Annotated in this window: 121 protein-coding genes, 1 pseudogene, 7 riboswitches and 1 other annotated feature (2 of these 130 only partly in view); of the genes and pseudogenes, 90 read left to right on the plus strand and 32 right to left on the minus strand. The window is 41.2% G+C overall.

Translation table 11 applies throughout. The annotated features are described in order from the left end of the window. The 10 genes from proG to MHI08_RS06145 all read left to right on the plus strand — a co-directional run. Positions 1–545, plus strand: the 3' portion of a protein-coding gene (gene proG, locus MHI08_RS06100; RefSeq protein ID WP_342492383.1) for a pyrroline-5-carboxylate reductase ProG. Its footprint begins 280 nt before the window's first position; 545 of the gene's 825 nt are visible here — the last part of the coding sequence; the start codon falls outside the window, past its left edge; the stop codon is at positions 543–545. A gap of 189 nt (positions 546–734) precedes the next feature. Further along, positions 735–1,559: a M55 family metallopeptidase gene (locus MHI08_RS06105; protein ID WP_342500084.1), complete on the plus strand. Its 825-nt coding sequence runs from the start codon at positions 735–737 to the stop codon at positions 1,557–1,559. An 18-nt stretch (positions 1,560–1,577) separates the two neighbouring features. Continuing rightward, entirely contained in the window at positions 1,578–2,513 is a 936-nt protein-coding gene (locus tag MHI08_RS06110; RefSeq protein WP_342492384.1) for an ABC transporter permease, read from the plus strand. Next, positions 2,510–3,472 carry an ABC transporter permease gene (locus MHI08_RS06115; protein ID WP_041085074.1) on the plus strand — a complete coding sequence of 321 codons (963 nt, stop codon included), beginning with the start codon at positions 2,510–2,512 and terminating at the stop codon, positions 3,470–3,472. The genes MHI08_RS06110 and MHI08_RS06115 overlap by 4 nt, the downstream gene beginning before the upstream one ends. A gap of 6 nt (positions 3,473–3,478) precedes the next feature. After that, complete coding sequence (locus tag MHI08_RS06120) at positions 3,479–4,489, plus strand: ABC transporter ATP-binding protein (RefSeq protein ID WP_342492385.1); 1,011 nt, start codon at positions 3,479–3,481, stop codon at positions 4,487–4,489. Continuing rightward, complete coding sequence (locus MHI08_RS06125; RefSeq protein WP_024426796.1) at positions 4,489–6,111, plus strand: peptide ABC transporter substrate-binding protein; 1,623 nt, start codon at positions 4,489–4,491, stop codon at positions 6,109–6,111. Before MHI08_RS06120 ends, MHI08_RS06125 begins: the two co-directional genes overlap by 1 nt. Positions 6,112–6,427: 316 nt before the next feature. Continuing rightward, a complete protein-coding gene (locus tag MHI08_RS06130) occupies positions 6,428–7,369 on the plus strand; it encodes an LD-carboxypeptidase (RefSeq protein ID WP_039177981.1) in 942 nt (313 codons plus the stop codon). Further along, positions 7,366–8,445: a dipeptide epimerase gene (locus MHI08_RS06135; RefSeq protein WP_056766252.1), complete on the plus strand. Its 1,080-nt coding sequence runs from the start codon at positions 7,366–7,368 to the stop codon at positions 8,443–8,445. Before MHI08_RS06130 ends, MHI08_RS06135 begins: the two co-directional genes overlap by 4 nt. Then, positions 8,445–9,362, plus strand: coding sequence for a C40 family peptidase (locus tag MHI08_RS06140; protein WP_056766254.1), 918 nt, complete (start codon positions 8,445–8,447; stop codon positions 9,360–9,362). The genes MHI08_RS06135 and MHI08_RS06140 overlap by 1 nt, the downstream gene beginning before the upstream one ends. Then, positions 9,352–10,320 (plus strand): oligopeptide/dipeptide ABC transporter ATP-binding protein, encoded by a 969-nt coding sequence (locus tag MHI08_RS06145; protein WP_024426800.1) that lies wholly within the window; start codon positions 9,352–9,354, stop codon positions 10,318–10,320. Before MHI08_RS06140 ends, MHI08_RS06145 begins: the two co-directional genes overlap by 11 nt. 38 nt (positions 10,321–10,358) lie before the next feature. Here MHI08_RS06145 and MHI08_RS06150 read toward each other — a convergent pair whose 3' ends face one another. Beyond that, positions 10,359–11,240, minus strand: coding sequence for a dimethylarginine dimethylaminohydrolase family protein (locus MHI08_RS06150; RefSeq protein WP_056766256.1), 882 nt, complete (start codon positions 11,238–11,240; stop codon positions 10,359–10,361). Between the two features lie 179 nt (positions 11,241–11,419). Between MHI08_RS06150 and MHI08_RS06155 the strand changes: the two genes are divergently transcribed. The 5 genes from MHI08_RS06155 to MHI08_RS06175 all read left to right on the plus strand — a co-directional run bounded on the left by MHI08_RS06155 (position 11,420) and on the right by MHI08_RS06175 (position 14,302). Next, on the plus strand, positions 11,420–11,941 hold the full coding sequence (locus MHI08_RS06155) for an acyl-CoA thioesterase (protein WP_008346212.1): 522 nt from the start codon (positions 11,420–11,422) through the stop codon (positions 11,939–11,941). A 114-nt stretch (positions 11,942–12,055) separates the two neighbouring features. Next, the gene (locus tag MHI08_RS06160) at positions 12,056–12,382 is read left to right on the plus strand and encodes a PadR family transcriptional regulator (protein WP_024424630.1); all 327 of its coding nucleotides are present in this window, start codon (positions 12,056–12,058) and stop codon (positions 12,380–12,382) included. A gap of 4 nt (positions 12,383–12,386) precedes the next feature. After that, positions 12,387–13,145 (plus strand): hypothetical protein, encoded by a 759-nt coding sequence (locus MHI08_RS06165; protein ID WP_056766258.1) that lies wholly within the window; start codon positions 12,387–12,389, stop codon positions 13,143–13,145. A 105-nt stretch (positions 13,146–13,250) separates the two neighbouring features. Further along, a complete protein-coding gene (locus tag MHI08_RS06170) occupies positions 13,251–13,739 on the plus strand; it encodes a small multi-drug export protein (protein WP_056766260.1) in 489 nt (162 codons plus the stop codon). 17 nt (positions 13,740–13,756) lie between these two features. After that, positions 13,757–14,302 carry a GNAT family N-acetyltransferase gene (locus tag MHI08_RS06175; protein WP_034623387.1) on the plus strand — a complete coding sequence of 182 codons (546 nt, stop codon included), beginning with the start codon at positions 13,757–13,759 and terminating at the stop codon, positions 14,300–14,302. A gap of 14 nt (positions 14,303–14,316) precedes the next feature. Here the strand turns inward: MHI08_RS06175 and MHI08_RS06180 are convergent, their stop codons facing one another. Then, entirely contained in the window at positions 14,317–15,360 is a 1,044-nt protein-coding gene (locus tag MHI08_RS06180) for a trifunctional transcriptional activator/DNA repair protein Ada/methylated-DNA--[protein]-cysteine S-methyltransferase (protein WP_034623385.1), read from the minus strand. 229 nt (positions 15,361–15,589) lie between these two features. After that, a complete protein-coding gene (locus tag MHI08_RS06185) occupies positions 15,590–15,724 on the minus strand; it encodes a YrzI family small protein (protein WP_080652936.1) in 135 nt (44 codons plus the stop codon). A 221-nt stretch (positions 15,725–15,945) separates the two neighbouring features. Continuing rightward, a riboswitch (guanidine-I (ykkC/yxkD leader) is annotated at positions 15,946–16,055 on the plus strand. 67 nt (positions 16,056–16,122) lie between these two features. On the opposite strand from MHI08_RS06185, the gene MHI08_RS06190 reads away from it, so the two are divergent. Together MHI08_RS06190 and MHI08_RS06195 are read left to right on the plus strand one after the other, a co-directional pair. After that, positions 16,123–16,452, plus strand: coding sequence for a multidrug efflux SMR transporter (locus tag MHI08_RS06190; RefSeq protein WP_025092310.1), 330 nt, complete (start codon positions 16,123–16,125; stop codon positions 16,450–16,452). Further along, positions 16,449–16,763 carry a multidrug efflux SMR transporter gene (locus MHI08_RS06195; RefSeq protein WP_024424636.1) on the plus strand — a complete coding sequence of 105 codons (315 nt, stop codon included), beginning with the start codon at positions 16,449–16,451 and terminating at the stop codon, positions 16,761–16,763. Before MHI08_RS06190 ends, MHI08_RS06195 begins: the two co-directional genes overlap by 4 nt. Before the next feature lie 136 nt (positions 16,764–16,899). On the opposite strand, the gene MHI08_RS06200 is transcribed toward MHI08_RS06195, so the two are convergent. Further along, positions 16,900–17,085: a hypothetical protein gene (locus MHI08_RS06200; RefSeq protein ID WP_024424637.1), complete on the minus strand. Its 186-nt coding sequence runs from the start codon at positions 17,083–17,085 to the stop codon at positions 16,900–16,902. Between the two features lie 161 nt (positions 17,086–17,246). Here MHI08_RS06200 and purU point away from each other — a divergent pair, with 161 nt between their 5' ends. The 6 genes from purU (at position 17,247) to MHI08_RS06230 (ending at position 22,808) form a co-directional block, all read left to right on the plus strand. Then, positions 17,247–18,149 (plus strand): formyltetrahydrofolate deformylase, encoded by a 903-nt coding sequence (purU, locus tag MHI08_RS06205; protein WP_024424638.1) that lies wholly within the window; start codon positions 17,247–17,249, stop codon positions 18,147–18,149. Positions 18,150–18,192: 43 nt separating this feature from the next. Further along, positions 18,193–18,411 (plus strand) — a binding site (T-box leader). Between the two features lie 55 nt (positions 18,412–18,466). Next, positions 18,467–19,564, plus strand: a complete 1,098-nt coding sequence (gene proB, locus MHI08_RS06210; protein ID WP_024424639.1) for a glutamate 5-kinase — start codon at positions 18,467–18,469, stop codon at positions 19,562–19,564. A gap of 12 nt (positions 19,565–19,576) precedes the next feature. After that, positions 19,577–20,824 (plus strand): glutamate-5-semialdehyde dehydrogenase, encoded by a 1,248-nt coding sequence (locus MHI08_RS06215; RefSeq protein WP_025092312.1) that lies wholly within the window; start codon positions 19,577–19,579, stop codon positions 20,822–20,824. A gap of 124 nt (positions 20,825–20,948) precedes the next feature. Further along, the gene (locus MHI08_RS06220; RefSeq protein ID WP_056766262.1) at positions 20,949–22,085 is read left to right on the plus strand and encodes a Rap family tetratricopeptide repeat protein; all 1,137 of its coding nucleotides are present in this window, start codon (positions 20,949–20,951) and stop codon (positions 22,083–22,085) included. Next, on the plus strand, positions 22,075–22,209 hold the full coding sequence (locus MHI08_RS06225) for a hypothetical protein (RefSeq protein WP_024424642.1): 135 nt from the start codon (positions 22,075–22,077) through the stop codon (positions 22,207–22,209). The genes MHI08_RS06220 and MHI08_RS06225 overlap by 11 nt, the downstream gene beginning before the upstream one ends. Positions 22,210–22,379: 170 nt before the next feature. Then, positions 22,380–22,808 (plus strand): organic hydroperoxide resistance protein, encoded by a 429-nt coding sequence (locus tag MHI08_RS06230; RefSeq protein ID WP_024424643.1) that lies wholly within the window; start codon positions 22,380–22,382, stop codon positions 22,806–22,808. 32 nt (positions 22,809–22,840) lie between these two features. Here the strand turns inward: MHI08_RS06230 and MHI08_RS06235 are convergent, their stop codons facing one another. Then, on the minus strand, positions 22,841–23,287 hold the full coding sequence (locus MHI08_RS06235) for a MarR family transcriptional regulator (protein WP_024424644.1): 447 nt from the start codon (positions 23,285–23,287) through the stop codon (positions 22,841–22,843). Between the two features lie 161 nt (positions 23,288–23,448). Here MHI08_RS06235 and MHI08_RS06240 point away from each other — a divergent pair, with 161 nt between their 5' ends. Beyond that, positions 23,449–23,868 carry an organic hydroperoxide resistance protein gene (locus MHI08_RS06240; protein WP_056766264.1) on the plus strand — a complete coding sequence of 140 codons (420 nt, stop codon included), beginning with the start codon at positions 23,449–23,451 and terminating at the stop codon, positions 23,866–23,868. A 235-nt stretch (positions 23,869–24,103) separates the two neighbouring features. On the opposite strand, the gene MHI08_RS06245 is transcribed toward MHI08_RS06240, so the two are convergent. The 3 genes from MHI08_RS06245 to MHI08_RS06255 all read right to left on the minus strand — a co-directional run bounded on the left by MHI08_RS06245 (position 24,104) and on the right by MHI08_RS06255 (position 28,417). Next, positions 24,104–24,574, minus strand: a complete 471-nt coding sequence (locus MHI08_RS06245; protein WP_024424646.1) for a nucleoside deaminase — start codon at positions 24,572–24,574, stop codon at positions 24,104–24,106. A gap of 139 nt (positions 24,575–24,713) precedes the next feature. Beyond that, positions 24,714–27,002, minus strand: coding sequence for a 5-methyltetrahydropteroyltriglutamate--homocysteine S-methyltransferase (metE, locus tag MHI08_RS06250; protein ID WP_056766265.1), 2,289 nt, complete (start codon positions 27,000–27,002; stop codon positions 24,714–24,716). Positions 27,003–27,152: 150 nt separating this feature from the next. Beyond that, positions 27,153–27,344, minus strand: a riboswitch (cobalamin riboswitch). 113 nt (positions 27,345–27,457) lie between these two features. Then, positions 27,458–28,417, minus strand: coding sequence for a S8 family peptidase (locus MHI08_RS06255; protein WP_024424648.1), 960 nt, complete (start codon positions 28,415–28,417; stop codon positions 27,458–27,460). A gap of 443 nt (positions 28,418–28,860) precedes the next feature. Here MHI08_RS06255 and MHI08_RS06260 point away from each other — a divergent pair, with 443 nt between their 5' ends. From MHI08_RS06260 to MHI08_RS06290, 7 genes are all read left to right on the plus strand, one after another. Further along, positions 28,861–29,547, plus strand: coding sequence for a response regulator transcription factor (locus MHI08_RS06260; protein WP_163115227.1), 687 nt, complete (start codon positions 28,861–28,863; stop codon positions 29,545–29,547). 3 nt (positions 29,548–29,550) lie between these two features. Beyond that, entirely contained in the window at positions 29,551–30,900 is a 1,350-nt protein-coding gene (locus tag MHI08_RS06265; RefSeq protein WP_163115226.1) for an ATP-binding protein, read from the plus strand. A gap of 66 nt (positions 30,901–30,966) precedes the next feature. Continuing rightward, complete coding sequence (locus MHI08_RS06270) at positions 30,967–31,656, plus strand: PepSY domain-containing protein (RefSeq protein ID WP_024424651.1); 690 nt, start codon at positions 30,967–30,969, stop codon at positions 31,654–31,656. Positions 31,657–31,749: 93 nt separating this feature from the next. Continuing rightward, the gene (locus MHI08_RS06275) at positions 31,750–32,268 is read left to right on the plus strand and encodes a PepSY domain-containing protein (protein WP_056766269.1); all 519 of its coding nucleotides are present in this window, start codon (positions 31,750–31,752) and stop codon (positions 32,266–32,268) included. A 282-nt stretch (positions 32,269–32,550) separates the two neighbouring features. Beyond that, positions 32,551–32,691: a hypothetical protein gene (locus tag MHI08_RS06280; protein WP_003212346.1), complete on the plus strand. Its 141-nt coding sequence runs from the start codon at positions 32,551–32,553 to the stop codon at positions 32,689–32,691. Between the two features lie 133 nt (positions 32,692–32,824). Next, positions 32,825–32,989, plus strand: a riboswitch (M-box (ykoK) riboswitch). 208 nt (positions 32,990–33,197) lie between these two features. Continuing rightward, positions 33,198–34,556 (plus strand): magnesium transporter, encoded by a 1,359-nt coding sequence (mgtE, locus tag MHI08_RS06285; protein WP_024424654.1) that lies wholly within the window; start codon positions 33,198–33,200, stop codon positions 34,554–34,556. 290 nt (positions 34,557–34,846) lie between these two features. Beyond that, the gene (locus MHI08_RS06290) at positions 34,847–35,245 is read left to right on the plus strand and encodes a hypothetical protein (protein ID WP_024426817.1); all 399 of its coding nucleotides are present in this window, start codon (positions 34,847–34,849) and stop codon (positions 35,243–35,245) included. A 34-nt stretch (positions 35,246–35,279) separates the two neighbouring features. Here MHI08_RS06290 and MHI08_RS06295 read toward each other — a convergent pair whose 3' ends face one another. Further along, entirely contained in the window at positions 35,280–35,609 is a 330-nt protein-coding gene (locus tag MHI08_RS06295; RefSeq protein WP_024424656.1) for a MerR family transcriptional regulator, read from the minus strand. A gap of 192 nt (positions 35,610–35,801) precedes the next feature. On the opposite strand from MHI08_RS06295, the gene MHI08_RS06300 reads away from it, so the two are divergent. The 3 genes from MHI08_RS06300 (at position 35,802) to MHI08_RS06310 (ending at position 36,980) form a co-directional block, all read left to right on the plus strand. Then, positions 35,802–35,957 (plus strand): hypothetical protein, encoded by a 156-nt coding sequence (locus MHI08_RS06300; RefSeq protein ID WP_162860201.1) that lies wholly within the window; start codon positions 35,802–35,804, stop codon positions 35,955–35,957. Between the two features lie 37 nt (positions 35,958–35,994). Then, entirely contained in the window at positions 35,995–36,159 is a 165-nt protein-coding gene (locus MHI08_RS06305) for a hypothetical protein (RefSeq protein ID WP_056766271.1), read from the plus strand. A gap of 356 nt (positions 36,160–36,515) precedes the next feature. Then, positions 36,516–36,980, plus strand: coding sequence for a MarR family transcriptional regulator (locus MHI08_RS06310; protein ID WP_087975546.1), 465 nt, complete (start codon positions 36,516–36,518; stop codon positions 36,978–36,980). A gap of 234 nt (positions 36,981–37,214) precedes the next feature. Here the strand turns inward: MHI08_RS06310 and MHI08_RS06315 are convergent, their stop codons facing one another. After that, the gene (locus MHI08_RS06315) at positions 37,215–39,635 is read right to left on the minus strand and encodes an EAL domain-containing protein (protein WP_342500085.1); all 2,421 of its coding nucleotides are present in this window, start codon (positions 39,633–39,635) and stop codon (positions 37,215–37,217) included. A 246-nt stretch (positions 39,636–39,881) separates the two neighbouring features. On the opposite strand from MHI08_RS06315, the gene MHI08_RS06320 reads away from it, so the two are divergent. From MHI08_RS06320 to MHI08_RS06335, 4 genes and pseudogenes are all read left to right on the plus strand, one after another. Continuing rightward, on the plus strand, positions 39,882–40,496 hold the full coding sequence (locus tag MHI08_RS06320; RefSeq protein WP_025092317.1) for a DedA family protein: 615 nt from the start codon (positions 39,882–39,884) through the stop codon (positions 40,494–40,496). Between the two features lie 77 nt (positions 40,497–40,573). Continuing rightward, positions 40,574–40,680, plus strand: a riboswitch (yybP-ykoY riboswitch). Beyond that, positions 40,676–41,567, plus strand: a pseudogene (locus MHI08_RS06325) (TerC family protein). (Overlaps the previous riboswitch by 5 nt.) A 215-nt stretch (positions 41,568–41,782) precedes the next feature. Beyond that, positions 41,783–42,538: an RNA polymerase sigma factor SigI gene (sigI, locus tag MHI08_RS06330; protein WP_003210952.1), complete on the plus strand. Its 756-nt coding sequence runs from the start codon at positions 41,783–41,785 to the stop codon at positions 42,536–42,538. Beyond that, a complete protein-coding gene (locus tag MHI08_RS06335; RefSeq protein ID WP_342500086.1) occupies positions 42,535–43,626 on the plus strand; it encodes an anti-sigma factor domain-containing protein in 1,092 nt (363 codons plus the stop codon). Before sigI ends, MHI08_RS06335 begins: the two co-directional genes overlap by 4 nt. Positions 43,627–43,752: 126 nt before the next feature. Here the strand turns inward: MHI08_RS06335 and MHI08_RS06340 are convergent, their stop codons facing one another. Beyond that, positions 43,753–43,947: an alpha/beta-type small acid-soluble spore protein gene (locus tag MHI08_RS06340; RefSeq protein ID WP_024424662.1), complete on the minus strand. Its 195-nt coding sequence runs from the start codon at positions 43,945–43,947 to the stop codon at positions 43,753–43,755. 123 nt (positions 43,948–44,070) lie between these two features. Further along, positions 44,071–44,787, minus strand: a complete 717-nt coding sequence (locus MHI08_RS06345) for a DUF1836 domain-containing protein (RefSeq protein WP_025092320.1) — start codon at positions 44,785–44,787, stop codon at positions 44,071–44,073. Positions 44,788–45,065: 278 nt separating this feature from the next. Here MHI08_RS06345 and htpX point away from each other — a divergent pair, with 278 nt between their 5' ends. From htpX to MHI08_RS06370, 5 genes are all read left to right on the plus strand, one after another. Beyond that, positions 45,066–45,965 carry a protease HtpX gene (gene htpX / locus MHI08_RS06350; protein WP_024424664.1) on the plus strand — a complete coding sequence of 300 codons (900 nt, stop codon included), beginning with the start codon at positions 45,066–45,068 and terminating at the stop codon, positions 45,963–45,965. Between the two features lie 144 nt (positions 45,966–46,109). Next, positions 46,110–47,456: a TrkH family potassium uptake protein gene (locus MHI08_RS06355; RefSeq protein ID WP_080652937.1), complete on the plus strand. Its 1,347-nt coding sequence runs from the start codon at positions 46,110–46,112 to the stop codon at positions 47,454–47,456. A 97-nt stretch (positions 47,457–47,553) separates the two neighbouring features. Further along, positions 47,554–48,072 (plus strand): YetF domain-containing protein, encoded by a 519-nt coding sequence (locus MHI08_RS06360; protein ID WP_024424666.1) that lies wholly within the window; start codon positions 47,554–47,556, stop codon positions 48,070–48,072. A 6-nt stretch (positions 48,073–48,078) separates the two neighbouring features. Beyond that, positions 48,079–48,243 carry a hypothetical protein gene (locus MHI08_RS06365; protein ID WP_087975542.1) on the plus strand — a complete coding sequence of 55 codons (165 nt, stop codon included), beginning with the start codon at positions 48,079–48,081 and terminating at the stop codon, positions 48,241–48,243. Continuing rightward, complete coding sequence (locus MHI08_RS06370) at positions 48,236–48,409, plus strand: hypothetical protein (RefSeq protein WP_166644678.1); 174 nt, start codon at positions 48,236–48,238, stop codon at positions 48,407–48,409. Before MHI08_RS06365 ends, MHI08_RS06370 begins: the two co-directional genes overlap by 8 nt. A 28-nt stretch (positions 48,410–48,437) precedes the next feature. Here MHI08_RS06370 and MHI08_RS06375 read toward each other — a convergent pair whose 3' ends face one another. After that, positions 48,438–49,457, minus strand: a complete 1,020-nt coding sequence (locus MHI08_RS06375; RefSeq protein WP_041116436.1) for an acyltransferase family protein — start codon at positions 49,455–49,457, stop codon at positions 48,438–48,440. Between the two features lie 293 nt (positions 49,458–49,750). Here MHI08_RS06375 and MHI08_RS06380 point away from each other — a divergent pair, with 293 nt between their 5' ends. The 3 genes from MHI08_RS06380 (at position 49,751) to MHI08_RS06390 (ending at position 52,681) form a co-directional block, all read left to right on the plus strand. Further along, entirely contained in the window at positions 49,751–51,961 is a 2,211-nt protein-coding gene (locus MHI08_RS06380) for a PAS domain-containing sensor histidine kinase (protein ID WP_056766277.1), read from the plus strand. A 1-nt stretch (position 51,962) separates the two neighbouring features. Then, positions 51,963–52,454: a methylated-DNA--[protein]-cysteine S-methyltransferase gene (locus MHI08_RS06385; RefSeq protein ID WP_285708048.1), complete on the plus strand. Its 492-nt coding sequence runs from the start codon at positions 51,963–51,965 to the stop codon at positions 52,452–52,454. Positions 52,455–52,543: 89 nt separating this feature from the next. Next, complete coding sequence (locus MHI08_RS06390) at positions 52,544–52,681, plus strand: hypothetical protein (RefSeq protein WP_162860203.1); 138 nt, start codon at positions 52,544–52,546, stop codon at positions 52,679–52,681. Between the two features lie 24 nt (positions 52,682–52,705). On the opposite strand, the gene mtnA is transcribed toward MHI08_RS06390, so the two are convergent. Together mtnA and mtnK are read right to left on the minus strand one after the other, a co-directional pair. Next, entirely contained in the window at positions 52,706–53,767 is a 1,062-nt protein-coding gene (gene mtnA, locus MHI08_RS06395; protein ID WP_342500087.1) for an S-methyl-5-thioribose-1-phosphate isomerase, read from the minus strand. A gap of 6 nt (positions 53,768–53,773) precedes the next feature. Further along, positions 53,774–54,967, minus strand: a complete 1,194-nt coding sequence (mtnK, locus tag MHI08_RS06400; RefSeq protein ID WP_197203128.1) for an S-methyl-5-thioribose kinase — start codon at positions 54,965–54,967, stop codon at positions 53,774–53,776. A gap of 79 nt (positions 54,968–55,046) precedes the next feature. Then, positions 55,047–55,206, minus strand: a riboswitch (SAM riboswitch). Positions 55,207–55,369: 163 nt separating this feature from the next. Here mtnK and MHI08_RS06405 point away from each other — a divergent pair. The 6 genes from MHI08_RS06405 to MHI08_RS06430 all read left to right on the plus strand — a co-directional run bounded on the left by MHI08_RS06405 (position 55,370) and on the right by MHI08_RS06430 (position 60,416). Further along, positions 55,370–56,560, plus strand: coding sequence for a pyridoxal phosphate-dependent aminotransferase (locus MHI08_RS06405; protein WP_342500088.1), 1,191 nt, complete (start codon positions 55,370–55,372; stop codon positions 56,558–56,560). 44 nt (positions 56,561–56,604) lie between these two features. Beyond that, a riboswitch (SAM riboswitch) is annotated at positions 56,605–56,706 on the plus strand. A gap of 72 nt (positions 56,707–56,778) precedes the next feature. Further along, the gene (gene mtnW, locus MHI08_RS06410) at positions 56,779–58,029 is read left to right on the plus strand and encodes a 2,3-diketo-5-methylthiopentyl-1-phosphate enolase (RefSeq protein WP_166644677.1); all 1,251 of its coding nucleotides are present in this window, start codon (positions 56,779–56,781) and stop codon (positions 58,027–58,029) included. Continuing rightward, a complete protein-coding gene (locus MHI08_RS06415) occupies positions 58,029–58,724 on the plus strand; it encodes a 2-hydroxy-3-keto-5-methylthiopentenyl-1-phosphate phosphatase (RefSeq protein ID WP_342500089.1) in 696 nt (231 codons plus the stop codon). The genes mtnW and MHI08_RS06415 overlap by 1 nt, the downstream gene beginning before the upstream one ends. After that, positions 58,688–59,326: a methylthioribulose 1-phosphate dehydratase gene (locus MHI08_RS06420; protein ID WP_025092328.1), complete on the plus strand. Its 639-nt coding sequence runs from the start codon at positions 58,688–58,690 to the stop codon at positions 59,324–59,326. The genes MHI08_RS06415 and MHI08_RS06420 overlap by 37 nt, the downstream gene beginning before the upstream one ends. Before the next feature lie 16 nt (positions 59,327–59,342). Then, positions 59,343–59,873 carry a cupin domain-containing protein gene (locus tag MHI08_RS06425; protein ID WP_024426834.1) on the plus strand — a complete coding sequence of 177 codons (531 nt, stop codon included), beginning with the start codon at positions 59,343–59,345 and terminating at the stop codon, positions 59,871–59,873. Between the two features lie 300 nt (positions 59,874–60,173). Further along, a complete protein-coding gene (locus tag MHI08_RS06430) occupies positions 60,174–60,416 on the plus strand; it encodes an aspartyl-phosphate phosphatase Spo0E family protein (RefSeq protein ID WP_024424676.1) in 243 nt (80 codons plus the stop codon). Positions 60,417–60,462: 46 nt separating this feature from the next. On the opposite strand, the gene MHI08_RS06435 is transcribed toward MHI08_RS06430, so the two are convergent. Then, complete coding sequence (locus MHI08_RS06435) at positions 60,463–61,968, minus strand: ATP-binding protein (protein WP_342500090.1); 1,506 nt, start codon at positions 61,966–61,968, stop codon at positions 60,463–60,465. 204 nt (positions 61,969–62,172) lie between these two features. Between MHI08_RS06435 and MHI08_RS06440 the strand changes: the two genes are divergently transcribed. After that, the gene (locus MHI08_RS06440; protein ID WP_024424678.1) at positions 62,173–62,628 is read left to right on the plus strand and encodes a MarR family transcriptional regulator; all 456 of its coding nucleotides are present in this window, start codon (positions 62,173–62,175) and stop codon (positions 62,626–62,628) included. A 192-nt stretch (positions 62,629–62,820) separates the two neighbouring features. On the opposite strand, the gene motB is transcribed toward MHI08_RS06440, so the two are convergent. The 3 genes from motB to MHI08_RS06455 all read right to left on the minus strand — a co-directional run bounded on the left by motB (position 62,821) and on the right by MHI08_RS06455 (position 66,860). After that, positions 62,821–63,591 (minus strand): flagellar motor protein MotB, encoded by a 771-nt coding sequence (motB, locus tag MHI08_RS06445; RefSeq protein ID WP_024424679.1) that lies wholly within the window; start codon positions 63,589–63,591, stop codon positions 62,821–62,823. Further along, the gene (gene motA / locus MHI08_RS06450) at positions 63,584–64,378 is read right to left on the minus strand and encodes a flagellar motor stator protein MotA (RefSeq protein WP_024424680.1); all 795 of its coding nucleotides are present in this window, start codon (positions 64,376–64,378) and stop codon (positions 63,584–63,586) included. Before motA ends, motB begins: the two co-directional genes overlap by 8 nt. 379 nt (positions 64,379–64,757) lie before the next feature. Beyond that, positions 64,758–66,860: an ATP-dependent Clp protease ATP-binding subunit gene (locus tag MHI08_RS06455; protein WP_342500091.1), complete on the minus strand. Its 2,103-nt coding sequence runs from the start codon at positions 66,858–66,860 to the stop codon at positions 64,758–64,760. Between the two features lie 244 nt (positions 66,861–67,104). On the opposite strand from MHI08_RS06455, the gene MHI08_RS06460 reads away from it, so the two are divergent. The 5 genes from MHI08_RS06460 to queF all read left to right on the plus strand — a co-directional run bounded on the left by MHI08_RS06460 (position 67,105) and on the right by queF (position 70,757). Continuing rightward, the gene (locus tag MHI08_RS06460) at positions 67,105–68,148 is read left to right on the plus strand and encodes a hypothetical protein (protein WP_342500092.1); all 1,044 of its coding nucleotides are present in this window, start codon (positions 67,105–67,107) and stop codon (positions 68,146–68,148) included. A gap of 71 nt (positions 68,149–68,219) precedes the next feature. Beyond that, positions 68,220–68,264, plus strand: a riboswitch (PreQ1 riboswitch). Between the two features lie 158 nt (positions 68,265–68,422). Continuing rightward, positions 68,423–69,079 carry a 7-cyano-7-deazaguanine synthase QueC gene (gene queC, locus MHI08_RS06465; RefSeq protein WP_024424683.1) on the plus strand — a complete coding sequence of 219 codons (657 nt, stop codon included), beginning with the start codon at positions 68,423–68,425 and terminating at the stop codon, positions 69,077–69,079. After that, a complete protein-coding gene (gene queD / locus MHI08_RS06470; protein WP_056766295.1) occupies positions 69,080–69,520 on the plus strand; it encodes a 6-carboxytetrahydropterin synthase QueD in 441 nt (146 codons plus the stop codon). It abuts the gene before it with no gap. Continuing rightward, the gene (queE, locus tag MHI08_RS06475) at positions 69,513–70,244 is read left to right on the plus strand and encodes a 7-carboxy-7-deazaguanine synthase QueE (protein ID WP_056766298.1); all 732 of its coding nucleotides are present in this window, start codon (positions 69,513–69,515) and stop codon (positions 70,242–70,244) included. Before queD ends, queE begins: the two co-directional genes overlap by 8 nt. A gap of 15 nt (positions 70,245–70,259) precedes the next feature. After that, positions 70,260–70,757 (plus strand): preQ(1) synthase, encoded by a 498-nt coding sequence (gene queF, locus MHI08_RS06480; RefSeq protein ID WP_024426839.1) that lies wholly within the window; start codon positions 70,260–70,262, stop codon positions 70,755–70,757. Positions 70,758–71,188: 431 nt separating this feature from the next. On the opposite strand, the gene MHI08_RS06485 is transcribed toward queF, so the two are convergent. Then, entirely contained in the window at positions 71,189–71,551 is a 363-nt protein-coding gene (locus MHI08_RS06485; protein ID WP_034667321.1) for a winged helix-turn-helix transcriptional regulator, read from the minus strand. 168 nt (positions 71,552–71,719) lie between these two features. On the opposite strand from MHI08_RS06485, the gene MHI08_RS06490 reads away from it, so the two are divergent. Together MHI08_RS06490 and MHI08_RS06495 are read left to right on the plus strand one after the other, a co-directional pair. Beyond that, entirely contained in the window at positions 71,720–72,466 is a 747-nt protein-coding gene (locus MHI08_RS06490) for a glucose 1-dehydrogenase (protein WP_171464184.1), read from the plus strand. A 379-nt stretch (positions 72,467–72,845) separates the two neighbouring features. After that, complete coding sequence (locus MHI08_RS06495) at positions 72,846–73,064, plus strand: hypothetical protein (RefSeq protein WP_206533902.1); 219 nt, start codon at positions 72,846–72,848, stop codon at positions 73,062–73,064. A gap of 102 nt (positions 73,065–73,166) precedes the next feature. On the opposite strand, the gene MHI08_RS06500 is transcribed toward MHI08_RS06495, so the two are convergent. Both MHI08_RS06500 and MHI08_RS06505 read right to left on the minus strand, forming a co-directional pair. Beyond that, entirely contained in the window at positions 73,167–73,691 is a 525-nt protein-coding gene (locus MHI08_RS06500; RefSeq protein WP_034623353.1) for a GNAT family N-acetyltransferase, read from the minus strand. 147 nt (positions 73,692–73,838) lie between these two features. Then, positions 73,839–74,027 carry a DUF2187 family protein gene (locus MHI08_RS06505; RefSeq protein ID WP_003211747.1) on the minus strand — a complete coding sequence of 63 codons (189 nt, stop codon included), beginning with the start codon at positions 74,025–74,027 and terminating at the stop codon, positions 73,839–73,841. Between the two features lie 167 nt (positions 74,028–74,194). Here MHI08_RS06505 and MHI08_RS06510 point away from each other — a divergent pair, with 167 nt between their 5' ends. From MHI08_RS06510 to MHI08_RS06535, 6 genes are all read left to right on the plus strand, one after another. Then, entirely contained in the window at positions 74,195–74,389 is a 195-nt protein-coding gene (locus tag MHI08_RS06510) for a hypothetical protein (protein WP_024424688.1), read from the plus strand. A gap of 307 nt (positions 74,390–74,696) precedes the next feature. Continuing rightward, positions 74,697–75,347, plus strand: coding sequence for a cell wall hydrolase (locus MHI08_RS06515; protein WP_024424689.1), 651 nt, complete (start codon positions 74,697–74,699; stop codon positions 75,345–75,347). A 113-nt stretch (positions 75,348–75,460) separates the two neighbouring features. After that, on the plus strand, positions 75,461–76,777 hold the full coding sequence (locus tag MHI08_RS06520) for a polysaccharide biosynthesis protein (protein ID WP_024424690.1): 1,317 nt from the start codon (positions 75,461–75,463) through the stop codon (positions 76,775–76,777). 54 nt (positions 76,778–76,831) lie between these two features. After that, positions 76,832–77,320: an endospore biogenesis thiol-disulfide oxidoreductase StoA gene (stoA, locus tag MHI08_RS06525; RefSeq protein ID WP_342500093.1), complete on the plus strand. Its 489-nt coding sequence runs from the start codon at positions 76,832–76,834 to the stop codon at positions 77,318–77,320. Between the two features lie 283 nt (positions 77,321–77,603). After that, positions 77,604–79,523, plus strand: coding sequence for a heavy metal translocating P-type ATPase (locus MHI08_RS06530; protein ID WP_087977257.1), 1,920 nt, complete (start codon positions 77,604–77,606; stop codon positions 79,521–79,523). Positions 79,524–79,627: 104 nt separating this feature from the next. Continuing rightward, the gene (locus tag MHI08_RS06535; protein WP_041116464.1) at positions 79,628–80,722 is read left to right on the plus strand and encodes a Xaa-Pro peptidase family protein; all 1,095 of its coding nucleotides are present in this window, start codon (positions 79,628–79,630) and stop codon (positions 80,720–80,722) included. Positions 80,723–80,776: 54 nt separating this feature from the next. On the opposite strand, the gene MHI08_RS06540 is transcribed toward MHI08_RS06535, so the two are convergent. Beyond that, positions 80,777–80,920 carry a hypothetical protein gene (locus tag MHI08_RS06540; RefSeq protein ID WP_162842493.1) on the minus strand — a complete coding sequence of 48 codons (144 nt, stop codon included), beginning with the start codon at positions 80,918–80,920 and terminating at the stop codon, positions 80,777–80,779. 93 nt (positions 80,921–81,013) lie between these two features. On the opposite strand from MHI08_RS06540, the gene MHI08_RS06545 reads away from it, so the two are divergent. The 10 genes from MHI08_RS06545 (at position 81,014) to MHI08_RS06590 (ending at position 92,567) form a co-directional block, all read left to right on the plus strand. Continuing rightward, entirely contained in the window at positions 81,014–82,003 is a 990-nt protein-coding gene (locus tag MHI08_RS06545; RefSeq protein ID WP_342500094.1) for a LacI family DNA-binding transcriptional regulator, read from the plus strand. A 55-nt stretch (positions 82,004–82,058) separates the two neighbouring features. Further along, positions 82,059–82,913 (plus strand): transcription antiterminator, encoded by an 855-nt coding sequence (locus MHI08_RS06550; RefSeq protein ID WP_024424695.1) that lies wholly within the window; start codon positions 82,059–82,061, stop codon positions 82,911–82,913. A gap of 202 nt (positions 82,914–83,115) precedes the next feature. Next, positions 83,116–85,215 carry a glucose-specific PTS transporter subunit IIBC gene (gene ptsG, locus MHI08_RS06555; RefSeq protein WP_024426846.1) on the plus strand — a complete coding sequence of 700 codons (2,100 nt, stop codon included), beginning with the start codon at positions 83,116–83,118 and terminating at the stop codon, positions 85,213–85,215. Between the two features lie 93 nt (positions 85,216–85,308). After that, positions 85,309–85,575: a phosphocarrier protein HPr gene (locus tag MHI08_RS06560; RefSeq protein ID WP_003211078.1), complete on the plus strand. Its 267-nt coding sequence runs from the start codon at positions 85,309–85,311 to the stop codon at positions 85,573–85,575. Beyond that, positions 85,575–87,293, plus strand: coding sequence for a phosphoenolpyruvate--protein phosphotransferase (ptsP, locus tag MHI08_RS06565; protein WP_024426847.1), 1,719 nt, complete (start codon positions 85,575–85,577; stop codon positions 87,291–87,293). The genes MHI08_RS06560 and ptsP overlap by 1 nt, the downstream gene beginning before the upstream one ends. A gap of 100 nt (positions 87,294–87,393) precedes the next feature. Continuing rightward, positions 87,394–87,636: a transcriptional regulator SplA domain-containing protein gene (locus MHI08_RS06570; RefSeq protein WP_044331928.1), complete on the plus strand. Its 243-nt coding sequence runs from the start codon at positions 87,394–87,396 to the stop codon at positions 87,634–87,636. 82 nt (positions 87,637–87,718) lie between these two features. Beyond that, the gene (gene splB, locus MHI08_RS06575) at positions 87,719–88,747 is read left to right on the plus strand and encodes a spore photoproduct lyase (protein ID WP_024424698.1); all 1,029 of its coding nucleotides are present in this window, start codon (positions 87,719–87,721) and stop codon (positions 88,745–88,747) included. Between the two features lie 113 nt (positions 88,748–88,860). Beyond that, positions 88,861–90,822, plus strand: coding sequence for a methyl-accepting chemotaxis protein (locus tag MHI08_RS06580; RefSeq protein ID WP_342500095.1), 1,962 nt, complete (start codon positions 88,861–88,863; stop codon positions 90,820–90,822). Positions 90,823–90,895: 73 nt separating this feature from the next. Continuing rightward, a complete protein-coding gene (locus MHI08_RS06585) occupies positions 90,896–91,681 on the plus strand; it encodes an SDR family oxidoreductase (RefSeq protein ID WP_024424700.1) in 786 nt (261 codons plus the stop codon). Positions 91,682–91,694: 13 nt separating this feature from the next. Continuing rightward, positions 91,695–92,567 carry an NAD(P)-dependent oxidoreductase gene (locus tag MHI08_RS06590; protein WP_056766309.1) on the plus strand — a complete coding sequence of 291 codons (873 nt, stop codon included), beginning with the start codon at positions 91,695–91,697 and terminating at the stop codon, positions 92,565–92,567. Between the two features lie 61 nt (positions 92,568–92,628). Here the strand turns inward: MHI08_RS06590 and MHI08_RS06595 are convergent, their stop codons facing one another. After that, complete coding sequence (locus tag MHI08_RS06595; protein ID WP_024426851.1) at positions 92,629–93,423, minus strand: CAP domain-containing protein; 795 nt, start codon at positions 93,421–93,423, stop codon at positions 92,629–92,631. 337 nt (positions 93,424–93,760) lie between these two features. Here MHI08_RS06595 and MHI08_RS06600 point away from each other — a divergent pair, with 337 nt between their 5' ends. Both MHI08_RS06600 and MHI08_RS06605 read left to right on the plus strand, forming a co-directional pair. Beyond that, a complete protein-coding gene (locus MHI08_RS06600; protein ID WP_103132190.1) occupies positions 93,761–95,887 on the plus strand; it encodes a penicillin-binding protein 2 in 2,127 nt (708 codons plus the stop codon). Between the two features lie 156 nt (positions 95,888–96,043). Further along, positions 96,044–97,873 carry a PAS domain-containing sensor histidine kinase gene (locus MHI08_RS06605; RefSeq protein ID WP_198456753.1) on the plus strand — a complete coding sequence of 610 codons (1,830 nt, stop codon included), beginning with the start codon at positions 96,044–96,046 and terminating at the stop codon, positions 97,871–97,873. Positions 97,874–97,898: 25 nt separating this feature from the next. Here MHI08_RS06605 and MHI08_RS06610 read toward each other — a convergent pair whose 3' ends face one another. Further along, on the minus strand, positions 97,899–99,068 hold the full coding sequence (locus tag MHI08_RS06610) for an aminotransferase A (RefSeq protein ID WP_024424705.1): 1,170 nt from the start codon (positions 99,066–99,068) through the stop codon (positions 97,899–97,901). Positions 99,069–99,361: 293 nt separating this feature from the next. Here MHI08_RS06610 and MHI08_RS06615 point away from each other — a divergent pair, with 293 nt between their 5' ends. Then, positions 99,362–100,246, plus strand: a complete 885-nt coding sequence (locus MHI08_RS06615) for a cation diffusion facilitator family transporter (protein WP_024424706.1) — start codon at positions 99,362–99,364, stop codon at positions 100,244–100,246. Between the two features lie 64 nt (positions 100,247–100,310). Here MHI08_RS06615 and MHI08_RS06620 read toward each other — a convergent pair whose 3' ends face one another. After that, on the minus strand, positions 100,311–100,463 hold the full coding sequence (locus MHI08_RS06620; RefSeq protein ID WP_162842519.1) for a hypothetical protein: 153 nt from the start codon (positions 100,461–100,463) through the stop codon (positions 100,311–100,313). Positions 100,464–100,764: 301 nt separating this feature from the next. Here MHI08_RS06620 and MHI08_RS06625 point away from each other — a divergent pair, with 301 nt between their 5' ends. The 3 genes from MHI08_RS06625 (at position 100,765) to MHI08_RS06635 (ending at position 103,722) form a co-directional block, all read left to right on the plus strand. Continuing rightward, entirely contained in the window at positions 100,765–101,304 is a 540-nt protein-coding gene (locus MHI08_RS06625; RefSeq protein WP_024424707.1) for an RDD family protein, read from the plus strand. Between the two features lie 125 nt (positions 101,305–101,429). Further along, positions 101,430–102,740, plus strand: a complete 1,311-nt coding sequence (locus tag MHI08_RS06630) for an MFS transporter (protein WP_024424708.1) — start codon at positions 101,430–101,432, stop codon at positions 102,738–102,740. 73 nt (positions 102,741–102,813) lie between these two features. Beyond that, positions 102,814–103,722: a chemotaxis protein gene (locus MHI08_RS06635; RefSeq protein WP_024424709.1), complete on the plus strand. Its 909-nt coding sequence runs from the start codon at positions 102,814–102,816 to the stop codon at positions 103,720–103,722. 37 nt (positions 103,723–103,759) lie between these two features. On the opposite strand, the gene MHI08_RS06640 is transcribed toward MHI08_RS06635, so the two are convergent. Beyond that, a complete protein-coding gene (locus MHI08_RS06640; protein WP_008356877.1) occupies positions 103,760–104,221 on the minus strand; it encodes a YkyB family protein in 462 nt (153 codons plus the stop codon). Between the two features lie 178 nt (positions 104,222–104,399). Then, positions 104,400–105,317: an AraC family transcriptional regulator gene (locus MHI08_RS06645; RefSeq protein WP_098676849.1), complete on the minus strand. Its 918-nt coding sequence runs from the start codon at positions 105,315–105,317 to the stop codon at positions 104,400–104,402. Between the two features lie 113 nt (positions 105,318–105,430). On the opposite strand from MHI08_RS06645, the gene MHI08_RS06650 reads away from it, so the two are divergent. Then, positions 105,431–106,327, plus strand: a complete 897-nt coding sequence (locus MHI08_RS06650) for an EamA family transporter (RefSeq protein WP_034623334.1) — start codon at positions 105,431–105,433, stop codon at positions 106,325–106,327. A gap of 152 nt (positions 106,328–106,479) precedes the next feature. On the opposite strand, the gene MHI08_RS06655 is transcribed toward MHI08_RS06650, so the two are convergent. The 4 genes from MHI08_RS06655 to MHI08_RS06670 all read right to left on the minus strand — a co-directional run bounded on the left by MHI08_RS06655 (position 106,480) and on the right by MHI08_RS06670 (position 109,813). Then, positions 106,480–106,695: a hypothetical protein gene (locus tag MHI08_RS06655; RefSeq protein ID WP_024424712.1), complete on the minus strand. Its 216-nt coding sequence runs from the start codon at positions 106,693–106,695 to the stop codon at positions 106,480–106,482. A gap of 255 nt (positions 106,696–106,950) precedes the next feature. Then, positions 106,951–108,228: an MFS transporter gene (locus tag MHI08_RS06660; RefSeq protein ID WP_024426859.1), complete on the minus strand. Its 1,278-nt coding sequence runs from the start codon at positions 108,226–108,228 to the stop codon at positions 106,951–106,953. A 73-nt stretch (positions 108,229–108,301) separates the two neighbouring features. Continuing rightward, positions 108,302–108,799, minus strand: a complete 498-nt coding sequence (locus MHI08_RS06665; RefSeq protein ID WP_034623332.1) for a L,D-transpeptidase family protein — start codon at positions 108,797–108,799, stop codon at positions 108,302–108,304. 156 nt (positions 108,800–108,955) lie between these two features. Continuing rightward, positions 108,956–109,813, minus strand: a complete 858-nt coding sequence (locus MHI08_RS06670) for a metallophosphoesterase (RefSeq protein ID WP_061109770.1) — start codon at positions 109,811–109,813, stop codon at positions 108,956–108,958. 138 nt (positions 109,814–109,951) lie between these two features. Here MHI08_RS06670 and fadH point away from each other — a divergent pair, with 138 nt between their 5' ends. The 7 genes from fadH to cbpB all read left to right on the plus strand — a co-directional run. Continuing rightward, positions 109,952–110,716, plus strand: coding sequence for a 2,4-dienoyl-CoA reductase (gene fadH, locus MHI08_RS06675; RefSeq protein WP_024426862.1), 765 nt, complete (start codon positions 109,952–109,954; stop codon positions 110,714–110,716). Between the two features lie 64 nt (positions 110,717–110,780). Then, positions 110,781–112,001 (plus strand): EAL-associated domain-containing protein, encoded by a 1,221-nt coding sequence (locus MHI08_RS06680; protein WP_024426863.1) that lies wholly within the window; start codon positions 110,781–110,783, stop codon positions 111,999–112,001. Between the two features lie 399 nt (positions 112,002–112,400). Next, positions 112,401–113,297 (plus strand): manganese catalase family protein, encoded by an 897-nt coding sequence (locus MHI08_RS06685; protein WP_024424718.1) that lies wholly within the window; start codon positions 112,401–112,403, stop codon positions 113,295–113,297. 183 nt (positions 113,298–113,480) lie between these two features. Further along, on the plus strand, positions 113,481–113,723 hold the full coding sequence (locus MHI08_RS06690; RefSeq protein WP_003212254.1) for a DUF1797 family protein: 243 nt from the start codon (positions 113,481–113,483) through the stop codon (positions 113,721–113,723). Positions 113,724–113,869: 146 nt separating this feature from the next. Continuing rightward, positions 113,870–114,385: a ribonuclease H-like YkuK family protein gene (locus MHI08_RS06695; protein WP_048238789.1), complete on the plus strand. Its 516-nt coding sequence runs from the start codon at positions 113,870–113,872 to the stop codon at positions 114,383–114,385. A 149-nt stretch (positions 114,386–114,534) separates the two neighbouring features. After that, the gene (abbA, locus tag MHI08_RS06700) at positions 114,535–114,726 is read left to right on the plus strand and encodes an antirepressor AbbA (protein ID WP_003210802.1); all 192 of its coding nucleotides are present in this window, start codon (positions 114,535–114,537) and stop codon (positions 114,724–114,726) included. A gap of 147 nt (positions 114,727–114,873) precedes the next feature. Further along, on the plus strand, positions 114,874–114,876 hold the 5' portion of the coding sequence (gene cbpB / locus MHI08_RS06705; RefSeq protein WP_024424720.1) for a cyclic-di-AMP-binding protein CbpB. It continues 441 nt past the right edge of the window; only the first 3 of its 444 coding nucleotides appear in the window; it begins with the start codon at positions 114,874–114,876; its stop codon lies beyond the right edge, outside the window.

The following is a 114,876-nucleotide window of genomic DNA, read 5'->3' on the forward strand; positions in this document are numbered from 1 at the left end:
CAGTAGCAGCAGCTGTGACATTAGAAAAGTTACAAGCGCATACAACACAGCCAGTGTCTAGATACATCCCAACACTCACGTCAGCTGTTGGCACAGGCGTATCCCTTGTTGCGCATGGTGCAGCCGCAGGGCGTGAGGAAAAAGAGCGTTTACACCGTCTGCTTTCAGCTTTTAGCATCGTCAGGGAGGTAGAGGAAGACCGGTTTGATGCGGCGAGCAATTTGACAAGCTCATCTCCTGGTTTTATCGCTGCTCTGTTTGAAGAAATGGCGAAAGCGGCTGTGAGAAATAGTGATCTTTCCTTGGAGGAAGCGAATGAATTTTTAACGTATGCCCTTTTAGGGACAGGCCAGATCCTCGTAGAACGAGGCCTCACCTTTGCTGAAACTGTCGATAGAGTGGCGACAAAAGGGGGAATTACAGGAGAAGGTGCTGAGGTCATTCAACAGCAGGCACCTCAGATGTTTGATGATTTATTTACACAAACCATAAAGAAATATGAACAGCTGAAATCGCAGATCAATGAAGCGGATAAACACCACTAAAGACATAGTTAGTGGTGTTTTATTTGTTAAAAAAATCCTTTCTAAAATAGTCTTTTGACCTGTATTATCTGAGCCTAAATTCCTTATTTTCGGACATTGTATTGAAAAATCAATCAAGTTCTCATATAATTTTTTAGAAAATTTAGAAAAATATACACAAATTTTATGTTTAATTAAAGGGGGATGGGAATGAAGCTCTATCTATCTGTCGATATGGAGGGAATTACTGGTCTAGCTGATCATACATTTGTTGATTCACGCCAGCATAACTATGAGCGGGGCAGACGCATTATGACAGGTGAAGTGAATGCCTGTGTAGAAGCGCTTATTCAGCATGGTGCCACCGACATTTTGGTGAATGACAGTCATTCTAAAATGAATAATCTTTTGATCGAAGAGCTGCATGAAGAGGCAGTTCTCATATCAGGTGATGTAAAGCCTTATTCAATGGTGCAAGGGTTGGATCAAACCTATGATGCAGCTGTTTTTTTAGGCTATCATGCAAGAGCATCAATGAAAGGTGTGATGTCGCACAGTATGATTTTTGGGGTCAGACATTTTTACATAAATGATCATCCAATTGGTGAAATGGGCTTTAATGCGTATGTTGCAGGCTACTATGGTGTTCCAGTGATTCTTGTTTGCGGGGATGATCAAGCAGCACTAGAGGCAGAAAAGCTGATGCCTGGTGTGAAAACAGTAGCGGTGAAAGAGACCATCTCAAGATCTGCTGTGAAATGCTTACCTCCTGCCAAAGTCAATCAACAAATCTCGCAGCAAGTGGAAGCCGCGATGACACAGATTGATCAAATGAAGCCGCTGACGCCTCCTGATCAGCCGCTGCTTAAAATTGAGTTTGCCAACTATGGACAAGCTGAATGGGCGAATTTAATGCCGGGTACTGCCATCATAGAAGGAACAACGACGGTGACGTACCAAGCAGAGAATATATTAGAAGCCTATCAAGCGATGCTTGTCATGACAGAGCTTGCCGCACGTACAACATTTTGTTAAGTGAGGGGGAGACAGCAGATGGCCAGCTTTTTGCTCAAGCGTTTTATTGCGATGATTGCCACGATCTTAACGATTACGACTTTAACGTTTATTTTAATGAAGGTCATCCCAGGATCGCCTTTCAATGAAGAACGAAATACAAACGAAACCGTCCAGCGAAACCTCGAAAGCTACTATCACTTAGACGAGCCACTCTATGTTCAATATGTCATCTATTTAAAATCCATTGTTACCTTTGATTTTGGTCCTTCCATTAAAAAGCCTTCTGAAAGTGTCAATGATCTATTGGCGAGAGGCTTCCCAGTCTCATTAGAACTTGGTCTTATCTCAATATTGATTGCTGTCATCTCTGGCATTCTGCTAGGGGTCATGGCTGCCCTCCGGCATAATGGTTTGATTGATTACATCGCTATGACCATTGCTGTTTTCGGTATATCCATTCCAAACTTTATCTTTGCTACCATATTAATTCAGCAGCTTGCTGTCAATTTGAAGCTCTTTCCTACAGCGATGTGGACAAGTCCAATGCATATGGTGCTGCCTACAATCGCCCTTGCTGTCGGACCAATGGCCATTATCGCAAGGTTAACGAGATCGAGCATGATTGAAGTGCTGTCGCAAGACTATATCCGTACGGCCAAAGCAAAAGGACTTTCTCCCTTTAAAATTGTATTTAAACATGCGCTTCGGAATGCACTTTTACCCGTTGTAACTATTCTTGGAACACTTGTCGCAAGTATTTTAACAGGAAGTTTTGTCATTGAAAAAATATTTGCCATTCCTGGAATGGGAAAATACTTTGTCGAGAGCATTAACAACCGTGATTATCCTGTCATCATGGGAACCACTGTTTTTTACAGCATTATTTTAATCACACTTCTCTTCATTGTCGATGTGGCGTATCGTCTTCTTGATCCGAGGATTCAGCTGCATCAGAAAGGAGGAAAGGCATGAGTATACACCTTCAGCATGATCCACCGAACAGGCATCCTGAAGTCCCGGACGAATGGTTTTCTCCTCGAGAGCAAAAGAAAACGGAAGCCCATGCCATTAAAAGACCCTCTCTTTCCTATTGGGCTGATACATGGAGGCGGCTGAAGCAAAATAAGCTTGCGATGTTTAGTCTATCGGTCCTGATTTTTCTTTTTGTCATGGCAATCTTAGGCCCATTGCTTGCGCCAAATAGTGTGACAGAGCAGCGTCTTTCGATGCAAAATCTGCCGCCCTCGGCTGCTCACTGGTTCGGCACAGATGAGCTTGGGCGAGATGTGTTCACACGTACTTGGTACGGAGCACGCATTTCGTTATTTGTGGGCGTCATGGCAGCCCTGATTGATTTTGCCATCGGTGTGATTTATGGGGGCATAGCCGGTTATAAAGGCGGACGCTATGATCATGTCATGATGCGGATTGTCGAGGTGCTCTACGGACTTCCTTATTTACTCGTCGTCATTTTATTGATGGTGCTCATGGGGCCAGGGCTAGTCACCATTATTGTAGCGCTCACTGTCACCGGATGGATTGGAATGGCAAGAATTGTGAGAGGTCAGGTTCTTCAGCTGAAAAGCCAGGAATATGTCCTTGCCTCAAAAACCTTTGGTGCCAAAAGCCTGCGGATCATTCGCCGCAACCTGCTGCCGAATACGATGGGGCCGATTATTGTCCAGATGACCCTCACTGTGCCGACCGCGATATTTGCTGAAGCGTTCCTAAGCTTTCTCGGTTTAGGTATTCAAGCGCCGTTTGCAAGCTGGGGTGTGATGGCTAATGACGCTTTGCCGACTGTGCTGTCAGACAATGGACATTGGTGGCGTTTATTTTTCCCGGCATTTTTTATTTCACTCACGATGTTTTGCTTTAACAATTTAGGTGATGGCTTGCAAGATGCACTTGATCCAAAGATGAAGAGGTGAAGCGCTTTGAAAAAAGTTCTACAAATCATCGATCTGCACGTCAGCTTTCGGACATATGGCGGTTCTGTTCAAGCAGTACGTGGAGTGAATGTCGATGTATATGAAAAAGAAACCTTAGCCATTGTAGGAGAATCAGGCTGCGGAAAAAGTGTGACTTCACAAAGCATTATGAGGCTTCTGCCTGCATACAGCGCACATGTCGATCAGGGAGAAATCTGGTTTCAAGACCGCAACTTGCTGTCATTATCCGAGAAAGAAATGCGCGCCATACGAGGTGTCGATATCTCGATGATCTTCCAAGATCCGATGACGGCACTCAACCCAACCTTGACAATAGGAGATCAGCTGATGGAGGCGGCGAAGGAGCATCAAAAGCTGACGAAAAAAGAAGTGAAAGAAGCCGCTATACAGATGCTTGATTTGGTTGGTATTCCGCAGCCGAAGGAGAGATTAAAGCAATACCCGCACCAATTCAGTGGGGGAATGAGGCAGCGGCTCATGATTGCAATGGCACTGATTTGCGAGCCAAAGGTGCTGATTGCAGATGAACCAACGACCGCACTGGATGTCACCATACAGGCACAAATTTTAGAGCTGTTTAAAGAGATTCAAAGGAAAACAGGTGTCACCATTATTTTAATTACACATGACTTAGGGGTCGTAGCCCAGGTTGCCGACCGGGTAGCGGTCATGTACGGAGGGAAAATGGTTGAAGTCGGAACAAGGCGAGATATTTTTTACAGTCCGCAGCACCCTTATACAAAAGGGCTCCTGCAATCCGTTCCAAGACTTGATATGAAAGATGAATTGATTCCGATTGAAGGAAGCCCGCCTGATTTATTTGCTCCGCCAAAGGGCTGTCCGTATACCGAACGCTGCCCGGTGGCCATGAAAGTGTGTGATCATATCATGCCGCACGAAACGCAGCGGTCACCTACCCATACAGTGCATTGCTGGCTCCAGGATGAGCGAGCGAACCAAGCGATGTTATCTTCAACACAAAGGGGGAGTTTTTGATGAGGAAAAAAGGGTGGATCATTAGTGTTTGTTTGTTCATCATCATGCTGCTCGTAGGATGTACAGCCAATGAGCAAGCAGGTAAAGGATCATCGAGCAACAAGAATGAAAAGAAAGTATTAACCTTAAATAACGAAAACGAACCGACGTCATTTGACCCGCCGATTGGTTTTAATAATGTATCGTGGCAAGGTCTGAATAACTTAATGGAGGGATTAACAAGACTGAATGAAAAGCACGAACCATCTCCTGCAATGGCGGAAAAATGGGAAATTTCAGAGGATGGAAAAACGTACACATTTCATTTAAGAGACGGCATCAAGTGGTCGAATGGTGATCCAGTGAAAGCGAGTGACTTTGAATATGCGTGGAAGCGTCTGCTTGATCCGAAAACAGGCTCTTCTGCATCGTTCTTAGCTTACATGATTGAAGGCGGAGAGGCATTTAACAGCGGAAAAGGAAAGAAAGAGGATGTAAAAGTCAGTGCTGAAAATGACAAAACGCTAAAGGTCACACTGGCATACCCGCAGAAATCGTTCTTAAATATGACCGCAAACCCTGCCTTTTTCCCTGTCAATGAGAAGGTAGCAGAGAAGAATCCAAACTGGGCAAAGGATGCCAAAACCTTTGTTGGGAATGGACCGTTTCAGCTGACAGAATGGAAGCATGATGAGAGCTTCACTATGGAAAAAAGTGAGACGTATTGGGACAAAAAATCAGTCAAGCTGGATCAGGTAAAGTGGCTGATGATCAGCGATCGAAACACTGATTATCAAATGTATCAATCGGGAGACTTAGATACTGCCTTCGTCCCAGCAGAACAAAGTGAAAATTTGCTGAAAAATAAAGATGTACAAATTGAAGATCAGGCTGGACTGTTCTTTTATCGTCTGAATGTGAATATGGAACCTTTTCAAAATAAGAACATTCGCAAAGCCTTTCAAATGGCGATCAACCCGCAAGATATCGTGGATTATGTAACGAAGAATAAAGAAAAGCCAGCCCGCGCCTTCGTTTCGCCGGGGATTCTAGATTCAAAGGGTGAGGATTTCAGAGAAGCTGGCGGCGATCTTGTCAAACAAGATACGAGTGAAGCTGCGAAGCTATTAGAAAAAGGACTGAAAGAAGAGAACTATTCAAAGCTGCCGCCCGTCACATTAACATATAGCACAAAGCCTGAGAACAAGAAAAAAGCTGAAGCCATCCAGCAGCAATTAAAAGAAGCGCTTGGTGTGGACGTGAAGCTTGCAAACATGGAAGCCAATGTATTTGCAGAAGATCAAAAGGCGCTGAAATTTCAATTCTCGCAAAGTTCATTTTTAGCAGACTATGCAGATCCGATCAATTTCCTAGAGAGCTTCCAAACAGGGAATGCGATGAACCGGACTGGATGGTCAAACGACACCTATGATCAGCTGATTAAAAAGGCGAGCCAGGAAGCAGATGAACAAAAAAGAAACAGCATCCTTCATGATGCAGAGGCACTTCTCATTGAAGAAGCACCGATCATTCCAATTCATTTTTATAACCAAGTTCATTTGCAAAAAGAGGGCGTGAAGGGAATTGTCCGCCACCCTGTTGGGTATATCGATTTGAAATGGGCACAAGTAGATGGAGAGTAATTGAAGGGAATGAGGGATACGGACGCTTTGAACAAAAGCGTCTCAGCGCGCGGACAAACCCTCGCATTCTTTGTCAGTCCTGCGCTTCGGTGCTCACGAATGTCAAATTCGCTCCGCTCCGATGCTCGTCCTTCCTAGGGCTGCAAAGGTTTTCAGGTCACGCTGAATAGAAGACAAAGGGCTAAAATAAAGATCATTTTAGCCCTTTGTCAACAATATGGGACGCTTTGAACAAAAGCGTCTGTTCCTTTATTTGTTCATGTTATGGAGAAGATGCCCATAGATTGTAAGAAATAAAGAGAAAGAGGGGATTGGCATGAACCAGCTGCCAGCGGCGCTTCAGACAGGGGATACGGTGGGGATTATCGCACCAGCAAGCCCGCCTGATGAATTGAAATTAGCAAAAGGGATTGCCTTTTTAGAGAGCCTCGGGCTGAAGGTGAAAAAAGGGAAGTATCTCGATTCCCGGTACGGATATTTAGCAGGGCGTGATCATGAAAGAGTGGAAGATCTTCATGGCATGTTTCAAGATCCAGAAGTCAAAGCAGTTATTTGTGCCTGCGGAGGGTACGGAACTGGCAGACTTGCGGAAGCCATTGACTATGATCTCATTCGCCGGAATCCAAAAATCTTTTGGGGTTATAGTGACATTACGTTTTTACATACGGCCATCCAGCAGCAGACGGGTCTTGTGACTTTTCATGGACCAATGCTTTCCTCTGATGTGGGACTTGAAGAGGTCCATCCGTATACGAAGGATACCTTTTTGCAGCTGTTCACGCCGAAGGCCTTTACGTATACGCATCACTTGTCACCTCTTCATACCTTCTACCCCGGCACCGCTTCAGGTGACATCATAGGAGGGAATCTTGCCCTCATCGTGACAACACTTGGCACACCTTTTGAAATTGATACGAAGGGGAAGCTGTTGTTCATTGAAGATATTGACGAAGAGCCCTATAAAATCGATCGAATGATGCAGCACCTTACCTCTGCTGGGAAATTGGATGATGCGGCAGGATTCATCATTGGCGATTTTCATCAATGTGAACCAAAAAAGAAAGACCAGTCCTTAACCTTGGAACAGCTATGGGAAACCTATATTGTCCCGCAAAAGAAACCTGCACTCGGCGGCTTTCGGATCGGTCATTCATCACCGAACTTTGCCATTCCGATGGGCGTGCAGGCTGCACTAGATGCGGCAGGGAAAAAACTGCACATTTCTCCAGGCGTTGCAGCGAAAGAGGCGATTAAATGAAAATTGTCGATGTTCGTACATGCAGAACGAGTGTACCGCTAAAAAAGCCTTTCAAAACCGCTTTAAGAACGGTGTATGACGCAGCATCTCTGATCGTTATCATCACATATGATCAAGGTGATGTCAGCTACGGAGAGGCAGTTCCCACATCGGTGATTACAGGAGAAACGCTGGAAAGCATCGACTATGCCATCTGTGAAGTGATCAGACCCATTTTGCTCGGGGCTTCCTTGGCAGAGTATGAACAAATCTTTTCTGCTATGAACCGCGTGCTCGCAAGCAACACAAGCGCAAAAGCTGCAATCGATATGGCCATTTATGATGGCTTAGCAAAGCAGGCAGGACTTCCGCTTTATCAATACCTTGGCGGATATCGTCATCAGCTCGAAACCGACTATACGGTCAGTGTAAACCGGCCGCTTGAGATGGCAGAAGATGCGAAGCAATACGCAGCTGAAGGCTTTCAGACGTTAAAGATCAAAGTAGGAAAAGATGATATACACACGGACATTCAGCGGATCAAACGGATTCGAGAAAAAGTCGGACCAGATATTCAGATCAGGCTCGATGCAAACCAGGGCTGGACGTGGAAGGAAGCGATCATAGCTATTCGAAAAATGGAAGCGCTGAATATTGAACTAGTAGAACAGCCAGTGCCGAAAGAAGATATCGAAGGCCTGCGCCGTGTGACGGAAGCAACTGAAACATTGATCATGGCAGACGAAAGTATTTTCAGTTTTCATGATGCGATCAAGGTGCTTGAAATGAGAAGCTGTGATCTGATCAATTTAAAATTAATGAAATCAGGCGGCATAAAAGAAGCATTAAAAATCAATGCCCTTGCCGAAGCATACGGTGTTCAGTGCATGGTTGGCAGTATGATTGAGTCAAAGCTTGGCATTACAGCAGCGGCACATTTCGCCGCAAGCCAGCCGAATATCACCCGCTGCGATTTTGATGCCCCGCTTATGCTGAAAGAGGACATGATAGACGGAGGAATCGTGTACAAAGGAAAAGATATATTTTTACCGCTGCATCATGGGTTAGGCATTCAAGGGGTGAAAGGAGTCTCATGATGATATACGAATCAAAGGTTCCAGTCGCTAACGTTTGGACAGCGCCGCAGTCTCCCCGAGAAATCGATCGAAAGGTACTTCAGGACTCCATCAACATCAAAGAATGGATTGACCAGCAAACATATGAAGAAAAGCTGGCTTTATGTGAAGAGAATTTGATTCAATCTCAAGTACTGCTCGGCGGACGAGTGATTGGATTAGAAGAGACAGATGGCTGGATGAAAGTCGTCATACCGCAGCAGGCCAGCCGGAAACATCCGCAAGGCTATCCAGGCTATATACCTGCTGAGCAATTAAAACAAGTAACAGAGGGAAGTGCGTCAGCTGCATCTCTTATCGTTTGTCAGAAAAAAGCCACACTCTATCAAAACGGGGAACCTGATATGGAGATTAGCTTTTTAACAGAGCTGGCAGCCGCCAAAGAAACAGATGATCAATTTCATGTTGTCACCCCAGTAGGAATAAGAGAAATCAACAAAGCGGATGTACGCCCAGTATCGCAAGCTTTCTCTATGACCGGCAAAGATGTCGTAGACGCAGGAAAACAATTTATTGGCCTTTCTTATTTATGGGGAGGCATGAGCAGCTTTGGCTATGATTGTTCAGGCTTTGCTTACAGTATGTACAAAGCGTGCGGATATCTTTTGCCGAGAGACGCAAGTGACCAAGCAGTTCAAGGAACGCCGGTTACATCAAGCCATTTAGAACAAGGTGACTTGCTGTTTTTTGCAAATGAAAACGGAAAGGGAGCGGTCCGTCATGTAGGGATCTACGCTGGGGATGGGATGATGCTTCATTCGCCTAAAACCGGCAGACAAATTGAGCTTCTTTCCCTTCCTGGCACTTCATATGAAAAGGAATGGGCAGGTGCAAGGCGGTATTTACCAAGTGAGAGGAGGAGCGAACATGACAGTTGAACCACTTTTACAAGTAAACAACCTTAAAAAACATTTTCATCTATCGAAAGGGAGAACCTTAAAAGCGCTGGATGGTGTCTCTTTTCAGCTGAAACAAGGTGAAACCTTTGGTCTCGTTGGTGAGTCTGGCTGCGGCAAATCCACACTTGGAAAAGTACTCATGCGTCTTTATGAACCAACAGATGGTGAAGCCTTATATGAAGGGAAAAGTCTTCACCACCTTTCTAAAAAAGAATCATTTGATTTCAACCGGCAAATGCAAATGGTCTTTCAAGATCCGTATTCCTCGTTAAATCCAAGACTGTCAGTAAAAGATATTATGCTTGAGCCAATGGAGATTCATCAGCTTTATGGGAGTCAAAAGAAAAGGATTGCCCGCGTGAAAGAACTGCTCGAAGCGGTAGGATTAAGCTATGATTTTGCTACCCGCTATCCGCACGAATTTAGCGGAGGACAGAGGCAGAGAATCGGCATTGCAAGAGCACTTGCCTTAGCGCCAAAGTTTATTGTCGCAGATGAGCCGATTTCTGCACTAGACGTCTCCGTTCAAGCGCAGGTCGTGAATCTGCTGAAAAAACTGCAAAAAGAGGAAGGATTAACATTTCTCTTTATTGCACATGACTTGTCAATGGTGAAATATATTAGTGACCGGATCGGTGTGATGTATTTAGGCCATCTCGTCGAGTTGACGACAAGCGATGCATTATATCAAACACCGCTTCACCCATATACACAAGCCTTGCTGTCTGCAATCCCCATTCCAGATCCTGACGTAGAGGACAAGCGCAAAAGGTTTATTTTAAAAGGAGAAATTCCAAGTCCAGTGAACCCGCCAAGCGGCTGTGTATTTCGAACAAGATGCCCTGCCGCAATGGATGTGTGTGCTGAAAAAAAGCCGGCATTACAAGCGGTGGAAGAAGGACATGAAGTCGCCTGTCATTTATATAATAGAAAATAGGACAAGCTAGACAAAAGCCAGCAAGTAGACAAGCTGTTCTACATGCTGGCTTTTTTAATAGATGAACGCCGAATAGGCAATGTGCAGCATCTGAAAGAGCCGCCAGATTTAATAATTTCAGAAAATTCCACTTCAATAACGGTGTATCCGTGAGCGGTTAACGCAGCATTTGTTTCTTGGTTGCTGGGCAAGCTGATCACTTTTTTCTGCCCAATGGATAAAACATTTGGTCCAAGTGTGAATTGCTCTTGTTCACTGATTTCAATCAAATTATAATACGTTTTGAGCAGCTGAAGGTCCTTTTGCTTGAGCGCTTCAGGGTAAATTAATAACTCATCATGAGACAGAATATTCATCACACAATCAAGATGCAAAATGTGAGGAGGAAGGTGAATCGGAATGATGTCATGATCCGGCAGCTCCTTTTTGAGCTGGTAGATAGCGGCTGGACTAGTTCTTTTGCTCGTGCCAACAAACACACGGTTCTGATCCACAAGCACATCGCCGCCTTCAATCGTTCCGTCTGTCAAAGTGACAGCTGACCACCCTTTTGCGTGTGCCCATTCTTTTAGGTATTGTTCTTCCCCTTGCCGAACCGGAGCGGCCATACTTGAAACAAACAATGTATGTCCAATCGTAAACCCAATATCCCGAGTGAAGACTTGCTCAGGGAAGCGGTCATTCGCCGGGAGCAGGATGGGCCGTACTTGATTCTCTTTAAGGGTTTGGATCAATTGCTTATGCTGAGCGACTGCTTTCATTTGAGAAATATTTTCTTTCGCAAAATGTTTCTGGGTTTCGTTAATAATTTGTTTGATTTCCATATAAATAGGACTGCATAAAAGAACTTCTTCTAAATCGTCGTATTCACTCATGCATTGTGGCATTTTGTATAATTGCTCTGCTCTCATAGAATCCATCAAATGGCCTCCTTGTTCATTCATAGTTCTATTATTCCTTCTTCTAGCCATGGTTGAAACATTTCCGAAAGAAAATCTCTCACATAAGACTAAAGCTAAAAGTTTAGACAAACCTAAAAGAATAGTGTTTAATAAAAGTCGTTCCGCATCCACGAAAACAGCAAGAAGGAGCTATGATGATGAGTGAAGAAAATTTCAAATACTGCAAGGAATCGAAAGTTGTTAAAACCAGCAGGGTGTTCCCTCTCGATACGAATAACCACCAAACGTTATTTGGCGGGAAATTAATGAGTTATATAGATGACATTGCCTCCATCTCGGCTGCAAGACACAGCCGCAGTGAAACGGTCACAGCTTCAATGGATTCTGTTGACTTTTTAGAGCCGATTGGACAAAAGGAGTCCGTATGCTTGGAATCCTATGTCACATGGGTGGGCACGTCTTCTATGGAAGTGTTCGTCAAAGTCATTAAAGAAAACTTGATGTCTGGAGAGCGCAGACTCGCAGCAACTTCATTTCTGACATTTGTCTCATTAGATGAAAACGGAAAGCCTAAACGAGTCCCGCAGGTGATGCCGGAAACAGAGGAAGAGATCATGCTTCATCAAACAGCGAAGCAGCGGGCAGAGGAAAGAAAAAGCCGCCGAAAGCATAGTAAGGCGCTTGCTGACGCACTTGGGACAGATAAGCCTTGGGCGTAAAAATCACCCTTTAAGCGGTGATTTTTTTCTGGAATGGTATCTTGCATGGCAAGATAGTGTATGGTAAGATAAAGCTATCTTGTGATGCAAGGTACTGGAATCGGAGGAACAATCATGACAACATCCACACAAATGCTAAAAGGAATTTTAGAAGGCTGCCTGCTGTCGATTATTTCTGAGGGCGAAATTTATGGGTATGAAATGACGAAGAAGCTCGCGCATTATGGGTTTGATCAAATAAGTGAAGGCAGTATCTATCCGATTTTGCTGCGTATGCAAAAGGAACAGCTGGTGACCACCGTCACAAAAGCGTCAGCGACCGGCCCGAAAAGGAAATACTATACGCTCACACAAGCGGGAGAACAAGCGCTCACAGAGTTTATTGACCGCTGGAATGAGCTTTCAAAAAATGTAAACCGCTTATTACAAAAAGGGAAGTGAGATTATGGTATCAAAAGAAACAAGACACATTCTACTAGAGCTGCAACTTTATCTCATATCAAAGGGAAAAAATCAGGATGAAATCGATGAGCTGATGGACGAACTGACAGCACATGCGGTTGCGGCTGAAAAAGACGGCAAAACAGGTGAGGATGTGTTCGGCGGAGATCCGCGGAGCTATGCTGATGAACTGGCAAAAGAGCTGTCAGGGAATCATAAAGACTGGGTGCCGTTCGTCAGTGCTTTCTTAATTGGATCGCTTTTTTACATGATTTTAGCAGATGCAATCAGCCAAAACTTATCGTATTCTTGGTTTGCTTTGATTGGATATCCGCTCGTTTTAGTGGCCAATGTTATCATGATCATTGTGATGTTTAGAGCGTCCGCCTTTCAAACAAGCAGCCGGGTATTTCTCTACTTTTGGATGTTAGGAATCTTTCAGCTGACAGCGATGGTGACAATCAAACTATTGGATCAAAAAGTCGGCACACCACTACTTGTCCTTACTTCTGGCCAGAGGTGGGGCGTCATTTTGCTCATGCTGCTATGTATCGTTGTATTTAATGCAATCTTAAAGGCGAATGTCGTTTCATTGATTCCGATTATCTTTTTCGGACCGCAGCTCATCTTCGAATGGATTGGCTGGACGTCACCAAGTGTGATTTTGCTGCAAAGTCTGCTATCTATTGTGATTTTAATAGGGCTTATATTCATTGTACTGCGCCGGACAAATAAGAAAAATGAAAATACGAATGTAAACTGAGCACATCCTATCCGATGTGCTTTTCTTTTTCTAAAAAAATGTAGAAATGGAATTGTATTTTTCATTACAATGGGGAGAGGACAAAAATGAAAAGGGGTTCTGTTTTTGGATATTGTATGGGGATATGTACTCGTTTTTGTATTGGCTGCCTTGCCTTTTTTTGAAGTGATTGGTGTCGTTCCATTCGCAATCTTAAGTGGGCTGCATCCTGTGACAACGGCTGTGATTGGATTCATCGGCAACTTTTTGACAGTCTTGCTTCTCATTGTGTTCGTGGACCGGTTTAAAGCGTGGTGGTTAAAAAGAAAAGAGGAAAAAGGTGATGAAAAAGGAGAGAAAAAGCAGCTGCGGGCGAGAAAAATTTGGGAACGATACGGTCTGCCTGGGTTAGCGTTCATTGGTCCTTTTATCATCGGCAGTCATTTAGCAGCCTTGATGTGCATGAGCTTTGGAACGAAAAGAAAGCAAGTCGCGGTGTGGATGACTGTCAGTTTAATGATGTGGACAGCGCTGGCTGCAAGTTTAACCGGTGCGGGCTTCCATTACTTTGCCCCAGATTCAAATGGATTGTTCGGAGATATTTTTAGCAAGTAAAAAAGGGGGGATCATCAATGACAGTTCAAACAAGAACAGTATTTGAAACAGAGCGCCTGAAACTGAGAACGATGAATGAACATGATGCGTCATTTTTATATGACGAGCTGTTTCAGGATGAAGAAGTGATGAAGTATTATCCTTCTTTGAAGGATGAACAGCAGACAAAAGAGTGGATTGCATGGAATCAAAAAAATGACCGCATGTACCACACCTCGCTATGGATCATTGAAGATAAAGAAACAAATGAACGACTTGGACAAAGCGGCATTGTCCTGCAAAACATTGAAGGACAAACCGAGCTTGAGATTGGCTATATGCTAAAGAAAGCGGCGTGGGGGAATGGCTATGCTGCTGAGGCTGCAAAAGGCTGCCTTACCTATGGATTTGAAGAAATGAAGGTCAGACGGATGGTCAGCCTAATTCGTCCTGAGAATGAAGCGTCGGTGAAGGTCGCTTTAAAAATGGGCATGAAAAAAGAAAAAACCATTTCAAAATGGGACCAAATCGTTGATGTATACAGCATCACCCGTAACGGAGAAAACGGCTCGCTTACCGAATAAGCAGAGCCGTTTTTTTATGCACGCTGTTCTAACTGAAGCAAATATTTCTTCCGTTCAATCCCTCCGCCGTAGCCTCCAAGCTCACCACTTGTTTGAATCACGCGGTGGCAGGGAATGATAATCGCCAATTGATTGGCACCATTTGCATTACCGACAGCACGAACCAAATGCGGATCGCCTAGTTTCGTGGCTAGATCTCGATAGGATCTCGTTTCGCCTGCTGGAATGCGTGAGAGCTGGTCCCACACCTTCATTTGAAAAGGGGTGCCATGTAAAGAAAGCGGTACAGTAAACTTGGTCAGCTTTTTCTCAAAATATAAGGCCAATTCCTTTGCTAATTGCTGATGGACGTTTGTTTCTCCAACTAAAATGCGGGCATGATGCTTCTTTCTTAATGTTTCAATTTCTTTTTCGAGTCCCCGCCTGTCCATAAACTCCAGTAAATACACATGTGTGGTATCTGTCACACTCATCATCCGCCCGATCGGTGTGGAAATAAAATTAGCATAGAGAATGTGAATCTGCGCTTTTTTGGGAGGATTTCCCATGATTTTTGTAAATGCATCATTGAAGGCACTTGAAGATTCATAGCCGAAAGTGACCTGCTGATCGATTACTTTTTTTCCGTTCAAAATTTCTTTAAAGGCAAGTCCCATTCGGCGTGATCTTGCATATTGAACAAAGGTCATGCCGTAAATGTCTTTAAACTTTCTTCGAGCTGTGGCAGAGTGAATCCCTAATTGGCGGAAGTCCTCTTCCTTCCAGCGTTTCTCAGGATTTTTTTCTACTGCTGAAACGAGTGTTTTGACTTCTTCAGGAATGCTGTTAGGGTATGTTAATGGTGTGCAGCGCTTGCACGGGCGATACCCTGCCAGCAGTGCTTCCTCCGCTGTAAAGAAAAACTCACAGTTTTCAAATTTTGGCTTTCTGGCCGTACATGTGGCATGACAGAAGATACCGGTTGTCTTAATACAGGCAAAGAATGTGCCGTCATATTGCGGATTCTTGTCAACAAGTGCTTGATAAAATTCATGTTTTTGTTCATCGGTCATCATCATATGAAGCCACCTCTTGATTTTCTATAAAATGTTTTTCAGCATTGTTTGGGGTACGACGGATGATCTGTAAATACATCATCCTAAAGTTGAACGTTCATCACATCAATCTGATTTCATTATATCAGCGATGTGATCATTGACGTATCCGGGCTTTAAGGAATGCGGAATAGATCCTTTTTACAATCAAGCATCATAAACATGTCAATCTCCTCCTTTTCTCATTCCTGTTTTAGTTCATATATTTTAGCTGCTTTTGTTTCATTTCTTCATAAAATGCTTCAACTTCTTGTTCGTAAAGTACGGTCTCCATGTCCTTGTATTTCCGCTTGATCGTCAATGTGATAAAAAATAAATGGATTGTCATATACGCTCATTTCCCTTCAGTCCGCAGCACGCGAAACAGCCCGCAAATCTTCTTTATCAGTGGACCTGTTTCTAACACTTAGTATACGGCGGTTCCATAAAAATTCTTTCGAAAAATGAACAAGTATATTTGCATGTGGAAAGCAAAGCGGTAGACCGGTATTTCGGGGTGTGATACAATTTTGACACACAGAATCTGCTTTAAGTAGATCTGCTTATTAAGAAATGGTTTTCTAGGGTTCCGTGCGGGTGGCGCAGTCTGGACCGAGAGAAAACACATAGGGTCTAGACAATAGACCGTATGGACACGGAGGGATAAAAGCCCGGGAGATTTGATCAAACGATCGATTTCCGGGCTTTTTTTATTGCTTGGAATCGTTCAGAAAGGAAGAGAATCGGATGAAATGGGGAAATGTATTGATTGCAGCCATCTTTGAAGTTGGCTGGGTGATGGGGTTGAAATATGCTGACTCTTTATTGGAATGGGCCGCAACCATCGTTTGTATTGTCGTGAGCTTTTATTTACTCCTGAAAGCCACGACTGTACTGCCAGTTGGCACACTTTATGCCGTTTTCACCGGACTTGGGACAGCAGGTACTGTCATAGTAGGTATGGTACTGGGAGAGCCAGTACAGCTAGTGAAATTACTTTTAATCATGGTGCTTTTAAGTGGTGTATTAGGGCTTAAACTAACCACAGGTGAAAAGAAAGGAGAGACTGAATCATGAGCTGGCTTTTACTCATTGGTGCAGGCATTTTAGAAATGCTTTGTGTCACCATGATGAATCAATTCCAGAAAGACCGGCATGTCAAATGGATTTTATTCATTGCAGCTGGATTTTCGCTGTCCTTTCTCATGCTCTCTCTTGCGATGAATACAATTCCGATGGGAACGGCATACGCCATTTGGACTGGCATTGGAGCTGCTGGAGGAGCCATTGTCGGCATGCTGTTTTACGGTGAGTCGAAGGACGCAAAACGTATATTCTTTATCGCACTGATTTTATCTGCGGCGGTCGGGTTAAAAATCATTGAATAAGAAAAGGCTGTCATCTGTCTGCCAGCCTCAGAATGTAGACAAACCCACGCATTCTTTGTCAGACCTGCAATGGTTTTCTATCACGCTGAAAAAGAAGAAAAAGGGCTAAAATAAAAATCATTTTAGCCCTTTTTTGTTACATCGAATGATGATTGGAATCGTTTTCATTTTTGCGGTAAAGCTGACTCACTAGAAGAAAACAGACACCAAATGTGAGCAAAGGAATGAGTCTCTCACCGGCCATAAAAAGATAAATACCTGTGATCAGACATACGATGCCGAGCCAAAAGCTCACTTTACCAAACAAAGTCATGCTTTTCATCTCCATCACTCCTTTTGTGATAAAAGGTCTACTCACATTATATCATGCTAGGTGCAGAATTGAATGAATATTCAATAAAAAATGGACTCTTCATTGCTTTTTCTCTTTCCAGTCCAGTATAATATTTCATTAGAATGAAAACGCAAATGAGGTCATGATACATGAGAACATTGATTACAGAGAAACTTGAATTACACAGACAAAAGCACGAGCAAAAAGGCAGATTACTTGTCAGCTGCCCAGATCAGCCTGGTATTGTATCAGCTGTTTCTTCCTTTTTATTTGAGCACGGAGCGAACATCATTGAATCGAGCCAATACACAACCGATCATGAAAGCGGCCGGTTCTTTTTAAGAATTGAATTTGATTGGAAAGACATCTCGGCGAATATGGATCAATTGAAAAATAGTTTTGAGCCAATCGCAGCATCATTTCAAATGACGTGGAGCATGTCGCGTGCAAGTGAGCTTAAAAAGCTGGCAATCTTTGTCTCAAAAGAGCTTCATTGTCTGCATGAGCTTCTGTGGGAATGGCAAAGCGGAAATTTAATGGCTGAAATCGCAGTTGTGATCAGCAATCATGAAACGGCAAAAGATACAGTAGAATCGCTTGGAATCCCATTCCATTTTGTAAAGGCGAACAAAGACATTCGCAAAGAAGCTGAAAAAGAGCAGCTCGCCTTATTAGAAGAGTACGACATTGATGTGGTTGTGCTTGCTAGATACATGCAAATTTTAACGCCTGGATTCATTGAAGAGCATCCGAACAAAATCATTAATATTCATCATTCCTTCCTGCCAGCGTTTATTGGTGCAAACCCATACAAGCGGGCATATGAGCGGGGGGTCAAATTAATTGGTGCGACTTCTCATTATGTCACCAATGATTTAGACGAAGGCCCGATCATTGAACAGGATATTGAGCGGGTCGATCACCGGGATGATGCGGAAGCCCTAAAAAATATTGGCCGGACAATTGAGCGCAGTGTGCTTGCACGTGCTGTCAAATGGCACCTTGAAGATCGCATTATTGTTCATGAGAATAAAACGATTGTCTTTAATTGACCGCTTGACTTTTCTTTAGCAATTGGTGATAATATAAAAAAATTAACGAGCGTTGAAAAGGAATAGTAAGCAGGAACTGATGCGTAAAGAGAGCAAATGATGTGCTGAAACATTTGCCGCAGACAGCTGCTGAACCTGCCCTTTGAGCCTTAGAGGAAAAATCTAAGCGCGTGCCTGGCGTTACAGGAGTTGAGTGGAATAAGCAGATTGCATGCTTATTCAATGAAGGTGGTACCACGGAAAATCCCTTTTCGTCCTTTACATAAGGAGAAATAGGGATTTTTTTGTGCCTAAAGGTATAGCGGAGGGAATCAAGGATGAAAAAGCAAAGGATCGTCATAAAAATTGGCAGCAGTTCATTAACAGAGCAAAAAGGAGCCATTGATGAACAAAAGATGCAGGATCATGTAAGAGCCATAGCAAAGCTCAAAGAAGCAGGTCATGAAATCATTTTAATTTCATCAGGAGCCGTTGCAGCAGGATTTGGCAGTTTAGGCTATCCATCAAGACCTGTGACCTTAAAGGGGAAACAGGCAGCTGCCGCCGTTGGACAGGGTTTGTTAATGCAGAAATATACAGAGCTTTTTTCACAGTTTCATATGACACCTGCTCAAATGCTTTTAACACGTAATGACTTTTCAGATCGAACAAGATATCGAAATGCGTACGCAACGATGATGGAGCTGCTTGAAAGAAAAATCTTGCCGATCATAAACGAAAATGATTCAGTCTCCATCGAGGAGCTTACCTTTGGGGATAATGACATGCTGTCAGCTCTTGTCAGTGGATTAATTCATGCAGACCAATTGATCATATTAACAGACATCAATGGCATTTATGATGCAAATCCAAATGAGCATCCTGAGGCGAAGCGATTTGATGTCCTGACCCACATTTCAGAAGAATTGTTTTCATATGCAAAGAGCACCGGTTCAAAGGTTGGAACAGGCGGAATGAAATCGAAGCTCTCAGCTGCACAAACGGCACTTTCACTTGGCGTGAAAGTCTTCATTGGCACAGGCACTGGGGAAGACAAGCTGCTTCGCATACTTGCGGGTCAAGGCGACGGAACGTATATCGGTGAACAGGATTTATCAGCTGTGAACAACCGCCGTCAATGGATTCAATTCCACTCACCGGTCTCTGGGAAGATCATGATTGATGCAGGAGCGGAAGCGGCGATTTTGCATAATGGCAGAAGCCTTCTTCCGGCAGGAGTTATTGATGTCGCTGGTGACTTTTCTAAAGGAGAAGTCGTAGAAGTCGTCGGTCCAAACGGATTAGTTGGTAAGGGACAAACCTTGTACGCCTCCGATGAGCTTCTCGGCATTAAAGGAATGCGAAGTGACGAGCTTGCAAAAGAGAAGCCTGAGGTCATACACCGAGATCACTGGGTACAGCATGTACAAAACTGAGGAGGGAATACGATGAATGAAGTTCTTGAAAAAGCAAAAAAAGCAAGTGCAGCCAAAGATCAGCTGCTTCTAAAAACGACGGAACAAAAAAATGCTGCCCTGCACGCCATTGCCAGTGCACTAAAAGCATCTTCAGCTTATTTAATAGAAGAGAACCAAAAAGATGTTCAGGCTGCTGAGGAAAAGCAGTTCACGCCATCTGTCATTGACCGGATCACACTCACGGAAGAGAGAATTGAAGCCATTGCAGATGCGACCCTTCAACTCATTCAGCTAAAAGATCCAATTGGTGAAACGTTAGAAACCATTCAAAAAGAAAACGGTCTGTTCATCGAAAAGGTTCGTGTACCGCTTGGAACGGTTGGAATGATTTATGAAGCAAGACCAAACGTGACAGTCGATGCTGCGACCCTTTGCTTGAAAACTGGGAATGCTGTGATTCTGCGCGGAAGCTCCTCTGCTATTCATAGTAATAAAGCGATTGTAAAGGTGATTCATGAAGCGCTTCATACGACGGATATTCCAGTAGACAGTGTGCAATTAATTGAAGATACTGGCCGTGAAACGGCGAAAACGCTATTCACTTTAAATGAATACCTGGATGTCCTCATTCCGCGCGGCGGGAAGAATTTAATTGATCTTGTCGTGAGAGAGTCAACTGTGCCGGTGCTTGAAACAGGTGCAGGAAATTGTCATATCTACATTGATGAAACAGCGAAAAACGAAATGGCTGAGCGGATTGTGCTGAATGCCAAAACTCAAAGACCTTCTGTTTGTAATGCGATCGAGAGCATTGTCATTCATAAAACATGGGCAAACAACTACGGTGCTTCCTTATTTGAAGCCCTTCAATCCAATGGGGTAGAAATACGCGGTGATGAAGCCGTTTGCGCGCTTGCTCCTAGTGCTGCATTAGCGACAAATGAGGACTATGCAACGGAGTTTTTAGCACCGATCGTCAGTATTAAAATTGTAGAAAACATAGAACAAGCGATTAAGCATATTCAAACATATAGCTCTAAGCACTCTGAAGCGATCATTACGGAAAACGATGAGCATGCAGCCCTTTTCTTAACAGCTGTCGATGCTGCCGCTGTTTATCATAATGCTTCTACTCGTTTCACAGATGGATTTGAATTTGGCTATGGAGCGGAAATAGGAATTAGTACGCAAAAACTTCATGCAAGAGGGCCAATGGGTCTGCCAGCCTTAACGTCTGAAAAATTTGTCATTCGTGGTCAAGGACAAATAAGAGAATAACGAATTTAAAAGAGAGTCTTGTGACAACAGGCTCTCTTTTTCCTTTCATTTTTGTATTTCTCCGGTCAAGTATGATAAAATATGGTAATGTTTTATATTTTGAGAAGATTGGAGAAGGCAACGTATGGCGAAAATCATTCCCTCTTCGGATATTGGAGTGAAAATCAACAAGTGGTATGAATTAATCCGCAGATTTGATTCCGAACAAGCAGAACTGTTAAAGCAGGAAATTCGCACCTCTCTTGATTCAATGGAAGAAGATCAGAATTTGCTTCTCTATTTTTCTTTAATGGAATTTAGGCATGAGGTCATGCTCGATTATTTAAAGCCATTAAAGGAAGGAAAGCTTCGCGCCAACTTTTCCGAGCTTTCGAAAGAAATAGATGAGCATCAAACGCATGTCACAGGCATGCTTGAATACTACTATCATTTTTTTAGAGGCATGTATGAATTCGGGCGGAGGGAGTATATTGCTGCCATATCGTCTTATCAAAAGGCAGAGCATAAGCTTTCTTTTGTATCAGATGATATTGAACGTGCGGAATTTCATTTTAAAATGTCAGAAATATATTATCACATGAAACAAACTCATATCTCGATGCACCATGCTAAACTAGCGCTGGATGTTTATGTTCAGCATGAACTGTATGCGCTTCGCACGATTCAGTGTGAATTTATTGTGGCCGGTAACTACGATGATATGAGAAGGCATGAAAAAGCATTACCACATCTCGAAAGAGCACTTGCGAGATCAAGAGAGTTTCAAAATGTGCGTTTTATTGCCTCCTCTTTGTTTAATATGGGCAACAGTTATTACCGAATGGGAGACTTGGGCCGCGCACTCGAATTAATGAAAGAATCCATCTCGTTATTTGATCAAAATCAATCCGATCATCTTCGTCGATCTATAGACCCTCTTTATACAGCCGCTCAGATATTATACAAACAAGGAAAACACGAAGAAGCATTACACTACAGAGAAGAATGTATGAAGAGAGCAGAAGCTCTTCAAGATGACATTCATATTCAGAAAACCATATTTCTAGAAGCATTGTATTTAAGACAAGATGCTGAGCATATTAAACGAATTTTCCATTTTTTAGAGTCTGCCTATGCATATCCAGATATAGAGGAGCTGGCATTAGATACCGCAAAGTATTATAATGAAATGGGGGATTATGAAAAATCTTCCATGTTCTATGGGGAAGCGGAACATGCTCGAATCTATATTCAGAGAGGGGATTGTTTATATGAATTTTAAAAAATGGGCAGTCGTCTGTACAAGCATCACCATTATGGCATTGTGGCTGGCAGCAGCAAATGCCGACCCAGATAACAGAAACCATACGCTAGAACAACCGAATCCGCAGCATGACACGATCTAAAAGCCCTTTTTAAAGGGCTTTTTTTACTGCCTAACAATTTCCGGACATACTCATAAAAAGGGTTCAGGCAGGAAAACTTAAAAAAGAGTATTTATTGATTGACTCTGTAATTTAAATTGTGTACAATTCAATTGTAGAAAACATTATTGGAGAGAAAGAGGGTTATATTCATGTCAGACGTTTTATTTACAGCAACGGTATCAGCTGTCGGAGGAAGAGAAGGTAAGGTTGTTTCAACAGATGGTGTACTTGAACATGATGTAGCAATGCCTGGAACACCAAGAGCAAAAAAACTTGAAAAAGCAACAAATCCAGAGCAATTATTCGCAGCAGGCTACTCTGCATGTTTTGATTCAGCCCTTCAAATGGTAGCGAGACAAGAGCGTATTCGCTTTGAAAGTGAAGTTACAGCACATGTCAGCTTATTAAAAGACAGTTCAGATGGCGGCTTCAAACTAGGCGTTCAATTAGAGGTAAAAGGAACTGGAATTGAGCAGTCAGCATTAGAAGAACTTGTTCATAAAGCACACGGCGTTTGCCCATATTCAAAAGCAACTCAAGGAAACATCGAAGTAGAACTAGTAGCTGTCGCACAATAATAGACATTATAAAAGGCTGAGGGAATGTTCCCTCAGCCTTTTGATTGTGTTAAATTTTGCAAAAGCTCATGTAAAGAGGCACGCAGTGTTTTTAGCTCTTCTTCCGATCTGCCTGTCCCAGTCAGCATGTGAGACGGAATCGCAGTGGCCTTTTCTTTTAGCTGCTCTCCATATTCCGTTAAACGAATTTGTACAGACCGCTCATCCTCTTTCGAACGTTCTCGGATAATGAGTCCATTTTGCTCCATTCGTTTCAGCATGGGCGTGAGTGTACCGGAGTCTAAATAGAGAAGCTCTCCCATCGTTTTCACATTTAATGTTCCATGCTCCCACAATAAAAGCAGTGCCAAATATTGCGGGTACGTAATGTTTAATTCTTCTAACAACGGTTTATACTGCTTCGTCATCTCTCGTGAACTTGCATATAACAAGAAACAAAGCTGATTTTCCAGCTTCATATGTTCAAATTCATTTGTCATGTCAGTCACCAACTATTTTTTGTCATACTTATCATTGTATAAGATTTTCTTCCTTTTTAAAATAAATACAGACGAAAAATGAAAAATTCTTCAATGTGCGATAAATGTTTGAGAAATGAATAGAACGTGAAAAGGATGAATAGATGAAGGAGGAGATGAAGATGAAACCATTATTCACAGCAAAAGTAAAGGCGCAGCATGGAAGAGCTGGACATGTTCGTTCAGAGGATGGTGTGCTCGACCATAACATTGTCATGCCTAACGCAAAGAAAGATGGAGAGACTGGTACAAACCCAGAGCAATTATTTGCAGCAGGCTATGCAGCTTGTTTCGGAGGAGCACTTGAGCACGTAGCGAAGAAGCAAGGGATAGAAATAGAATCGGAAGTAGAAGGACATGTCAGTCTTTTAAAAGATGAAAGCGACGGCGGCTTTAAGCTTGGCGTAAAGCTGATTGTGTCTGCGAAAGGTCATGATCATGACAAAGTGAAAGAGCTTGTCCATGCTGCACATGAATTCTGTCCATATTCAAAAGCAACAAGAGGGAACATTGAAGTAGAGCTTGAAGTGGCGGAGGAATAGTAGAAGACACCTGCTTACCCGCAGGTGTCCAGCGTGTAGACAAACCCTCGCATTCGGTGTCAGGTCTGCGCTCCGGTGCTCACGAATGTCAAATTCGCTCCGCTCCGCTGCTCGTCCTTCCTAGGGCTGCAAAGGTTTTCTATCACGCTGAAAAGAAGACAAAGGGCTAAAATAAAGATCATTTTAGCCCTTTGTCAACAATCCGCAACACCTGCTTACGAGCAGGTGTCTTTTTTTAATATTCTTTCTTTTTATCGTATGCTTCCCATGCTTCAAATGGTGCAAGGGTTTTTTGAGGTGTCAGCTTGTAAAATGGTATATTTCTTGATTCGTATTCTTTGTTGATTTCTTCATAAATAAATGAGTCATCAAAACCAGAATCCGCTGCATCCTGATGTCCAGCAGCAAAATACACAGCTTTTGGTCTAGCCCAGTAAATAGCGCCAAGGCACATCGGACAAGGCTCGCAGCTTGTGTATAGAATGCAATCTTCTAATTGGTATGTATGTAGAGTTTGGCACGCTTTGCGAATGGCTGTGACTTCTGCATGTGCGGTTGGATCGTTACTCGTTGTCACGTTGTTGCTGCCCTCTGCAATAATCTGACCATCCTTGACAATGACTGCTCCAAAAGGGCCGCCAGTACCACTATTGACTCCTTCTACTGCAAGATCAATTGCGCGTTGTAAAAAATCTTCGTGATTCATTGTCTTCCTCCCTTTGTTCGACTGACTTCTCTAGTATAAACGAATCATGCTAGAAAAGAAATCATCATAGCAGGAGATCGAACAGGCCAATTTGCGCATAAAAAACCCCTGCCGAGTTCAGCAGGGGAGAGACATTCAATTAAGCGTGCTGCGCCAGCTTTTTACGAGCGACTTCAGCAGCTGTGACCATGTTTTTCAAAGCAGCAATGGTTTCAGGCTCTTGTCTAGTTTTTAGACCGCAATCCGGATTCACCCAGAAGCGATCTGTTGGACAAACGTTCAGCGCATCATCAATAATTTTGCTCATTTCTTCAACAGATGGAACGCGCGGGCTATGGATGTCATAAACACCTAGTCCAAGTCCTTTCAAATACGGGTGTTTTTCTAAGTAATCGAGGAATCCGCCATGACTGCGTGAATGTTCAATTGTAATCACGTCAGCATCCAAGTCTTCGATTGTATCGACAATATCCTCGAAGTTACTGTAGCACATATGTGTATGAATTTGTGTTTCATTTTGAACGGATGATGTGGATAAACGGAATGACTCTGCTGCCCAGTTTAAATATTCTGCCCAATCACTTTCTTTGAGCGGAAGTCCTTCTCTTAGCGCAGGCTCATCCACTTGGATCACTTGAATACCAGCTGCTTCTAAAGCTTCTACCTCTTTACGCAAAGCGAAAGCGATTTGGAAAGCAATATCTTTGCGAGAGATATCCGTTCTTGGGAAAGACCAGTTTAAGATGGTAACAGGTCCTGTCAGCATGCCCTTGACTTTTTTCTTTGTTAAACTTTGTGCGTAAACTGTCTCTTTCACTGTCATTGGCTCTGTAAACTCTACATCTCCATAAATGATTGGCGGCTTCACGCAGCGTGATCCATAGGATTGAACCCAAGCAAATTTTGTAAAGGCAAATCCGGCTAGCTTCTCGCCGAAGTATTCAACCATGTCTGTACGTTCAAATTCCCCATGTACGAGCACATCCAGACCAATTTCTTCTTGAATATCAATCCATCGTTTTGTTTCTTTCTTAATAAACTCATCGTACTCTGCATCTGTCCACTCATTTTTGCGCCACTTTTGACGAGCACTGCGCACTTCGGCAGACTGCGGGAAACTGCCAATTGTTGTTGTTGGAAGAAGCGGGAGCTCAAGAGATTCGTTTTGGATACGAAGGCGTTCTTCAAAGGCAGCTGGACGTTTAAAATCTTTCGATGAAAGATTGTTGCGTTCCGCTGTTAGATCCGCATTTGTTCCTTTTGCGAACTCTTTTAAGGTAAGAAGTGCTTGTGCTGCTTCGTTAATATCAGCATCAATGGCAGCTGCTCCTTTTGTTAAACCTTCTTTTAGCAGTGTCAATTCAGCCAGCTTTTCAGTGGCATAAGACAGTCCGTTTAATAGTTTTTCTTCAAGCTGTTCGCTTGGGTGTTTGGCAACTGGCACATGCAGTAAGCTACTTGATGGCTGCAGCCATACTTCTTTCGGCTGAACGTCAGCAATGACTTCAGAAATAAAGGATAATCTTTCGCCAAGGTCTGATCTCCAAATATTTCTTCCATCAATGACGCCTGCTGCTAAAATTTTATCTTTCGGGAAGCCGTGCTTTTTCACTTGATCAAGGTTGCGCCCTTGATCATGGACAAAATCAAGACCGATTGCTTCAACAGGATATGTGACAAGCTCTTCATACGCATCTACTGAATCAAAGTATGTTTGAAGAAGAATGTTCAACCCAGGTACGGCTTCTTTGATCGTTTGATAGATTTCTTTTACGGCTTTTACGTCTTCACTGGAAGCTGTGACAAGTGCAGGTTCATCAATTTGAACCCATTTGACGCCTGCTTCTTTAAGTTCTTTTAAAAGCTGAGTATAAAGCGGCACTAGACGCTGCTGGATTTCTTTTACTTCATTTGCTTCATAACCTTTAGAAAGTGAGACAAATGTATATAGACCAAGTACAACCGGTTTTGTTTCAACACCAAACGCCTTTTTCACCTTTTCGTAAGCTTCAAGCGGTTTGTTGTGTGTGAGTTTAAATTCTGTGCTTTTTTCGTATTCTGGAACGATGTAGTGATAGTTTGTATTAAACCATTTTGTCATTTCACTTGAGACGGCATCTTTTGTTCCTCTTGCCATCGCGAAGTATGTATCTAGCGGGTCTTTTAAGCTGCGGAAGCGCTCTGGAATCCAATTGAACATAACAGCGGTATCCAGCACGTGATCATAGAAGGTAAAGTCTCCAGAAGGAACAACATCAATTTGTTGATCGATTTGTGTTTTAATGGCAGTTAAAAATTGTTCATCCAGTGTGCTTAAGAGGGTTTCGCGGTCTGTTTGACCTTTCCAGTAAGACTCAAGTGCTTTTTTCCATTCTCTGTTTAAACCAATTCGCGGAAAGCCTAGATTACTTGTTTTAACAATTGTCAATTCCAATTCCTCCTCTAAATATAAAAAGACATTTACGCTCATGATCATGATTGATGAGGTAAATGTCTGGTTTAAAAGACAAAATGTGTGTGCGAAATAAGGCGTGAGTATCACTGACGCTTTTCCGACATCTCCTATCAACCGTAGGGGGGTTTGATGTGATAGAGCGGCTGGTATCCTGGCTGGTGAATCTGCAAGCTTTTCATCCTTCCCATCCTAATGACAGTGGATTCCTGAGAAAAGCTCTCCTCACTCACAGTGGCGGGACCGCGCCGGATTTTCACCGGTCTTCCCAATTAAAATTCGACGTGTAATCGAATTACCGACTCTCAAACTATGAATTTATTGTGTTCGATTATATAACGTTCACTTCATTTCGTCAAAGTAAATTTTGAATAATTTTAATTAAAAAAATCCTGAGAAAATTCTATCTTTTCTCAGGACCTCTATTTAAGCTATAGAGATAAAAGATCTGCTTCCAATGTTTTTTCTAAAAGGACATCAGGTGCAGTTAAATATAAAAATCCATTCCCTACAAGGGCTTTCGACTGTTTTAATGGAAGGGTTCTTCTGACAAGCTGAGCATAAACCTCAGGCTCTGTCAGCTTGCGCTGGAACGCTTCTTCTTCGGCATTTTTAATAATGGCTAGTGCACCGCTTACGTGAGGGGCAGCCATTGAAGTCCCTGTGAGCCTGCCATATTTATGGTTAGGAAGAGTGGATAAAATGTCTTCTCCTGGAGCGACGAGGTCGATTTCTTTATTGGCGTTAGAAAATTCAGAGGATTCTCTAGCAAGGGAAACAGAACCGACGGCAATGACTTCATTGTATGCTGCTGGGTAGGAGAACTCTTCCGTACGCTCGTCCCCGTCCCCTTCATTTCCTGCTGCACACACAACAAGCACACCGCTTTTTACCGCATTTTGAATGGCTTCTTGCAGGGCAGGCTCATTGCTTGGACCACCGAGAGACATGGAGATAATATCAACCTTCTGCTCTGCGGCATAGTTGATGCCATCAATGATCCACTCATATTTTCCGCTGCCATTTTCACCGCCAAGAACTTTCACGATGAGCAACTTGGCTTCAGGGGCAACCCCTAAAATTCCGCCATTTTGATCGGTTGCGGCAATCGTTCCTGCTACATGGGTACCATGCCCATTGTAGTCTTTTACATTTTCAGCATCTCCATCGTCATCATCGGTAAAGTTCTTCCCACCGATAATCTGATCTTTTAAGTCGGGATGCTCTGTGTCACAGCCTGTATCAAGGACAGCAATGGTTATGCCTTTTCCTTTGAAGCCACTTGACCAAAGTTCGGGTGCTTTAATCTCCTGAATACTTTCCGGCGTCTCTTTCGCTTCCATCACATTGGCTTTTACTTCATACGGAATTAAGCGAATTTCACCTTTCATAAGAAAGCCCTCCTTATTTTGTTTTCAAAGTAGATTCAGGCTGCATAATGTTATTGTATAAAAGAAACTTTTGATCGGAAAGGGTCAATTGTAATAATTTTTCAAATAATCAATCTATTATCAAAAGTGCAGTTCTCCTCACATATTGACGAAAGAGCTCACCTTTTGAAGAAAACTCTTGATATCATATGAAAAAGAAGGAAATGCTGCATAGTGAGGTTGCACCTGTACAGAACAAAATGGGTGAATAGAACTAAAAGAGGCAGACTAAAAAATAATGAGATGAAGTAACAAATTGAGAAGAAGGTTCAAGTTAAATGTTTTTTCTCAAAAATAATTCCCTCCATAAAAAAATAGATGTGAAGATTGTGACTGTTCCAAATAAGAAAGGCAACATATAATAATGGAAAGACAAGCTTGCCTTTTAGATAGGAGAGATAGAGATGAACAAAGGGAAGATACTCGTAGTCGAAGATGAAAAGAAAATCGCAAGGGTGCTGTCACTTGAGCTTGAATATGAAGGATATGAGGTGACAGTCAAAGAGACAGGAATAGACGGGCTTCAGGCTCTTGAAGAAGATAGCTTCGATTTGGTACTGCTTGACGTCATGCTTCCAGAGTTAAGCGGGCTTGAAGTGCTGAGAAGGGTTCGGAAGACAAATACAGCGACACCTATTATTTTGATTACAGCAAGGGGAAGTGTTCCTGATAAAGTAAGCGGGCTCGATCTTGGGGCGAATGATTATATAACAAAACCTTTCGACATAGAAGAATTATTAGCGCGAATTCGCGCACAGCTAAGGTTGAATATACAGTCACAAGAAGAAAAGGAGACAGAGCTGAGCATAGCAGACTTAACGGTCAACGAGAAAACAAGAGAAATACAAAGGGCTGGGCAAATGCTTGAACTCACACCGAGAGAATATGACCTGCTTGTTCACTTACTGAACCATCAGCAGCAAGTGCTCACAAGAGATCAGCTTTTAACAGCGGTTTGGGGTTTTGATTATTTCGGTGATACAAACGTGGTAGATGTCTATATCCGTTATTTAAGGAAAAAAATCGATTACCCATTCGAAAAACAGCTGATTCACACAGTGAGAGGTGTGGGTTATGTGATGAAAGGATAAAGAATGAGATTAAAAAATAAGATTCAGCTTTATACGTCGTTGTCTTTGTTTTTAATGGTGCTCTTGTTTCATACAGCCATTTATTTTATTTTTTCGATGACCTTGACGCAAAAAGATATGTCCCGCTTGTCTGAGGTGGCTGAAAATATTGCGATTGCTTTAAAAAAATCAGAGGAAGAGGGTCTTCCGTCCTCGGAGCTGCTGAAGGCGTACCTGCCTCAAAATGGTATGATCCGTGTCGTGACAGAAACGGGAGAGTCAAAACTGACTGTCACAAAGGAATCAACGTTTAGCTCACTGCCTTTTACATACGAATCTGGTCAGACAGCAGAAATCAAAGAATACAATAAGCATATGATTGCGTTCGCTGCTATTCCGGTCATTTGGACAAATGGTGAGATTATGTCGCTTCAAGTATATGAAGAAATCGAAAATACGGAAGAGAACTTAGCGTTATTAAAAATGATTTTAATCGCTACCGGCGTTTTGTTTATTGTGCTTTCCTATTTTGCAGGCCACGTTTTAACAAAGCAAATTGTCCGGCCGATTAGCAGAATGACGAGTACTATGAAGGCAAGTATGAAAGAGAAGGCGTTTAAACGAATTGAATTAACAGGCGATTCAAAGGATGAACTATATCAAATGGGACAAACCTTTAATGAAATGTCCGAGATTCTCGAGAAGCATTATGAAAAAGAACAGCAATTTTTGCATGATGCCTCCCATGAATTGAAGACACCGATTACCGTCATTATGAGCTACAGCAATTTACTCAAACGCTGGGGGCAAACACGTCCAGAGGTTGTAGAAGAATCCTCCCAAGCGATTCATGATGAAGCGAAAAAAATGAAAAGACTGACAGATCAATTATTGACATTGGCGAAAAACGGCCAGCCGTTATACTTGGATATGAAGCCGGTTGATCTTGGTCATTTGTGCAAGCAGCTATGTCATACACTTGAAGTGGCCACCAATCGAACGATTCAATCTCATGTGCAGACAGATCAGCCGCTGATCGCAGAAGGAGACGAAGAGAAAATCAAACAGCTTTTGACTATCTTAATTGATAATGCGGTCAAATATAGCAGAAAGCCAGTTGATGTGACCTGCGGATGGGCAGGAGACAAGCCATTTATTTCAGTGATTGATCAAGGAATTGGCATAAAAGAAGAGGATCTGCCGAAAATCTTTGACCGCTTTTTCCGTGTGGATGAAGCGAGAAACAGTGAGACGGGCGGAACCGGACTCGGTCTTTCAATTGCGAAGCAAATTGCAGAAGAACATGAGGCCGAGCTGAAGGTAGACAGCCGTATCGGCGAAGGAACAGCCATGACCATTCTTTTTCAGAAATAAATGGGTCTTTTCTCATCAATTTCTCATTTCCTCCTTATAAAATAGGAAATAGGAAGGAGGCGCTGCATGTCTAGAAAAACGAAAATGGTGCTTGCGCTCGCAGGATGTCTTGTGATTCTTGCGGCCTTTGCAATGCTCATGATCCAAACCATTGATCAAAAAATATTAAGTGAAGCAGAAATGAAAAAAATGATCTCAAAAGACTATAATGGAAACATTACACATATTGATTTAATCAATCATAAACAGGACTACACAATGACGCTCGAAAATGCAAATGGCATCTATCAAATCATTGCATCTTCTGCAAGCGGTCAAATGAAAGAAATTAGACAGTTAAAAAGCTATCAGAAGCCAAATGAAAAAAATGCTGAGCTCCAGGCGGAAGAGGCGGCTGTTAAAAAGGTGAGCGGAACCGTCATTCAAAAAAAGGAGACGTCAGATCGTTTCATTTTTACCATCCAATCAAAAAAAGAATTGTATCAAGTTGAGGTCGGCAAACAGTCATTTAAGGTGCTTGAAGCAGAAAAGAAAAAACCAACCTCTAAAGAAAAGAAGCTCACGAAAATCACCGTCGAGGAAGCCATCCAAATTGCCGTCAAAGAAGTTGGCGGAACAGTGGATGATGCTGATCTTGAAACATTCAGCGGTATGCTCGTATTTGAGGTGGAGCTGGATTTGCCTGACGGCAGAGAGGCAGAGGTGCTTGTGAACGCCTATACAGGAGACATTGAGGGCATTACGTACGAAAACTAATCCTTTTCTCATGATATTCTCATGTTTCTTTCCTTCCTTTATCATCTTGTTTTCTTAAGATATAGAAGAAATCAAACAGAGGAGGAAATGAACATGATGAAAAAAGTACTAGTAGCTACAGCATTAACGGGAACTCTTGTCGCAGGTGGTTTCACACTTCAAGCGCAAAATACAAATCAAACAGCAAACGCCGAGCAAGTCGTGCAAAAGAAATCGTCATTTGTTTCAAAGAAACAAGCTGAAAAAGCAGCCTTAAAAGTGGTGAAAGGCTATGTGGATGATGTGGATCTTGAGCGTAAAAAAGGAAAATGGGTGTATGAGGTCGAGATCAAAAAAGGCGGCTTTGAATATAAAGTATATGTCGATGCAAAAACTGGAAAAGCGCTGAATGATCCAGTCAAAGAAAAGAAACAGAACGTGAAGATCACGAAAAAACAGGCTGAAAAAATTGCTCTTGCAAAAGTAAAAGGCACAGTCACAGATTCTGATCTAGATAAAGAAAATGGTGTGTACATTTACGAAATTGAAATCACAACACCAAGCGGCGAGGAAGTTGATTTTGAGATTTTCGCTAAAACAGGCAAAATCCTGAAGCAAGAATGGGATGATTAAGCTATGACCAAACCTTACACTTTCATGTGTAAGGTTTTCATCGTGTAGACAAACCCTCGCATTCGGTGTCAGATCTGCGCTCCGGTGCTCACGAATGTTTCATTCGCTCCGCTCCGGTGCTCGCCCTTCCTAGGGCTGCAAAGGTTTTCTATCACGCTGAATAGAAGACAAAGGGCTAAAATAAAGATCATTTTAGCCCTTTGTCAACAATCTGCAAACCTTACACTTTCATGTGTAAGGTTTTTTCATTGGGACAAACTACGGGAAAGGAGGCGAGAGAATATGAAGAAAAAAGAAGAAGAGCAAACAATGGATCACGCGGAATACGTTCCGCATCCTGATGGAGAAGGATATGCTTTGTTTTTGCATGATTCCTTTCATCTCCTCTCCCAAGAGGATATGAATCAGCCGGAAGAGGAATAAAAAGACATGAAAAGGGCGATGGCTGAGCTGTTTATCGCTCTTTTTTTGAAAAGTAAGCGAATACATAAGGATACTTGGCATCTTGCTTATTGACATCATTCCGCTTTTTCTGTAATCTCAGTGTGTTAACAATATGAGACTTCGTTAGGTGAGGCTCCTGTATGGAGATACGCTGCTGCCCAAAAATGTCCAAAGACGCCAATGGGTCAACAGAAATCATCGACATAAGGTGATTTTTAATGCAGCTGGATTTGATCCTATGCCATACAGTGCTAAAGCTCTACGATTGAAGGAGCAAGTGTTTATTTTGTCATGCTTACAAAGCGCCTTCATTCGGTTGAAGGTGCTTTTTTATGAGAAAAGGAGGTGTGGGGATGGATCATCCCGATTCGAGACACATAAAGAGTATGTCAAAAGATCAGATTGACGCATCAGACAGAGGAGATCCTGACCCCCGCACATTCTAAGGGATTCGGGTATCTCCTGACTTTGGGGAGGTAACAGCGATGATACAGAACATTACGTACGATGAACTCATTTTAAGAATCATTATTTTATTAAGAGACGGCAAACGCAAAGAATTTAAAAACATTATGGAAGAACTTCAGCCATATGATATGGCCTATTTATTTAAAGAACTTCCAGAAAAACACCGAGGCCGTTTCCTCAGCTTTTTAACAATCGATGATGTGACGGAAATGATGGGTGAGCTTGAGCGCGAATACCAAGAAATTGTGCTTGAAAAAGTAGGAAAAGACAAAGCCACCTTCGTCACAAACAAAATGGATAACGATGACCTAGCCAACTTGTTTGATGAAATGGATGATGAGCTGAAAGACCAGCTTTTATCAAACATGGAGGCGGAGGAATCAAAGGCCGTCCAGCTTCTCATGAATTATCCTGCTGAGACAGCAGGCCGGATCATGACCAACCGGTACGTTTGGATTCCTCAGCACTATACGGTTCAGGACGCAGTTGTAAAGCTGAAAAGCTTTGCTGAAATTGCAGAATCGATCAACTATTTATATGTCATTAATGATCAAAAGCAGCTTGTAGGGGTTCTGTCGTACCGGGATCTCATTTTAGGTGAACCAGATGAAAAAGTGCAGGATCTTATGTTTACAAGAGTCATTGCCGTTGGAGCTTTTCAAGATCAGGAAGAAATCGCAAAGCTGATTGAACGGTATGATTTTCTGGCCATTCCTGTTGTAGAAGAGAACAATGTCCTGGTTGGAATCGTCACAGTCGATGATATCATTGATGTCGTCATTCAAGAGGCAGGAGAAGACTATGAGAAGTTCGCTGCCTCTGGTAAAGATATTACATTTGACACGCCCGCTTTTGTTGCGGCATACCGCCGTCTCCCGTGGCTCATTTTACTCTTATTCATTGGGCTGATTTCAGGCAGTATTTTAAATTACTTTGAAGATACCCTTCAGCAAGTCGTCGCCTTAGCCTTCTTCATGCCAATGATTGCAGGAATGACAGGGAATACAGGCACACAGTCGCTTGCCGTCGTCATTAGAGGGCTTTCAAAAGAAGAATTAACGAAAAAAACCATTATGCGCCTGATTTTTAGAGAGCTCCGAACAAGTATTTACATTGGGATTGTCTGTTCCATCATTATTACAGTCGTCGCAATGGTGTGGCAGGGCAATATGATTTTAGGATTTGTTGTCGGTTCCTCACTGCTTGCCACACTGATTATTGGAACGATGGCAGGTACGATCGTGCCTATTATTTTACACAGATTAAACGTCGATCCTGCGATTGCATCTGGGCCGCTGATTACAACATTGAACGATATTTTATCATTGCTTATCTATTTTGGTATTGCGACAGCGTTCCTTCATACACTTATGTAGCAAGAAGACTGTAAAACATGACGTTTTGCAGTGTCAGCGCGCTGACAAACCCTTGCATTCGGTGTCAGTCCTTGCGTGCCGGTGCTCACGAATGTTCAATTCGCTCCGCTCCGGTACTCGTTCTTCCTTGACTTCAAAGGTTTTCAGATCGCGCTGAAAGGTAGACAAAGGACCATCCTTTGTCCGCAATCTAAGCCTGTAAAACATGACGTTTTACAGGCTTTTTTTGTATAAAGATTGCATATAGCGCTTTCATCCTTTACATTTTAAGGAGAAGGTGGGAGAGAAACATGAAGAAATTCTTATTCGTTTTGATGTGTATGTTTTTGCTGAGTGCATGTCAAAGGGAGGACGAGGGGAAAGACCGAAGGCTAGTGGCTGCAGAGCATATGCTTGAAGCCATCACCGAAGGAAATAAAAGAAAAATGGAAGATATCTACGTCGAAGGTGCGGTCCCGAGCCCGGATGACATTCTGAAACTGAAAAAAGAATGGGGCATAGACACGCTTTCTTATGAGGATTTTCAATTGGAAGAAGCCAGCATTCATGTGTTCCATGCGAATTACGAAGATGCAAAAACCGGGAAGAAAAAGGCACTTGCCCTGCGGGTGAAAGAAGATCCTGAAAGAGGTGGCGTGCTGATTGACTTTGTAGGGGTTGTAGAAGGTACTGAAGCTTCCTCTAAATAAAAAGAATCGTTCAAAAGAGCGATTCTTTTTTTGTTTAACGATTTTTATACCGAAAGTGTGCGTTAATCTGACCTTCCAGCATTTTTTTCTTAAATTGTCCGCTTTTTAGCGCTTGTTCTTTTTTCTTCATGTCTTTTAAAATTTCAGCTGTCTGCACACCGTCTTCCCGTTTATTGGCGATGTCCATCAAACGTTCAACATCTGCAAAAGAATATTTCCGTGTGCCTCTTGTTGAGCGCTGGGGGTAAATGAGTTTACGTTCCTCATAATATCGGATTTGCCTGACGGAAAGCCCTGTTAGCTCACTGACAATCCCGATTGAAATGACTTTTTTATCTTTATAAGATACATCTTCCTGCGTCATATACTCACCCCTGCAAGTCTTTTCTTCATATTATATAGAACGAGAAGTGAAAAAACCTATCGTTTGTTAGAAAATATAACACAAAAACGAAAAAAATGAAAAAACCATGGGAGGAAAGATTACAGAGAGTGTGCAATACATCTTACGGCGGCATATAATCATGGTGAATTGACATAGGAGGAGGAGCATATGATGGAGGAAGCACAGATCATTCGTATGGCAAAAGAAATCATCGCATTAGATGTGAAGAGGGATGAATTGCTCGAGCAATTCATGCAGGCTGCAGGTCAGAATGCACATGCGCTTCTAAGAGCCATACAAAATGATTTGTATAAGAAGTCTTCATAAGCACCCGATCCAAATCACTTGATAGGAGGGATAATCGGTGCGGCGTATATTAAAAGAAGCTTTAGCAAAGGAAAGACATTATTATACGAAGCAGCTATGTTCATTAGGGGTTTACAGCCCTGATGAGGCCAAGAACATGACAATTAGTGACTTAAAAAAAGAGTATCATTTCTTTTTCAACAAAACAGAACGCTGTCTGTAAAAATCCCTTGAAATGTGCGTATGTCACATAAAGGGTTCTTTTTTTTGTTTAATATTATAGCAATATTGAATTTTGTAGAAATTTGGCGAATGAAGTGCAAGAAACTATAGATTCTTTACAGATTTTGTTAAAGTGTGTCGCATCTTGATGGTTTGCTGAAAAAGCTTTTTTTCGAGATGATTGTGAAAAATAAGAAGGATTTTAAAAGTTTATATCGAAACCTTATACATAACACGAATGGAGTCACTTATGTGGTTGAAAGGGTTTTCAAAAACGTACTTCTATTTTTTACGAAAGGCTCCAACTGCACCGCAAGACAGCCTTGAAGTTAAAAAAATATTATAAGAGGTAGATATGTGATGAGACTATCGTTTAATGAAGAAGAAGTAGAACGCTCAATGACGCTTTACAAGGTTTTTGCAAGAGCATTTAAAAGCGTTTCAGAACACAGTATTAGAGACAGCAAAGAGCATGGGTTTAATCCAACTGAATTTGCCGTTCTTGAATTGCTCTACACAAGAGGTGCTCAAAAGCTTCAGCAAATCGGCTCAAGACTCCTGCTAGTCAGCGGGAATGTGACGTACGTAATTGACAAATTAGAACGAAATGGTTTCATTGAAAGAGAACAGGACCCCAAGGATAAACGGTCGGTTTATGCCCATTTAACGGAAAAAGGGCGAAGCTATCTTGACAAGATTTATCCGATCCACTCTCTTCGAATTGCGCGTGCATTCTCTGGTCTGACGCGTGAAGAGCAAGAGCAATTGATTAGTCTATTGAAAAAAGCAGGTATTCACAGTCAGCATTTATTATTTAGATAAAACGAAAAGGTGCCATCATTGGCACCTTTTAAATTGTTGACAAAGGGCTAAAGTGATCTTTATTTTAGCCCTTTGTCTTCTTCTCAGCTCAGCGTGACAGAAAACCTTTGAAGTCTAGGAAGGACGAGTACCGGAGCGCAGCGAATTGAGCATACGTGAGCACCGGCACGCAGGACTGACACCGAATGCGAGGGTTTGTCTGCACGCTGGAAGGTGCCATCATTGGCACCTTTTTTATGTGTCAAGCAGCGCCGGATAGGCGATGAATTTTTCAATATCGCTTGCTGGCAGCGGTTTGGCATAATAAAACCCCTGCAGGTCGTCACAGCCCTGGGCAGATAATAGCTGAGCCTGTGCAAACGTTTCAACACCTTCTGCTATCACTTCGAGAGATAATTGGTGTCCCATCGCTATAATAGCCCCTGTAATCTGTTCAGATTTTGAATCACTTAAAATGTCCTCAATAAAGGATTTATCAATTTTCAGTCGATGAATCGGTAAATCCTTTAAATAGCTTAATGAGCTGTGTCCTGTACCGAAATCATCAATACTAATGCGGACGCCAAGTTGTTTTAGCGACGTTAACACCTGTTTTGATTGCTTGATATTGTCCATTGTCATACTTTCTGTGACTTCAAGCTCCAAGAGTGACGGTTTCAGGTCGTATTTTTTCAGTGTGAGCTTGATCAAATCAATTAAGTCTTCAGAATTGAATTGTTTCGCAGATAAATTGACAGCCACAGGAATTTTCAGACCATCGTCATACCACATTTTTGCCTGCTTGCCAGCCGTATCAATGACCCATCTGCCAATATCAATGATCAGACCTGATTCCTCTGCCAGCTCAATAAAAGCCTCAGGTGATTTTAAGGAACCATCTGGTGCCTTCATTCTCAAAAGGGCTTCAACCCCAGTCATCTTTCTTGTTTTGGCACTGACTTGCGGCTGGTAGTGAAGGACAAATTGCTCTCTTTGAATGGCATCCCTCAGCTCCAGCTCCCGGTTTAACCTGTCCTCACTTAATCTTTCCATGGATTCGGTAAAGAACTCATAACGGCTTTGCTTATGTTTTTTGGATAAATACATAGCCATATCGGCTTTTCTCATCAGCTCCATCCCGTCTTTGCCATTTTGCGGAGAGATGGCGATCCCAATGCTGATTGACGTAATGAGTTGATGGTTCTGGATGAAAAAAGGACGTTCAAATTGATGGATGATATTTTTAGAAAATTGTTCGATTTTATGTGTATCATGATCCATGTGGGGAAAGATCATTAAAAATTCATCACCGCCAAGTCTTGCGATAAAGCCATTGTCCGGTAAACATTGCGTCAGTCTGTTTGCGGCAGCTTTCAGCAGTAAATCTCCTATGTTATGCCCGAGTGCATCATTAATAATTTTAAAACGATTTAAGTCCAGAAACAGAACCGCTGTTGACGTTTTTGACTTTTCTTGAGCGGAGAGAACATCATTTAAATGATTGATGCCGTGGCGGCGGTTAGGAAGCTCTGTTAGTGCATCATAATGTGCCATCACATGAATTTCTTTTTCTGCAATCCGCTGCTGCGTTAAATCTTTTAAAACAAGATAAATGCTGTCGAGTGAATTGTTCACATGAACAGGTATGTAAGTGACATGATAATAATAAAAACGATCTGCTGTTTTCAGTTCTGCTTCACGTGTGATAGCTTTTTTTGACTGAGAAATAAATTCTTCCCACAACTCAGTCGGCATCACATATTGGCTGACATCATCACCAATCTTAGAATTGTACAACTCTAAGATTTGTTTACCAGAGTCATTTGCAGAAAGAACCTTTCGATCGACAGATAACACGATAATCCCGTCTATATTATGTTTGATAAGCGATTGAAACCGCTGTTCATTTTCTTTCAGCTGATCTGACTGCGTCATGATCCGGTGATCAATATAGGCACCAAAAATCATCAGTGTTTGGACTATAAGTGTCATTAAGCCGACAAAAATCGACAGACTGAATGGCGACATTTCAAGAGATCCACCTATAGCAGCCTGTCCATTTGAATGATAAAACATGGTAGAGGCAGCCATACCAGTATAATGCATACCTGCTATAGCACCGCCCATCAACATTGAACCAAGACTCTTTAAAAGATAATTCTCCCGTTTACTTTTCTTGCGGTCAACAAGAAAGAAGAGTTTCAATGAGAAGTAGGAGGTAATGGCAGCAATGAAAAACGAAAGAAAAAAGAGGACTGGATCATAGCTGATTGAGACATTGGCCATTGATTCCATTCCAAGATAATGCATGCTGCAAATAGCTGAACCCATGGTGATTGAACTAATGAGCAGCCGTCTTCTAGAGAGCTGCTTTTGAATGCATATTGAAAAAGCGATCAAGGATCCGATAAATGAGGCCAAAATCGATAGAATCAGTAAGGATGTATCATATGTGATGCCAACACGCATTTGAAATGCCATCATGCCAATAAAATGCATCGACCATATCCCCATTCCCATGATCATTGCACCAATGAGCAGCCATACCTTTTTCTTTGCACCGCTTGACTGTGCTACCCTGCTGGCTATATGAAGAGCTGAGTAGGAGGCGACAGCGGCGACAGCGATTGACAGAAAGACAAGCCATCCATTGTAGCTTCCTGTTAAATGGGTCATGTAAGAAAACCTCCTGTACTTTAAAACAGACATATACTTAATATATCGGATCGAATGGCTTCTGTGTTCACCTTTCCTTCACTTAAATACAACAATCAACGTTTTTTTCACCCTTCTTTTATAGTAAAATCAAATTTAATGTAAAAAAACGACGAAAATCGAATCGTTTCTTCGGTTTTATTCGTTTAATATATGGTGTGATTCTAAAAGAGATAGAATCAGTCAAATGATTATGTGTGAAAGGGATTGATAAACATCGAAGATTTTATTATTTCTTTAGCTGATGCCTTTAAGAACTTGTCATACTTTGGCATCTTCCTCGCATTATGCATTGAATTTGTACCTGCTGAAGTGGTTTTGCCTCTTGCGGGTTACTGGGTCTCAGAAGGGGACATGGCTTTTATCGGTGTTGTGGCGGCCGGCTCCATTGGCGGCGTGGCTGGTCCTTTGACCTTGTACTGGTTAGGACGTTACGGCGGCAGACCCTTTTTAAATAAATATGGAAAGTACTTTTTTATAAAACCTGAGTCGCTTGATAAATCGGATGCTTTCTTTGAAAAGCATGGCGGATTCGTCGCATTCAGCGGCCGGTTCATACCAGGAGTCAGAACGCTGATCTCCATCCCGTGCGGTATTGCCAAGATGAATGTGTGGGTCTTTTGCTTGTATACGTTTTTGGCAATTACACCAATTACGTTTGTGTATGTGTATCTTGGGTTTATGCTTGGGGAGAATTGGAAAGAGGTTGGCGCCATGATAGATCCTTATCTTTTACCAATTGGGATCGGTGTTGTGTTATTGTTTGTTGTCTACCTATTGATAAAACGAAGAAAAAGAAAAACAGAAACGCCAACTGCCTAATCAATGGATTGAACAGAAAGTCAGCTGTTGACAATCCAGTGTCTATTGATTATGATATAAGTAATCTAAATATTCTAAATCCCGCCAAAGGGGAGTAGCGTCCGGTTTTTACCGGAAACAAAGTCGTCATTACATGGACTGATGTTCATCGGCTTTGTTGGCATGATTCTACATATCACATGTCTAGCAAGACCTTTGCCATTACAGGCAAAGGTCTTTTTTGCATTCATAAGCCTTTGTCTGTTGTGGGACAATAGATAAAAACAAGGAGGAATGATGATGGATGCAGCTATTATTTTAGAGTACGGGTGGGTTCTGCTCGTACTGATTGGATTAGAAGGGATTTTAGCAGCTGATAACGCGCTGGTCATGGCCGTGATGGTCAAACACCTTCCTGAAAAACAAAGAAAAAAGGCATTGTTTTACGGACTTGCAGGTGCGTTTGTCATGCGGTTTGGTTCACTGTTTCTTATTTCGTTTTTAGTGGATGTGTGGCAAGTTCAAGCCATTGGTGCAATTTATCTTCTTTATATTTCCATTCACCATATTTTAAAATCGCACGTATTTAAGAAAAAGGAAACTGAAACAAATGTGAAACAAAGCGGCTTCTGGGCAACAGTCGTGAAAGTAGAGCTGGCCGACATTGCTTTTGCCGTAGATTCCATTTTAGCGGCCGTCGCTTTAGCTGTGACACTGCCAAAAACAAGTCTTCCGCAAATCGGTGGACTCGATGGCGGTCAATTTATTGTCATTCTTTTAGGCGGTATCATTGGTCTTGTTATTATGCGATTTGCAGCAACGGTCTTTGTGAAACTGCTCAAAACAAGACCGAGCCTAGAAACAGCAGCATTTGTCATTGTCGGATGGGTGGGTGTGAAGCTCACGCTTTATACACTGTCACATCCAGCTATTGGGGTCGTATCGTCTCATTTTATCCATTCAGCATTATGGAAAGTCATTTTCTGGACAGTGCTTCTCGCAATTGCAGCATTTGGCTGGTTTTTATCAAGTCCATCAAGAAAAGGCGGGCAGGAAAACGAGGAGAAGCAAGAGGCACGCCTGGGAGAGTAGGTTTTTTGAAAGAAATATCATTTCATTTTCATAACACGTATATTACAAATAAGGGGGAGATACCCCCTTATTTCTTTGCTTTTAGACGAAACATTGTAAAGTAGATGGTGACATACATGTCATAATTAAGTAACAGGAAATGAATTCCTCATTTCTTCCTTTGCGCTTCCCTCATAAATTAGCTATCATAAATGAGTAATATAGGGAGAACTGAGGTGAAACCATTGCTTAGCCTTTTGTTTAAAAAAGGAAAGAAAAAGCAAACATTAGAGCAGTCGGCTATCAGTATTCAACAAGGTGATATCGAACTGCAAAATGCATTAATAGAGCAATACAAACCATTTGTCGCTAAGACGGTTTCATCCGTTTGTAAACGATATATAGATGAAAAAGATGATGAATTCAGCATAGGCTTAATCGCCTTTAATGAAGCGATAGAAAAATACTCTGCCGAAAAAGGAAACTCACTGCTTGCTTTCGCAGAATTAATTATTAAAAGAAAAGTGATTGACTATATTCGAAAAGAAGCAAGAAATGCGCCAACGGTTCAAATGGACCTGCAAGAAAGTGAGAACGGCGAATACTCTCAAAGCATGATTGAAGCGGAGCTCTCTGCAAATGAATATAGGCGTTTAATTGAACAAGAACATAGAAGAGAAGAGATTGAACATTTTAAAGAACGATTGAAAGTATACGGTCTCACGTTTCAAGAGCTGCTTGAGCATTCACCAAAGCATGCAGATGCCAGGCAAAATGCCATTAAAGTAGCCCATACACTCGTTGAACACGATGAGCTGAGAACCATTTTATTTCAGAAGAAACAATTGCCTGTCAAACAGCTGGAAAAGTTAGTGGAAGTCAGCCGCAAAACGATTGAGAGAAATAGAAAATATATCATTGCGATGGCGATCATTATGACAGGTGATTATGTGTATTTGAAAGATTACCTTAAAGGGGTGCTTAATTCATGAGAAGAGGCATTATAGTAGAGAAAAACAAAAAATATGTCACGCTGCTGACCCCTGATGGACAATTTCTGCGGACTAAATATGAAGAGCAAAACTATGAAATCGGCCAAGAAGTGACATTTCCGAATGAATCACGTCTCGAAAGAAAAAGAGCCGGTTTTTTTGACCTGCTTCGTTTACGTCCGTTAAATGCAGGAATCCTATCAATAGCAGCGATTATTGTCGTAATTTTTACTATGATGCCATCTTTCTCAAGTCAAAAAGCATATGCGTATATGACAATTGATATTAACCCAAGCTTTGAGCTGAAGCTTGATCACAATTATCAAGTGATCGGTGTCACACCGCTGAATAAAGATGCAAAGCAAGTACTGGCGAGTATGAAGGATTTAGAAAAAAACGACATGACCAAAGTCGTGCAGGAAATTATAGATGACTGTGACAAAAAAGGATATGTGAACCATTCTAAAAGTATTTATATTTCAACCGTTTATGAAAACAAGCAGGACAATACATATAAAACAAACGTAAAAAGCAAAATTAACACCATTTCTGGTGAATATCAAAAACGCAATTATAAGTTGGAAACTGTGGAAAGTGACATGGAAACAAGAGAAAAAGCTCAAAAGGCAGGCATTTCAACAGGAACATATATTAGAAATCAAGAAATGCAAGATCAAGAACATGAAGACATCAAAAAGGATGAAGACGGAGCAGATAACGATGCTGTGAAGGAAGAAGATCCTAAGAAACATGATGAAGAACAAGCAGATAAAGTCAAACAAGAAGACGAAAAGACAGACGATAGCGAAGAGATGCAGCCAGATCATGAGGCTCCTGAAGCTGAGGACAAAGAGCAGAAGGAGACAGAGAGGGAAGAGCAAGGATCTGTTCAAAAGCCTCAAAAACCTGATGATGCAAGCAAAGACAACAAGATAAAGGAAGAAAAAGATCATTCTTTCGATAAAGAGCAAAAAAAAAATCAATCAACTGATCCTGATGAAAGAAGACACTGGAACGGCACATCACGTGGTGATTCGGAAAAACATGCAAAAAAAAAACGGCAGGGATCAGAACAATCCATCCGCTGAACAAAAAAGAGAACATGCGAAGCAAAAAGGGAAAGGTGCACCGTTTCCTTATCGCGATAACCGGCATGAGCACACATATGAACAAAAAAAAACGCCAGATTAGCTCCGGCGTATTTCACCATGTCTTTATTTAGATTGATTGCCCATTTGTGATTGAGCCTGTTGAACGAGTCTTTTTGTGATTTCACCGCCAACAGAACCGTTTGCACGTGAGACTGTATCTGAACCGAGAGTGACGCCAAATTCTTGAGCGATCTCGTATTTAAATTGATCTAAAGCTTGTTCTACTCCAGGAACAAGAAGTTGATTTCGATTTGCCATGTCATATTCCTCCTTTCACCTCATGTTTGTTGCGCCTTCTTATTTTGAAAAAAAAGCCGCACATTTATGCTGGCAATTGCTGTACAAAAAAACCGAGATGATGAAGGTCACCTCGGTTCTTATTTATCCCTTATTCAGCTGAAGCGTATTATACATCATTTCTTGAGCTGTACTTTGCAAATGAGAAGTAAATACAGAGAAGACGGTAGAACTGATAATGCCTTTAATCAAATTCCATTGGCTCTTCGTCAATTCTGTAAACTCGTCATGGAGTTTGTCTGTCTGCTCCTCAGTTATTTCTCGTAAATTTGTTTCCTTTAATGGAAATTGTGTATGGTGATAAATAAAATCAAGGACGTGCGCATATGCTTCATAAAAACGGATTGGACTAATAATATCATCTGTTCGATCTGTGATGGTGTTAAATAAGGCAGATAAGATCATACGAATGGTATCGAAGTCAAAAACTGATTTTAAATCCCTGACAATTAATAAAATAACGACCTGATCAATAGAGTACTTCTTGCCAAGCTCTGGATGGCCAATCATATCTTTAATATCACGTTTGATCCAATTTTGAATCGCCGTCGATTTAAGAGAAGTCAGCTCACACAAGTTGCCAAGCTCAACAATTTCATTTGTAGAAAGACCATGCTCTGATTTTTGCTTCCGCCGTTCAAGCTTCTCAAAAAAAGACGGGATCTTTAATTCATCATAGTCATGATCCTTGCCATTTTTTACAGATAGTTTCAAAAGCTGAAGCGGAGTCAGATCTCCCTCTCCTTTTAGAGAATACAGAAGTCTTGTCATGTCAATTCTCGTTAATTTAAAAGTAACCATGTTCCACCTCATTTGTACGTCAAAACGTGATTATTGATCTAATTCAACATCATAGTCTCTTTTTGATGAAAATGCAAAATAAACTCAAATTCAAACCTGTGCGTCACAATTTGTTCACTTTTCTGCTGGGGCAAATGTCGTAAATATTGATGTGATGGGGCTTTAGCCGTTATGATAAACAGAGAAAGTGATTCCTTTTTCCTTGCAATTTGAGACGTTTATTTTTATAATTTTATTAATAAGTTCATTTGAACTTAATATGACAGCGGAGGTTATGTATGGGTAAGAGAATATTTCTGTTTATATTAACGAACATTCTTGTTATCACTACGATTGGTATTGTACTGTCGGTTATTAGTGCAGCAACTGGTGTTGGTTCTTATATAGGAGCAGACGGAAGACTTAATATCCTTTATCTTCTTGTATTCAGTGCAGTTGTTGGTTTTGTTGGCTCGTTTATGTCACTTGCAATGTCTCGCTGGATGGCAAAAATGATGATGGGTGTACGTGTGTTAAATCCAGAAAAGGATTCATTAACATATGATGAGCAGCAGCTTGTTGACCGCGTGCACAGACTTTCAAGAGCAGCAGGTCTTTCTAAAATGCCTGAGGTTGGTATTTATCAATCATCTGAAGTCAATGCATTTGCAACAGGTCCTTCTAAGAGAAGATCACTTGTTGCGGTATCAACTGGATTGCTTCATGAAATGGATGATGCAGCAGTTGAAGGTGTCATCGCCCACGAAGTCGCTCACGTTGCGAATGGTGATATGGTGACGATGACGCTGCTTCAAGGAATCGTCAACACGTTCGTTGTGTTCCTTTCAAGAATTGCGGCATGGATCGCAAGCCGTTTTGTTTCACGTGAAGAGCTTGTGCCGATTGTTCACTTTATCGCTGTGATTGTCTTCCAAATCATTTTCTCTATCCTAGGAAGCCTTGTCGTGTTTGCATATTCTAGACACCGTGAATTCCATGCAGACCGCGGCGGAGCCGACCTTGCAGGTAAAGATAAAATGATTCATGCGCTTCGTTCACTTGAGGCGTATACGTCAAGAATCAAAGATGATGATCAAACAGCAGTCGCTACGCTGAAAATCAGCGGTAAACGAAAAGCTTCTCTTTTCTCAACACACCCTGATTTGAACGAAAGAATCAGAAGACTAGAAGCAAAATAAGAAAGACGAAAAGACATTCTTTAACAGGATGTCTTTTTCTTTTTGATGAAAAAGAAAATAAAGCATAAAATAGCTTTAAAATCATGTCTCTTTTCATTAAAATGATAAAGGTATTCGAAAAGATAGATAAAAGAAGGAATGACAATGAATCCTATAAAAAAGCTAATTGACCGGCTGTCAGCTTTTCAGTTGATTGCCCTTTATTATTTTCTTGCTGTGACCGTGTCGTTTATTCTTCTCAGCCTGCCAGTGGCTCATCAAGAGGGAGTCAAATGGACATTCATTGATGCCTTGTTTACAGCCGTGAGTGCGGTAAGTGTTACAGGACTGACTGTTGTCGACACCTCACAAACATTTAGTGTGGCAGGGATGTGGATCCTTGCGTTTGTTCTGCAAATTGGAGGCATCGGCATTATGACGCTCGGTACCTTCGTATGGCTTGTCATGCGAAAAAGAATTGGAATTAAAGAAAGAAAGCTGATCATGGCAGATCAAAACCAAAGCAATTTATCTGGAATTGTGAAACTAATGAAGCAGGTCTTATATTTAATTTTGCTGATTGAGTTTGTCGGCGGGCTGATTTTAAGCATGTATTTTCTCAAGTATTACGATGTGCAAAGCGCTTTCTTGCATGGCTTCTTCTCAAGTATTAGTGCGACAACCAATGGTGGCTTCGATATTACAGGGAGTTCTCTTATCCCTTACAAAGATGATTATTTCGTCCAGTTTATTACGATGCTGCTGATCATCTTTGGAGCGATTGGCTTTCCTGTGCTTGTGGAAGTAAAGGATTATTTGTTCAATCAGGACCGTAAGCACGCATCGTTCTCATTGTTTACAAAAATCACCACGCTCACGTTCGGCGGCCTTGTCGTTGTTGGAGCGATTGGAATCTATGCACTTGAAGCCGGGTTTAGCTTTGTAGGGAAAAGCTGGCACGAAATCTTGTTCTATTCTTTGTTTCAATCGACTGCAACAAGAAGCGGTGGGCTGACAACGTTAGATATTACGCAGCTGACGGAACCGACGCTTTTATTTTTATGTATGCTCATGTTTATCGGGGCTTCCCCAAGCTCTGTGGGGGGCGGCATTCGGACAACTACGTTTGCTCTTAATTTACTCGCCTTGTTTCATTTTGCTAGGGGAAATAAGTCCATTAAAATCTTCAAGAGAGAGCTTCATCAAGCGGATATTAATAAATCCCTTATGGTAACCATGATGGCGTTTATTTTGGTCTTTGGCGCTACGTTCCTGTTATCCTTAACAGAGCATAATACACTTCTTGAAAATTTATTTGAAGTTTGCTCTGCTTTCGGAACAACGGGGCTGTCGCTTGGGATCACCTCAGATCTCACTGTGTTTGGTAAATGTATCATCATGGTGGTCATGTTTATTGGCCGGATCGGCATTCCAAGCTTTTTATATTTAATAGGCCGAAGAGAAAGCGAAGCAAATTATCATTATCCGAAAGAGCGCGTCATTATTGGTTAAACAGCATTCCATTTGAATGCTGTTTTTTTATTTCCATTATCTAACTGGCTAAATCATATGGGATGTTCGCAATCTATAGGTAAGAGGTGAACGAGACGTGCTTGATGTATTATGGAAAGCAATTGTCATGCTGCTAGTTGGTACCTTGCTGCTGAGAATAGCAGGGCCTAAATCCATTAGTCAATTAACTGTACAACAAACAGTGATTATGATTTCAATCGGATCGATTATTATCCAACCCTTTATTGAGCATAATTTACTTGAAACCATTTATGCAGCTACCATCTTTATTGTGGCACTTGTCATTATGGAAAAGCTGTCAATTCAATCGGATTTTTTTGAAAAATTGCTTTCAGGCAAATCGGTTGTGATTTTACAAGATGGCGAAATGCTTGATCATAAGCTGAAGAAAACAAGGCTCACAAGGGATCAATTTAAAATGCGTTTAAAGCAGCAAGGCATCACTGACATCAGCTGTCTCAAAAAAGCCACGCTAGAAGCCAATGGACAAATTGGCTATGAGTTAAAACCTGAGGAAAAGCCAGTGACGGTCAAGCAAATGAAAGAACTCCTTGACCAATTAAGAGAAGAACTAAACCTGTCAAAAAAGGACTGAATGTAGATGAAAAGAAAAGCAGCGAAAAATGAAGCATTAACAAATAATATGACGCCGACAGAAAGCATGGCACATGATCAAGGACAAACTCAATTTGACGAACAATCAAGAGATCGTCAGGCAAACCGAAATTCTCATAAAGGAAAACAAGGGGGAGCATCTCGTGACTAAGAAGCATATGAAGAGCAAAGAGATGAAGGACCATAAAAAGCCAATGGACCCAGATATTTTAGAAGAGGAATTTGGCAGTGAGCTTGGAGATATTAACAGCAGCAAATGGATTGATACATTGGTGAAGCCAAAGAAAGATGCTGCATGTCAGCAGAATAAGAAATAGAAAAAAACGATCCATGAAGGATCGTTTTTTATTTGATATAACTGCCTTGCCTGCCGGTGATTGTTCGCATGAGATTGGTCATTTTGAGCTCAATCACTGGCTGTGCAACGGTTTTGACAAAAGTGCTAGACAGGGTAAAGGTTAACAAAATGGTCAGCAGCAATAAAATGAGTACACTTGCTGCATTTAGCGCCCAGTCATCAAACCAAGTGGTTCTTAGCAGTTTGATTACAAAGCCATGTAATAAATAAACATATAACGTTCTTGTTCCCCATTTTGTAAAGAAGAAACGGCGTGTTGGAACTAATGCAAAGAAGCTGAATGTAGCGCCAAATGCAAGCAAATACCATGCCATTCGTTTCATCGCCGCAATCATTCCTTCATCTCCAAGAGAAGCATACGACTTTGAGCCAAATAAGAAGGAATAATCAAATTCATAGAAGTAGCAAAACAGGAACACAGCCATTAATACAAAAAGTGCTGCAAGTTTTCCTTTGCTTGTACGGATGAATTCAAAATGCTGCTTTTTTAAATAGAATCCAGCTAAAAACATAGGCAAAAAGACAAACGTACGTGATAAGCTGAGTGTATCGCTGATGCTGTCCACATAACCGACAAGTAATGCAATCGATAAACTGACAATCATCGCCCAGTGGAACGGCAGTTTTGAAAAAGGAATAAGCAGCAAGTTCCAAAAGAATAAACTAATTAAAAACCATAAGGACCATTGCGGATCAATTGGATTTAAATTGGCCATGCTTTGATCCTGTAATAGATAATAGTAAACCGAATAGATCACCTGAAAGATTAAATATGGGATGATCAGCTTAACGGCGACTTTTTTCATAAAGCCCGGTTTTCTAAACCCTTTTGCAAAAAAGCCAGAAACTAAAATAAAGGCGGGCATGTGAAAGGTATAAATAAACTTGTATAAATAGAGCATCCAGTCATTATCATGAATGAATGATCGTAACAAATGACCAAAAACAACTAGAAAAATCAGAAGGAATTTCGCATTATCAAAATAACTATCTCGTGAAGATGCCATAACATCACCTTTCCTGCTCGTTTTCGAACATAAATGTTCTAAGTGCACTGTTCCCTTATTTGCCTCATTCTAAAATACATTTTGGCTTAATTCGCTATTTGATGTGAAATTGTAGAACGGTTGTAAAAGAAGCGTAAGAAAAGTGAATCGTTATACAATCCTGTCATCCAAATGAAATAAATGAGACAGTCTTCGTATAAAAAGTTATCTTTTTTTATGAGTCGAATGAAGGAACAATGAAAATATTGTAGAAATATTGTAGAGGAATGAGGCTGGAAAAGGAGTGTAAGAGAATGACTGAAACGCTCGATGGCAATAGGTTAACCCCTGCGGGAGATATCAGAAAATTAGAAAAAGAGAACGAATATTTGCGAACTGAGTTGATGCAGCAAAAAATGCTGTTAAATAAGACGCTAGATGCCATTTTTATATTTGATCAGCACCTCAACATCATCCAAGCTAACGAAGCAACTTGCAGGCTTGTCCAGACACCGAAAGAAGACCTCCTCAATAAATCCGTTCTAGATTTCCTATACGGCATCCCGAAAGATAAAGTTGAATGCTCACTCGATCTATTTTTTCGAAAAGGTACGTTAAAAAGAGAAATCTCCATTCAGCTGGAAAATGGCGAAACAAAATACATTGAATTTGTCGCAGAGCACGATACCATGAATCAGCAGTATATAGTGGTTATGCGAGATATTTCATCAAAGAAAATATTAGAACGAGAACGCTCCATGAATGAGCAGCTGTTCAAAGATTTGTTTGACCGAGCGATTGATGGGATGGTCATTTTTGATCAGGATGGCTGCATGATTGATGCGAATCATTCTTTTTGTCAGAGCTTTGAGCTGCAAAAGACTGATTTAACCGATCGTTATTTACATGAATTTGTCGAAGAAGAAAACCTTCCCGCCTTGCAGCATCTTTTAACGTCACTTAAAGAAACAGGGAAAGCAAAAGGGGAGCTTCCTGTTACCCTTCAATCTGGCCAGCAAAAATTATTTGAACTCACCATTACATCAAATGTGATGAGTGGTTTTTATATGTCCATCATGCGGGATATTACAGAAAAAAGACTGATGGAAGAGAAGCTGTTAAAAAGTGAAGAACGCTTTAGAGAAATTTTCGAAAATGCAATGGATGCCATCATCATATGGGCGGACGATGGAGAGATTGTGAGAGCCAATGAATCAGCCTGTCGAATTTTTGAATTACCTATGCACTCACTGATTGGCAAAAAACTTACCGACTTTCTCGTCAAATCTGATAAGAGATATAGACCAACAAGAAGACGCTATATCCGGAATCATGAAATAAGGGAAGAGCTATTATTTAAAATGGCAAATGGCCAGTATAAAGAGCTTGAGTTTACATCAAAGCATGCGGTATTAGAAGGACAGCACTTAACCATTTTACGTAATGTAAGTGATCGAAAAAGAATGGAGCAGGAACTGCGCGAAAGTGAGCTTAAATTCCGCAAAGTATTTAATGGATCAATGGACGGCATTGTTCTTTTTGATAATCAATACCGAATCATTGAAGTCAATCCATCTGCCAGCGAGCTGCTTCAATTGAAGGACGATCATTTAACAGAAATGAATCTTTTCCACATCCTTGCCCCTTATCAAATAGAAAATTTGGCTCAGCCCGCCGAGGCGATGTCATTAGATGAAATGGATAATGAGGTTCCGTTTGTACTGAACCATCCAGATCAGCGTATCCTGGAATTCTCTTTTAAACGCAACATTATCCATAATATGAATTTGGCGATCTTTAGAGATGTGACAGAGCGGAAGGAATTAGAAGAGCGGGTGAGAAAATCAGATACCCTTCATGTGGTCGGAGAGCTTGCCGCTGGAATTGCTCATGAAATTAGAAACCCGATGACAGCCTTAAAAGGCTTCATTCAGCTGTTAAAAGGAAATATCGAAGGGGAGTATTCGCTCTATTTCAATGTCATCACATCAGAGCTGAAAAGAATTGAATCCATCATCACCGAATTTTTGATTTTAGCGAAACCGCAAGCTATTGTATATGAAGAAAAAAATGTGGTGCAGATTGTGAAAGACACGATGGATCTTCTGCACGCACAGGCGAATCTTGGCAATGTTCAAATGCATCTCAATGTGCTGGATGAGATTCCGCTCATTTATTGTGAACAAAACCAATTAAAGCAGGTCTTTATTAACATTTTAAAAAATGCAATTGAAGTCATGCCGCGCAAAGGAAATGTCTATGTGAGCATTCAGCGGAAGGGTGAGGAGCATATTGTCATTTCACTGCGTGATGAAGGCTGCGGAATGGCAGAGGATAAGCTAAAGCGTCTAGGTGAGCCTTTTTATACAACGAAAGAAAGAGGAACTGGACTTGGCTTAATGGTTAGTTATAAAATTATTGAAGAGCATCAAGGAACCATTGAGGTAGAAAGTGAGGAAGGCGTAGGAACCGTCTTCCATCTCACGCTGCCACTTAGGCAGCAGAAACAAGAAGGAGAGCAGTAACGTGTATTATACCGTCTATCACGCACCCATCGGGGAATTATACATACTAGAAAAGGATGGTGCCATCATCGAGGTGATGTTTGATGATGAACCGTTTTTAGCAAAAAAGCAGGCAGCGAATCTAAAGCAAGCAGATACGCCTGTCTTACAAGAAGCGAAAAAACAGCTAGATGAATATTTCAAGGGTGAGCGTCAAGTATTCGATCTCCCGCTCAAGCAAACAGGTTCCCCTTTCCAAGAGCAGGTGTGGGAAGCATTGTCGGCCATACCATATGGTCAATCAAAAAGCTATGCAGAGATTGCAGACGCGATTGGCAATCCAAAGGCTGTAAGAGCCATCGGACAAGCTAACAGACGAAATGCATTACCTATTTTTATTCCATGTCACAGGGTGATCGGAAAAGATCGGTCTTTGACGGGCTATGCAGGATCGAAGACAGACATGAAAGCGGTCCTCCTTGAATTAGAAGGCATCCCATTTGTTCAAAAATAAATCGATTGACCTGTTCCAAATGTTTGTCAAGCGACATATCCTTTTATTAAGCTAAAAAAGTTGGTTGAGGGAAAAAGGAGGGCGCTGGCATGTTTTGGGGCAAAAAAGGTAAAATGTATGCCGTTACGTCACTATGTGTCAAAATGAACGTTTTGACAGAAGAACAAAAAAAAGAAATCTTAACAAAAACGAATCAAGAAACAAAAAAGCGCGGTGCTCTTAAATGACAAGAACACGGCGCTTTTTTGCGATTATTGAGAGATGCTTTCGGCGAAAAGAGCATCAATCTCTTCTGCATAGTTCGAAGTGATAATTCCCTTTTCTGTAATGATGCCTGAAATAAGATGATGAGGAGTGACATCAAAGGCGGGATTGAATACCTGAACATCAGGCGGTGCAATGGGGACGCCGTTTAATTCCTTTACTTCCAGCGGGTCGCGCTCTTCAATTGGAATATCTGATCCGTCGCGGGTGGATACATCAAAGGTTGAAAGCGGTGCTGCTACAAAAAACGGAATGTTAAAATGCTTGGCTAGAACGGCAAGACCTAACGTTCCAATCTTATTTGCTGTATCTCCATTACAGGCGATACGGTCAGCTCCAACAATGACAGCAGAAATTTGCTTTTCCTTCATCGTATGGGCTGCCATGTTATCTGTAATGAGCGTCACATCCACGCCGCCTTGCATAAGCTCCCATGTTGTCAGACGAGCGCCTTGAAGAACAGGGCGTGTTTCACATGCATAAATGTGAAGATCAAGATTTTTCTTTTTGGCTAAATAAAAAGGAGCAAGGGCTGTTCCGTACCGGCTCGTTGCGATGGAGCCTGCATTACAAATGGTCATGATACGGTCACCTGATTTAAAGAGCTGAAGAGCATTTTGACCGATTTGTCTGCATGTTTCTTCGTCTTCTATTTGGATTTGAATGGCTTCATGGACAAGGTCTGTTTTGGCTGCATTCACTGATGCTGCACGCTGAATGCGCTGCAGCAGCCGGTCTAATGCCCAGGCGAGGTTCACAGCGGTTGGACGAGCACTGTTTAAATATTCTTTGATTCGATTGACTTCTTGTTTAAACACATCCATTTCTTCTGTCTCAATGGCTTGTGCACTAAGCGCCAGCCCAAAAGCTGCTGTAATGCCAATCGCAGGCGCTCCGCGTACTTTTAATGACACAATCGCATCATACACATCTTCTTTCGTATATAAATGCTCAAATACGGTTTCGGCCGGTAATTTTTGCTGATTTAAAATGTGAATACGGTTTTCTTCCCATTCGACAGAACGGGGGACTTCAAATTCTTTTGACAAAACCCGTCACTCCTTTACAGATGGCTGGAATAATGCGACGAGATCAGACGCTGTTTCCACTGTATGATATTGTTTGATAAATGTTTTTCCAAGTGTCAGTGCTGCTTTTTTCTGCTGAATTCGTCTAGTTGGTGATGGAATCGCATCAAGATCAGCGGCATGGGCAAGACCAATTGTTCGGCGGACAAGCTCACAGCCGGCAAAGCCTGTCGCTTCTTTTAAAATCCGGTCAAAGGTTGTTTCTAAAAAGCTGTCCGATACACTAAACGCTTCAATGCTGTCCTCTTTCCAAGCTTTCGTGAACACTTCTTTGAATGTTGCCCATACATTGACGACATGGTCAAAAAGGTGCTGCTGCTCATGTTCATTCTCGCGAGATAAAGCATTCAGGAACAAATTGGCGATAAAGTGGCCGATATCGAATCCAAAGGGACCGTAAAACGCGAATTCTGGATCAATGATTTTCGTTTCAGTCTCATTTGCGAAAATACTGCCTGTATGAAGATCTCCATGAACCAATGTTTCAGCTGATGTCAGGAAGATACGCTTCAATTCCGCTGCTTTGGCTTGCAGCTCAAGATCTGCCCAAAGCGCTTCTGCTGATTCTCTTAATTCTTCTTCGAAGTCATTTGTTTCACTATTAAAGAAAGGGTCTGTGAAGACGAGTTTTTCTGTAATATCACAAAGGTCAGGGTTCGTAAATTGCTTCACAAATTGTTTTTTGATTTTAGGATTTGTAGCAAAGTCAGATGTGTAAAAAAGTGTTTTTCCTAAAAATTCTCCAACATGATCAGATAAATGTGGATATTGTTTTCCGGCAATTAGCCCTTTTCTGACGATTTCTAAGTGAGAGAGATCCTCCATGGCTGTCACTGCAAGAGCTGTATCTGAATAATAGACTGTTGGTACGAGGTGCGGCGCATATTCTGACTGCTTGATCAGGGCGGCACTTTCAATTCTTGCCCGGTCTAATGTAAGCGGCCAGCTCTCCCCAACCACCTTTGCATAAGGCAGCGCCTGCTTGATGATCAATCCTTTTTCTTGTTTGTGATCATAAATATGAAAGACGTAATTTAAATTCCCGTCACCAATTTCAGTACATGTCAAATGACTGCTTTCTTGGATCAAGCCAAGTCTAATTGCGAGTGCAACTGCCGAGCTTTCTGTTAGTTCTTCATATGATGCTGTAAGTGTAACCAATTGCTTCCCCTCCAAATCATATAAAAAAGCCTCTTTCTCCTGAGAGAAAGAGGCTTGATGGTGTGTATGCTCAAAGCCTCTCTTATCTCTCAGCACATACGTCTGATGGAATTAGCACCGTGCCCTATAAGACAATTGTCTTGGCGCGTTACTTGCTGCGCCCCACTTCACAGTGGTATTAACGGTCGGTTGCTGTTGGGGTCAAAAGGCCAAATCCCTCGCCCAACTCTCGATAAGAGAAATCAATATGTAATTGTTTCGTGTCTGTTTGCATTTCTTAATTCAAGATATTATCAGAGCGGCGCTTTACATGTCAATCTTTTTTCAAAATTGCTTTACAATTCATAAAACAATCCATTACAGTGATTGTATTGTCACGTAACTTGAATAGAAGGTGAAGAAATGGAATTCCAGCAATCAGATGTGTTGAAACAATTACCGAAACAATTTTTTGCTTCCCTTGTCCAAAAGGTGCAGAAAAAAGTGCAGGAAGGGGCAGATATCATTAATTTGGGGCAGGGAAATCCTGATCAGCCAACGCCTCCGCACATTGTAAAAGCCATGCAGCAAGCGGTAGCAAAACCTGAAAATCATCAATACTCCTCATTCCGTGGAACAGCGAAATTAAAAAAGGCTGCTGCCGCTTTTTATGAAAGAGAATATGGCGTCACACTTGATCCAAAGACGGAAATTGCGATTTTATTTGGCGGGAAAGCAGGGCTTGTTGAGCTGCCGCAATGCCTGCTGAATCCGGGTGATACGCTTCTTGTCCCTGATCCTGGCTATCCTGATTATTGGTCAGGCGCTGTGCTTGCTGGAGCGCATATGGTAACTATGCCACTTCTTGAGAAAAATGATTTTTTACCTGACTACGATTTGCTGCCTGAGGATGATAAGAAAAAGGCAAAATTAATGTACTTAAATTACCCCAACAATCCGACGGGGGCTACGGCAAGCCGTTCATTTTTTGAAGAAACCGTTACGTTTGCGAAAGATCACAAGCTATGTGTTGTCCATGATTTTGCATATGGCGGCATTGGATTTGATGGAGAAAAGCCGCTCAGCTTTCTGCAAATAGAGGGAGCGAAAGAGACGGGAATAGAAATTTACACATTGTCTAAAACGTACAATATGGCAGGGTGGAGAGTAGGATTTGCAGCCGGAAATTCATCTGTTATTGAAGCCATTGAGCTTTATCAGGATCATCTGTTTGTCTCCCTGTTTAAAGCCACTCAAGATGCAGCAGCGGAAGCGCTATTAAGCGATCAAACGTGCGTACAGGTGCAAAATGATCGATATGAGAAAAGGCGGAATGTATGGATTGCTGCCTGCAAAGAAATTGGCTGGGAAGTCAGTGCACCAAAGGGATCATTTTTTGCTTGGTTAAAGGTGCCGGAAGGATATACATCTGAAGCCTTTTCTGACTTATTATTAGAGAAGGCACATGTTGTGGTTGCGCCAGGTAATGGCTTTGGTGATCACGGTGAAGGGTACGTGAGAGCAGGGCTTCTAACAAGTGAGGAGCGGTTACAAGAAGCTGCTCAGCGCATCGCTGCCTTGAATCTGTTTGAAAAAAAGCCATTGACAACATAAAAAAATGGTGCGATAATTCAGGCAATATTTAAGAAAATTGAATATTCTTATCAAGAGTAGGCAGAGGGACTAGCCCAATGAAGCCCGGCAACCGACTTCCATGAAGCACGGTGCTAATTCTTGCAGCAAGCGCTGAGAGATAAGATTCGGATGAATGACACGAAACAACCTCTTTAAGGCGCTCAAGAAGCACTTGAAGAGGTTTTTTTATTGAACATATGCATGACGCAATCGAAAGGGGATTCCTAGTGAGTGAATTACTGGCAACATACGTATTAACACATCGAGAGGATGAACAAATAAATCGAAAAGCGGAGCAGATCGCGCTTGGTTTAACAGTTGGATCATGGACGGATTTGCCGCAGCTCAAAAAGGAGCAGCTTCAAAAGCATAAAGGCCGAGTTGAAAAAGTATTAGAAAAGGCTGCTCCAGCCGAAAATGGTCTTTATCAATCAGAGGTGACGATTGCTTATCCTGAGGCAAACTTTTCAGCTGATTTACCAGCTGTTTTCACGACGATTTTTGGAAAGCTTTCACTAGACGGAAAAGTGAAGCTAGTCGATATCCAATTTTCTGAAGAATTTAAAAAAAGCCTGCCAGGACCTGTATTTGGAATTGATGGCATTCGAAAAAAGGTAAATGTGTTTGATCGTCCATTATTGATGAGTATTTTTAAAGGCGTTATCGGCCGTGATATGCAGGATTTAAAAGAGCAGCTCCGTTTACAGGCATTAGGCGGGGTTGACTTCATCAAAGACGATGAAATTTTATTTGAAAGTCCATTAGCTCCTTTTGAAGAGCGAATCAAAGAAGGAAAAGCGATTTTAAAAGAAACCTATGAAGAGACAGGACACCGCACGCTGTATGCTGTCAATTTAACGGGCAGAACCTTTGACTTGAAGGATCGGGCGAGAAAGGCCGCTGAACTTGGGGCAGATGCGCTCTTATTCAATGTCTTTGCTTACGGCCTGGATGTCATGCAAAGCCTAGCTGAGGACCCAGACATTCCACTGCCGATTATGGCGCATCCCGCTGTGAGTGGTGCTTTGACATCCTCTCCTGAATATGGATTCTCGCATTCTCTTCTTTTAGGCAAATTAAATCGATATGCTGGCGCTGATTTGAGCCTTTTTCCCTCACCTTATGGGTCGGTTGCACTTCCGAAAAAAGATGCCCTTGGAATCTATGAAGCTTGCGTAAAAGAGGATACGGTTCAAAAAACATTCCCTGTCCCGTCAGCAGGCATTCATCCAGGAATGGTTCCAGTATTGATCAAAGATTTTGGAATTGATCATGTGATAAATGCAGGCGGAGGCATTCACGGACATCCGCGGGGAGCCATCGGCGGAGGGCAGGCATTTCGATCGATCATTGATGCCGTGATTCATGAAGAGTCCATCCAAGATAAGGCGGCTTCCTGCCAAGACTTAAAAGCGGCACTTGATCTTTGGGGAAGGGTAGCAGAATAATGAAAAAACCAATTGTGTGTTGTGATTTTGATGGGACAATTACAAAAAATGATAATATCATCCGCATCATGAAACAGTTTGCACCAAGTGAATGGACGAAGCTGAAGGATGGTGTCCTGTCAAAGGAAATCACCATTCAAGAAGGCGTCGGGCAGATGTTTCAATTACTGACAAGTGATCAGAAGGATGCCATTCAATCATTTATTTTAGAGGATACAGAGATTCGAGAAGGGTTTAAGCAATTTGTGGATGAGGTAAAAAAAGCAGATATTCCTTTCTATGTACTTAGCGGGGGGATGGACTTTTTTGTCTACCCTATCCTCGAAGGCATTGTCGATCGAGACGATATTTATTGCAACCATGCATCATTTGGGGAAAACCATATTCAGATTGAATGGCCGCATGCCTGTGATACGCAATGTCAAAATGGCTGCGGATGCTGCAAGCCCTCAATCATTCGAAAGCTGACTCATGAGGATGACTTCATCATCATGATCGGAGATTCAGTGACTGATGTGGAGGCGGCGAAGCATGCGGATCTTACGTTTGCGCGAGACTACTTGCTCAATGAATGTCAAGAGCTCGGGCTCGTACATAAGGAGTATGACACATTTATTGATCTACACGCGCAATTTGTTCAAATAAAGGAAGTGAAGGAATGGCAGACGCAAAGAGCAAACGCTGGCAGGAGCTAGCAGACGTTAAACGTGAACTGGCCCAAAGAGATTGGTTTTTCGGAACAAGCGGTAATTTATCAATCAAGGTGTCGGATGATCCAATCACGTTTTTGGTGACGGCAAGCGGCAAAGATAAACGAAAAGAAACAAACGAAGATTTTGTGCTAGTAAATGCAGCAGGCCAGCCCCATCATCCGAACGAGCCGCTTAGACCATCAGCTGAAACACTGCTTCACACGTACGTGTATGAACGGACGAAAGCAGGCTGCTGCCTCCATGTCCATACAATCGATAATAATGTGATGTCAGAGCTATATGGGGATAAGGGAGAGATTCGTTTTAAAGGCAACGAAATCATCAAAGCTCTTGGTTATTGGGAAGAGGATGCAGAAGTGTCGATTCCGATTATTGAAAATCCAGCTCATATTCCGCAGCTTGCAGAGCAATTTGCCAAACATCTGACACTAGAGGCGTCATCTGGTGCTGTACTTATTCGCAATCATGGCATCACGGTCTGGGGAGAAACAGCCTTTGAAGCAAAACGAGTATTAGAAGCATATGAATTTTTATTTAGCTATCACTTAAAATTAGCGCTTTATCAACAGCAGCTTGTAAGATAAAAAGGAGGAAAAGCACATGGCGACGATTTTGATTCATAACGAAGAGAACACATTACTTGAGAACGAACAAGAGGTAGCATCATATTTAGAAAACCAAGGGGTCATTTATGAGCACTGGGATATTGAAAAGCTGCCAAACCGTTTATCAGAAAAGTATGATTTAACTGATGAGGAAAAGGAAGAGATTTTGACTGTTTTCCAAAAGGAAATCCAAAGTATTTCTGAAAAAAGAGGGTACAAAGCGCAGGATGTCATTTCATTGTCTGATGCCACTCCAAATCTTGATGAGCTGCTCCAAAACTTTAAACGTGAGCATCACCATACAGATGATGAAGTACGCTTTATTGTGAGCGGGCACGGAATCTTTGCTATTCAAGGCAAGGATGGCGTCTTTTTTGATGTGAGATTGAATCCAGGTGATTTAATTTCTGTGCCGCCAAACATTCGTCATTACTTTACACTTCAAGAGGATCGCAAAGTGGTCGCAGTTCGCATATTTGTCACAACTGAGGGCTGGGTGCCGATTTACGAGGAAGAAACGGTTTAATGATAGAGCTGATCATTCCGCATGAGGCGGAAGATCAGCTTTTTTTTAGGAAATTAGACATAAAATGAGAAAGAAAATAGTTGATTTTGATCTTCTGCATAGGATAAAATTCTGTTTAATCAATGTGTCAGTCCTGTCCAAATTTGAAGTTTACCCCCAAATTTGATTGGGTAAAAGGTCTTTAGGCTGTAAAAAATTAAATAAAATAAGCATATTTAATTTAATTTACAAATAAAGTATAATTTTGGTGTCGGATCATTTTGAGCATAGACAGTCGAATTCATTGCGGGAGCTGAGATCATGAATATTTATGTAAGGAAAGAACAATTGCTGATGTCCATTGATGAGAAGAGAAAACAAATGGTAGAAGCTGCTCAAGTGGAAGGGTACACTGGTGAGAAGACAATTAAATATAGTCAAGAACTGGACAACCTGATGAATGAGTATCAGCATCTTCTTTTTCATGAGAAACAATCTGCCCCCTCCTTTCATGATCTTGTGTCTCAAATGAGTCTTTTATCTGTGAACCGCCCCTCTTATTGACATGAAAAACCGGTCTTGCATAAGCAAAACCGGCTGACTTCTTCAGTTATGCTGAGTGAGCAGAAGGAAGCATGATCATAACAGTCGTTCCTTTATTCACTTCGCTATGAATATCAATTGTTCCGCCATACATCGAAATGATTCGTTTACACACGACAAGCCCAAGACCTGTGCCTTTTTCCTTCGACGTAATAAAGGGGAGGAAGATGTGCTTTAACATCTCTTCTGGTATGCCTTCACCTGTATCCGCTACTTTAATGATGACATGTTCTTTTTCAGCTTCGATCACAATCTTCAAGTGACCGCCGTTTGGCATCGCTTCTAAAGAGTTCTTTGCTACATTTAAAACGACTTGTTTAATATGATCCTTTGTGCAATACACGCCCACATCTTGAATCGTATTGATTTGCAAATCCACTTCCACATTATAAAGGTTTGCCTCAGAGAAAACGATCGGCATGATCTCACTTACAATTTCTTTTACAGAGTTATTTTGCCATTTTTCTGCCGTTGGTTTTCCTAATACAAGAAATTCACTGACGATTTGGTTAATCCGTTTAATTTCCTCCTCGATGACAGAAAAATAGAGCTGATCTTCTTCTGAATGATACTTCTTTTGCAATAGCTGGATAAATCCGCTAATCCCTGTTAATGGGTTGCGAATTTCGTGTGCTGTACTTGCTGCGAGTGTTCCGATCAATTCAAGCTTTTGCGCTTCATTTTCATGACGCTCCTGCTGAGTTTGCCGCCTTAACACGATATATTGGACGAGTGTGAATAAAATATTTAATAAAATAAACGCACTGGATAAAGGGATGAGCATCACAGACAGCACTTCACTAGTTGAAGCACGCTGCGGAAAAACCTCCAGCTTCCAGCTGTTTTCATCTAAATATGTAGACACGGTGCTACCGCCCTCGGGTACTGGCTGTGGACCGCTTGTGAACACAACATGTCCATTTTGATTCAGCATCTTAAAATGAAGATCAGGGTTCAATACATTCATAATATTTCTTAAATAATCAATTTGAATGGCGGCAATCAGTACATTGGTGACCTCTTCGTTTTCATCGAGAACAGGCACACAAATGGAGAGAATCCGCTGTTTTGTAATTCGGCTCACATAGTTGTCTGTGATCACGGTCTGCTTGGTCACTTGAATGCGTTTAAAGTAATCTCTGAATGATAGGTTGATTTTTTCCTTTAACGGGGTGGTGCTTGCTGTTACATTTCCTTTTTTGTCTAGGAGATACAGACCTGAAAAACGAGGTTCTTGTTTATAGATTTTCTCTAGGATGTTTTGTACTTTTTTCGTCTCAAGCGGCTGGTCAAATCCCATGGCAAGGGAAGTTAATCTCGCTTCTGTCTCACTTATTAAATAATTCATTTGGTTTTTGTGAATATTTAACATAAGTGTAGCGGTTTGTTTGTTCTTTAAATCGATTTTTTCAGTTTCTTTTTCGTAGATAAAATAACTAATGATTAGGGTTGGAAGCATGACCAAAATAAGGTAAAGCCTGATCTTCTTCCAAAACCCTTTCAGTTTACTCATCATTCATCGCTCCAACGTATTACCTAATAGACTTATTATAGCATTGAACCTATCTTTATTACGATGACTTGTGTGATTTTTAAAAAATTAGGTGATTCGTTCTGGTCTCATTTTCGTGCTAAAGATGGATCAAAATGTTGACATTTTACTTATTGTTTATTAATGTCACATTAGTAGGTTGCATTTCATAAAGGATGATAAAAAATGGAAAATCATAATGTTGAAAAATCATTGAAACTATTTATTGTATTATCACGTGCCTATCGCTCAATTAATCATCACATGAACAAACATATTGTGAAGCACGGGCTGAATCCAACTGAATTTGCTGTGCTAGAATTGCTATATCATAAAGGTGATCAGCCGCTTCAGCAAATCGGTGATAAGATTTTACTTGCAAGCGGCAGCATCACGTATGTGGTCGATAAATTGGAGAAGAAAGAACTTCTCAGTCGCAAGGCTTGTGCAGAAGACCGCAGAGTGACATTTGCGCATATTACCAAGCAGGGACGAGCTTTGCTTGATGACATCTTCCCAGATCATGCGAAAGAAATTCATGAGATGATCAGTGTCCTGAGCGAAGAAGAGAAAGATGTCTGCATTGATATGCTCAAACATGTAGGGCTGCGTGCAAAGCATTTATATGATCATCAAGACTAAATAAAAAGGAAGCCGCTGGCTTCCTTTTCAGCGAGCAGGCAATCCCTCGCATTTGGCGTTAGTCCTGCGTGCCGGTGCTCGTTCCTAGACTGCAAAGGTATTCTATCACGCTGAAAAGAAGACAAAGGGCTAAAATAGAGATCATTTTAGCCCTTTGTCAACAATCTGTAAAGAAGCCCCTGGCTTCTTTTTTTATTTCGCTTTTTTCTCAATCGGTAAAATGAGTACTTCTACACGCCGGTTTTTACTTCTGCCTTCTGCTGTATCGTTTGAGGCAATCGGTTTGAATTCGCCGTATCCTTTTGTACTAAAGTTCTCTTGGTTTAGATTGCTGTTTTCAAGAAGAATATTTAAAAAGTTCACAGCGCGAATGGCGCTTAAATACCAGTTTGATTCAAATTCTGAATTTCTGATTGGTACATTATCTGTATGTCCGCTAATGACAATGTCACGTGCGGGATTAATGACGAGCAGTTTTGAGATTTCTTTTGCTAACGGGACATCTTGAGGGCGAATAACTGCCCGCCCAGAATCAAAGAAGATGCTGTCTTCAATCGTAATGAGAAGTCCTTCATCCGTAAGCTTTGTTTCGAGCTTGGCACCAAGTTTTTTATTTGCAATGAATGAATCGACCTGCTTTTTGACCTTTGTGAGAACCGCTTGGTCCCTAGCCTTTGCTTTGGCTTCTTCATCTTTCTCTTCCTCGGCTGCTTTCTTGACCTGGTTGCTGTTTTCAGTTTCTTCCGTGCTTTGCATGCTGGATTGATCCATAACACCGGTACCGCCAGTAAAAACTACATTAAAAGACTTAGCCATCTGTTCATATTTTGCCGCATCAATTGAACTAGATGCAAAAAGCACAATGAAGAGGGCGAGAAGAAGCGTCAGAAGATCGGCATAAGGGATAAGCCAAGATTCATCTACATGGTCTTCATGATCATGGTTTTTACGTTTCCTAGCCATTTTGATTTTCTCCTTCTTCAATGACAAGATTTGCACGTTCTTTTGCTGGTAAGTACATAAGAAGTTTTTGTTCAATGACTTTTGGAGACTGACCTTCAAGAACAGACAGAATACCTTCGATCATAATCAGACGAAGCTTTACTTCTTCCTTTGATTTACGCTTCAGCTTGTTGGCAAATGGATGCCATAATACATACCCGGTAAAAATCCCAAGCAGTGTGGCGACGAAGGCAGCACTGATGGCATGTCCAAGTGCCTCAATATCTCCCATGTTGGCAAGTGCGGCAATAAGTCCTACAACGGCGCCAAGTACCCCTAGCGTCGGAGCGTATGTACCAGCTTGTGTAAAGATTAATGCACCTGACTGGTGTCTTTCAGACATGGCGTCAACTTCTTCTGTTAAGACGTCTCGAATAAATTCAGCACTTTGGCCGTCAACTGCCATGCTTAACCCGTTCTTTAGAAAATCATCATCGACTTCCTCAAGACTTGCTTCTAATGCCAAAAGACCTTCACGACGCGCAATTTGTGCCCAGTTTGAAAATAGAGGGATCATTTCTTGAATCGTTGGAAGCTGGCTGTCTTTGAAAATTTTGCCGAACAATTTTGGTGTTTTCTTAATTTCACTAGAAGGGAATGCGATGACAACAGCTGCAACGGTTCCAACAATGATGATTAATATAGCCGCCGGGTTGAGAAGAGCAGTTAGACTCACACCTTTCAAAACCATACCGACACCTAGTGCAATAAATGCTAAAATAATACCAATTAACGATGTTTTGTCCATTATCTCACCAAATCCTTTAACTATCTTTTTCTATAGTTAATATCGGTGTGTTCTAGAAGGGTTTTAGTCAGAATATAAAATTAAGACAGTTTCTGTGAAGAATTTTTGACGAAAGCGCTTTCTTAATATGTAAAAAGAAGATACTCCCTTTCATATAAAGGGAGTCTCCATTTAATCGTTTTGAGCTGGTTCATCTAAATGAAGCAGCTCTTTTAATTTTTCTTCATACATGATTTTGACAAGATCGTAACTCCAATTCATCATGTGATTCACCTCTTTTTCTTTTATCGTAAAGGAAAAGAGGCGGGGGAACGTCGGCGTTCAGATGGAACTTAGACGCCGCAACATGACGGAGGTGCATATCATCCTGAAGATGTAGTTATCCTTTTTTTACGACGATTTCGTCATGTTCAACATCCACAGTAAATCCAGAAAGCTGCTCCTCTTCAAGCAGGATCTCCGTCATTTGGTCTTCAACGTGCTCTTGGATGGTTCTTCGAAGTGGACGAGCACCAAATGCAGGGTGATATCCAAGCTCTGCGATTTTTTCTTTCGCTTCATTTGTGACATGGACTGTTAAATTTTGCTCTTTTAATTGCTCTGACAGCTCATTGAGCAGAAGATCAACAATCTTCACTAAATCATCTCTGTCTAATGATTCAAACTGAATGATGCTGTCAAAACGGTTCAAAAATTCTGGTTTGAAGTAGCTGCTCAGTGAATCAATGAGTGATTGTTCCTCAATCGCTTCTTCCTGATCAGATTGGAAGCCCACTTTGACTGTTTTATCTGCGGTGCCTGCGTTACTTGTCATGATGATGACTGTATCTTTAAAGCTGACCGTTCTGCCTTGGCTGTCTGTTAAGCGGCCATCTTCCATAATTTGCAGGAAGATGTGCTGTACATCTGGGTGTGCTTTTTCGATTTCATCCAGCAAAATGATGCTGTATGGTTTTCTGCGCACTTTTTCAGTCAGTTGGCCAGCTTCATCATGTCCAACGTAACCAGGAGGAGAACCGATGAGTTTGGACACAGAGTGTTTTTCCATGTACTCACTCATATCTAAACGAATGATCGCATCTCTTGAACCGAATAATTCTTCAGCTAACGTTTTAGACAATTCGGTTTTCCCGACACCTGTTGGTCCAACGAAAAGGAAGGAGCCTGTTGGTCTATGTTTCGATTTTAAACCAGCTCTGCTTCTTTTCACGGCTTTCGCCACTTTATCAACCGCATGCTCCTGTCCAATCACTCGTGCTTTTAGACGGACGTCAATTTCTTTCATTTTGGTTTGTTCGTCTGCTTGCAGTTTACCGACAGGAATGCCTGTTTTTTGTTCCACAATGGCCTGAATGTCCTCTGCTGTAACGATATGCTCTTTTTCAGTTGTTTTGTTTTGAAGTCTTGCTTCAATGGCTTCTTCTTCATCGCGAAGCTTCGCTGCTTTTTCATATTGTTCTTCTTTTAGCGCAGCTTGTTTTTCTGCGGCAATTTGCGCTAGTCGGTTTGTCAGTTCATCTTCACCTGCTGCATCAATGGAGAGGTTCGCTTTTGAACCAGCTTCGTCCATTAAATCAATGGCTTTATCCGGCAAATGACGGTCTTGAATATACCGCGAAGATAGTTGAACGCACGCTTTAATTGCTTCATCTGAATAGGTGACACCATGATAGGCCTCGTACTTATCTTGGATGCCTTTTAAGATGTCGATCGCTTCATCTTGTGTTGGCTCATCTACGATGACGGGCTGGAAGCGCCGTTCGAGTGCAGCATCTTTTTCAATTTGGCGATATTCTTTTAATGTCGTCGCACCTACTAGCTGCAGTTCGCCTCTTGCAAGGGCTGGTTTTAAAATGTTTCCAGCATCCATTGATCCTTCTGCAGATCCTGCGCCCACAAGAAGGTGGATTTCATCTACAAATAAGATGATATTTTTACGGCTTTGTAGTTCTTTGATTAACTGCTTCATTCTTTCCTCAAATTGACCGCGTACACCTGTGTTTGCGACAAGTGAGGAGACATCTAATAAATAGATTTGTTTGTTCTTTAATTTATTTGGCACATCGCCACTCGCAATTTTGAGCGCGAGTCCTTCTGCGATCGCTGTTTTCCCAACACCTGGTTCACCAATAAGAACAGGGTTATTTTTATTTCTTCTATTTAAAATCTCAATGACTCTTGCGACTTCTTCATCACGGCCAATGACTGGATCAATTAAACCAGCATTTGCTCCATCTGTTAAGTTACGGCCAAGCTCATCGAGTAAGCCTTTTTGCTTTGGCTGCTCCATGTTTGGGGCATGACCTGCTGCCTGAGAGAAGAATGAACTTCCTCCAAAGAGCTGAGGTCCCATTTTCATTTTTGACTGCTCTATCAAAGAGGTATAGCAGTCTTCACATAAAACCATTTGGCTCCGGGACGAATTTACTTGCATATTCAGGCGAATAGTTGCTTCATTTACTTGACAATGTTGACAACGCATTTGCCATGACCTCCTTAAAATAAAGTTTGACTTTATTTGACCAATGAATGTTAAAGAAAATGGTCTATTGTTTGACCATCTTTGACTATAGTATACTCTGACCTATTTTGACTTTCAACTGTTTTGCTCAAAGGGGAATAAAAATCCTTTTTTGCATTTAATCATGGTTTGTCCTTCTTTTCAAGGAACTTGTCTCATAGGATAAAAAAGGAACAATCGAAAGTGATGGGTGCGGAGGGGTCACATGAAACGTTCAAATGAATCCGCTTTTCAGCTTGCCTTTGTATATGTAGGAACAGTGGTTGGAGCTGGGTTTGCGACAGGAAAAGAAATCGTAGAATTTTTTGTTCGTTTTGGCTGGATTGGACTATTAGGAATCCTGATTAGCGGTGTTATTTTTACTGGTCTTGGTGCAAAAATGATGCTGATTTCGAAACGAATCGAAGCAGAATCTTATCAAGATATGAACCGTTTTTTATTTGGCACAGCTGCGAGTCGATATATTAATATTGTCATGTTTTTTATTTTACTTGGTGTCACCTCAGTAATGATTTCAGGCGCAGGGGCTATTTTTGAGGAACAGCTTGGCATATCGAAGGAATATGGGATCTTTTTGACGATCATTCTGAGCGTCATTGTACTCTTTAAAGGTTCAAAAGGGCTATTTGGAGTCAACGTCCTTGTCGTTCCAATGCTGATTTTCTTTTCAATGATCGTGTTTCTTGATTCATTTGTGTTTAGCAGCAGTGAAAGTTATGTTCTTGCGCTGCAAATGGGTGAGGGCGAGTGGATATTATCAGCAGTGTCATATGGTGCCTTTAATTTAGCACTGTCACAGGCAGTGTTAGTACCCGTCGCAAATGAAATGACCTCTGAAGCAGTCATTAAAAAGGGAGCGGTGCTTGGGGGCGTCATGCTGACACTCATTTTGCTTGCTTGCTTCTTATCTCTTTCTTCATTAGATATGCTGGAGGCGTTTGATATTCCAATGGCCCAGGTGGTGTATCAAGTTGCAAACTCGATTCATCTCATTTATTTATTTGTCATCTTCGGTGAAGTTTTTACATCCGTCATAGGTAATTTATACGGGCTGGAGAGACAAGTGAGGGCATATATCCGAATGAACAGCATCTTTACGATATCCCTTATTCTCATATGCTGCTATGTGATTAGTAAAATTGGTTACGGTACACTGATTTCAACGGTTTATCCGGTTTTTGGCTATGTCAGCATCTTTTTTATCCTCTTTCTTTGTCTAAAAAAAGTGCCTGCACCGCTATATAAGTAAAGAAAGGATAGCCTGCAAGAAAAATATGTGGTACACTATCCTCTGTGAAAATTGAACAAAAATCCGTGAAGACGGGAGAGGTTCTAGCAAAACCCTCTATAAAAAACTAAGGACTTGCCGTATCCTTGGATGTGGCATTTTTTATTTTTTATGGCTGGGACACCTCATACACATGTAAAGGTGTCTTTTCTTTTGAGAAAAATAGGGGTTTTCAGGAGCCTTTCAGATGCAGTGTTGTACGGTTGTACCATCTGCAAAAGGAGGAGAACAGAAAATGAAAAATGAAAAAGCAGTCGTTGTCTTTAGCGGGGGACAGGACAGCACGACCTGTTTATTATGGGCACTTCAACAATTTGAAGAGGTAGAAACAGTGACCTTTCATTATAATCAGCGTCATCAAGAAGAAATTGATGTCGCCAAAAGAATCGCTGACAAATTAGGTGTGAAGAATCATCTATTAGATATGTCACTTTTAAATCAACTGGCACCTAATGCTTTAACAAGAGATGACATTGACATTGAGGAAAAAGAAGGAGAGCTTCCTTCCACATTTGTACCAGGAAGAAACTTAGTGTTCTTATCCTTCGCCTCTATATTAGCGTATCAAATTGGAGCAAGACATATTATCACAGGTGTTTGTGAGACAGACTTTAGCGGCTATCCAGATTGCCGTGACGAGTTTGTGAAATCTTGCAACGTCACAGTGAATTTAGCAATGGAAAAACCATTTGTGATTCATACACCACTGATGTGGCTGAATAAAGCAGAAACATGGAAGCTGGCAGACGAGCTTAATGCGCTGGATTTTGTGAAAAATGAAACGCTCACTTGCTATAACGGCATCATCTCTGATGGCTGCGGGGAATGTCCTGCGTGTAAGCTGCGGAAAAATGGCTATGACACTTATATGGAAATGAAGGAGGCAAAATAAATGCTTTCTCAAATCTATCCACAAACCGATCATCCATTTTCATTTGAATTAAATAAAGACATGCATGTATCTGCTGCCCATTTCATCCCGCGGGAAGATGCGGGCGCATGCAGCCGTGTTCATGGTCATACGTACACCATCAATATCACGATTGCGGGAGACGAGCTAGATGAATCGGGTTTCCTTGTCAATTTCAGTACATTGAAGAAGCTCATTCATGGGCAGTACGATCACACGCTGCTCAATGATCATGAGGCATTCTCATCAAACGATCGATACGCGATGCCAACCACTGAGGTGGTGGCAAAGACCATACATGACAAAGTCGCAGCGTATTTATCAACTTTAGCGAACAAGCCGACATGTGTTCAGGTCTTTGTCAGAGAGACACCAACAAGCTATTGCATTTACCGTCCGAAACGAGTTGAGATCAATGGCTAAAGCGATTCCAGTATTAGAAATCTTTGGTCCAACCATTCAAGGAGAGGGAATGGTCATTGGACAAAAAACCATGTTTGTCAGAACGGCTGGCTGTGACTACTCGTGCAGCTGGTGTGATTCCTCTTTTACATGGGATGGCTCAGCGAAGCATGACATTCAGTGGCTTGAGGCAGAAGACATTGTCAAAGAATTAAAAAGAATAGGCGGACAGGCTTTTTCTCATGTCACCATTTCAGGGGGAAACCCGGCGCTTTTAAAACAAATGGAATCCCTCATTGATTTGCTGCATGAAGAAGGAATTGATACAGCGCTTGAAACACAAGGAACGATGTATCAGGAATGGTTTTTGAAAATTGATGATTTAACCATTTCTCCTAAGCCACCAAGCTCGAATATGAAAACAGATTTTACGAAACTAACACGTATCATAGATGAGCTGAAAAGCGGGAATAGATTGCAGCATGCTAGCTTGAAAGTCGTGATTTTTGACGATCGTGATCTGGCGTATGCGAAGGATGTTCATGCGAAATATCCTGAGCTTCCTTTTTATTTGCAGGTAGGAAATGATGACACAACGACAGGTGATGATGCGTACTTATTAACGCATTTATTAAAGAAATATGAAGCGCTTGTCGATCAAGTCGCGCAAGATCCAGACTTAAACCGCGTAAGAGTGCTGCCGCAGCTGCACACGTTATTGTGGGGAAATAAACGAGGCGTATAGAAAGGAAGAGATGACATGACGACAAGAAAACCAGAAGAATTAGAAGGTGTCACGTTACTAGGAAACCAAGGAACCAATTATTTGTTTGATTATGCACCACAAGTGCTTGAAACGTTTCCGAATAAACATACAAATAGAGATTACTTTGTGAAATTCAATTGCCCAGAATTTACATCACTTTGTCCACAAACAGGTCAGCCAGATTTTGCGACAGTTTATATCAGCTATATCCCAAATGAAATCATGGTCGAAAGTAAATCGTTAAAATTATATTTGTTCAGCTTCCGTAACCATGGTGACTTCCATGAGGACTGTATGAACATTATTATGAACGACCTGATTGAATTGATGGACCCAAGGTATATTGAAGTTTGGGGCAAATTTACGCCAAGAGGCGGTATTTCCATTGACCCGTATACGAACTACGGGAAACCTGGGACGAAATATGAGGAAATGGCAGAATACCGTATGATGAACCATGATATGTATCCGGAGACGATTGATAATCGGTAATTATTCCGCTGTGTGAAACGAATTGGTGTCACATTAAAGTAGAAAAAGTACACCTGAAAATACTCATGGGAATTGTATGAAAAAGTGTGACCTGAGGTGCAACCTGAACTGTGGCTTTTATGCAGTGAACAATTGATAGTACAGAGGCAGATGAAGGCGTACAATTTGTACGTCTTTTCTTTTTTATCCGAAAGAAAAAATGCCTATTATGAGATCATAGGCATTATTGTTTGGTTAAGTTTCTGAACCTTCTCTTTAACATTTGAAACAGCTCATTTTTGAATTTCATCAAAGCTCTCCTGAATATAGTCCATGACACTTCTGATTAGAACTTCACTTTCAAAGTTGACAATCTCATTTATTTCATGACTGTTCCTCATCTGTTAGGTGAGGCTATTGAAGTTGTTTAGCATTTACTTCAGCAGCTACATTTATCCTAACTTTAGTTGTTCTGGTTGTACAATTTCATATTCACCTTCTGCATACTCTTGCTCCGCATAATGGCTCCCCCATTGACAGAGCTCCTGCAAGATAGGTTTAAGAGATTTTCCAAGTTCAGTGGATGAATATTCAACCTTCGGCGGTACTTGATTATACATCTTTCTTGTCACAAGTCCACTGGCTTCAAGCTCTCTAAGAGTTTGAATCAGCATTTTCTGAGTTATATTTGGGATAATGCGCTTTAATTCACTCGTTCTCTTTGGTCCATTCATTAAAAAGTATAATACAAGTCCTTTCCATTTTCCGCCAATCACTTCCTTTGTCACTTCAAACCCACAGCTAAATTTTTTCATGTCTAAAGCTCTCCATTCCACATTTGTTACTTTTTAGTTACTATATCACAAAAAAGTGGGTACTTCCGATAATGTGCTTACTGAAGGATACTATTACTTGTAAGTTGTTCTTCAAGTACTTAAAGGTACTAGACATAAAATAATATGAATTCTAAAGGAGTGTTAAGTATGAGGAAATTTGAAGGTAAAATAGCGCTTGTAACGGGTGGAACAAGTGGGATTGGTCTTGCTACAGCAAAAAAATTTGTAAACGAAGGTGCATATGTTTATATCACGGGACGTAGACAAAACGAACTTGATAAAGCTGTTAACCAAATTGGCAAGAACGTAACCGGTGTTCAAGGTGATATTTCTAAGCTTGAAGACTTAGACAAACTATATGACATGATAAAGCAGGAAAAAGGTAAGTTGGACATCCTTTTTGCTAATGCAGGCATCGGCAACTTCCTTCCATTAGGTGAAATTACTGAAGAGCAGGTTGATAGAACGTTCGACATTAACGTGAAAGGAACCATTTTTACTGTTCAAAAAGCGCTATCACTATTCCCGGACAAAGTAGGTTCTATTATTGTAACGGGCTCTACTGCTGGATCAATTGGCAACCCAGCATTTAGTGTATATGGAGCATCTAAAGCAGCATTAAGAGCACTAGTTCGCAACTGGATTCTTGACCTAAAAGGTACTGAAATTCGTGTAAATGTGGTAAGTCCAGGAGTGATTCTTACACCTGCATACGATGAGCTTTTTGGTGATGCACTTGAAGGAGCGATGGAAAATGCCAGAAATACTGTTCCAGTTGGAAAAGTTGGGACACCTGAAGAAGTAGCAAACGCTGTATCTTTCCTTGCATCAGACGAAAGCAGTTACTTGACGGGTGTTGAATTGTTCGTAGATGGCGGGCTAGCACAGGTATAATGTCACTGCGAAGGGATTACAAATCGTCCTTAATGGGGATTTCCTTGAGTCGTATAAAAAAGTCGTTTTCCTTATGTCCTGAGTAACCATAAATGCTGCAAACTAAGTTTGATGATGGATATGTAAAATGAGAAAGAAGGAAAAGACATGCCGGATGCATGTCTTTTTTTGCGAATCAACCATAAAAAAAGAGAAGAGTCATGTCACTCTTCTCATACGAATGGGAATAGAACTTGCTAGGACGGCTGGGGGCTACCAGCTCGTAAACATATTATACATGACAGAACGTATGTTTGTAAAGAGGGATGATGCTTTTTTGCTTATCTCATTTGATGTAAGATAAAATAGAGGCAATGAATGAGAAACGGAGGCGTTTGAGTTGGCAAACAAAGAAGAGCGGGCAGAGCAGCTGCTAATGGAACTAAAGGAAGAGCTTCAAATGCTTGAACATCAAAACAAAGAACGGTATAAATGGAGTGCCTCCACATTGCTTGGAGTGATTGCCCTCTTGATTGATAAAGGAGTGATCACACCCGAGGAAGTCGAGATGTACAAGACGAAGGCGGAAATGCAAACTTTTCATATGAAAAAAGATTGATGCTTTCTTCATATGAAGTAAGGTAAAAATAAGAAAAGGACATAACAAATTGATGACTCAATTGATATTATGTCCTTACTTCTGCAATTCGTTTTCACAGCTTTAAACAAGCTTATACATTAAAACATCATCCCAGTATTCATGATCATTTATTTTAAATTCTTTTATTTTACGTCCTTCTTCTATAAACCCCATCTTTTTGTACAAAGAAATGGCCTTTTGATTTGTTGAGAAAACGGCTAAACTAACCTTTTCAATTGAAGGGTTCTTTTCTGCCCAATGTAATAATGCTGTTAGCAGCATTTCCCCTACGCCTAAACCTCTATAGCTCTTATGCACCATCAGCCCGAAAGAACCCGTATGGGAAGTTCTTTTTCTATTTGATGAATGTTCAAAGGCTATCCATCCAATGACTTTTTCATCAGTTTGAGCAACTATGTACGTCTCATTTTCATTTTCTATTCTTTTCTGTATCCATTCCCTGTGTTCTAAGAGGGTTTTTTTATTTTCTTCAGGCGATGTAAGTAGATAATCTGATTCAGCAATAACAGATTTCTGTATTTCTAAAGTCATTTCAGCATCTTCCATTTTTCCAAAACGTACAATGATATCATTGGAATTTTGCATATTAGTTTTCTCCTGTCTAGAGCTAATACTGCATCTCATCATTTTTTAAAATGAAAAAGAAGGGTATTGAAATAGCTTTCACCATTTGGCCAAATCGTGATTAGCTTTGCTTCGTATGTACCGATCGTCTGAATTGAGGATTGCAAATTAATGTACGGAGTCTTTGATGATTTTATAGTTTTTATGATTAACGACTGTTAGTGAATCCAGTTCTAAATCTCTATAGTTGTCCATAATGGTGACATCCACAATGACAGAGTTTTCATTCACTTTTTCAACTACACCTGTTAAACCATTTCTAAATTCGATCACATTTCCAATTTTTGCAATCTTCAACCGATCCCTCTCCTTTAAAAACAGATTTCATTCCCTATTAAAAAGTATTTTGCAATATTTTCATACCAATGTAAAGGATAAAGACGTTTTTGTTTTGTTTTCGTTGTATGCTCTTCTAACGAATGGTATATTTAATAATTGATCATGGCTGAAAAGGAGCGGTTTTTTTGACTGAAGAACAAATCCTCACCATCCTCGAATCTTTACGGAATGGGACAGAAAAACAGGTGACCATCCAAAAAGATGACTTTTTAACGTTTCGTTCTGTTTTGGTGAATCAAGATGATTTTAAACATTTTCGCGGGATCGCCAAACATGGTGGAGATGTTATTTTTGAATATCTTACAGAAGCAAGAAGCTAAAGCTTTTTCTCATTGATGAGAGAAAGCTTTTTTATTTTCGTTCTTTTGTCACACTTCAAACCACTCTGATACATATGAAAAGAAAATGTAATAACCCATAATCAGGAGCATAAGGATGATGATAGGTGAAAAAGGGACCTTTTTAAGCGCTAACAATTCCATTTTATGTGCGCTCAACTAGGACATGCCATTTAATGACGGAATTTGGACAGGCATGTAAATCTTTGTGCGTGAAAATAGAATGAGCTCTTGTTAGAGTGGACAAGTATCTTACAGCCTACTTTTGATTAAAGGAGGAAAAAGGCGAATGATTAAAATTCATACAGCTCTTTTTGTCATCCTTATGCTCGTTGCAGCAATGAAGATGGACAATATACAAGAGCAGCAAGGCACATTAAGTCACGAACTTTCACAAGCACCTGTTAAACATCAGCTTTCATATATAGATCAAGACCACGATCAAGTCATCCCAGCATTTTCTGAAGAAAAGCGTCAGCCAAAAGTGAAATTGCTAAGTACGTCAACAGAAGAAAAGTCTTCAAAACCGAAGCAAAAGAAAAAAGTAAAATCTGAAACGACGAATAAGGCAAGCGGCAAACAGTATTCTAATGAAGAAATGGATTTGCTTTCTCGATTGGTACATGCTGAAGCGAAAGGTGAATCTTACGAAGGGAAAAAAGCGGTGGCAAGCGTTGTTTTAAACAGGGTGGAGCATCGTTCTTTTCCTGACAGCGTGAAAGGTGTGATTTATCAGCGAAATGCCTTCCAGCCAGTATCAAATGGAAGCATTCATGATAAGGCAGATCAAGATTCCATTAAAGCGGTGAAGCAGGTAGTAAAAGAGCATGACAGAACAACAAAGGCTATCTATTTTTATAATCCAAAAACGGCAACAGATCATTGGATTCGTTCCCGCAAAATTGTAGAACGCATCGGACGTCACGTGTTTGCCGTATAAAGAAAAAGAGCGATCAATGAGATTGCTCTTTTTTTGTCTTCAATTATTAAAATATTTTTTGGACTTGTCTCATAGAATGTGAAAAGAATTTGCTTTAGACAAGGGGAGGCTACATGAATCGATTTGTAAAAGGGGTCATTCTGCTATCTGTCGCAGCTTTTATTGCGGAGTGTATAGAGTTTTTAGTCAATATGATTTTAGCGAGAGAGCTTGGAGAACATGGAATGGGTTTGTATATGAGTATCCTTCCAATCATCATGCTTGTCCTAGTGATCGCCAGCTTAGAGCTGCCAGTCTCCATTTCTAAATTCATTGCAGAATCACATGAGCGTCTCCACAAAAGTATGCTCCGCCATGCCTTTAAAATGACGCTTGTGGTGACAAGTACAACAACAGCTATAGCAGCCATTGTACTGCCTTTCATTCCAGTGTTTCAGTCGTATCATCCGCTTATGAAAGGCTTGGTGCTGTCACTTATCCCGATTATTGCGTTTACCTCCATTGCCCGCGGCTATTTTATGGGAAAGCAGCAAATGGGCAGAATTGCTTTAGCCAATATGCTGAAGAAAACGATCCAGCTTATCTGTTTGTTTTTGTTTTTTCATTGGTATTCGTTTGATATTGAAACAGCAGTACTCATCGCCATTGGTGTCATTGTTGCGAGTGATCTTGTTGTCTTTATTTATTTATACTCCCAATACGTCATGGCAAAAAATGCTGTGAATGTCAGATCTGTTGAATTAAGAGGAAGTGATGTGCGAAAGCGCCTATTAGCCGTTTCCATCCCGACAACGGGCATGCGCATCTTTCATGCGATTGCCAATGCGGTTGAACCATTTTTAATCAAAGGAGCGCTCGTGGCAGCAGGCATTTCTGGAACACTTGCTGTTGATCATTACGGCATGCTGGCTGGTGTCGCAATGTCGATCGGTTTTTTCCCGGCGTTTATCGCTCATTCCATCATGATTGTGATGATTCCGAGTGTCTCTGAAGCCTATGCTTTAGGCCAGTATGATCTGGTGAAAAAACGTGTCAGACAGGCGATTCTCATAACGTTTGGATACGGGGTGCCGGCAGTGATGGTGATGTATTATTTTGCTTACCCGCTCACACAGCTTTTTTTTGATTCACCGCAAGCTGCTGTCTATTTACAGCTGCTTTGGCCATACTTTTTATGCCATCTGTTTGTGATGCCGTTTCAAGCATGTTTAATCGGAATGGGGCTCATCAAAGATGTGTTCCTACATAATATATGGGTGCATGTCGTCTCTTTTTCTATGGTGTATTTCCTTGGTTCAATTGAAAGCTTGAATATGATGGGGGTTATTTTAGGGATGAACACAGGCATGCTGCTGTTGACTGCGCTGCATTATGCGACGATTTGTAAGGAGCTCGGCGTTTCAATGTTTCTTACATTGAAAAAAGCTTGAATGTCATCGTCATCGAGAGGGCAAGCTATAAGAAAACTGGGAAGGAAGATCCTGATGAATCGTAAACATCTACCCGCCAGTCTTCTGATGATGACCCTGCTTCTATTTCTCATGAGCGCAGCAGCAGAAGCAAAAGAGCCTGTGATGGCGCCAAGGATAAAGGCGCCGACATTAAATGGTGACATGCAGATGGTTCCCGAAAAAGGGAAAAAGACCATTTTGCATTTTTGGACAACATGGTGCCCGTCCTGCAAAATGGAGCTGCCCGAATTTGAACAGATTGTGAAAGAAAATCAGAGTGATGTTGACATATTGACCGTGAATTTACTAGGTGCTGAACAAAGTAAACCTGCTGTTGCCCAATTTGTGAAAGACAGAAGGTTTACATTCCCGATCATACTAGATGAACACGGAGAAATGATGAAGAAATATCAAATCATCACCATCCCAACGACCTTTTTGATTAACGAAAAAGGAGAAGTGGTGAAAAATCATGTAGGTCCACTGACGAAAAAACAAATCAAAGAGTGGACAAATTCGTAGTCCTTTTTGTGAAAGAACCAATTCTGTTGGTTCTTTTTTGTGTTCGTTTGCTTTTCATCTGAATACACTGTGCTCAGAAGAAGACGGAACGATCTATATCAATAATGATAATTATTATCAAAAAGAAATTATAATAATTATTAATTGAAAATTGATCAGAACCTGTTATAATGAGTTACAGACCAATAAAAAGCTTGAAATAGCAGAAAATATAGATGGAAAAAGAAACGGGTAACGATTGATAATGTGAAAACGATTATCAATTAGAGAGGAGAAAACAATCATGAATGAGAATACAGCACTTTACCAAACGACAAATCAAAAGGAATCGAAATGGTCCTTACATAAATGGGCACAGCACGGAGAATTAATTGCAGCAGGAATCTCGGGGATTCTCATTTTAATTGGATGGATTCTAAAGGATCAGAGCATGTGGAGCATTCCTCTTTTCATCCTAGCATTTGTTATTGGAGGTTTTGCAAAGGCGAAGGAAGGAATTGAAGAAACGATTTCGTCGAAGACCTTGAATGTGGAACTTTTAATGATTTTCGCAGCAATAGGCTCAGCTTTAATCGGCTATTGGGCAGAAGGCGCTATCTTAATTTTTATTTTCTCACTGAGTGGTGCGCTTGAAACGTATACGTCAAATAAAAGCAAGAAAGATTTAACAGCATTAATGAGCATTGCACCAGATGAAGCAACTTTAATTGAAGAAGACGGTACGACCATTCAAATCGCCGCTTCTTCATTAACACCAGGTGACCGGATTATGGTCAAAGCTGGGGAACGCATTGCAGCAGATGGTGTCATTTTAAGCGGGAGAACAAGTGTGGATGAATCTGCCCTCACAGGCGAATCTATTCCACAGGAAAAAGGGCAGGGGGAAGACGTATTTGCAGGAACAGTGAATTTAAATGGTTCCTTAACAGTGGAAGTCACGAAACATAATGAAGAAACGTTATTCCATAAAATTATTAAACTTGTCGAATCCGCTCAAGAAAGTGTTTCGCCAAGCCAGGCATTTATCGAAAAATTCGAGGGGGCCTATGTAAAAGGTGTGCTGATCACCGTTGCGGTATTAATGGTTCTGCCTCATTTTGTACTCGGCTGGAGTATGAGTGAAACCTTCTATCGGGCAATGGTGTTTATGGTCGTTGCTTCACCTTGTGCTCTTGTTGCATCCATTATGCCAGCCGCACTGTCACTGATCTCAAATGGCGCAAGAAATGGGATGCTTGTCAAAGGAAGCGTCTTTTTAGAAAAACTAGGCACAAGCAGTATGATTGCTTTTGATAAAACGGGGACGATTACAAGCGGGAAGCCAGCCGTAGAACAAGTTGTCATGACGAAAGGGCAGGATGAATCTGCTTTTTACCAGGCACTCTATCAAATTGAGAGTCAATCAAACCACCCATTAGCGAAAGCAATTTCTGATATGGCAAAAGAGCACCAAACAGAAAGAACAGTCCATGTCACCATTGAAGAAACCTCTGGATTTGGTGTGAAAGCACAATTAAATGGAGAAACGTGGCGGATTGGGAAGAAAGACTTTGCGGGTAAGGCGTCAATCGACCGCGAGATTGAAGAGACAGGTGATGACCTTTCCGCGCAAGGATACACAGTGGTCTACGTTCAAAAGGATGAAAAAGTTGTTGGCTGTCTTGGCCTTAAGGATCAAATCAGACCTGAAGCCAAAAAAATGATTCAAGAACTAAATGATTTAGGCATCCAGACTGTCATGCTGACAGGAGATCAGCAAAAAACGGCTGAAGCGATTGCGCAGGAAGCCGGCATCCAAACCGTAGTGGCTGAATGTCTTCCAGATGAAAAGGTACATGAGGTCAATCAATTAAAAAAACAAGGTAATTCAATCATCATGGTAGGAGACGGAATCAATGATGCACCAGCGCTTGCCACAGCAGATGTTGGGGTTGCCATGGGCGGAGGCACAGATGTTGCCTTAGAAACAGCGGATCTCATCTTAATGAAGAACAATTTAAATAACCTAACAAAGATGATCCGTCTTTCAAGAAAAATGAATCGAATCATTAAGCAAAACATTATTTTCTCATTAACGGTGATCTGTCTGTTAATTTGTGCGAATTTCTTACAAGTGCTTGATTTGCCTTTTGGTGTCATCGGGCATGAAGGAAGTACGATTTTGGTCATTTTAAATGGTCTGCGTCTGCTTCGTGCATCTTAAATCAATCATCAGGGCGCACTGGATTCATGCCAGTGCGCTTTTGTGCGAAATAAAGCAAAAACTGATACAATAGACCAGTAGTAAAACGTGTGAGGAGGATCATGATGAACCGAATGAAGAGCTTGTCTTCTTGGCTTAAGAAAGAAGACATTCAAGGTGCATTTATACATACAAAGGAAAATGTGTTTTATCTATCTGGATACTTCACAGAGCCGCATGAAAGAGTGATGGGGCTGTTTGTGTTCCAAGAGGCAGAACCATTTTTTATTTTGCCTAAAATGGAAGTCGAGCAGGCAAAAAATGCAGGATGGTCCGGCGATATTATTGGATATGAAGATCATGAGAATCCATTTGATTTCATTCAATCAGCGATAGAAAAACGCGGTATTCAAACGGCGCGTCTTGCGATTGAAAAAGAATCGATTCCGCTTCAAAGAGCTGAACAGCTCCAAGCTGTTACCGGGGCAGAAACGTTCGTCCGGGCTGAAGATGCGCTCAATCAGCTCAGACTGATTAAAGATGAATCTGAAATTGCTACACTCAAAAAAGCGGCTCAATTGGCAGATGAAGGTGTAAAAATTGGGGTTAACGCCTTAAAAGAAGGAGTCACAGAAACAGAAGTGCTCGCTGTCATAGAATATGAACTAAAGAAAAAAGGCATTCAAGGTATGTCCTTTTCAACTATGGTTCTCTTTGGTGAAAAATCAGGCGAGCCTCATGGAAATCCGGGACAGGCAGCCTTAAAAAAAGGCGATTTTGTGTTATTTGACCTTGGTGTCATTGTCGATGGATATTGCTCAGACATCACAAGAACATTCATCTATCAGGAAGCTTCTGAAAAACAAAAGGACATTTATCAAACCGTCTTAAATGCAGAAATGGCAGCACTTGAAATGAGTAAGCCTGGCGTGAGAATCGGTGATCTTGACTTAAAAGCCCGCGGGCTCATCACAGAAGCGGGATATGGTGAATATTTCCCGCATCGCCTCGGACATGGGTTAGGGGTTTCTGTTCATGAGTTTCCTTCTATGAGTCAGGCAAATGACGACCTTCTGCAAGAAGGTATGGTGTATACGATTGAACCAGGAATTTATGTCCCGGGAGTCGGCGGCGTAAGAATTGAAGATGATGTTCTCATTACGGCAGATGGTCCAGTCACTTTAACCAATTATCCGAAAGAGCTGACAATCATTAAGTAATGAAAAAAATCACGATGAACGTCCAGGTCTTGGAAGCGTCATCGTGATTTTTTATCACTCTTCTCGATCCTTATCAACAAAAAAATCATCAATTGATTGAAACGGTTTGATTTTATGTTCTTTTCCTAAAGGATGTAATGCAAAACGAGCAGAAAACAAAACAGTCATACATAATATAATCCATATGATGAAACCCATCTTGAATTCCCCTTTCCATCCAGTGATTTGTTCAGCTCACATACATCTTAAAGTATGAAACGCTTACCATATCAAGAGAAAGTAGGAGAAAAAATGGCAAACATAAGGGAGATTGCGAAAAGAGCGGGCGTATCTGTGACAACCGTATCACGTGTGTTGAATGAGCATCCTTATGTTAAAGAAGAAAAAAGGGAACGTGTTCTACAAGCGATGGAGGAGCTCAAGTATACGAGAAACATCCAGGCGGTCCATTTAGCGAAGGGCTATTCGAATATGCTTGGCATCGTCCTTCCAAACATTGAACATTCTTATTTCAGCGCACTCGTCACAGGTATTGCAGAAAAAGCACAGGCGCGCGGCATGCATTTTGCTTTATTTCAAACAGGATATGATCCATTAAAAGAAAAAGAAGCGTTAATGAGTTTAAAAGAGCGCCGTGTGGATGGTTTAATATTTTGTTCAAATGCGTTAAGTGATAGGCATATTTTAAAGTGGCAGGAATCAGGACCGATTATATTTTGTCATCCTGCGCCGCACGATAAGTGCTCAACCGTGTCAATTGCGCATGATCATGCATTTAAGGAGGGCCTGCATCATTTGGCGGCATGCGGACATCAACGAATTGCGATCGTTCTTGCGAGAACAGAAGGAGCGAATAGCGAGTCGCGCCTTCAAGCTTATCAAGACATGATGCAATCCCTCGGGCAGACCATTGATGAGGAATGGATCATCGAAGGGAAGCTATCCCTGCTTGATGGGAAGCACTTATTTGCAGAATGGCAGAAAATGAAAAATCGTCCTACAGCTTTATTCATTACAAATGACGAAGTCTCTGCAGGCTTTTTATTAGAGGCGCAGCGTCATGACATAAAAGTAGGACAATCACCAGCCATACTCAGCTTTCAAAATAACCAATTGAGTGAGGCGCTAGGGATTTCCAGCATTCATATTCCCCTCAAACAAATGGGGCAGGAAGCGTTTGACTTGTTTGACCGAGCATTAAAAGGAGAGAAATCAGAGAAAAGAATGCTGCCATTTCGTCTGATTGAGCGAACAACTACCGTTTTGAAAAACAATCGTTGACGCACGTTTCATCTGTTTTGTACGATAAGAGGGATTGAAAAAGAAGGAGGTGGGGATGTTCATGGAATCCTTCACCGTTGATAAAGCGTTAAATAATAATGTCATCATCGCAAGACACCCTTCTTTGGGCGAAGTGGTTCTGATTGGGAAAGGGATCGGCTTCGGTAAAAAATCGGGGGATCTTCTCGATCAAGACGTGTTTGAAAAAATGTTTGTGTTAAAAAACACGAAGGAACAAACAGAATATAAACAACTGCTTCATCATATTGATGAGAACATGATCGAGCTTGCCAATGACGTCATTTATCATATACGAGAAAAAATGGGACAACGATTGAATGAGCATATACATGTTGCACTGACCGACCATATTGCGTTTAGTTTTAAGCGGGTGCAGCAAGGCTATGATATCACGAACCCTTTTATGCTTGAGACGCAATCGCTTTACCCGAAAGAATACGAGGTTGCAAAGGAAGTCGTTGAACTGATTAACGAGCGGCCAGATGTCGAAACGAAGCTGCCAGAAGGAGAAATTGGCTTTATAGCGCTCCATATCCATTCAGCTTTGACGAATCGGCCATTATCTGAAGTGAACCGTCATTCGCAGCTCATTACACAAATGGTCCAAGTCATTGAAGATTCATTTCATATGAAAGTAGACAGAGAAAGTATTCATTATTTACGCTTATTACGCCATATTACGTTTTCAATTGAGCGTATTAAACGGGGAGAATCATTAGAGGAGCCAGAAAAATTGCTTCATCTATTGAAAAATGAATATCCTTTATGCTACAATACTGCTTGGAAAATGATCAAAATTTTGCAGCATGCATTGAAAAAGCCTGTACAGGATGCTGAGGCCGTCTACCTGACACTTCATCTGTACAGATTGACAAATAAAATTTCATAGTTTCCTTGAAACGTGTAACTGATTCGATCAGGCATGAGTGACTTAAGGTAAATACAGGATAAGATCCTGTTATTTGCGCAACCTTATATCACCATGCCTTTTTTTGCGTTTGAAAGTGAAATGTAAACGGTTAATTATGAAATGTACGTCAGGGAGCATCCCAAATGTATGTTGTAAGCGAAAACAAAAGGAGGTTCAACCAGTGTTTAAATCACTTTTTGGTGTGTTGCAAAAAATTGGACGAGCACTCATGCTTCCAGTTGCGATCCTTCCTGCTGCTGGTATTTTACTGGCACTTGGGAATGCGATGCAAAATCCGCAGCTGATTGATGTAGCTCAATTTTTAAGCAATGATACAATTCAGCTTGTTGCAAGTGTCATGGAGAATGCGGGGAACATCGTCTTCTCGAATCTTCCGCTATTATTTGCTGTAGGGGTTGCCATCGGTCTTGCCAATGGAGACGGAGTGGCAGGGATTGCCGCTATCATCGGTTACCTTGTCATGAACGTCACGATGAGTGCCGTATTAATGGCTAACGGATCCATTCCATCCGATTCACTCAAACTGGCTAAGTTCTTCAAGGAAAGCCATCCAGCATATATTAATATGCTCGGCATACCGACCTTGTCTACCGGCGTTTTTGGCGGGATTATCGTCGGGGTATTAGCAGCTTATATGTATAATAAATTTTACAAAATTGAGCTCCCGCAATATCTTGGCTTCTTTGCTGGTAAGCGTTTTGTTCCAATCGTTACTTCTATTTCAGCACTTATTTTAGGGCTATTGATGCTAGTCATTTGGCCGCCAATCCAAGGTGCACTGAACTCATTTTCAACAGGACTGCTCGCAGCGAATGAGCCGCTGGCTGCCTTTGTATTCGGTGTCATTGAACGATCATTAATTCCGTTTGGTCTGCACCACATTTTCTACTCACCATTCTGGTATGAGTTCTTTAGCTACAAGAGCTTATCAGGAGAGCTTGTCCGTGGTGACCAGCGTATTTTCATGGCGCAAATCAAAGATGGTGTACAGCTGACAGCTGGTACATTCATGACAGGGAAATATCCGTTCATGATGTTCGGTCTTCCAGCAGCAGCACTTGCGATTTACCATGAAGCAAAACCAAAGAATAAAAAGCTAGTAGCAGGAATTATGGGATCAGCGGCCCTTACTTCTTTCCTTACAGGGATCACTGAACCGCTTGAATTCTCATTCTTGTTTGTTGCACCAGTATTATTTGCGATTCACTGTGTATTCGCTGGATTATCCTTTATGATAATGGATATTCTAAACGTGAAAATCGGGATGACCTTCTCAGGAGGGTTAATCGACTTCTTCCTATTTGGTATCCTGCCGAATAGAACCGCTTGGTGGCTCGTCATTCCAGTAGGTCTCGTACTTGCTGTCATTTACTACTTCGGATTTAGATTCGCTATTCGCAAATTTAATCTGAAAACACCTGGCCGCGAGGATGAAGCAGCAGACGGAGCAAGTGAGGCGAAGTCTGAAAAAGGTAATGACTTGCCTTATGAAATCCTTGAAGCAATGGGTGATCAAGAAAACATTAAGCACCTGGATGCTTGTATCACGCGTTTACGTGTCACTGTGAATGATCAGAAGAAAGTGGATAAAGACCGTTTGAAAAAGCTTGGCGCTTCTGGTGTTCTCGAAGTAGGGAACAACATTCAGGCCATTTTCGGCCCTCGCTCTGATAACTTAAAAACACAAATGCAGGACATCATTGCAGGCCGCACGCCTCGTCCAGCGAAAGACCCTTCTGCAAAAGAAGAAGTCAGCCAGCAGGTTGAAGAAGTTATTGCAAAACCGCTTCAAAATGAGCAAGGGGAAGAAATTTTTGCTTCACCAATTACAGGGGAGCTTCATCCAATTACAGATGTACCAGATCAAGTATTCTCAGGGAAAATGATGGGTGACGGTTTCGCCATCTTGCCAACAGATGGAACGGTTGTTTCACCGGTAAGAGGGAAGATCTTAAATGTGTTCCCGACGAAACACGCCATTGGCCTGCAGTCTGATGGTGGACTTGAAATTTTGATCCACTTCGGAATAGATACGGTCGGCCTCAAAGGAGAAGGGTTTGAAGCATTTGTACAAGAGGGAGATCAAGTAGAAATCGGTCAAAAACTTTTAGAGGTTGATATTGATAAAATTAAGTCTGAAGTACCATCTTTGATGACTCCAATTGTATTTACCAACTTAAGTGAAGGACAATTTATTGACCTTCAAGCATCCGGTGAAATCAAGGCTGGACAAGAAAACATCATGAAAATTTCAAAATAATTTTCATAACTGCCGTTCTTGTTAGATGACAAGCTCGGCAGTATGATATAATATTGTGGATGTATTAATTGTATAAAAAGGAGATTGATAAAAATGGCTCAACAAACATTCAAAGTAACTGCAGATTCTGGAATTCACGCACGTCCTGCAACAGTTCTTGTACAAACTGCTAGTAAATATGATGCTGATATCAACTTAGAATATAATGGTAAAACAGTGAACCTGAAATCTATTATGGGTGTAATGTCTCTAGGAATTGCGAAAGGTGCTACAATCACAATCTCTGCTTCTGGTTCTGATGAAAATGATGCACTTGCTGCGCTTAAAGACACAATGAAAAGTGAAGGCCTAGGCGAGTAATGCAACAACTGAAAGGAATCGGTGCTTCAGCAGGCGTTGCGATTGCAAAAGCGTATCGTCTGGAAGAACCAGATTTAACAGTTCACCAAAAAGACATCAATGATCCAGAGACAGAAGTGAAGCGTTTTGAAGAAGCAATTCATGTTTCTAAACAAGAACTTGAAGCAATTAAAGAGCATGCGCTAAAAGAGCTTGGCCAAGACAAAGCAGATATCTTTTCTGCCCACCTTCTTGTGTTAAGTGATCCTGAACTGCTAAACCCAGTAAAGGATAAAATCAAATCTGATAAAGTAAATGCTGAGTTTGCTTTAAAAGAAACAGCGACAATGTTTGTCACAATGTTCGAAGCAATGGACAATGAATACATGAAGGAACGTGCAGCGGATATTCGCGACGTAACGAAACGTGTGACTGGCCATTTGCTAGGCGTTGACATTCCAAACCCAAGCATGATTTCTGAAGAAGTCATCATCATTGCTGAAGATTTAACACCTTCTGATACTGCTCAGCTGAACAGACAATTTGTCAAAGGCTTTGCAACAGATATCGGCGGTCGTACTTCTCACTCAGCGATCATGGCAAGATCTATGGAGATTCCAGCAGTTGTTGGGACAAAAGAAGCAACAAAAACGGTGAAAAACGATGATCTGATCATTGTGGATGGTATTAGCGGCGACGTCATCATTCAGCCTTCTGAAGATGAAGTGAAAGCGTATCAAAAAAAGCATGAAGACTACTTAGCTCAAAAAGCGGAATGGGCGAAACTTGTTGACCAGCCAACGGTTACAAAAGACGGCGTTCACGTAGAGCTAGCTGCAAATATCGGAACACCTGAAGATGTAAAAGGTGTACTTGAAAATGGCGGCGAAGCAGTCGGATTGTACCGTACTGAATTTTTATACATGGGCAGAGATCAGCTTCCTACAGAAGAAGAGCAGTTCGATGCGTATAAAACAGTTTTAGAGAAGATGGAAGGGAAAGCAGTGGTTGTCCGCACACTAGATATTGGTGGCGATAAAGAACTTCCTTACTTGCAGCTTCCAAAAGAAATGAACCCGTTCCTTGGCTATAGAGCCATTCGCCTTTGCCTGGAAGAGCAGGAGATTTTCAGAACACAACTACGCGCCTTACTTCGTGCAAGTACATATGGAAACTTGAAAATCATGTTCCCTATGATCGCGACGTTATCAGAATTTAGAGAAGCAAAAGCCATTTTACTTGAAGAAAAAGAAGCATTGGTTGCCGCTGGTACAGACGTTTCTGATTCCATTGAAATCGGAATGATGGTAGAAATTCCATCAACAGCTGTCATCGCAGACCAATTTGCAAAAGAAGTAGATTTCTTCAGTATTGGAACGAATGATTTGATTCAATACACAATGGCTGCTGATCGAATGAACGAACGAGTGTCTTATCTTTATCAGCCTTACAACCCAGCGATTTTACGTCTTATTACGCTTGTGATCGAAGCAGCGCATAAAGAGGGTAAATGGGTCGGCATGTGCGGTGAGATGGCAGGAGATGAAATCGCAATCCCGCTTCTACTTGGATTAGGATTAGATGAATTCTCAATGAGTGCAACATCCATTCTTCCAGCTAGAACGCAGCTAAGCAAGCTTTCTAAAGAAGAAGCTGCATCATTTAAAGAGCATATTTTATCACTTAGCACAACAGAAGAAGTGGTTGATTTCGTCAAGAAGACGTTTCAACAGAACTAAGTGAATGAAAACCAGACAGGTGAAACTGTCTGGTTTTTTTGTCGAATTTTATCATATTGAGTCATATTGGGCAGTGAGAAGGGCACCCTATAATTAAAAAATGGAGGTGACCAGATTGCCTTTCTCAGACTACAAACCGGGTGATCAAGTATATGTGATTTATCGAAATCCACATGCTGCAAACGTAGCACAAATTAAAGAAGCAGAAATTGTTTCACATCCATACAACGAAGAAGAGCTTGCCCTCTTTTTACTTGAAACGTATCATCCACTAGCACCTGATGATGCTGTGTTTCCAACATATGAAGAAGCAGAAGCTCTTTATCAAGACTTGTTTGAATAAGGGAGATTTTAGAAAGGATAAAAGCCATCCTGTGCGGTTAAAGTAACGGTATGAAAACCTTAAAGGTAAGGATGTGCTTAATATGATCAAACCTTTCGTTCCCCAGCTTGTTTACATTGAACCCCGGGCGTTAGAGTACCCGTTAGGACGAGAGCTGAAGGAAAAGTTTGAGGGTATGGGAATCGAAATAAGAGAAACGACTTCACACAACCAGGTCAGAAATATTCCGGGAAAAAATGACTTGCAAAAGTATCGTAATGCGAAGTCAACGCTTGTTATTGGTGTGAGGAAGACATTGAAGTTTGACTCGTCTAAACCATCTGCAGAGTATGCAATCCCATTTGCAACAGGGTGTATGGGACATTGTCATTATTGCTATTTGCAAACAACAATGGGAAGTAAGCCGTACATTCGAACGTACGTCAATGTAGAAGAAATATTAGATCAGGCAGAGCAATACATGAACGAGCGGGCGCCGGATATCACGAGATTTGAAGCATCATGTACTTCAGACATCGTAGGAATTGACCATTTGACACATACACTCAAACGAGCGATTGAATACTTTGGGCAGACCGACTTAGGAAAGCTTCGCTTTGTCACGAAGTTCCATCATGTTGATCATCTGTTAGACGCAAAGCATAATGGCCGGACAAGATTCCGTTTTAGTATCAATGCCGATTATGTCATTAAATATTTTGAGCCCGGAACATCACCGCTAGATCAGCGGATTGAAGCGGCTGTTAAGGTCGCAAAGGCAGGCTATCCTCTAGGCTTTATTGTTGCTCCAATCTATATCCATGAAGGCTGGCAGGAAGGATATAAAGTTCTTTTTGAAAAGCTTGATGCAGCTCTTCCTGAAGATGTGAGAGACGATATCACCTTTGAGATGATTCAGCATCGCTTTACAAAACCAGCAAAGCGTGTGATTCAAAAAAACTACCCAAAATCAAAATTAGAGTTGGACGAAGAAAAAAGAAGATACAAGTGGGGAAGATACGGAATAGGAAAATATATCTATCAAAAAGATGAGGAACAAGAACTAAGAAAGACTTTAGAGTCATATATAGATCAGTACTTTCCTTCTGCAAAAATTGAATATTTTACTTGAAACAAGCCTATACGGCTTGTTTTTTCTATTTAAATTTTCTTACAACTATTGAATGCGGTATCATTTTGCCGATATATAAATTAAGGTGTGAAAGTAGATGTAGGGGTGATGAGATGTTTAAGAAACTTCAAGTGAGAATAGCTGTTTTCATCTCAGTTATTTTAATTTTAACCGTCGTGGCCGTTCAAGTGGGTTCTAACATAGTATTAACACCACTTATTGAACGAGATGCAAAAACCACCACAGCAGCAACGGCAGAGAGCATGAGAGACATCATTGCACAAAAGCTTGATAATTACAGTGATACAATTAATAAACTGGCAACTAGTACACTTACTGAAGATTTTGCGCAAAAACAAACAAAACAAACATTAGTCTTCGAAAACGATGAACTAAAAGGCTTGCAGGAGCAGGATGAACTTATTTCACTTGCCTATATTGGAACAAGTGACGGCAAAATGTTCGCCTTCCCAGAGTCCGATTTTGGTGAAGGGTATGACCCATCTAAACGAGATTGGTTTATCCAATCAGCTGAAAAGCCTGACGAAGTCATTTGGACTGATCCATATATCGATAAAGCAACAAATGAAATGGTCGTCTCAGCCACAAAGGCGATTGTCAGAAACGGAAAGGTCGTTGGGGTCGCTGGACTTGATTTGAAATTATCCTCCATTCAATCTTATATAAAGGAACAAAAGATTCCTTATATGGGTACCGCTTTCTTAGTTGACGGCAAAGGAACCATTTTAGCACATCCAACAGAGCAAGGAAAAAACATATCAAAAGTAGCTTCTGTGAAAAAAGCGATCGACAATTCAGGTATTGATGACAGAAAAGAACTGACGGTCATATCTAAAATCAAAGAAGCTGATTGGACGATTGGTGTCAGCTTTGAGAAAAAGAAACTGCTTTGGATCACAGAACAAATGAATCAGACAAGTATCATTATATCCGTCATTGCCATTATTCTTGCGATAATCCTCAGCTTCTTATTGGCAAGAAGCATTACAACGCCAATCAAGCGTCTAATAGAGCATCTGCGTAAGGTGTCAGAAGGCGATTTAACAAGTACGCTTGCAGTGAAATCCCAAGATGAAATTGGTTCCCTCACGAAAAGCATTAATCAAATGACCGAGGATGTCAGGGAGTTAATTGAAAAAGTGAAGGGGGCTTCAGATCAAGTTGTGAAATCAGCGGATGAAGTGACCCACATTTCAAATGAGACTTTGCTGTCTAGCGAACAGATTGCAACGGCCATTCAAGAGGTGGCAACAGGAGCGACTAAGCAGGCGTCAGATGCAGAAACGATTAATGAAAAATCAGAGTATTTGTATGAGAAAGTGCGCCATATGGGTGAGCTCGCTTCACAAATGCAAACCAACTCGAAATCATCTGAAGATGCAAGCTATAAAGGGCTTGACGCACTTGGTTTGCTCGTCCAAAAATCAACACAAGCGAGTGAAGAATCGAAAAAGGTTGAGCAAATGCTGCTAGACCTTGAGCATAAAACGAAAAATATTGAAAATGTCGTGACCGCCATCTCTGAAATCTCGGATCAAACGAATTTACTTGCACTAAATGCAAGCATTGAAGCAGCGAGAGCAGGAGAAAGCGGACGAGGATTTGCTGTAGTTGCAGAAGAAGTGAGAAAGCTTGCTGAACAATCTGCGCAGTCAACAAAACACATTAGTGAAACCGTCAAACTCATTCAAGATGAATCGAAGAAGGCGGCTGAAGCGATGACAACAGCAAGTAAAATGAATGAGGAACAAGGTGCCGCCATCAATGCAACAGGTGAGGCACTCAGCAGCATCACAATGGAAATGCAGGCACTTGTCGGTTCAATCGACAGTATTCATACACAGATTAATGAAATGACAGAAGAACAGCAGAAGATGAGTGACTCCATTCAAAGTATTGCTGCCATTTCAGAAGAATCTGCTGCCTCAGCTGAGGAAGTGCATGCGTCTACAGATGAACAAGTTCAAGTGTTAGAAAGAACGAAAACCTCAACTGAAATGCTGAACGAATCAAGCCAGGCACTGCGTCAGGCGGTTGACCGATTTAAGGTGTAATGAGCGGAAAGGAACCTTGTGATGTGAGCAAGGTTCTTTTTGTATGATAAAATAAACTAGAGGAGGTGTTGACATGGATGTCAATCTAACTGGAAAAAAAGCATTGGTAGCTGCAAGCAGTCAAGGTATCGGAAAAGCGATTGCCTTTGCTCTAGCAAAAGAGGGAGCAGATGTGATGCTCTCGGGAAGACATGAACAGAAGCTGAAAGAAACAGTCAACGAGCTGTCTCCGCTTGTCAAAGGACAGCTGACTTATCAAGTATGTGATGTATCTGACGCCGGGCAAATCAAGGCGCTTGTTCAAGCGGCGGCTGGTGATGAGAAGTGTCTAGACATTCTTGTGAACAATACAGGCGGGCCTAAAACAGGAACGCTCGACACCTTAACAGATGAAGATTGGATCGAATCATTTCAGCTTCATTTACTCAGCTATATTCGATTATTAAAAGAGGCATTGCCTTATTTGAAAAAACGCGGCGCACGTGTGTTAAATATTGCGTCAATGTCAGTGAAAGAACCGATCCCGGGCTTGATGTTGTCGAATACATTTAGACCGGCCATAGCCGGCTGGACAAAAACAGCCGCTCTGGAGTTTGCAAAGGATGGTATTTTGATCAATACGTTAGCACCGGGAAAAATTGAAACAGACCGTGTGAAACAGCTGGAAAAGCACCGCGCACAAAGAGAGAATCGAACGGTTGAAGAAATCAAAGCACAGGCTGAACGAGCGATCCCGCTTGGCCGTTACGGCCAGCCAGAGGAATTTGCAGCATATGCAGTGTTTCTTTTATCAGAAGCCAATACATATATGACAGGTCAAACACTGATCATTGATGGTGGATTGACAAAGTCTCTTTAAGGAGGAACAAGTGATGGCAAAAATCAAAACAGTTGGTTTTATAGGAATCGGTGTAATGGGTCGCAGTATGGCAGGACATTTAATGGATGCAGGCTATGAAGTGATCGTTTATACAAGAACGAAAGCAAAAGCAGACGAATTGATTCAAAAAGGCGCATCATGGAAGCCGGCAGTAAAGGAGATTGCAGAAAGTGCAGATGCCGTCATTACAATGGTGGGATATCCATCTGATGTAGAAGAGATCTATTTAGGTGAAGATGGGCTTGTGGCACATGCTGCGCCAGGTACATATCTCATTGATATGACAACATCGAAGCCTCAGCTTGCAAAAGAAATTGAGTTGAAAGCGAAGGAAAGAGGTATATTTACATTAGATGCACCTGTATCAGGCGGAGACATAGGAGCCCAAAATGGCACGCTGGCCATTATGATCGGCGGAGAAAGGTCAGCCTATGAAGCCTGTCTGCCGCTATTTGAGCAAATGGGTGAAAACATTCAATATCAAGGACCGGCAGGAAGCGGTCAGCATACAAAAATGTGTAACCAAATTGCCATTGCAGCGGGAATGGTCGGTGTCGCAGAGGCAATGGCTTATGCCGAAAAATCAGGGCTTGATCCAGAGCAGGTGCTCAAAAGCATCACAACAGGTGCAGCCGGCAGCTGGTCTTTGTCAAACCTTGCACCAAGAATGCTGAAAGGCGATTTCGAGCCAGGGTTTTATGTGAAGCATTTTATCAAAGATATGGGCATTGCACTTGAAGAAGCAGAGCTGATGGGGGAAGAAATGCCAGGGCTCTCACTTGCGAAGTCCCTTTATGAAAAGCTGAGCGAACAGGGCGAAGAAAACAGCGGGACCCAGAGCATCTATAAATTATGGGTCAAATAGTTTGCAGCACCTTCAAAACAAACTAAAAACCTGTCCCAAATAGGGACAGGTTTTCTTGATATTATTTTCCGATGAATTGCTGCGTCCAGTAGTTGCCAGATTTCACATAACCAACACCGATATGTGTGTAGCTTTTGTTTAAAATGTTCGCTCTGTGGCCTTCACTGTTCATCCATGCTGTCACAACTTCTTGAGGAGATTTTTGACCTTGGGCAATGTTTTCACCTGCTGATTTGTAAGTGATACCGAATTGCTTCATTTGATCAAATGGAGATCCATAAGTTGGGCTTGTATGAGAGAAATAGTTTTTATCTTTCATATCTTGAGATTTTGCGCGAGCAGATTTGCTTAATTTAGAATCAACAGAAAGGGCCTTTAAGCCTTGTTTTGCACGCTCTTTATTTGTAAGCTCAACCACTTCTTTTTCAAATGCATTTAAGTTGCTGTCTGCTTTTGATGCGGTTGTGTCTTTTTGGTCAGCTTTTGTGTTGCTGCTTGTGTTTTCTTTTGCTGGAGTGCTTGGTTTAGAAGCAGTTGGTTTTTTCACTGATTCTTGTTTTTGTTCTTGTTTTGCTTTGTTTACTTCTTTTACTACTTTTGTTCCTGTAACAGGTTGACCGCTTTTGATCAGTTTGTTTAATAGAGCTTCGATCTCTTTTTGATTCGACTTGCTTAGCTTGTTTACATCTGAAGAGATATGTAATTTTGCTGCTAGTGTATGAAGATCAATGGCTTGATGCTGTACATTTATTACTTGTTTCAGGTTAAGCTCCTTCGCATCAGCTGAATGTCCTCCAGTGAATGTGATGAGTGCAGCAGCTGTCAGCGCTGAAAAAAAGAATGATTTCTTCTTCATATTGTAACTCCTCCTAAAATCTTTGTTTTGTTTTCTCACAAAAAATCATAACATGGACTTTTTGTTATAAACGTACCAGCATCCTCCATTGACAATGCAAGTTTGTCATTTTTGTTAAAGTCATCGTAAGAGCCGCTTCATATCAAAGGATAGGGAATTCTTCCATTTAAAGAAAACGACATAAACATACCAATATTTTAAAGTGTTAGTATATTTTTTTGCAGATTAGGGATTGACAGCTTTTTTTCACTCGTTTCGCTGTAACAACTATTACAAAAGTGTTACAATAATGAGTGGTAATTGTAAAAGATTGAAAAGGATGAGAGGAGCTACATAAGTGGGAGAGAAACAGCATCAAGGTGCTGCCGAGCAAAAAAAAATCAAGCGCCGGAACGCCTGGAGAATTAATCTCTTTTTCTTCGCTGTATTTAGTTTATTTGCTGGACTTGTGATCAAGCTGGGTGTGCTGCAAATCGTCAATGGTGAAGATTATAAAAAGCAAGCCAACCGAACAGAGGTCAAAACAGCATCATACCCGTCTCCAAGAGGAAAAATGTATGACGCGAGAGGAAGAGTCGTCGTTGATAACGAAAGTGTACCTGCCATCGTTTATACATCAGAAAGCGGTGTGAAAGCGGAGGATAAGATTAAGGTAGCAAGAAAACTTGCGACTTATATAAAAATGGATACTGATTTTTTGAGAGAGCGTGACATTCGAGATTTTTGGCTGGCGAGCCATCCGAAAGAAGCGGATAAACTCATTTCAAAAGCGGAGAAAAAAGATATCGATGCAAAGGATGTCTATCCGCTTCAAGTAGAGCGTGTCCCAAAGAAAGAAGTCAAAGCGATCGAAAAGGATGCAGAGGAAAAAGCTGTTGCAGCGATCTACCGTAGATTTACAGGCGGATATGCCTTTGAGCCCCAAATCGTGAAGGCAATGAACCCAAACGAAGAGAAAAAAGGGGACGAAAAAGTGGCTTTACTCGATGAAACGAAAGAATCAAAACAAACTTCATCCGTAAGCCTGACATATGAAGAAATTTCACTTGTCTCAGAGCATCTTGATGAACTGCCTGGTGTGAACGTCATCAACGACTGGACAAGAAAATATCCGTATGAAAAGACCCTTTATAATGTACTTGGCGGTGTGACTACACCAGAGCAAGGAATCATTAAAGAGCGTGAAGATTACTATATGGCAAGAGGCTACTCGCGAAATGACCGGGTAGGGAAGAGCTATTTAGAATATCAATACGAGGATTTTCTAAACCCAGAGAAAGCGACCGTTCAATATACACAGGTTGGCGGGAAGCTGCTCGATGAAATCAAGCGGACAGAAGGACGAAGAGGACTTGATCTTGCGCTGACATTTGATATGGAGCTGCAAAAGGAAGTCGACAAAATCGTTGAATCAGAGCTTAGATCCGCCAGCGCGAGAAACTATATGATGGATCGTGCCTTTGTCGTCATGATGGACCCTCACACAGGGGATGTTCTCGCCATGTCAGGCAAGAAAATGGACGGCAGAGACGTCACAGATTATGCGATCGGAACATTTACGACCCAGTACGAAATGGGCTCTGTTGTCAAAGGAGCCACAGTACTTGGCGGTTATCAGGACGGGATGTCACACAACCAAGCCTATATGGATACACCGCTCTATTTTGCAGGGAGTAATGGAAAGCCGAAACAGTCTTACAAAGTTCTTGGATGGGTTAACGACATTCAAGCACTCCAAAAAAGTTCCAACGTCTACATGTTCCAAGTAGCGATGAGAATGGCGGGCATCACCTATCAAAAGGATGGTCCGTTACCTGCAAGGCCTGAGCACTTACAAAAAATGAGAAACTACTATGCGCAATTCGGTCTTGGCGTGAAAACGGGGATCGATCTGCCGCAGGAATCAAGCGGGATGCAGACGCATCCTAAGACGGTCGGCGGACTCTTGCTTGATGAAGCAATTGGTCAGTATGACACGTATACACCGCTTCAAGTGGCACAATACATGTCAACGATCGCCAATGGAGGAAGCCGTATTCAGCCAAGAGTAGTGAAAAGTGTTCATCTTCCAACGAAGAAGGATGAAGTAGGCCCAGTCGTAAAAAAATATGAGCCGAAAGTGCTGAATACGATTAACAACTCGAAAGCAGATATTGACCGCGTAAAAACGGGACTGAAAATGGTCACATCAACAGGCGGAACTGCCGCTGGCCGGTTTGGTCAGCATGATGTCGCAGGAAAAACAGGTACAGCGCAAACGTTCTACTATGGTGCCAACCGCAGCTGGTGGGGAAATAGAACGTACAACTTAACCTTTGGAGGATATTATCCTTCTTCTAATCCAAAGGTGGCGTTTAGTGTCGTGACACCTTATGTCTCAGATAAGGATCCTGTTATTAAAAACATCCCGAGTAAAATTGTGGATAAGTACGTTGAATTACAAAAGAAATATGAAAAACAATAAACCGCAGGGAGCACAGCAGCAGAAAGTGCTCCCTTTTTGCTGAAAATATGGACGTTTCCCTCGATGACAGAAGGAAAATACGGGTTTTCTAGCGAATCTTTTTTATACATCAATCTAAGGACAACCCTAAAAAATGAAAAGGAGGGTCGGACGACGATGGAACAACAAATGAAAGATTCGAATCAATTGTATTCGAACATCGATTTACATGCCGTTCTTTCTTCTAATGGCCGCTTTCTCTACATTTCTTCCAACTGTAAGCAGCTTTTGCTCTATGAACAAAAGGATTTACTAGGGTGTTTTTTGAAAGACTTTGTTCATACCGAAGATCAATTTCTCGTCGAAAGTTATTTTTACAATCAGCACATGCTAGAGGTTTGCCACTTTAGACTGCTAAGAAGTGATCTGACAGCTGTATGGATCGAAGCAAGCATTGATTTTGTTGCTTGTGATGGGTTAGACAACGAAGTAAGTAGAGAAATGATCCTGAAAATGAGGGTGCTGGATACTGAGCCCCAAAAAGCAGCATTTCAAACAACATCAAAAGTAGCAGAACAGTCGTTAGGCAGTCTGCCGGCTTTCCAAAATGTCGGTGAAGCTGAACAATTGATTGCCATGCTGCCAAATCCGTTATGTATTACGACTTTAGGGAAAATTGTGTATGCGAATGATGCGATGCTGCAATTAATGGGGGTAAGTGCAAGAGATGACATGATCGGCAAGTCCGCGTTTGATTTTATTGCTGAAGAGTACCATGATATTGTCAGAAGCCGAATAACAAGGCTGCAGCAAGGCCTTCCAGTCGGAATGATTGAACAGATATGGAAGCGTCAAGATGGGAGCAGTATTCATATTGAGGTAAAGTCATCACCGACGATTTATCAAAATCAGCGGGCAGAGCTTTTACTGCTCGTGGACATCTCATCCCGTAAAAAATTTCAAACCGTTCTTCAAAAAAGCCGGGAGAGGTATCAGCTGCTCATTCAAAACTCCATTGATACGATTGCGGTCATCCATGATCACAAGTGGGTGTTTATGAATGAATCTGGCATTAAATTATTTGAAGCCGAGCATTACGATAAATTAATAGGAAAGGATATCTTTCATCAAATTCATTCCTGTGATCAGCAAAAGGTCAAAAAGAGTTTATCTCGTATTATTGAAAGAGCATCAGATTCTGAGATTGTCACAATGAGCTGTCATACGTTTAAACATAAGCTGATTTATACAGAAATGGTCTGTATCCCAACTACATTTTTTGGAGAAACAGCGGTTCAAATTATTTTAAGAGATATCTCCGAACGTAAGCAGACAGAAGAGCTCATGCTCCGCTCTGAAAAATTATCGATTGCAGGCCAATTGGCGGCTGGCATTGCACATGAAATCAGAAACCCATTGACCGCCATCAAAGGCTTTTTACAGCTCATTAAACCGAAAACAAAAGATCGCGATCAATACTTCGAGATTGTTTTCTCTGAGCTGAGCCGAATAGAAATTATCTTGAGTGAGCTGCTAATGCTGGCGAAACCGCAGCAAACGTCCTCAATGCAGACGCTTGATTTGAAAAAAATCATCAGCGAAGTCACAGCCTTGTTAGAAACACAAGCGAACTTAAATGGTATTTTAATGAACACAAGTGAGATAGAGGAGGGTCTCCTGATGAACGGGGATCAAAATCAGCTCAAGCAAGTGTTTATCAATTTAATCAAAAATGCCGTAGAATCCATGCCGGACGGAGGAAAGGTAGACATCACAGCCAAAGCAGAAGATGATGGAATACTTGTCACGATTCGTGATGAAGGGATCGGCATTCCTGAATCGGTGATGAAGCGGATTGGAGAGCCCTTTTTAACCACAAAGGAAAAAGGAACAGGACTTGGCCTCATGGTCACATTTAATATTTTAGAAAATCATAACGGGACGATCCGTGTGGATAGTCAGCCTGAAAAGGGCACCGTATTTCACATCATGTTTCCTGCAAAATAAAAACAACGGCAAGAGAGCCGTTGTTTCAATCTAGCGAATGAATGGAACGTTTTTCGAGTACAAATTGTTCTAGCCGGTCAAGTCCTTCTTTCAGCGTTTCAAGTGAATAAGCGTAAGACAGGCGCACATACCCTTCGCCGAGTGGAGAGAAAGCAGAGCCTGGTACGACCGCAAGTCTTGTACTTTCTAACAGCTCCATGCAAAAATCAAAGGAACTCATCCCAAACGATTCAATGGATGGAAAAATATAAAAAGCGCCAGAAGGTTTAATCACCGGAAGCCCCATAGAAATGAGCCGATCATATACATAATCGAGTCTTTTCTTATATTGCTCTCTCATGATCAGTGCATCATCCACACCATTTGTCACAGCTTCAAGTGCCGCCTTTTGTGAGACAGCCGAGGCACAAGACACGTTATATTGATGTACTTTTAATACATGTTTAGCAATTGGAGCTGAAGCAAATAAAAAGCCAATTCTCCATCCAGTCATGCTATGAGATTTAGACAGTCCATTGATGACAATGGTCTGTTCTTTTAAGAAAGAGGCAATTGAATGATGCGGCCGGTCAAATGTCAGCTCGCTGTAGATTTCATCGGATAAAATAAAGATGTCTTTTCCTTCAAGGAGCTGGGCAATTTCTTTCAATTCTTCTTCTGAAAGCGTGACACCAGTCGGGTTTGAAGGGTAAGGAAGAACCACACACTTTGTCTTTTCCGTTAGCGCATCCTCAATCAGCTTGGCATTCAATTTAAAGCCGGCATTCGTTGTGTCAATATGTACGGGCATGGCACCGCACATTCGAATGATCGGTTCATATCCGGGGTATACAGGTCCAGGTAAAATGACCTCATCGCCTTCTGTTAAAATGGTTCGAAACGCAGCATCGATTGCTTGACTTGCACCTGTCGTCACAATGATTTCTGACTCTGCATCATAATCAAGATTCACTTTCTTCTTGATATAATGCTGGATCGCTTGTCTTAGCTCTAGGAAACCAGCATTGTGAGTGTATGAGGTGTAATTCTCGTCAATGGCTGCTTTGGCAGCTGTTTTGACATGATGCGGCGTATAAAAATCGGGCTGGCCTATCGTCAATGAAACGACATCTTCATATGACGATACGAGATTTGAAAATGTTCGAATGCCTGAAATTTCAATATCCTTTACTCTTGGATTCAGCAAATGCTCCATTTCTCATCACCTTAAAAATTTATGTTTTTATCCTATTTTACCATTCACTGCATAAATGTCACCTGCGAAAGGCACTGGATATCGTTATATGTAGTCTATTCTCCTATCCATCACCGCATGAGTGATATATTAAAGAAAGAGCAACATTTATTATAGCGTAACCTCAAGAGAAAATACAGGCTGTGATGAAGATGATTAGAAAACGGCAAAACTGCGTAAACTGAAAGAACGTGAGAATCAGGGTCATGGGAATTGCTTTCATAGACATACGATCTCCTAAAGGAGGACGATAGATGGAACAATCAGCGAAGACATCGAAAATCGCGTTTCTATCCGTGCTGAGCAACACATTTGTTGTCATCTTAAAAATCATTGTGGGTCTATTAACCGGATCTGTCGCGGTTTTATCAGAAGCCATTCATTCGTTTCTCGATTTAATGGCATCGTTTATTGCATTTATTTCTGTTCGTATTTCAAGAAAGCCAGCAGATTCTAAACATCCTTATGGACATGGAAAAGTCGAAAATATTTCTGGAACGATTGAGACACTGCTGATTTTCGTTGCTGGCATTTGGATTATATACGAATGTGTTCACAAATTAATGCATCCAGAGCCAGTCAAGCTGCCTGTGCTTGGCATTGTGGTCATGCTGCTAGGCGCGCTCATCAATTTTGTTGTATCGAGGGTTGTGAACAAAGAGGCTGAGCGAGTACATTCAGTTGCCATGAAATCAAATGCACTGCATCTTTTAACGGATGTGTTTACGTCATTAGGGGTGGCATTTAGTTTATTGCTTGTGGCATTAACCGACTGGTATTTCCTAGATCCGATCATTGGAATGGTTCTGGCTCTCTTTATTATGCGTGAAGCGTTTAAACTCATGAAGGAAGCCTTCCCGCCGCTTGTTGATGCTCGGTTAACACCAGAGGAAGAACAATCAATCGAAGCGATCATTCAAGGATTTAGTCAAGAATTTATTGAATATCATGACTTTCGAACAAGGCGGTCTGGTGCCGAGGAATATATTGATTTTCATTTGATTGTAGATGGAAAGACAACGATTGAAGATGTGCACCAATTATGTGATCGAATTGAAGAGAAGATTCAGCTGGAATTTCCGCATGCACAAATCTTTATTCATGTGGAACCTGAAAGTGAAAGAAGCGCACAAACGTAAAAAAGGCGATCAACCTATTCTCAGGTTGTATCGCCTTTTTTTACGCTTCATCTATGAAATGAAATCAATATCCATAAGCAGTATCGTAGTCTTCATACCAAGAGATATAAGCTGTGTCATCATTTGACAAACCATGCTTCATATCTAAAAAATCAGCCTCGCAAATATCTTCAATTACAGTCATTTCGTTGTTCTTTAATAATACGACAGTTCCCATCATGAACACCTTTCTTTAAAAAATCCTTGACTATTGTACCATTTGAAGAATCATTGTCAACAGAAGAATGGAAACAAGACGAAAATATCACAAAATGTTAAAAAATCAGGAGGTAAAAGAACTAGAAGTGCCATGTTTTTCACAAATTTTCAGTATTTATTCACATAAATCGCTTAGATCAAACTGATCTAAAATGTATGTAAAAGTGTAAAGCTCCATTGATCTTGCTATATTCATAGGATATAATAACGAATGATTATAAGAAATTTATAGAAAACATACATAATAAAGGAGAAATAGGATGGAAACCAACATAACAGAACCACACATTCAAGAAAAGAAGCATCCTGAGCTAGCAGGTGTAGGCTATCGTTTTCTTGCACACCTTTTGGACGGTATCATTATCGGTGTACCAATTGCATTTATCATGTTTATTTTGGCGTCAGTCTTTTTTATCTCAAGCCCAGAGGCAGCAATGATGATGGATGACGACAGTTATTACTATTCTTCAACCGTCATAACGGATGAGGAGTGGGAAGCTATTATGGGACTGATCTTTTTCTATATAGGGGCAATCTTGATGGGTACCGTGGTGACATGGCTTTATTACGCCATCATGGAATCATCAAAATTGCAAGGAACACTTGGAAAGATGGCTCTCGGCATCAAAGTAACAAAAGTCACAGGCGAAAAGGTCACATTTGGCCGTGCAACTGGCCGCTTCTTTGCAAAAGGCTTTTTGTCTCCGATCTTATATATTGGCTATATCATTGCTTTCTTCACAGAAAAAAAACAAGCACTTCACGATTTGATTGCAAGTACCATTGTTGTGAAGAAATAATGAAAAAAGCACCTCTGCTATATGGTAAGAGGTGCTTTTTTTCATAGATCGCTTGTATGGAAGAGGGAAACAGCACATAAAATAGAATGATAGTGAAAAATGAGGCAGGGAAGGGAGACAATCGATTGAGAACAGGAAAAAAGACCGCACAGAAAAAAGGGGCAGGCTTTGGGCTGTTTTTGACAGCACCTGTGCTGGCCTGGGCGTTGTATGATTTTGCAAATACGATCTTTTCATCAAATATGATCACCATTTTCTTCCCATTTTACTTGCAGGAAACGATCGGAGACAGTGCGAGAATGGACCAGATCGCCAGCACCTTTATTTCTTATGCAAACGCACTAGCCAGCTTTTTTCTCGTCATTTTTACACCTTTATACGGAGTGCTGATTGATCGTACAGGGAAAAAGAAACGCTACATTACGGTGTTTACGTTCATATGTATTGCTTGTACGTTGATGATGGGGATTTTTGCTGGGATTGATTTCTCAAGTGAATGGTTTGGGCTGCCTGTTTCTTTATTAGTCGTGGTTACCTTATTTGTGATCGCAAAGTTTTTTTATCATTCTAGTCTGGTTTTCTATGACACCATTTTGCCCGATCTTGGGACAAAGGAAGAAATCCCGCTTATTTCAGGATTTGGTATCGCCGTTGGTTATTTAGGAACACTTGTCGGTCTCTCTGTTTATTTACTTGTCGGCAATGACCAGTTTCATGAAGCATTTATTCCGACAGCTCTTTTATTCCTTCTCTTTTTTCTACCCTTTCTCTTTTTTGTAAAAGATCCTCATCCGCTGCCTCAGCGAGAGAAAAAGGCGTCTTTTTTCAGCGGGTATAAAGAGATTATTCACACGTTTAAAGAGATGAAAAAGTACAAGCCAGCTTTTATCTTTATGATTGCTTTCTTTTTTATGAATGATGCTTTACAAACAGCGATTGCGATGATGGCTGTTTATGCCAAAATCATCATTGGCTTTACCGCTGGGCAATTTATTTTGCTCTATCTTGTGTCGACCATTTCAAGTATCATTGGCTCCTTTCTGTTTGGATATATCACAAAAGCGATAGGGGCAAAGCGATCGATTACAGTCGTGTATGTCATTTTAATTGTGGCGCTCATTCTGGCTGTGACAGCGGCAACCGAATGGGTCTTCTGGATAGCGGGCAGTTTATTCGGGATTTCACTTGGCGCAAGCTGGGGGGCATCACGAATCTTGATTATTGAACTGACACCGAAGGAAAAGCGAGGACAGTTTTTTGGCCTCTTTGCATTCTCAGGGAAGGTATCTTCCATTATCGGGCCGATCATTTATGGCTCAGTTACCCTGCTGTTTGCAGAGCACGGAAATCTCGCAAGCCGCCTTGCACTAGGGTCTTTGCTCATCCTTGCAGCGATAGGACTTGTGATTCATCAATTCGTTCGAGAGAAAGCGTAAAGAAACGTCAACTTTTTACCTATGCTGCCGATATAAAAAGTACAATCTTATATTGAAGAATAGAGGGATTTCCGTGGCTTTAAACAAACAAGAAATTTTACTTGACTCTGGTACCAATGAATTGGAAATTGTGAAGTTTGAAATTGGTGCAAATCAATTCGGCATTAACGTCATGAAAGTAAGAGAAATCATTCAGCCGGTTGAGGTGACGGTTGTACCGCACTCTCACCAAGATGTAGAAGGGATGATTAGTTTACGAGGCGAGATTTTACCAGTCATCAATCTATTTTCCTTTTTTAATGTCGAGTCAGATCAGTCAGAACAAGAGAAATATATTGTGACTGAATTCAACCAACGGAAATTTGTGTTCCATACAGGAACGGTATCACAAATTCACCGCGTCAGCTGGGAAGAGATTGAGAAGCCGACTGCACTCAATCAAGGGATGGACCGTCATTTAACGGGCATCATTAAGCTTGATGAAAAAATGATTTTCCTTCCAGATTACGAAAAAATCATTTATGATATTGAATCCGCTTCTGGTGTTGATACGTATCATATGTTTGACGGTGAGAAAGACGAGAGAAGAACAGGGAAGAAACTGTATGTCGTTGAAGATTCTCCGCTTCTCATGCGTTTATTAACAAATGAATTAACCGAAGCAGGCTATAAAAACATTGTGACCTTTGAAGATGGCAAACAGGCATATGATCATGTCATGGACCTTGTCAGCAAAGGAATCAGTGTCACAGAAGAAATTGATATGATTATTACGGATATTGAAATGCCTAAAATGGATGGCCACCGGCTCACAAAACTGCTGAAGGACAATCCTTTAACAAATTCCATTCCGATTCTTATTTTCTCTTCGTTAATCACTGAAGATTTGCGTCATAAAGGGGAAACGATCGGGGCAGATGATCAAATCAGTAAACCAGAAATTCATCAGCTGATTGAAAAAGTCGATCATTTTATTATCTAAACGAAAAAACCACTCGGTATGAGTGGTTTTTTTCTGTTTAAAAATAACTTTCCCCGAGACGTTTGAAGACGGGTTTTGTGTAATGTGATTTTTGTTTTGTGGCGGCAGGTTTTTCTTTTAAACCGACATACGTTTGAAGTATTTGCTTTGCTCGGTTTAATGACATATTCGCTTTCGGATTGCGATATGATTGATTTAAATTTCCTAAGTGTGGCAAAAATTCGAAGTCTTCTTTCGTTGGTGGCAGGTGAAAATAATAATCTCCAATTTCAATCAGCACGTCGGACTGTTGTTGACTATACTTGGGATTGTTAGAGAAATGTAGGCCCACTTTTCTTCCTTTACCTTCTTGCAATAGTTTTTGCAGCGCGCGTTTTTTCAAAAGATAAAGAAACTTGGGGTTTGGTGCGGTTTTAGCATGGCGGTTAACAGTATAAATGGCTTTTGCGATGTTTTCTGCTGTAGGTTCTATGTCTTTAGTATGAGCATAATCGTCCATTTTTTCTCTCCTTTGTCTTTCGTCTTCCTGTGCTTAGTATAAATTATACGTTTTTATTAGTAAATTGCAAATAGAGTTATTGTAAAAAGCGATGGGATTCTCATCGCTTGTATTTACAATTGCCATTCATGATAGGTCTAAAACACCTTCTGCATTTTAGCAAACAAGCTATCTGCCATCAGTTTTCCTCTACCTGTTTTATCTGGAGAAGATCCAGCTGTTTTAATTTTCTATATGCTAAAGGTGTCGTATTTTTTATTCTTTTAAACAAATTGATAAAATAGCTTGTGCTGTTGAAGCCTACTTGGTAAGCGATTTCTGTGATAGTGAGATCCGTTTCTTGAAGCAGGATGAGGCTTTGCTGAATTCTATATTCATTTACATAATGCATAGGTGATTTCTTTAAAATGTCTTTGAAGGATCTGCAGCATTCTGACCGGCTAAGCTGTCCTGCACGAGCAATATCTTGGAGAAGGATCTTTTCATGATAATGCTGATGAATCCAATTCAGCATGTGTTTCATCCGTTCGTTTTTATCGTGTTTACGCGCATCATGTTTCATTTGGAAGCCATTTTGTAATAAGCTTTTCCAAATGGTGATGAGCTGAATATTGAGTTCAAGTTCATAATAGACTGGAGTTTCATCAATTAATTGTTGAATGGTTTGAATACATTGATAAATATGTTTAGGCCAGTGATCTTTTTGGTTGAGTAAAATATAAGCTGTCTGGCTCGCATGCATATAAGGATGGACAAAAGTGGTGAATAATTCATTCGCTGTGATGAAGTAGGGAGAGACATTTAAACAAACATAAGTACATGCCGTCCCATTCGCATCTTTTGCCATGTGCAGGCAGCCACTATTGATGAAAATGCCATCTCCTTGCTTTACATATAATGTCTCTTCATTGATATGAAATTCAGCCTCACCCTCTAAAATAAAGACAAATTGAAACTCGTCATGCCAGTGAAGAGGAATATAGCCGCTTCTATGATGGCGAATCTTCGTATGATAAAGAGCAATAGGCCATGCTGTCGTGGAATGCTCCGTTAATTCTTTCAGGTTGTAGTCAATCAGAAAATGATGGTTGTGCATAATTCTCCTCAATATTCTTTTATTTTTATGTTCAATTAATATATCAATATGTAACAAAGTGAACTACTATCAACTATATTATCATGATTTGTTAAGAATTGAGGAGAATGAAAATGAATAGGAGAAAGGGCATTTTACTTGTACTCATAGGCGCCATCTGCTGGGGTGTAGGAGGAACGATTTCACAAAAATTGTTTCAGCAATATGGGATTGATGTCAATTGGCTTGTGACGGTCCGGCTGCTCATCTCAGGGGGATTGCTTTTATTTGTTCATGTGATGACAAAAGAAAAAACACATCTGATGGGTGTGTGGCAAAAGAAGAGGACAGCGATGCAAATCCTTCTATTTGGACTAATGGGGATGCTGGCTGTTCAATATACTTATATGGCATCCATTCAACATGGAAATGCTGCTGTGGCAACGCTGCTGCAGTATACAGCCCCTGTTATGATTATCGTGTATTTGGTCATTCGCAGGCAATCAACCTTCACTAGAAGAGATCTGGTCACAGTGGTATTGGCTTTAGCAGGCATGTTTTTCTTATTGACGAATGGTTCTATTTCAACATTAACCGTTCCATTTGCGGCAGTGATGTGGGGAATATTATCGGCTGTGGCGCTCTCGTTTTATACGTTATATCCAATCAGCCTGTTAAAACAATTCGATTCTCTAGTGGTTGTCGGCTGGGCGATGCTGATAGGAGGAGGCGCCCTTAGCTTGATCCATCCTCCTTGGAAGGTTAATCTCACTCATTTACCTTTTGAAGCGTATGTCTATTTATTATTTGTGGTCATATTTGGAACGATGATCGCTTTTTGGTTTTACATAGAAAGTTTGCAATACTTATCACCAAAAGAGTCGAGCTTAATTGGAAGTGTTGAGCCCCTTGCAGCAGTCGTTACGACAGTTTTCTGGTTAAAAGAGCCATTCGGACTTTTCCAATGGATAGGGACAGCTTGTATTGTCTATATGATTTTATTCTTGGCATTGTATCAGCCGAAAAAATGAGAGGGATGGGTGTTGAACAATAGAAGGAATGATCATAAGAATTGACTGAATGAAATATAAATAAAGTGAACTATTAGTTCATGATAACTACCTATTTATTAAAATGGGTAGTTTCTCAAATGATATTTTTTTATATGATGTAAGCAGATGAATTATTTTGTATGAATAGAATAAGCGCAATAAAAACAACCATTAAAGTCCGTTTCATTTGTCATTTGTTTGGCTTCGCCCATGGCGCTTTCCCCATTCATATGCATGCCAATCAATGTACGGCTTGCAGCATCACCTAAAAATGCACAATCTTCTGTATGTACAACAAACTGTCCCTGTTCATTCTTTGTATGAATAAAATAGTAACTTTTTAGCATTTCCTTCACCTCCAACCTGACTATCCTACTATAAAACGTTTAATGATGTAAAGGAATTTTATTGTGAAAAACAAGAAAAAATGGATCAACAAAACAAAACGAGAGGTGCTAAATGTGGAGGGGGGGAGTAAAGCGAGGTAAATGTGATTTATTTATGGCTTCAAACAGATTCTATGGGCAGAGGAAATGACATGAAGGATGTTTCAGCCATGTAAAAAGGACTTTCCTGAAAAGAAAGTCCTTTTTGCTATTTACTTATTGAACTCCCTGACCCTTTAGTTCACGCTGCACGTCTAAGTCGGCAGCTTCTCTGCTGAACTTTGGCAGTGTAATGAAGTAAAAAAGGAAGACGAGTAAAATAATAAAGCCCATACCGTAATAAATATAAGAAACATTTGTGATGAGTTTTGGAAATAATACAGCAATCAGACCTAATGTCATTGATTGAGCAAACATAGTAAGCGGATCAACCCATCCTGACACACGGCCCATCAGGCGAGGGTGGACGATTCTAGGCAGCCAGCCGCCAATGACAATGTTGACTGGGCCAATGCATGTACCAATGACAAATGATGTGACATAAAACAACCATAATGTATGGGTAGAACCAAGGACAAAAATCAAAATACCTGCGACCAGAATTGGAATCGACATGAGATATTGCATCTTTACCTTCTTAGCGAGGACAGAGCCCATTAAGCTTCCAACGAGCAATCCTGCACCGATCGCAATTGTAAAGAAAGATGTATGCAGCTCAAAATGGTCTGGTGAAAGTCCATATTTCATTGTAAACATCGGAAGAACGGCAAATGCGCCATTGACTAGACCGAAAACAAAAAAGCCAAAAATTAAAGAAGCCAATAATTTATTTTTTAAAATATACAGTATGCCTTCTTTAAAATCTTTCAGAGACGTTTTAATGGTCATGCCTCTCCAGCCAGCTTGTCCATTTGGCTGACGCGCTTCGATTGGAATGTTACATGAACGAATCAGGATGCCTGAAATAATAAAGCTGACTAAATCAATTGTAATGGCACCGTGAAGACCAATCGTTTTATACATAATGGCACCGAGTCCAACGCCAAATACCATAAATAAACTAAACAGCATTTGATTTAAGCCAGCGGCTTTTGCATATTGATCTTTATTTAAAATGGCCTGAACGAGAGAAGCTTCAGCTGGATAGAAGAATTTCGTAATGGCACTTCGAATAAACAAGATCAAGAAAATAAGTGGCAGTGAATTAAAATAAATCACGATGAATAATACAATCGTCAGCCCAGCTCGTATCCAATCACAATTCTCTGCGACTTTTTTACGATCAAACCGGTCTGCGACCACACCGACCATAAAAAAGACAAAGACAGTAGGAAGAGAATACATAAGCTCAGCCAATGTGGCGTATGCGGGCTGATGACTAAAATGGTCGAGCAAATAAAAGGCAAACGCCATATTGCCTACTGTTGTCCCCATTTGCGAAGCAAGTGCCGCAAAAAAGAGACGAACAAAATTTCTGTTTTTAAAAATATCCATAAATACGCTCCTTAACCTGAAGATCCCACTTTATATCATATAAAATTTTAACCATTCGTACAATTGATTTCATCTACTGGCTAATGGTCACAGGTGTTCCGTTTGGAACGAGTGAAGCAAGCTCGATGACATTCTGATTATACATGCGAATGCATCCTCTAGAAACAGCTTTACCAATTGAAGACGGGTTATTCGTACCGTGAATGCCGTAATGAATTTTTGAGAGGCTCAGCCAATAAGCGCCAAAGGGACCTCCTGGGTTTGGCTGTCTGTTGACAATATAATAAGAACCTGTCGGTGTCATATTTAAAATTTTCCCTGTTGCAATCGGATACGAACGAATAAGCTGTGATCCAGAAAACAAAACAAGACGTTTCGTTGAAATCGAAACAAAGATGCGGTAAGGGATCGTATTAGGATCCGGCAAACCAGGAATAATGATGACCTCATTTTGTTCGGGCTCGCGAGCTTGAAGTGACGGATTTGCAGCCTTTAAGGCATCTGTTGTTGTTCGAAAATCAAGTGCTATAGAAGCAAGGGTTTCCCCGCTTTTCACCGTGTATCGAAGCACCAAAGCACACTCCTTTTACTCAAATAAAAGAAGCCGTGATGCCGTCGCTTGACATACTATATGGACGGAATCAGGCCCCGTAAGGTTTCTCCTAACATTTGTCATGAGAAAGATCTTTGATTATACATATGCAGGAGAGGGCGGTTTGGCTTCTATTTATACGCGAGATGTCAAGGTAAAAAAGGTTAACTCGGGTTTGGCTAAAAACCGAAGCGGCAGCCGCGTTGTTCCAAGTCCACGGTTGACATAGATGCGGTGCTGATCACTGCCGTATAAACCTTCTACATATGTACGGCCGTAAGGTGCTGTGAGAATCGGTCCATAGAAAGGCAGCTGCACTTGACCGCCATGCGTATGCCCGGAAAGCTGCAAGTTAATAGGTGTGGTTTTCAGCTCTAATGCGGCATCAGGCTCATGGACGAGCAGTAATGTAAATAAATCAGTTGATACTTCCCGTTTGATCAAATCGTAATCAGGCAGGCTCATCATGAGATCATCCAGTGAAGCAATCTGAATATGCGCATGATCTTTTTCTAATAGAAACACATCATTTTTACATAAAGTAAATCCACAAGCCTCCATTGTTTTCTCATAAAGCTCCACGCCAAATGGTCCGTAGTCATGATTTCCGTAGATGGCAAGCTTACCGAACGGAGCATGAAGCTTATTCAAATAAGCCTTCGCTTTTTCATGCTCTTCAGAGGATGCTTGAAAATCAACGAGATCACCTGTGAACACAATGAGATCTGGAGATGCAGCATTGATTTTCTGGACGATGGCTTCTAGATTCTTCGCAGCGAATGTATCACTCAAATGAACGTCACTAAATTGGGCTATTTTAAACTGGTCAAATGAAGCTGGAAGCTGAGCATCTTGAATGGTCAGTGACACGGTATCGATCATGCGCGGCTCAATGTACCTGGCATATCCATATCCACAACTTGTAGCCAAAAAACCGAGAATACTCGCACCAGCTGCTCCTTTTAAAAATTGTCTGCGGGAAAGCTGCTTCATATAAGCCTCCTTTATAAATAAAATTAAGTATAGCATCATATTTGGATAATCTCCCATATGGTGCACCGAGGGTCAATCATGATATGATAGACAATAATGAATGAATAGTCATTCAAATGACACAGAGGGGGAGAACAAATGACGAAACAAACAGTGATTGTCACAGGGGGATCAAGCGGTATGGGGAAGGCGATGGCTGCTCATTTGGCAGCTGAAGGCTGGAATGTCGTGATTACTGGTAGAACGGAAGAGACGCTGGAAAAAACGGCAAAAGAAATGAAGCAGAAGGGCGGATCGGTCGCTTATTTCCAAATGGATGTACGAAACCCAGAGGATGCTGACCAAATGGTCAAGTTTGCAGTGGATACATTTGGTGATGTCGATGCCCTCATTAACAACGCAGCAGGAAATTTTTTAGTGCCAGCAGAAAAACTGTCTCCTAACGGCTGGAAGGCTGTCATTGATATTGTGTTAAATGGTACATTTTTTTGCAGCCATGCAGTGGGGAATTACTGGATTCGTCAAAAGAAAAGGGGAAGTATGATTAACATGGTGGCCACCTATGCATGGGGTGCTGGTGTAGGCGTGGCGCATTCGGCGGCAGCAAAGGCCGGTGTGTTGTCTCTCACTCGAACGCTTGCTGTGGAATGGGGGAAGCAATATCGAATTCGCGTCAATGCGATCGCACCAGGTCCAATTGAGAGAACAGGCGGAGCAGATAAACTATGGGAATCTGAAGAGGCAGCGCAAAGAACATTAGATAGTGTTCCTCTTGGCAGACTGGGCACACCTGAGGAAATTGCAGCGCTTGCGAGCTTTTTATTGTCTGAGCATGCGTCTTATATAAATGGAGATTGTATCACGATGGATGGGGGACAATGGCTCAACCAATCACCATTTTGATTGACGATGTAAGACCTGCTTTTGATGTGGTATAATCACACAAAGAGAGAAGCAGGTGATGAAAATGGTCGATCCATTGGATATTTTAACGAATATTGAAGATGTTTTCCCGCACTATCAAGCAATATTCAGTGCGGAAGAGCAAAAAGTGATAGGCTATGAGATTCTAGGAAGAATGAAGCTTGAGTCAGAAACGGTCAGCCTAGGCTCCTTCTTTACGGATTCATCTATTCCTGACGAATATAAATTGGAAGTAGATCACAAAGTATTGACTCAAGCACTTGATCTCTTCACAACTGCAGATGACGATTTGCTCATTTTTATTAATCATGATGCCAATATCCTCATGCTGGATCATGGAGAAAGCTTTTTAGAACTTTTAAAGGAATATGAAGCACGGGGCATTCAGCTTAACCGGTTTGTTATTGAGTTTGCAGAGCATACGTTTAGCGGCGACATTGAACAGCTATACCATACGTTAACGTATTATCGTACATATGGGATTAAAATCGCCGTCTCAAATATAGGAAAAGAAAGCAGTAATCTGGACCGGATTGCCTTGCTTTCACCTGATTTATTAAAAATAGATTTACAGGCATTAAAGGCATCGGCTCCATCTCCTTCCTATGAATATGTCTTGTACAGCATTTCATTGCTTGCAAGAAAAATAGGAGCAGCCTTAATTTATGAGGATATTGAAGCAAATTTCCAGCTGCAGTATGCTTGGAGAAATGGCGGGAGATATTTTCAAGGGTTCTATCTTCATGAGCCTGCAGGAGAATTAATCGACCGAAGCCACCGAAAAGATCAGCTTAGAGAAGAATTCCAGCAATTTATTGCTCATGAGAAAAAGAAGCTGCAAGCGGTCTACGAACATTCTGAAACATTCTATAAACGAATTCATCAAGCTGTTACGACTTTAAAGAAATCGTGCAGCACAAATGATGAGCTCATTCAAAAGCTGGCACTCGAACTAACAGATTGCAGCTTCCGAATTTATATGTGTAATGAAGAAGGCTTTCAAATCACTGGAAATGTGTTCAAAAAAGAAGAAGAATGGCTGTTTCAGCCGGAGTATATCGAAAAAAACTGGAGCTGGCGTCCTTATTTCCTAGCAAATATTCTTCAAATGAGAATTAGCGGAAAAGGATTTTTCAGCGATATTTACAGTGATTTAGAAACCGGTGAGAGGATACGTACGTTTTCTTATCCTTTAGAGGGAGATATGTATTTGTTTATAGACCTTCCGTATGCTTATTTATATGAGCAAGATGGATTAATTTGAAGATGCGGCGTGAAGGCAAACCCTCTCATTCGTTGTCAGTCCTATGTGCCAGTGCTCACGAATGTATAATTCGCTCCGCTCCGGTACTCGTCCTTCCTAGTCTTCAAAAGTTTTCTATCACACTGAAATGTAAACAAAAGGCAGCCTTGAAGGCTGCTTTTTTTGATAGAAAAAAGAAATAAAAAATGGTTGACAATGAAACTGATAATCATTATCATTTAGTTATAGAGAGAAGCTACTCTCTGTTCCCCAACCCCTCTATCAGATCAAGATCCAAAAAACTTGGCGCTACCCCCGCCAAGTTTTTTTTGTGCTTCAATCTTTCCCTTCATGCATAGGACAGCCCAAACCTTCCATACATCTTAAGTGATGATAGTTAGACGGTAGGAGGGAAACATCATGATCAAACGTGACACGCGGCTGCTCATTGATTTGCCAAGGCCAGATCACCCAGATGCAAATGGTGCCGCTGCTGTGCAAGAATTACTCGGCGGAAAATTCGGTGAAATGTCCACATTAAATAATTACATGTTTCAATCCTTTAACTTTAGAGGAAAACGAAAACTTAAACCGTTTTATGACCTCGTATCCAGTATTACGGCTGAAGAATTCGGTCATGTTGAGCTTGTAACCACAGCCATCAATCTCATGATTACAGGAACCACCCATGGCGGAGACCCAGATACGACGCCGATGAAGGCAGCTGTCGATAAGCGAAATACACAGCATTTTATTCAAACAGCCCAAACAGGCTATCCGTTTGATTCAATGGCAAAACCTTGGACCGGAGAGAATGTGTTCTCAAGTGGCAACCTCATTCTTGATCTTCTCCATAATTTCTTTCTTGAATGCGGAGCACGTACGCACAAAATGCGCGTATATGAAATGACGGACCATCCTACAGCAAGAGAGATGATCGGTTATTTACTTGTCAGGGGCGGCGTGCATATTGTGGCATATGCAAAGGCACTTGAAGTTGCTACAGGAGTAGATGTGGGGAAGATGCTGCCAATCCCAAACCTCGACAACAAATACTTTGACTCAGCGAGAAAATTTGAAGATCAGAATGTTCATACAAAGCTCTATACATTTAGTGATACGGATTACAAGGATATTAATAAAATTTGGAAAGGGAGCCATCCGATTGATGGAAAGCCGCTGACAGTCATTGAGGGCACCCCGCAAGGTGCACCTGTGCCAGATTATAGAGAATTACCGGAAGAGTTTGCTCCAGGCATTTCAAAAGAGGATTTTGATGAAATTGCGAAACGGCTGATGAGATCTGCTGGTTTATAAAATCATGGTGTATGAGATGAGAAAAAAGACTCAAACTAAAAAAACAGATTCTTTTTCTTTTTTTGAATTCAAGAGGAAAAATATCATCTGAGAACACTTTATGGTATGATGCTTTGTAGGACTTGTGTATAATCAATACGGGTTCATCTTGAGTTGTTTTTTTGAAAGGAGTCTTTTTTTAGAATGTCACAATTAATGGGTATCATTACAAGGCTGCAAAGTCTTCAAGAGACAGCAGAAGCTGCAAACGAGCCGGCACAGCGTTATTTCGAAGTGAACGGTGAGAAAATCTGTAGTGTTAAGTATTTCGAAAAGAATCAAACGTTTGAATTGACTGTTTTTCAACAAGGGGATAAGCCAAATACTTTCCCATTTGACAACATTGATATGATTTCGATTGAGATTTTTGAGCTTCTACAATCCTAAGCTGAATTGTATGAAATGTTTTTTCTGAGGATTCCTTCGTTTATTGCGGCAGCATACATGGATCATCATAGATGATATGTACAAATGGAAGATGATCAATCAGCGCATTTTTCGGATAAGAGACCATTAAAAAGGAGTTCCTTTCTGTGAGTGATTCTTTTTTCTACAATCTTTCTGAAGACTATTTAGCGTTTTCTGATGTCGTCATGAGAATGAAAGACTTTATACGAAAAGACCCTAGATCCGCCTATGTGTTATCAATTGGTACGGACTCTCAGGTCAATCAAAATGTCACAACATTTATGACTGCAATTCATCTCCACCGGATTGGCAAAGGAGCATGGGGCTGTCTCACACAACAAGTGATCAAGAGGCCTGTGCAAAGTCTTAGAGAAAAAATTTCATTAGAGACAGCGTTTAGCCAAAAGGTATGTGCAGACATCCTTGAGGGGCCTTTAACAGAACTGATGGATTTGCTTCTTCCGTTTGCTGAGGAAGGGGCAGACCTTCGTTTTGAAGCCCATCTGGATATTGGCAAAAAAGGAAGTACGAAAGAGCTGATTCAGGAAATGACCGGAATGATCACAGCTATGGGAATTGAAGCAAAAATAAAACCCGACTCATATGCAGCATTTTGCTATGCCAATCGATACACAAAATAAATTCCGTCATTTTTCTCCAAACCTTGTCGAAACGTGCGGTTGACGATTCGATTCTAGTTCCTTATTCTAGCTGTATAGAGAGGAAGCAGACATTCAAAAGCCTGCTAATCAATATAAAAGCATATATGAAACAGGGGGCCTGATGTTGAATGAGCGTCATCGAAAATCGTTTTAATGAAGAAGAGAAAAAGCTATTATTAAACGTATTGCTGAATCAGGAATATGCTGTCGAATTACTAAGCAGTGAGATCAATGATATAGAATGTGGAACAAAAAATGTCGACGACAATACGTATAAGCAATTGATCACATTGTATGACAGAGTAAGGTTTGAGAATTAATATTGGTTTAACATTCTATTAGATACTCGGGGGCTGAGTATCTTTTTTATGCAGAAAAAAATCTTTCGACAAAATTCGTTTTAGTTTATGCTTAATCGTAATGGGGAATGTATGATTGATGATTGAGAGAAAAGGGGTCGAAGAAACATG

It is taken from the genome of Bacillus sp. FSL M7-0791, from assembly GCF_038627085.1.
GTDB classification, from domain to species: Bacteria; Bacillota; Bacilli; order Bacillales; family Bacillaceae; genus Bacillus; species Bacillus safensis.

Bases quoted from the DNA above. Each gene is read 5' to 3' on its own strand.
- mgtE (WP_024424654.1), top strand. From the start codon at position 33,198: ATGATACAGAACATTACGTACGATGAACTCATTTTAAGAATCATTATT.
- MHI08_RS06545 (WP_342500094.1), top strand. From the start codon at position 81,014: ATGGCAAACATAAGGGAGATTGCGAAAAGAGCGGGCGTATCTGTGACA.
- MHI08_RS06115 (WP_041085074.1), top strand. From the start codon at position 2,510: ATGAGTATACACCTTCAGCATGATCCACCGAACAGGCATCCTGAAGTC.
- MHI08_RS06180 (WP_034623385.1), bottom strand. From the start codon at position 15,360: ATGATGATGACCGATGAACAAAAACATGAATTTTATCAAGCACTTGTT.
- MHI08_RS06380 (WP_056766277.1), top strand. From the start codon at position 49,751: ATGACTGAAACGCTCGATGGCAATAGGTTAACCCCTGCGGGAGATATC.
- queE (WP_056766298.1), top strand. From the start codon at position 69,513: ATGGCTAAAGCGATTCCAGTATTAGAAATCTTTGGTCCAACCATTCAA.
- MHI08_RS06420 (WP_025092328.1), top strand. From the start codon at position 58,688: ATGGCAGACGCAAAGAGCAAACGCTGGCAGGAGCTAGCAGACGTTAAA.
- MHI08_RS06590 (WP_056766309.1), top strand. From the start codon at position 91,695: ATGGCAAAAATCAAAACAGTTGGTTTTATAGGAATCGGTGTAATGGGT.
- MHI08_RS06375 (WP_041116436.1), bottom strand. From the start codon at position 49,457: ATGGCATCTTCACGAGATAGTTATTTTGATAATGCGAAATTCCTTCTG.
- MHI08_RS06690 (WP_003212254.1), top strand. From the start codon at position 113,481: ATGTCACAATTAATGGGTATCATTACAAGGCTGCAAAGTCTTCAAGAG.
- ptsP (WP_024426847.1), top strand. From the start codon at position 85,575: ATGCAACAACTGAAAGGAATCGGTGCTTCAGCAGGCGTTGCGATTGCA.
- MHI08_RS06175 (WP_034623387.1), top strand. From the start codon at position 13,757: ATGACAGTTCAAACAAGAACAGTATTTGAAACAGAGCGCCTGAAACTG.
- MHI08_RS06680 (WP_024426863.1), top strand. From the start codon at position 110,781: ATGGTCGATCCATTGGATATTTTAACGAATATTGAAGATGTTTTCCCG.
- mtnW (WP_166644677.1), top strand. From the start codon at position 56,779: ATGCATGACGCAATCGAAAGGGGATTCCTAGTGAGTGAATTACTGGCA.
- MHI08_RS06265 (WP_163115226.1), top strand. From the start codon at position 29,551: ATGAGATTAAAAAATAAGATTCAGCTTTATACGTCGTTGTCTTTGTTT.
- abbA (WP_003210802.1), top strand. From the start codon at position 114,535: ATGAGCGTCATCGAAAATCGTTTTAATGAAGAAGAGAAAAAGCTATTA.
- MHI08_RS06150 (WP_056766256.1), bottom strand. From the start codon at position 11,240: ATGGATTCTATGAGAGCAGAGCAATTATACAAAATGCCACAATGCATG.
- fadH (WP_024426862.1), top strand. From the start codon at position 109,952: ATGACGAAACAAACAGTGATTGTCACAGGGGGATCAAGCGGTATGGGG.
- MHI08_RS06625 (WP_024424707.1), top strand. From the start codon at position 100,765: ATGGAAACCAACATAACAGAACCACACATTCAAGAAAAGAAGCATCCT.
- MHI08_RS06125 (WP_024426796.1), top strand. From the start codon at position 4,489: ATGAGGAAAAAAGGGTGGATCATTAGTGTTTGTTTGTTCATCATCATG.
- MHI08_RS06685 (WP_024424718.1), top strand. From the start codon at position 112,401: ATGATCAAACGTGACACGCGGCTGCTCATTGATTTGCCAAGGCCAGAT.
- MHI08_RS06295 (WP_024424656.1), bottom strand. From the start codon at position 35,609: ATGACGCAGGAAGATGTATCTTATAAAGATAAAAAAGTCATTTCAATC.
- MHI08_RS06460 (WP_342500092.1), top strand. From the start codon at position 67,105: ATGAAACGTTCAAATGAATCCGCTTTTCAGCTTGCCTTTGTATATGTA.
- MHI08_RS06430 (WP_024424676.1), top strand. From the start codon at position 60,174: ATGAATATTTATGTAAGGAAAGAACAATTGCTGATGTCCATTGATGAG.
- MHI08_RS06185 (WP_080652936.1), bottom strand. From the start codon at position 15,724: ATGACAATCCATTTATTTTTTATCACATTGACGATCAAGCGGAAATAC.
- MHI08_RS06515 (WP_024424689.1), top strand. From the start codon at position 74,697: ATGATTAAAATTCATACAGCTCTTTTTGTCATCCTTATGCTCGTTGCA.
- queF (WP_024426839.1), top strand. From the start codon at position 70,260: ATGACGACAAGAAAACCAGAAGAATTAGAAGGTGTCACGTTACTAGGA.
- MHI08_RS06610 (WP_024424705.1), bottom strand. From the start codon at position 99,068: ATGGAGCATTTGCTGAATCCAAGAGTAAAGGATATTGAAATTTCAGGC.
- MHI08_RS06440 (WP_024424678.1), top strand. From the start codon at position 62,173: ATGGAAAATCATAATGTTGAAAAATCATTGAAACTATTTATTGTATTA.
- MHI08_RS06580 (WP_342500095.1), top strand. From the start codon at position 88,861: ATGTTTAAGAAACTTCAAGTGAGAATAGCTGTTTTCATCTCAGTTATT.
- queD (WP_056766295.1), top strand. From the start codon at position 69,080: ATGCTTTCTCAAATCTATCCACAAACCGATCATCCATTTTCATTTGAA.
- MHI08_RS06130 (WP_039177981.1), top strand. From the start codon at position 6,428: ATGAACCAGCTGCCAGCGGCGCTTCAGACAGGGGATACGGTGGGGATT.
- MHI08_RS06245 (WP_024424646.1), bottom strand. From the start codon at position 24,574: ATGAATCACGAAGATTTTTTACAACGCGCAATTGATCTTGCAGTAGAA.
- MHI08_RS06340 (WP_024424662.1), bottom strand. From the start codon at position 43,947: ATGGCAAATCGAAATCAACTTCTTGTTCCTGGAGTAGAACAAGCTTTA.
- MHI08_RS06615 (WP_024424706.1), top strand. From the start codon at position 99,362: ATGGAACAATCAGCGAAGACATCGAAAATCGCGTTTCTATCCGTGCTG.
- MHI08_RS06540 (WP_162842493.1), bottom strand. From the start codon at position 80,920: ATGGGTTTCATCATATGGATTATATTATGTATGACTGTTTTGTTTTCT.
- MHI08_RS06570 (WP_044331928.1), top strand. From the start codon at position 87,394: ATGGAGGTGACCAGATTGCCTTTCTCAGACTACAAACCGGGTGATCAA.
- MHI08_RS06520 (WP_024424690.1), top strand. From the start codon at position 75,461: ATGAATCGATTTGTAAAAGGGGTCATTCTGCTATCTGTCGCAGCTTTT.
- MHI08_RS06230 (WP_024424643.1), top strand. From the start codon at position 22,380: ATGTCAGACGTTTTATTTACAGCAACGGTATCAGCTGTCGGAGGAAGA.
- MHI08_RS06560 (WP_003211078.1), top strand. From the start codon at position 85,309: ATGGCTCAACAAACATTCAAAGTAACTGCAGATTCTGGAATTCACGCA.
- MHI08_RS06550 (WP_024424695.1), top strand. From the start codon at position 82,059: ATGTTCATGGAATCCTTCACCGTTGATAAAGCGTTAAATAATAATGTC.
- MHI08_RS06485 (WP_034667321.1), bottom strand. From the start codon at position 71,551: ATGAAAAAATTTAGCTGTGGGTTTGAAGTGACAAAGGAAGTGATTGGC.
- MHI08_RS06670 (WP_061109770.1), bottom strand. From the start codon at position 109,813: ATGAAGCAGCTTTCCCGCAGACAATTTTTAAAAGGAGCAGCTGGTGCG.
- MHI08_RS06275 (WP_056766269.1), top strand. From the start codon at position 31,750: ATGATGAAAAAAGTACTAGTAGCTACAGCATTAACGGGAACTCTTGTC.
- MHI08_RS06365 (WP_087975542.1), top strand. From the start codon at position 48,079: ATGAAAAGAAAAGCAGCGAAAAATGAAGCATTAACAAATAATATGACG.
- htpX (WP_024424664.1), top strand. From the start codon at position 45,066: ATGGGTAAGAGAATATTTCTGTTTATATTAACGAACATTCTTGTTATC.
- proB (WP_024424639.1), top strand. From the start codon at position 18,467: ATGAAAAAGCAAAGGATCGTCATAAAAATTGGCAGCAGTTCATTAACA.
- MHI08_RS06165 (WP_056766258.1), top strand. From the start codon at position 12,387: ATGGTATCAAAAGAAACAAGACACATTCTACTAGAGCTGCAACTTTAT.
- MHI08_RS06425 (WP_024426834.1), top strand. From the start codon at position 59,343: ATGGCGACGATTTTGATTCATAACGAAGAGAACACATTACTTGAGAAC.
- MHI08_RS06270 (WP_024424651.1), top strand. From the start codon at position 30,967: ATGTCTAGAAAAACGAAAATGGTGCTTGCGCTCGCAGGATGTCTTGTG.
- MHI08_RS06605 (WP_198456753.1), top strand. From the start codon at position 96,044: ATGGAACAACAAATGAAAGATTCGAATCAATTGTATTCGAACATCGAT.
- MHI08_RS06160 (WP_024424630.1), top strand. From the start codon at position 12,056: ATGACAACATCCACACAAATGCTAAAAGGAATTTTAGAAGGCTGCCTG.
- MHI08_RS06455 (WP_342500091.1), bottom strand. From the start codon at position 66,860: ATGCGTTGTCAACATTGTCAAGTAAATGAAGCAACTATTCGCCTGAAT.
- MHI08_RS06195 (WP_024424636.1), top strand. From the start codon at position 16,449: ATGAGCTGGCTTTTACTCATTGGTGCAGGCATTTTAGAAATGCTTTGT.
- MHI08_RS06190 (WP_025092310.1), top strand. From the start codon at position 16,123: ATGAAATGGGGAAATGTATTGATTGCAGCCATCTTTGAAGTTGGCTGG.
- MHI08_RS06220 (WP_056766262.1), top strand. From the start codon at position 20,949: ATGGCGAAAATCATTCCCTCTTCGGATATTGGAGTGAAAATCAACAAG.
- MHI08_RS06335 (WP_342500086.1), top strand. From the start codon at position 42,535: ATGAGAAGAGGCATTATAGTAGAGAAAAACAAAAAATATGTCACGCTG.
- MHI08_RS06155 (WP_008346212.1), top strand. From the start codon at position 11,420: ATGAGTGAAGAAAATTTCAAATACTGCAAGGAATCGAAAGTTGTTAAA.
- MHI08_RS06640 (WP_008356877.1), bottom strand. From the start codon at position 104,221: ATGGACGATTATGCTCATACTAAAGACATAGAACCTACAGCAGAAAAC.
- MHI08_RS06415 (WP_342500089.1), top strand. From the start codon at position 58,029: ATGAAAAAACCAATTGTGTGTTGTGATTTTGATGGGACAATTACAAAA.
- splB (WP_024424698.1), top strand. From the start codon at position 87,719: ATGATCAAACCTTTCGTTCCCCAGCTTGTTTACATTGAACCCCGGGCG.
- MHI08_RS06135 (WP_056766252.1), top strand. From the start codon at position 7,366: ATGAAAATTGTCGATGTTCGTACATGCAGAACGAGTGTACCGCTAAAA.
- stoA (WP_342500093.1), top strand. From the start codon at position 76,832: ATGAATCGTAAACATCTACCCGCCAGTCTTCTGATGATGACCCTGCTT.
- MHI08_RS06490 (WP_171464184.1), top strand. From the start codon at position 71,720: ATGAGGAAATTTGAAGGTAAAATAGCGCTTGTAACGGGTGGAACAAGT.
- MHI08_RS06530 (WP_087977257.1), top strand. From the start codon at position 77,604: ATGAATGAGAATACAGCACTTTACCAAACGACAAATCAAAAGGAATCG.
- MHI08_RS06650 (WP_034623334.1), top strand. From the start codon at position 105,431: ATGAATAGGAGAAAGGGCATTTTACTTGTACTCATAGGCGCCATCTGC.
- MHI08_RS06215 (WP_025092312.1), top strand. From the start codon at position 19,577: ATGAATGAAGTTCTTGAAAAAGCAAAAAAAGCAAGTGCAGCCAAAGAT.
- MHI08_RS06585 (WP_024424700.1), top strand. From the start codon at position 90,896: ATGGATGTCAATCTAACTGGAAAAAAAGCATTGGTAGCTGCAAGCAGT.
- MHI08_RS06315 (WP_342500085.1), bottom strand. From the start codon at position 39,635: ATGACCCATTTAACAGGAAGCTACAATGGATGGCTTGTCTTTCTGTCA.
- MHI08_RS06280 (WP_003212346.1), top strand. From the start codon at position 32,551: ATGAAGAAAAAAGAAGAAGAGCAAACAATGGATCACGCGGAATACGTT.
- MHI08_RS06435 (WP_342500090.1), bottom strand. From the start codon at position 61,968: ATGAGTAAACTGAAAGGGTTTTGGAAGAAGATCAGGCTTTACCTTATT.
- MHI08_RS06255 (WP_024424648.1), bottom strand. From the start codon at position 28,417: ATGAAAGGTGAAATTCGCTTAATTCCGTATGAAGTAAAAGCCAATGTG.
- MHI08_RS06140 (WP_056766254.1), top strand. From the start codon at position 8,445: ATGATATACGAATCAAAGGTTCCAGTCGCTAACGTTTGGACAGCGCCG.
- MHI08_RS06500 (WP_034623353.1), bottom strand. From the start codon at position 73,691: ATGCAAAATTCCAATGATATCATTGTACGTTTTGGAAAAATGGAAGAT.
- MHI08_RS06645 (WP_098676849.1), bottom strand. From the start codon at position 105,317: ATGCACAACCATCATTTTCTGATTGACTACAACCTGAAAGAATTAACG.
- motB (WP_024424679.1), bottom strand. From the start codon at position 63,591: ATGGCTAGGAAACGTAAAAACCATGATCATGAAGACCATGTAGATGAA.
- MHI08_RS06405 (WP_342500088.1), top strand. From the start codon at position 55,370: ATGGAATTCCAGCAATCAGATGTGTTGAAACAATTACCGAAACAATTT.
- MHI08_RS06655 (WP_024424712.1), bottom strand. From the start codon at position 106,695: ATGCTAAAAAGTTACTATTTTATTCATACAAAGAATGAACAGGGACAG.
- MHI08_RS06105 (WP_342500084.1), top strand. From the start codon at position 735: ATGAAGCTCTATCTATCTGTCGATATGGAGGGAATTACTGGTCTAGCT.
- MHI08_RS06225 (WP_024424642.1), top strand. From the start codon at position 22,075: ATGAATTTTAAAAAATGGGCAGTCGTCTGTACAAGCATCACCATTATG.
- MHI08_RS06355 (WP_080652937.1), top strand. From the start codon at position 46,110: ATGAATCCTATAAAAAAGCTAATTGACCGGCTGTCAGCTTTTCAGTTG.
- MHI08_RS06595 (WP_024426851.1), bottom strand. From the start codon at position 93,423: ATGAAGAAGAAATCATTCTTTTTTTCAGCGCTGACAGCTGCTGCACTC.
- MHI08_RS06390 (WP_162860203.1), top strand. From the start codon at position 52,544: ATGTTTTGGGGCAAAAAAGGTAAAATGTATGCCGTTACGTCACTATGT.
- MHI08_RS06660 (WP_024426859.1), bottom strand. From the start codon at position 108,228: ATGGATATTTTTAAAAACAGAAATTTTGTTCGTCTCTTTTTTGCGGCA.
- MHI08_RS06300 (WP_162860201.1), top strand. From the start codon at position 35,802: ATGGAGGAAGCACAGATCATTCGTATGGCAAAAGAAATCATCGCATTA.
- MHI08_RS06620 (WP_162842519.1), bottom strand. From the start codon at position 100,463: ATGGGAACTGTCGTATTATTAAAGAACAACGAAATGACTGTAATTGAA.
- purU (WP_024424638.1), top strand. From the start codon at position 17,247: ATGAGAACATTGATTACAGAGAAACTTGAATTACACAGACAAAAGCAC.
- MHI08_RS06235 (WP_024424644.1), bottom strand. From the start codon at position 23,287: ATGACAAATGAATTTGAACATATGAAGCTGGAAAATCAGCTTTGTTTC.
- MHI08_RS06345 (WP_025092320.1), bottom strand. From the start codon at position 44,787: ATGGTTACTTTTAAATTAACGAGAATTGACATGACAAGACTTCTGTAT.
- MHI08_RS06290 (WP_024426817.1), top strand. From the start codon at position 34,847: ATGAAGAAATTCTTATTCGTTTTGATGTGTATGTTTTTGCTGAGTGCA.
- MHI08_RS06110 (WP_342492384.1), top strand. From the start codon at position 1,578: ATGGCCAGCTTTTTGCTCAAGCGTTTTATTGCGATGATTGCCACGATC.
- MHI08_RS06535 (WP_041116464.1), top strand. From the start codon at position 79,628: ATGAACCGAATGAAGAGCTTGTCTTCTTGGCTTAAGAAAGAAGACATT.
- MHI08_RS06200 (WP_024424637.1), bottom strand. From the start codon at position 17,085: ATGAAAAGCATGACTTTGTTTGGTAAAGTGAGCTTTTGGCTCGGCATC.
- queC (WP_024424683.1), top strand. From the start codon at position 68,423: ATGAAAAATGAAAAAGCAGTCGTTGTCTTTAGCGGGGGACAGGACAGC.
- MHI08_RS06260 (WP_163115227.1), top strand. From the start codon at position 28,861: ATGAACAAAGGGAAGATACTCGTAGTCGAAGATGAAAAGAAAATCGCA.
- MHI08_RS06145 (WP_024426800.1), top strand. From the start codon at position 9,352: ATGACAGTTGAACCACTTTTACAAGTAAACAACCTTAAAAAACATTTT.
- motA (WP_024424680.1), bottom strand. From the start codon at position 64,378: ATGGACAAAACATCGTTAATTGGTATTATTTTAGCATTTATTGCACTA.
- MHI08_RS06240 (WP_056766264.1), top strand. From the start codon at position 23,449: ATGAAACCATTATTCACAGCAAAAGTAAAGGCGCAGCATGGAAGAGCT.